This window comes from Candidatus Babeliales bacterium, from assembly GCA_019749895.1.
Taxonomy (GTDB): Bacteria; Babelota; Babeliae; order Babelales; family RVW-14; genus AaIE-18.
Genome location: JAIEPG010000003.1, coordinates 230687 through 346029, shown reverse-complemented (window position 1 = coordinate 346029; position 115343 = coordinate 230687). Strand labels below are relative to the sequence as shown.

The window sequence follows — 115343 nt, the reverse complement described above, 5'->3', positions numbered from 1 at the left end:
CGACTTATGTCTTCTAACTTTACCCTTTGTCTAAATTTTGCTTCGAGTAGTCCGCGTTCGTGTAGGGTCAGATTTGAAACTGAGGTTGTTGTTGAACCGCCTCCGCCACCACTTCCACTTCCTGTTCCTGTTGCTGCGCCACTTCCTGTTCCTGTTGTGCCGCCGGTCGTTGCGCCACTGCTCCCGGTCGCTGTTGGTGGGGTTGCACGTTTTGTAAGTTCTGTGTTTGTTTCGTTGAGTGCCAGGTTTAAATTTAAGAGAATATCATTGTCTGAATACCAATCTTGGGCACCTTTCAGATTCTTGATGATCTTGCTTGATTTGATGCCCTCTTCATTTGCCCAGAGTGTTATAATTTTTGTCCAAACAGGATTAGTTGAATCGTAATCTTTAGTGTTAATTATTTGTTGTACTTCTGTTAGTTTTGTTTGAAAATTTTGTAATGTTTTAAGCGTTAACTTGTTATAATTAATCCCCGCAAACGAGCGATTAGTAATAAGATCCTCGGCTTTTATCATTGGGTTTGCAAGGTTATCAAGTGCTTCGCCAAGCTGGGCCAGCTTGCTTTTCAGCGCTGTTAAGCCCTGTTGCAAGTGAAACAGTGGACCTGCTGCTGCGTTCAGTTGTGCAGTGAGGGATAGGGAAAAGGCCAGCGCAAGCACAGACAAAAATTTCATTATTTTCATAAAAATTCCCCAAATAATTTTGCGTTTTATTAAAAAAATATCTGTTTTAAAGCTATAAAAAACTTTTCAGCCAGTGCAACAATTTTGTTGATTAATCGGGAAAAAGGGCGCCTAAAAAGAAAAAGTTATCTTTTTTGATGAAAAACAGTTGCGAAGTGTTCTTTTCTTTGATACCTTATCACTGCAGTTTTTGCATTGAAATTGCTCTGAAATATATGCCGAGATGGTGAAATTGGTAGACACACTGCTTTAAGGGGGCAGCGGGGGAAACCCCATAGGAGTTCGAGTCTCCTTCTCGGCACCAGTCTTCGCCAAGGCTACGACTGGCAGGCCCCTTTTTTTTAATGAAATATACGTGAAAAGTTAGTCCGCTCATCCTGAGGAGCAACTTTAGTTGCGTCTCGAAGGACGCCCTTCCCGCTCATCTTGCGTGTCCGGCGTAGCTTTAGCAAAAGCGGATGTCGCGTCGAAGCAAAGCGTAGACGGACAGAATCATCATAAGTCAGAGAGAGTAGATTAACCTTTTTAGGAGATACGTATGAGCGCTCAATCAGGTTTAGTCAGATTACTATTTGCTCCAGTCATGTTCTGGGTTCTTGTTATGATTGGCGGAACTTATTTCATGGTTTCTTTCGATGAAAAAGCGATGCGTGAAGCAAAGCAGGAAAGTTCGTTTACTGGCTATTTCAAAAAAATGCTTGGTTCTATGCGCTTGGCCGGTATCAATAAAGGTATTGATATTGCCGGTGGTACGTATCTTGTTTTGGGTGTTGAAGTTGAAAAGGCACTTGAAAATCGCTTAGCGTTAGAAAATAGATCTCTTGACCAATTGCTGACCAGCAAGGGTTTAAAAACATTGCCAACCTCAAAGACCTTTAACGATGGCGCGCTTGAGCTGATATTTGCTGACGAAGAAGTTGCAAAATCATGCTTCAACATTATTAAAGAACATCGTGGCACTATCTTGAATGTTAAACGTTCTGGTGTTGTGGTACGCGCAACCTTGACCAGCGATATCGACAGCGCTTTGCGCGTTGGTGCCGTTGAGCAGGCAGTTAACGTACTTTCTACGCGTTTGGGCAACTACGGCGTTGAAGGAAACTTGGTACAACAGCATGGCGCACGCCAAGTGGTGGTACAGCTGCCAGGCCTTGATGACCCTGACCGTGTTAAAGCAATTGTACAAAAGACTGCACATTTGGAACTTAAATTAGTTGAAGAAAGTGCTGCAAAAGCAGAAACGTTGCTTGATAAATTTGATGGCGATTTGCCACAAGATAAAATGATTGTTCCTGGTCGCTCTGATGAAGGTGAACCACGTCGTTATTTCTTGGTTTCAGCCTTTCCTGACATGACTGGCGAGCACATTACCGATTCTCGCGTTGAGTTTGACCAGTACGGCAAAGCGCAAGTTGGCTTTGTTTTAGACAGTGTTGGTGCTGATGAATTTGCTGATATTACATCAAACAATGTTGGCAAGCACTTGGGCATTGTAATTGACAATGTTATGTTCTCAGATCCGGTTATTCAAGGTGCCATTCCTGGCGGTAAAGCAAGCATTACCAACATTGCGTCACAAAAAGAAGCGCTCGATTTGTCGATCGTTTTGCGCTCTGGTTCATTGGTTGCGCCGCTCAAGTTTGAACAAGAGAACCGTGTTGGTGCAAAGTTGGGACAAGATTCTGTGCATAAAGGTATATTTTCTTGTTTGGTGGCGTTGCTTTTATTGTTTGTTTTTAGTATATTCTACTACAAGATTCCTGGGCTCTTTGCAGTATTTGCGTTGATGTTAAATTTGTTCCTGATTTTATTGTTCTTGTCATACTTCAACGCGACCTTAACCTTGCCTGGTATTGCCGGCATGGTGGTATCGATTGGGATGGGTATTGACGCTTCAATATTGATTTACGAAAATATTCGTGAGCATATTGCAGCGGGTGTTCCTCTTCGTGTTGCAATAGACAATGGTTTTAAAGGCGTAATGCCGGTTATCCTTGACTCAAACATTACCACATTCTTAACTGGTGCGGTGTTGTTTTACTTCGGCGGGCCTGCCATTAAGGGCTTTGCTGTAACGCTTATGATGGGTATTGTTGCTACAATCCTTTCAGGCGTGTACTTTTTGAAATCGCTCTTTTCATTTACCATGGACAGAATGGGTGTTCGTTCCATAAGATTTTAGTAATAAAATTTTATAGCGTGATAAGAGTTTAACGTGAAATTTTTAATTGCATGGCGGCGTAGCTCAGTTGGTTAGAGCGGCGGAATCATAATCCGTAGGTCCGGGGTTCGAATCCCTGCGCCGCTACCACAGATTCATGCACTAAAAGGTTTAAAGCCGTTCATCTTTAAAAAGATGTGCGGCTTTTTTTTATGTTTTTTTATAACGTGAGGTTTGAAGATGATAATGGTTGTTGTGTGTCCATTACTAATTTTTGCTTATTTAGTGGGTTCTATTCCTTCTGGCTACTTACTGTGCCGGTTTTTTTTTAAGATCGACATTACGCAGCATGGTTCGGGCAATATTGGTGCCACTAACGTTGCGCGCGTTTTGGGCAATATTAATTTCTTTTTTCTTATTCTCTTTTTTGATGCACTCAAAGCCTTTCTAGTAATGTTTGTTGCCGATCTTGTGCTGCGCAGTCAAGGGGTTATGTTCAACCAAAACTATTTGGTGTTGTGTGCGGCAGCGCTCTTGTTTGGTAATGCCTGCTCAATATTTTTGCGCTTTAAAGGTGGCAAGGGTGTGGCAACAGCACTTGGCGCGTTGTTGTACTTGATACCGCTTTATTTGGTTGTTTTATTTGTTGTAGCCTGGGCTTGTTTGTTTGCTATCACACGGCAATCATTTATTGCCTCGCTTGGTTCAATTGTACTGCTTACGTTGTACTATGGCCTTTTAGTCAACATTGACCTCATGTTTTATTTTTTTGTTGTGCTTTGTTGTTGGCTTGTGGTGCGGCACAAAAACAATTTGTCTCAATTTTTTAATCATAATCGCTAAGGGTGTGCTATGAAATTTAGTGAAGTTGCTCAAACGTTTGATGAGTTGGAGCAAGAGTCGTCTCGTTTGGTTATGACTCACGCCTTGGCAGGCCTACTCAAAAAAGCAACACCGACCGATGCGGCTACTATTGCGTATTTGTCGCTTGGTAGTTTGCGCCCGCCCTACCTAAGCACGCAGTTTAACTTTGCGCAAAAAAGTGCTATCAAAGTGGTTGCAAAACTTTTAGGAGAGACCGAAACGGTTATCAAAAATCGTGCAAGTAGTTATGGCGATGTTGGGGTGGTTATTGCCAAAGCGCATCATGCCTCACTCTTTAAAGAAGATTTAACGTTACGCGAAATTGATAAAAAATTGCACCAGTTTTTAAATATTACCGGCACTGGTTCGCAGGACGAGAAAGATAAATTTTTACTTGAGCTTTTGCGTACGATTGACCCCATTTCGGGCAAATATGTGATGCGCATTATTTTGGGCAAGTTGCGGCTTGGTTTTTCTGACATGACGCTGATCGATGCCTTTTCGTGGATGGAGGCCGGTGATAAGTCGTTGCGCCACGACCTTGAAGATGCTTACAATGTCTCTGCCGATATTGGCCTGATTATTAAAACGCTCAAAGAAGAGGGCATTGAAGGTGTGCGTAAGATTGGTATTACGCCGGGTATCCCAATTCGGCCGGCAGCAGCCGAGCGCTTGGCAACGTCCAAAGATATTGTCAAAAAATTGGGGCCGTGCATTGCGCAGCCCAAGCTGGATGGTTTTCGTTTGCAAGTTCACGTGCAAAAGCGTGGTAACGGCATGCAGGTTCACTTTTTCTCACGCAACTTGATTGATATGTCTGACATGTTCCCTGATCTTTTTGAGGCAGTAAAACATTTGGATGTTACCAGCTTTGTGGGAGAGGGCGAGGCAATTTGTTACGACGAAGAGACTGAAAGCTTTTTGCCGTTTCAAGAAACGGTGCGCCGCAAACGCAAGCATGGCATTGAAGAAGCGGCGCAAGAGTTTCCGTTGCAGTTGCATATGTTTGATGCGCTTTTTTTGAATGGTGAGTCGCTGCTTGAAAAGCCGCATACCCAGCGTCGTACAATTTTGGAAAAAGTTTTTAGTAGTAAGCAGGTTGAAAAAGAAGGCGTTATTCATTTAGTTGCCGAGCACAAAGTGCACTCGGCGCAAGATTTAGAAAAATACTTCAAGCAAACAATTACCGTTGGTTTGGAAGGCGTTGTGGTCAAGCGGCCCGATGCTATCTATCAGCCTGGCAAGCGTAATTTTAATTGGATCAAGCTCAAGCGTGAAGAATCTGGTTCGCTCAGCGACACGCTGGACTGTGTTATTTTGGGTTACTACGCAGGGCATGGTAAGCGCTCAAAGTTTGGGATAGGTGCTTTTTTGGTGGGCGTTTATAACAAAAAGAATGATTGTTACGAAACGATTGCCAAAATTGGTACCGGCTTGACTGACGATGAATGGCGTGCGCACAAAAAGATGTGTGATGAAAATGCCGTTGTAAACAAGCCTAAAAATGTTGAGTGTGCCAAAGAGTTGTATCCCGATGTCTGGGTATCGCCAAAAATGGTGTGCTTGGTGCGGGCCGACGAAATTACCAAGTCGCCGTTGCATCAGGCCGGTGCTACCGAAACAGAACTTGGCTACGCGCTGCGCTTTCCCCGGATTATGGGCTATCGTGAAGACAAATCGGCCCAAGATGCAACCACGGTCAAGGAAGTTGCTGAGTTATTTGATATCCAGTTTGAGAAAAAGAAGAAGAAGCATGCGTAATTTTTTTGCACCCATTGTTTTGCTTGTTGGTTTATGTAACTCTTCTGTTGCTGCGTGTCTGCCGGTCGGTAGTATTCGTCAATTGTTGAGAGAAAGTGATGTGGTTGTGTCTTTGAATGATGCTGATATTGCACGTGAATTACAGGATCTTTTGAGCGGTGAAGGCCAGGAAGAGCGCCGTGCTTTTGCGCTCGAAGAATTCCAGATTCAGCTTCTTGTTGGTGCGTCTCTTGGATGCCTGCTTTTGCTTTATTGTATAAGTCATTGCCTTGAACCCTTGAGGCGTCTATTCTCTTGTGAAAATTACCTAGAGCTTGATGGTCGTGACGATGATTTTAATGGCGAATTGAGCCACTCCGCGTCTGATGGCGAGGACGTTTAATTGGCTTGAAAAAAGATATTTTTTCCATAAACTTAGGGCCGCGTTTTAAGTTTATTTTTCCAGAGGATGAAGCACCATGGTTATGCAGCGAATTTTTTTGTTATCTACATTTTTAATGATTGGCAACGTGAACGCGAGCAAAGTTGCTTGTGATGCCCTGAGGCATGCTGATAAGGTGTCCATAGAGCGTGTGCTGCATGAAGCGGGCTTTGCGAAGCAAGATGCCCAGGCATTGGCAAAAAAACTTGTTGATGCTGACCGCCAGGAATTATTGTTGACTGACGGGGGCATTATTGCGCTGAGCATGCTCGGAATGGGCGGTAGTGTGGTGGTACTTTTTTTGTTAGTATGCTTGGTGCGCACGCTACGTCAAAAAGATCAATTTGATCACGCATACGACCAAAGCTCGAGTGACGACGGAGAAAGTGGTAGTGGGGGGCACAGCAGCGAAGAGCTTTAGTTTTCTTAGTTTTGAGTACTATTTTGAGCCGGCATGGGTATCCCGTGCCGGCTCTTTTTTTTGCAATCTATTGTAAAACAAAAAGAGCAGGAGCATACTCCTCTCAGTTTTAAGCAAATGTTGCAAAAACTATGGTTTATTTAACCAGAAAGGGCTTACAATGAAGAAACTTGTGTTGGTGTTGCTAGGATGCTTTTTTATGAGTGGGCAGGCACGTGCGCAGGAAATTGATGCGTTGCAGCAGGAAAAAATTATTGAATACGTGCAAGAAATTATGAAACAAGAGAATATGTCGCTTGAGCTGCTGGTGGCCGAGCTGAATGACCAAGAATGTAGTGCGCGTTTTGGGGTTGAAGAAATAGCCCTTGCCGGTCTTATTCTTGGTGCAATTGGGGTGGTGTGGTCAGCTTTTAATACATTTTGGATGGTTTGTTGCAGGAAGAAAGAAAGAATGGCTTGTATTAATTGTTGTTAGTTGTTAGGGACCGTTTTTTTACGAGAAGGGGGAGTTTATGAAGAGGACGTTGTTCGTGATACTCAGTGTGTTGATGATAGGCAAGGCAGTGCCTGAAAGCCAGCGTGAGTATAGTGCTCAAGAAGTTGCGCTGATGCAAGTAGTTGCTCAGTTGGTGCAAGAAGGCAAAGAGCCTGAAGAAATTTTGGCGGCTTTGCAAGAAGAAGCAGAGCAAGAAAAGCAGAGCTTTGTTTTGTCGCCAATGGAACAGCAGGTGATTATTGGCGTTACTATTTATGTTCTTGGTTGTATTAGCGGTTATGTATATCGCTGGGCTACTGGGTATAAACGATATGGCGGTTGCAACCGTGATTGTTGTGAGAGTGGCTTGAGATTTGGTTGTTCGCGATGGTTATGTGGTTTGCTGTGTGGCTGTATGGGTTGCCACCATGGCCAGCTGTATGAAGAAGAGCACAGGTCAGCAGATGCAAATCAAGTTAATGCCGGAAACCAGGCTTCTTCTACTGCTACAACAACGGCACGCGAAGATGTATAGTTTTTAGTTTTGTTGATTGAGTAACAATAGCGAGCAGGAAAATTTTTATGTTCATACTATTTTTTTTAGTAATTGGCATCATGGCAAGTAGTTATTGTTACTCATCAAACAACCAAAATTTTGGAGAGCAGGAGCTTGAGCTTTGTCTGCAGCAGTTAATACAAGCAGGGAGCACGCCTGATGAAATTGCGCTGCTGATGCGTGATGCTGGTGTGCAAGAGGCTTTTCTTGAAGTTTGGGCTGAAAAAGCGATTGAAGCAACCATAGTTTTGGGTGGTGCTTTGGTTGGCTCAATTATTCTTTCGGGGGTCTTTTGTTATTTTTCCATACGATTGTGTGAATGTTATGGTGCTGGGCGGTTTGATAATTTTTTTGAATCGTGTAAAAGATATTGCAATATTTGTTGGCGGGGGCATGATTATGAACCTGTGCCTGCTGAGGATTTGGAAGTTTAATTTTAACGAGTGCATGATAAAAGGACATCACGAAAATGCTGCGCGTTTACAAGAAATTTTTTATCAGTTCTATTTTTTTTCTCTTGTCTGTTTCATACGTTTCTGTAGCTAACTCAACTAATCAAAAAATATCTGAGCAAGACCTTGCTAGCTTGTCCACGCACGAGCTTATGTACTGTGTGCAGCTGCTGGAAAAAGAGCCTGAACAGGAGGCTTTTATAGATCCAACGGTTGGTGCGCCCCTTCTTGTTTGTTGTGTTGTTTCTGTGTGGTTTGGCCTGCAAGAGCTGTGGGACCGGTGTGCAACAAGTTGTGGGGCTGTTGATGACGAGCAGTTTGAGGATTAATCCTGTTGGCCCTTCGAGACGCCCGTCTTCGCTTTTCAAGCTTCGTCAGGCTCCTCAGGGAGAACGGGAAAAAATTGTTGCAAGAAAAAAATTAAAAATTATTTAACAAAATTATGAGCAGCAAAAAAGCATGAAAAACGCCCGCACTCCCTCCCCCGCCCTCCCTGAGGAGCCCGGTGTAGCCTTCGGCGAAGACGGGCGTCTCGAAGGGTCAAATCTAGCGTTGTTTCAACAACTTACTAATTCTTTCTGCCTGTTCTGCCGGGTTGTGGGCATAGGTAATTGCAGAACCAATAACCACGCCGTGCGGGTTGAGTGGTACAATATCACGCAACACTTCCGCATCAATTTTTCCTTTAATAAAAATGGGCAGGTCGGTGTTATCGCGCACGCTTGCCCAGTCTTGTTCTAAATCAATTGATTGGTCTGGTGTGCGAGCGCGGTGCAGCAAAATGGCTGAAGCGCCAAGATTTTTTGCTTGTGCTGCTGCTTGGCCGGGCATTTCGGTGCTGATAAAATCTAACACGATTTGTGCGTTGTATTTTTTTGCCGTTTGAGCAGCTTCTTGAATCATGTAATAATACGTGTTTGAGAGCACAGAAATAAATGAAGCGCCCGCTTGTGCAAAAAGTTCAACAGATTCTTTGCTACGGTCGGCAATTTTTGCATCAACATAAAGTTGTTTGTCGGGGAAATTTTTTTTGAACGCAGTAACCGCTGCAACGCCTTCTTTAAAAAGTAACAGTGTTCCAACTTCTACAATATCTGCAAACTGAGCTGTCTGACGGGCAATGGCTAGTGCCTTATCAAGATCGGTAAAGTTGTATTTGATTTGCAATTTCATGGTTTCTCTCCTTTTTTCTTTTTTCAAATAGGTTATGCTTAAAAGCCTACTCAGCGCAAGAGTTTTTTTAAATAACATCATCCAAGGTGCTTGATTGTGAGGAATATTAATGAAGGATCTTATTAATTTTATTAAGCGCGGCGGTCGCAAAAATGTTGTTATTGTTGGCGATCTTATGCTTGATGAATATATTTTTGGTTCTGTTGATCGCATATCACCAGAAGCGCCGGTTCCTGTTGTTCGTGAACAACACCGTGAATGGCAGCTTGGTGGAGCGGCAAATGTTGCTGCAAATTGTAGAAGTATAGGCTTTGATGTGCAGCTCTTTGGTGTTATTAATCAGCACGATCGCAGTGGCAAAAAGTTTTGTGAGCTGCTTGAAAAAAGTAATATTTCAACGGAAAATCTTATTTTGTCTGAAACGCGTGCAACGACAACTAAGTTGCGAGTCATGGCAAAAAATCATCAGTGTTTGCGCATTGATCATGAAGATAAAGAGCCGTTGGCCGAAAAAGAACGTACGCAACTTATTGAACGTTTAAAAAAAGTTATTAAGCCTGGCTGCGTTTTGTTGCTTTCAGATTATGCAAAAGGGGTGATTGACCGCTACGTGGTTGATTATGTAGTGGGGCTTGCGCGTCAAAACAATTGTATTGTGTTGGCCGATCCTAAAGGTCCAGACTTTGATAAGTATCAGGGCGTGCACTACATGACCCCCAACTTGCCTGAGTTTGCGCAAATTGTTCAGTTCTTTGGGCTGGATCGCAAACATTCTCTGGTCGATAATGCACGCAAGATTATAAAAGCTTTGAACTTGACTGGCTTAATGGTAACAATGGGCGAGCAGGGGATTCATTTTGTTTCTGCAGAGACTGACTTTCATTCGCCCGCCTGCAAGCGTGAAGTCTTTGACTTGTCGGGCGCTGGTGACACAGTAGTTGCTTTTTTAGCGCTGGGATTTGCGCACAATTTAGATCTTACGGTCTCATTGCGCTTGGCCAACCATGCAGCTTCAGTTGCCATTTCGCATCTTAAAACCTACAGCGTGAGCCTGGAAGAGTTGATAGACCGCGAAGCTGATGTGACTGAAAAAATTATGTATGATTGGGCGCGCTTAAAAATTGAGCTTGAGTGGCTGCGCAGCGAAGGCAAGCGCATTGTTTTTACCAACGGCTGTTTTGATATTTTGCATGCAGGCCACATTCATATTTTAAAAGAAGCTAAAAAGCGTGGCGATATTTTGGTTGTTGCGCTGAATACCGATGCGTCAGTGCACCGCTTAAACAAAGGCCCAGCGCGGCCAATTAACACGTTGGCCGATCGCGCAATCATTATGTCGGCGTTGGGGGTTGTTGATTTTGTGACCGCGTTTGATCAAGACACACCGCGAGAAATTCTTGAATATCTGCGGCCAAACGTTTTGGTTAAAGGTGGCGACTACAAGCGTGAAGAGCTGGTGGGGTACGATTTGTTAATGTCGTACGGCGGTGAAGTTTATACCATTAATTTGCTGCCAGACCGTTCAACAACGCAAACCATTCAAAAGTTACAACAGAGTCAGCGCGCATGAAACGGATAGGAATTTTAGGATTTGGCATTGTTGGCAAGTCAGTTTTGCGTTTTATTAAAGCGTATGAACATGAACTCTCAAACCGCTTGTTTGGGGCTTCTGTTGCATTGGCAGTTAATGTGTGGGACAAAAAAAACTTAACAGAGCAGGAATATGCGCTGCTTTCTGAGTATCATGCCCAGCATATGCCGCGTGTTGATATTCAACTGTTTATTGATATGCATGATTTTGTTGTTGCCAGTCCCGGTTTTGATTTGAGTTTGTATAATGATCAAAGCAACAAGCTGCTCAATGAGCTTGATTTGTTTGTGCCATTTTTCTCAAAACCAACCATTGGCATTACCGGTACGCTGGGCAAAACGAGTACCACCAAATTGTTAACAAACATGCTCAATCATGTTGCTATTAACGATTATGCTTTGCACTTTTTAGAGGGTGGTAATGTGGGTACCGCCATGCTCGATCTTGTTGCGCAGCAGCAAGAAGTTGATGGTGCCGTCCTTGAACTTTCTAGTTGGCAGCTGGAATATAACCAAAGCTTTGCACCTGACATTGCAATTTGGACCAATTTTTTTCCCAATCACTTGGACCGGCACGGGACCATGAGCGCGTACGCACAGGCAAAATATAATCTTATGCGCTTTCAGAGTGCGGCCCAGCACGCGATTATTGCAGACCAAGTGTTGTGCGATTACGACGCACGCGCTTTGTTGGTAGATTTGCAAAGCCGTGCGTGCGTAGTAACGGTGCAGGCGCGAGAAGTTATTATGCCTACACTTTTGTGGCAGAGCTGCGATGTGGTGGATGTTTGTGGTGGATGGGTGCGCTTTTCGCGCATTCAAAATCAACAGGTGGTTGAAGAAACGCTTTTGGTTGAACTCGCTACACTGCCGCAAAGTACCTTCGTGCAAAACTGGCTTTTTGTTTTGGCAGCATTAAAAATTTTTGGTGTTGATTGGTTCGTGGTAAAAAAAGAACTAAGCGCGGGCCAGGTTAAAGGCGTTGAGCACCGGCTTGAGTGGTGCGCTGCTGTAAGCGGTGTTGATTTTTATAACGATTCCAAATCAACCGTCATTCAGTCTACGCAGGCGGCGGTTGAAAAATTGGCCGGCAGTGGTAGGCCGCTGTTGGTAATTGTTGGTGGGCTTGGCAAAGGAGCCGATCGCTCACCACTTGAAAAAATGCTGCAAGAGATGCCCAATGTTAAAAAGCGCTACTGCTTTGGTCCGGCTTGTGCCGAGTTTGCCTCGTGTCAGCGGTTTGGCACGCTTGAGCAAGTGCTTGACCAAGTTTTTGTTGATATGGCGCCCGGTGATGTGGTGCTCTTTTCTCCCAGCGGTTCCAGTTACGATTTATTTGAAAACTATGAGCATCGTGGTCGTGTTTTCAAAGATCTTGTTCAGCGCAAAGCAAACGCAGTACAATCATCCCAGTAAGAATTTTAGGCCCTCAGGGCCACTAATCTTTTTAGGGGGTGTTGCCATGGTGCCAGTTCTTGACCGTGCGCTCAAAAGTGAGCGACGAATTTTTTTGGGAATTTCGTTGTTGTTAACGCTGATCGGTTGTGTTTTTGTGTATTCAGCAAGTTCGGTCTTTGCGTTAGAAAAATTTGGTTCGGCCCAATATTTTTTAAAAAAACATCTGTTGTATTTAATTCCTAGTTTTTTAGGTTTTATTGTTTGCTCAGTGTTTCCCATTGCTTGGCTCAAAAAATATGCCTCACTCTTTTTCTTTGTGGCGCTTGGTTTGACAGTAATGACCTTCTTTTCTGGGGGTATTCACATTCACGGTTCAAGCCGCTGGCTCAATATTTTTGGCAAAAGTTTTCAGCCCAGCGAGTTTTTAAAGTTGTCGCTATTTGTGTATCTGGGCGTGCTTTTTGACCGCAAGAGCAGATATTTGCAATCGTTTGTGCATAGCTACCTGCCATTTTTAATGGTGCTGGGGATAACGTTTTTGGTGCTGCTCAAGCAGCCGGACTTTGGTTCGGTAGTTACTATTTTGGTAACCGCGTTTGTGCTCTTTTTTGTTGCCGAGTTTAATGTGTTGCACGTTGGCATTACGGTGGCCTGCGCGTTGCCAGTTTTACTTTTTTTAACTTTTTCTAAAGCCTACCGGCTTAATCGCATTTTGATTTTTTTAAATCCGTGGGCAGACCCGCAGGGGCGGGGCTTTCAGATTATTCAGTCGCTCATTGCAATTGGCTCTGGACATGTGTGGGGGCTTGGCATTGCCAATTCCAAACAAAAGTTTTTCTATTTGCCCATGCAGCATACCGACTTTATTTTTTCGATTATTGCTGAAGAGATGGGCTTTGTTGGGTGTTTGGGCGTTATTGCCTGCTACTTTTTATTCTTTTGGTATGGCTTGCGCTTGACGCTGAAAATGAATGACTCATTTGCTTTTTTTACGTCGCTTGGTTTTGTGGTGTTTATTACCTTGCAGGCGGTTATTAATATCATGGTTACTACGGGCCTGTTGCCAACTAAAGGTCTTGGGCTGCCATTTATTAGCTACGGCGGAACGTCGCTGTTGAGTTTGTTTTGTATGCTTGGCTTGATCATAAATTTTTCACGATCAAGTGATTAATTGTCTTTGTTGTGTAAAAACTAACATTTTTTAGTTGGGCTGTACCCCTGCTTTTTGTTGACAGGCATGTAAAAGCTGACATACTGGGTTGGCATAAAAAATGCATGTTTTGTGAGAAAATTTCCTGTGGGGGACTTTAACGGAAAAGGTTGGTTTTTATTATGACATCTAGAAAACATTTGACGCGAACATTAGTTTTTTTACTCAGCATTTCAGTTGGTTTCAATGTGACAAATGCTGCTGCAGCAACGGAAACAGCTCCGGCTAGCGCATCATTTTCGCAAATGCCTATGAACTTTGATCCAGAAGAATTGCATAAAATGCTGGTACAACTTCTGGTACAGCATCGTCAAAACATTGCAGATCGCAAACAGGCAATGTTTGAACTTTTGCCTGAAGATTTACGAGCGAATATTATGGAAGCTACCGATACGTACGGTGCCTTGATAGAACAATTGAGCATTAGCAACAAGCTTATGATGGTTTGCCAAGATGTAGATTCGTTGCTTGAGCAAGCATACAAAGAAGGTGTTATTGGCCAAGAAGAAGTAACTGGCCTGGTGGCTGGCTTGCAAAGCTTGGAACAAGCACTGATAAATGGTCAGTTGAATGGCTTAATTAGAGGCTCAGCTGAAAATGACCTTGGTATGAACTTAGAAGCTATGGCTAACCCAGCTGGTGTTTTTGGTTTAAAGTCACCAGCGGTTGTTTATACGTATGAAGATGTTGCTGAGTTTAAAGAGCAGTTGGCGCTTGTAGTAGATCTTTGTACTATTACGCCAAGTTTGGAATATGGTCTTGAAGACGTTGTTTTCTTGCGCGATATTTTGGATGTTATTGCCAATAAAGATAGTGATGCGTTGATTGACCGTGTTCTTGAACCGTTGAGATCTCAGTTTCAGTTAGCGGGCGGTTTGTTTGACAATGTTATCAGAAAACTTACCGTTCTTGAAAAAGAGGTTATTGCTCAAGAAGCAGGCCAACCTGAAGAATCTCAAGAAATTAGTTCAAAAAATATTATCACGCTTAAGCGTGCCGTAACTGTTTGGAAGCGTGATTTGCAAAAATTTGCTGTCAATATTCGTTCATTTATGAAGGTTTGGGACAGTGCGGATTTAAAAGTGAGCAGCAAATCTAAGCACGAATTATTTAAGTGTGTTGCGTATACGTACGATGCTTGCCGCAGCTTTTTCAATCTTTATAAAGAAGAAATGTATTGGGACAAAAATATATCGTTCTTTAAAAAAGCCCACAGAAAGGCGTTTGAGCGACCAACGCTGAGTGATAATTTTAAGGAATGGACTGAGCGAATGCTGCCTTTGTACACATTTGACTGGAGCGTTTCGGGTGCGTTGTCTTTGTGGCACTTCTTTAATGCTCGTTCTGACTATGCAAAAGGCAACTTGCTTAACGTGGTACTTGGTAGCCAGGCGGGGCAAGGAAACTTGTTGCAAGAATTAATGGGTGGTGACTCGCTTATTGATGTTAAAAATGAGTTGATTCAAAACCTTTTTGCTGGCTATGGTGCTATGCGTATTTTGACATCGTCCAACGTAAGCTGTCTGTACAAACAGCCATCTAAAGTTGTTAAAGCTATGGGTAAAGTTTTAGTAGCATTTACCTACTACCAGCTGATTTACGATAAGCCACGCAGCGAAAAAGTTTGGTGGCCGAGTGATTATGAGCACATTCGACGTCACGTTTTTGTTGCGGTGCGTGAGCTGAGCGATATTATGACTGAAGCGCTTGAAGTTAAAATTTATGAGCATGCAGACCCACGCGTCATTGAAAATCTTGAAAAAAATACCTGGGGTGTTGTTCGACCAGAATTATTAACGCTTATGACGCGCATTATGTTGCCTGTGGCGTTTATGAAAAAACCATTTGGTCTTGATAATGTTGCCAATTGTGATCAGTGGGACGTTTATGGCAAGTGGTATATTCATATGCGCGATCATTACATAGATCTTTTTCAGAGCAAAGAAGATAAAAAAGCATGGCTTGAGTATGATGCCGCCGGTATTCAACAGGTATTTGATCGCAACAATATTAACGTTGAGTCTTATTATGTTGAACAACAGTTGATGAATTATGTTTTCTCAAGTATTGGTAAGCATTGGGGGACTATTTTGGGCCGTAAACACGGTGGGGCTTTAGTGCGTATGGCCAGCAAAGTTGCTAATGGCTGTGCCTACGGTTTGTCTTCGGTTGGCCTGATTTCTGACGAAGCAGTTCAAGTTTTTGAACAATCTAAAGATGAAATGATAGCTGAGTGGAATGGCTACGTTGACATGCTTAAAGAATTTTTGAAAGTAAACTTTGCTGGTATTCGTGAATGGGCAACGCCATATTTGGTTGAACATGGATATTTGGATCAAGATGAGACCACTATTGAAGTTCGCGATAAAGCCGTACTTAGTTTTGGTTTGACACAGTTGGCAAAAAACGGCTTAATTAGCTATTACGAAGCGGCTTTGTTGGTTCAGAATTTTTCAGCAGACAGCAATATCAGTATTATTGTTGATCAAGTTGTTGATGCGGTTCGTCGCAATATTGCCGGTAAAGTTGGTGGTGTTGCAGGTTCTACCATGATGAGTGCGCTTTCTGATTATGTATCATGGACCTATGGACCATTTACGCCCAAAGTTACTGAGTATGCGCGCAACAATGTGCCAAGCTTGAGTGAGCTGAAAGAAGGCGCTGAGCGCTATGCCTCAAAGGTTTGGAATTCTATCTAAATAAACCGTAAATATTTTTTTCTAGTAATACAAAAGAGCGTGGTTTACACTAAAGCCACGCTCTTTTTTTGTGTTAAAAAATAGTAACTTTTGGGGAGTAATTATTATGCTAAAAAAATTAGTTTTGGTGCTCGTAATGAGTTCTTGTGGTTTGTTGCAGGGAGCTGCGCAAAAAACAGTATGCGTGAATGATTTTTTTAATAGGCGTGTGCATCCAATGATTTTTACTAACGCAAAGGCTGCCAATACGCTTATGATTACGTGTAAAGATATTACTGATCCAGCAGGACTTGAAAAATTTAAGAACTATTTTGCAAAGTATAATATGCCGGTTATTAAAATTAATCTTACGCAAAATAAATTACATTCGCTCCCAGATTGTCTGGTTGGCTGGCCTGAGTTGAGATATATCGATGTATCGCATAATCAATTTGCCATTGTACCTAATGTTTTGAGTAGTTGTGCAGAATTACGTGAACTTAATATTTCGTACAACAAGATAAAAAGTTTTGTGATTCCGTACAAGTCTGGGGAACGGAGTGAAATTGATTCAAAAGATTTTTGGCAAGAAGATGGTTTCCCTGTGCTTAGTGAGCTTAACTTAGCGCACAATCGGCTTGCTGTCATGCCTGAAAATATACACGTTCTTGAGCAGTTGGTTAAACTTGATGTGAGCTTTAACAGGCTTACGTATTTGCCTGAAAGTATTGGTGATATGCCCTCGTTGCAAGAACTTTATCTGCACGGTGGTGGTACAGGAAAGGTTCCAGACAATACCATTACCTCGTTGCCAGCAAGCTTTGAAAAGCTGAAAAAATTGCGTGTGTTAATGATTGGTGGGCTCAATTTGGACGAAGAAAGTATGAAGCTTTTGGGGCGTATGCAAGATGCTCAGCCTTACTTAGAAGTTGTGCGTAAACGTGAAGCCATAAAAACACCAGCAAAGCTTTATCATAATATGGCAGATCTTGTGCGAGGGAGTGCGTACTAATTTTTGCAGGTTCTTGTTTCCTGACTTCTGCTTATGCTATTTTTAGCACAAGAGAAGGAGGGGCTGTGGTGCGCGTGGGTATAATTTCTAGAATTCTTTTTTTTGTTATATTTATGTGCTTGCCGCATGTGCACATGTTGGCACAAGATTTTGGTTCGCTCTCAAAATTACTCGTGAATGTGTCGGTAGCCAATATCATGGCAAAGCCACAGGCCCTGCGTGGCGTTTGTGCTCCGGTAACGCGTGCTGGCGATGTTTCTTTGCTCGTCACGCAGGCTCTCTTTGGCGAACAGATGCTGTTAGTTGATCAACGTGATGAGTGGTACAACGTTGTGCTGCTTGAACAGATGCAAGATCAACCAGATGGCCAGCTACCGGTGGTAAGTGGTTGGATTCAAAAAGATCAAACGGTTCCTGTTGAGGTTTTTGGTACACGCAATCTTGTTGTATGCACGCATAATGCTTCTTTACTAGCTGATGATGGCACAAAAATTATGCTTTCGTTAGGTACTAAATTTTTTGGCAAAAAACATAATGAGCGCTTGTGGCGGGTATTTTTGCCCCGCGGGGTCACTGGTTTTATCAAAGCGCGAGATGTTTACTATTTTGGTGATAAAAAGTTAGTGACCACAGATCTGCGTGCTCAGCTTATTTTGTTGGCAAAAAGTATGCGCGGGCAGCCTTTTTGTTGGTTTGGGCGCAGTTCGCATTGCAAAAAAAATCGTGACCAGTTGACCAGCGTTGGGTGTGATGGACTAGTGAATTTGTTGTATCGCGCTTGTGGGCTAGAAATTCCACGTTTTGCTTATGAGCAGTGTGTGTATGGCACAGCGCTTGATGGTAAAGAAGTAAAGCCTGGAGACCTTATTTTTTTTGCTTCACGCAAAAAAGATTTTCAAGCTCATCATGCCATGGTCTATTTGGGTAGTAATCAGCTACTTGAAGCAACATTTCAATCATCTGCTCCGTCGTATCCCGCTCGGGTTATCTCGTGTGTCCAACGGCTAAGAAAACCGATCAGTGCAATAAAAAATGGCGAAGACTTTGGTTCTTACAAAGTTTATTTTGCTTCGTACTTAAATTCTAAGCGGATGATGCAGCGCTTGCGTAGTGTAGCGCAAAAAAATGTTGTTGCTTGCGCAGGGGCTAGTCAGCGTGCTCATTATCTACCTCGTCTTGATCAAAGCAACATGAGCAACAGCAGTCGACTGCGCGCAGTGTTAGATCAACAGTATAAAAAGCGCAAGCCATACCTACCAATTTAAAGCTTACCCAGCAGCACGGAGCAAGGTTGCAGCAGTTGTCCAAACACTGTGAGCAGCATTCTTGTGAGCAATAAAAACAGGTAAAATGTTCGTGATTTTGTTGGTTAAGGTCATTATCGCTGCGTGTTGTTGTGGTGTCTTGCGCAGTTGGGTAGCTGCTCAATTTTTGTTGTTGCAACATTGCCCACGTTGTACCGTTTAAGCTGAGCAAGAGACCGAGAACAAGATATTGTTTCACTAAAGTTCCTTTTTGTGTAATCAAAAGAAGTTTTAATTTTTATCAACGAACTATATCCTATCTTTTTTGTTTGTAAAGAATAATAATCGGCGATATTCTTAGTGCTGCAAAATTTTTTTTGGAGTAGCTTGTTATGATGAAGATTTCATATGTTATTATGTTGTTTATTGTCAGTGTACACACGTTGTGTGCGCTGCCAGAAACTATGACCATTTCAGTTCCCATTGCTAATGTGCGCACAAAGCCAGAACGTGGTGATTTATTGCTTAAAACAGTTGTTTATGAAGAAGATGATCCGGGGCATAAATGCCAATTGCTGTTGGGCGAGCGCGTAGTAGTAACCGATGAAGTGGACAATTGGTATCATGTTCAGCTTGCTGAACAAAAAGTTTATGATCAAAAAAAAGCTCAATGGGTTAGTGATAGCGGCTGGATTCAAAAAGATCAGGCTGTGGCGGTGACTGAGCCAATTGCCGCCGTGCACTTGGTTGTGTGCCAGCAGTGGGCAAGCGTGTTTGAAGAGCCACGTGTGCAAAGTCGTGAAGTGATACGTCTTTCGCTTGGCAGCAAACTGCGGGGCTTTAAACTAAACGATTTCTGGTGGGCGGTTGTGCTGCCCAACGCACGCGTGGGCATGATACAACGTAGTGATGTATACCAAAGTACCCGTGTGGTGAGTGAATCTGTTGACCAGTTGCGTGCCAACATTGTTGCTTCAGCAAAAAAATTTTTAGGTGTGCCCTTTTGTCGTTATGGTCGCTCGGCACATGATGAGAGTATGCTGACCGGCATGAGCTGCTGTGGTTTAGTAAGCTTGGCGTATCGCGCCAACGGCTTGGATATTCCGTTTTACGTGTATGATCAATGCATGAGTGGTATGCGAATTAATGGTGATCAGTTGCAGCCGGGTGATTTAATTATGTTTGCGCGTTTTAAAGAGCGTTACAATCCGTGTCATGTGGTTATGTATGTTGGTAATAGCATGGTGGCAGAAGTTACCTGGTCGCGCAATCCGTTTCCGTATCGTGCTCGTTTGATATCTGCCAAAGAGCGCATAAGTTTGCAACCATTAAAAACGATTAAAGATGGCCAGCGGCTTGAACGTTTTTACGTTTATTTTCGTTCTTATTTGTCTTCGCCAGACTGGGCGCAGCGCCTACGAAATGCTTCGCGTAAAGCACGTTTTGATTATTTATCGGCTGATTATCGGCAACTAAGTAATTTATCGGCAATTTATCGGTAATTTATCGGCTACAGAAATAAGTGTGATGCCAAGCTCACGAGCTTTTTGAATAAATTGTTGCTGCTGGGCAATAAACGTGTGAGTAGAGAGCCAGGCAATAGCTTTGACATCTCCCTTTTTTAACCAAGCAAGTGATGTAGGGCCCAGTGTTGGTAAATCGAAGCGCTTGTTTTGGTTTGGGTGAGCAGCTTTACAGACTACAACATTACTTGTTCCTAAAGCTACACCGCGCTTAATACATTCATCGGTTCCTTCAATAGCTTCAACAGCCAAAACCATCTTATCTTTTACCACAACTGTTTGGCCAATGTCGCACAGTGAAAGGTGCTTAGCGGTTTGCATGCCCAGCTCAATATTAGTTTCCAGTTCTGGTGTGAGCGTGCCGGTAAGAATACCAGGTTCAACCAAAAGAGCGCCCAGCACGTCGTCTTGTTGTATAACGTCCATGCCTTGGTGTGACAGTTCGTCTACAATTCGCTGCATAATTGATGCATCGTTTTTATAAAGTAATGAGGCAAGAATTTTGATTGCAAACCAATCGAGAGAAATTTTTTTCAGGAGCGTGCGCTTGTCTACCTTGCCAATCATCAAGATTTTTTCAGTCTTGCGTTCTTTGAGCAGGTTTATAATAGCGCCAGCTTTGTAGCAAGGCTGACAAATAATGTCAGCCTTGCTCTCTGTTGCCTGTTGTAATTCAGATAAATTGTCTTCAGGAAAGAGTGATACAACAAAAAAATCTTTTTGTTGTGCGCGTAGCGCTTTACAGGCTTCTAGCGGCAAAGAACCCGTGCCTGCAATCAATGCGATCACCGAATTCCCAATTGTCTTTCGATATCAAACGTAATGTTTAACGCGCTTAAGTCTTGCTCGGGGTTAAACAAGTTTTGCTTCTCTCTGATGGCGTTTACAAAATACTCAACTTCAAGCTTGAGCGGGTTATCTTTGTAGACAAAGAGATGCTCGATCATTGATTCTTGTTTGTACTTAAGTGCATCAGAACCTACATGCACGCTTGAGCTTGCGTGGCGGTGAATTGCAATATCTTGTGTGGTAAAGTCGAGTAAGATGTAGGATTTTTCTTGATGGATTTCCATCGTTCTTTTTTTTATTTGTGATACGCGGCTTGAAACCAGGTTGGCAATAACGCCGTTTTCAAATTGGATTTGTACGGTTGCCAAATCACACGAAGAGGTATGGAAGGTGCTGCCGTGTGTATGTAGTTTTTTTACCGGTGAGTTTACCAAATTTAAAATAATATCAAGATCGTGAATCATGAGATCAAGAATTAAACTATCGCCTTGCACGCGTGGCTGAAAAGGGCCCATGCGGTGACTTTCAATTAAGAATGGCTTGTCGATAATTTTTTTCAATTCTTGCACCGCGCCATTAAAGCGTTCAACATGGCCAACATGAAGCGCCAAGTTAGATTTGTATGCCAAAGAAAAAAGCTCTTCTGCTTCTTCAATGCTTTTAGTTAATGGCTTTTCAATAAACACATGCTTACCGCGCAAGAGGCAATCTTTTGCGATAGAATAATGAAAATCTGTTGGAACAGCAATAATAACCGCATCAACAAGTTCAATCCAATCATGATAATTGGTTGTTTTGATGGTGTGCTGATTTTTTATTTTTGCCCAATTTTTTGTATCGGGGTCCGCAATGCCAACAAGGTTAACATGGGTAAGTAACGAACAAACTGAGGCATGATAACCCCCCATGTGGCCAAGTCCAATAATCCCTACGTTGATCATGATGACGCTATCCTCTCGTGTGCTTATTTTTCTAATGATCGTCGAGATACACCACGCTGACTCGTTCGAACAAAGTTAAGAAATGCTTGTACCTGCGGGTCTGTGCCCCAGGCTTCGTGCGCTAATTTCTTTTCGATATCTTCGAGCAGCAACTTTTCTTGATAAAAAAGACGTGTTACAGCTTTAATGTTATTAATGCTTTCTGCAGAAAAACCGGCACGCCGTAAGGCAACACGGTTTAGACCAGCAAAGGCTGCAGGGCCTCCGCTAAATAAACAAAAAGGCGGTAAATCTTGTCGAATACCGCTAAAGGGTGCCAGCGCACTAAACTTGCCAATGCGGCAAAATTGGTGCGTAGCGGCGTGCGCCATCACCATCACATTCTGTTCAATGTAGGTATGTCCACCAAGGCTTACGCCGTTAATTAAAATGACATTATCTTCAAGTGTTGCATCGTGCGAAATGTGTGCATAGTTCATGATATAACAGTTGTTACCAATGGTTGTTGTACCATGAGGGTACTTTGAGGCATGAATGGTTGCAAATTCGCGAATCTCACAATTCTTTTTGATGTGAACTGAGCCTAAGCTTTGTTTGATGTTAACATCTTCTGCTGGCATACCAATTGAAACGTTTGCGTAGAGACGCGTATTAGCTTCAATAGTAACGTTGCCGGTAACAATGCAAAAGGGCCCAATTTTGACGCCATGGTCAAGCTGAACTGTTTTGTCAACAATTGCTGTTGGATGAATGTACGTTTGATTTGAAATAAATAAAGCTTCCTGCAAAGAGGAAGCTTTATGATCGAGATTTTCCATAGATTTATAAGCGGCAACTTATGGTTGGGGCGGGAGGATTCGAACCTCCGCGTGGCGGAACCAAAATCCGCTGCCGTACCACTTGGCTACGCCCCAATGTTAGAATTTTCCTGATAATCAGATGCCGAAGCAATCTTATTATACTCTTCAATTACTCTTTGTTCAATTAAAGTTCGTGTTTCAGCATTAAGTGGATGAACGATATCTTTAAAAGATCCATCTTTTTTTCTGCGGGAAGGCATGGAAACAAACAGCCCCTTATCGCTTTGTATAATCTTCATATCGCGAACAATAAAGCAACCATCGAAAACCATAGTGGCATATGCCTTAAGCTTGCCTTCGTTTGCTGGATAAACCTTTATTTCTGTAATTTCCATCGACAATCCCTTTGTTAGCAACTAAGCTGCACTTGGGCACATCTTAGCACTTTGAAAAACACCTTTTCACACTACTCTGGGTCATTACGTGCCTAAATTTAAAGGTAGTATGAATCTTTGTCAACAAATTTATGCTACTTTTTCTATATTTTTGTAGCTGCGCGCAGCTTTGCGGATCTGGATGATGGATTTTGCTTGATTTCTTCCTCGGATGCTTGCACGGGTTTTGGTGTTAATGTGGTGAGCTGATGGTTCTTTTCACGGAAAAATGTTTTTACTAAGCGATCTTCTAGAGAATGAAAACTAATGCAAACAAGTGGTGCGCCTGCATTTAAGCAACCTACGGCGGTAGGCAGAAAGAGCTTAATATTTTCTAGTTCTTTGTTAACAAAAATGCGCAATGCTTGAAATGTTTTTGTTGCAGGATGAATAGCGCGAGGGCCGTGAAATGGTATAACTTTTTCAATCAGCTGTGCCAGTTGCCCAGATGTTTTGAAGAGATTAGTTTTGCGTGCTTCAATAATAGCATGAGCAATTTTACGTGATCCACGTTCTTCGCCAAGTTCCCAGAGTATTTTTGAAAGAGCTTGTTCGTTAAAATGATTCACTACATCTGCAGCGGTAAGGCGTTGATGTGCTGCTGACATGCGCATGTCTAGGGGCGTGTCTACGCGAAATGAGAAACCTTCTTTTTCAAAAATTTGGTATTGCGATGTACCAAAGTCTGCCAAGATGCCGTCAACGCGGTCAATTTTTTCTTTTTTCAAAAGTCTGTGCAAGTTAGCAAAGTTACCCCACAAAATTTTGAGACGGTCGCCATACTCTTCTTCAAGGGCAGGAGCGTGCCGTGTGATACTATCTTCGTCCCAATCTATACCAATTACACTGCATTGTGGCTCATGATCTAAAATGGCGCGACTGTGTCCGCCGCCGCCAAACGTTGCATCCACATAAACTTTGCCAGGTTGTGGGTTGAGGTACTGGATAACTTCTTGAACTAAAACACTTTTATGTGTTGTTGGAGTGCTGGTTTTTGTTTCCATGATATTCATATAATTTTGGTGAAAGTGTTAACAAGATTTTATGCAAAATATATGCTTGGTAGACCTACAGGGCTACCAAGCGTGAACAGGACAAGTATACGTTATTTTGGAATTTTTGTCATATCAATACGTCGAATTGGCTTGACCGTGTACTGAATAAAGTCGTTACTAATGCCATAGCGCTTAATATCTAAGACTACCGTTTTTTGCCTAATTTTAACTAAATCGCCCAGATTGAGTTTGTTTTTTGACTCTAAAAGCTCAAACGTTGCTTCCAGGGCTTGTTGATGCTCGTCTTCTTCAAAAACGGCCAAATAGCCACGAACGTAGGTTCGGTCGCGTTCTGATAAAATGGTATCAACGTCTATAAATACCTTTTCATTAGGTTTTACTAGTAATACTTCAGTTTTGTCAAAACGCCATATGCTCATGTCGTCTTTGTCTTCAATGGCGGCAATCCATTTACCTTTGGCTTTTTTTTCATAAATAAAACCGCAAACGTACAGTGACTTCCCTGTGTTGTTTAAAACATAAAAGTCGAGCTCGGGTACATCTTTACGTGCTTCGTTTTTTTTTACAAAATCGTAATCATAAAAAGGCTCTTTAAACCCATATTGCTCAACAGTAATAGTGACTTTTTTGCCGTCAAGCTTGGCGAGCAAATCAAGATCTAAAATATGGCGTTCGTTGGTTAATTCGTACGTAGCTTCTTCTGCTTCCAGTTGCGTGTTAAAAACACCTAGCATGCCAAAAACGTGTTGACGATCGTCTTGGTCGGCAACTGTTTCAATTTTTACGGTAGCAGATTGGTTATCATCAATCTTGTAAACCTCGGTTTTAAACCAGCGCCAGCGAGAAAATACATTTTTTCTCATATAAACAAAGCAGCTGGTATACACGGTTTTGCCCGTTTGGTTTTCAACGTCAAAGTCGAGCGACATTGGGTCGTTTTCTAGCGTTTTTTTCGGCGTTATTTTTTCTTTGGTTTGGTGTGTTGTTGTTAAAAAGTGGTCGAGTGTTGGCATACTTGGTTGTTCTATTGGCACTTCTTTTTCAGGGCTTTTTTTAATGAGCGTTGGCGTTTTGGTAAAGTCGAGCATTGCCATTTCTGTTGTTGGCTCAAGTACTGCAGTTACGCCCTCTGTTGCGGTTGGCGGCGTTGCTGGTGCTGTTTCTACTTTTCTTCGACTAAGTTTATTTTTTTTTGCATATTCAAATTGTTGGCGCTTACGACAGCAGGGTGTGAGTGCCAGGCACGTCAGCACCATAAAAACAGTTAAACGTGAAACATTCATGATAATTTCTCCCTTTTTTGATCAGCTCAACTTTGGTTTAATACATTAGTATTTTTTGTTCAAGCGTTTGAAGCTTTTTTTTGAAAGCAGTATCTTTTGCCAAGGAGTCTTCAACTTTGTTAATGGCATGAATTACCGTTGAGTGATCACGTCCGCCAATAAAGCTGCCAATTGATTGTAGCGAGCAATGGCTTAATTTTTTCATTAAATAAAAAGCAATTTGGCGTGCGTTGGCAATATTTTTTAGTCGTTTTTTTGATTTTATGTCGTTGACTGAAACATCATAATCTTTGGCAATAACCTTCATAATATTATCAAGGACTATGCCTTCTTTTTTCTTTTCATTTAAATTAAGCAAAACTTTGCGTGCCATTTCTAGGCAAATGGGTTTGTTGATAAGCCCTGCAAAAGCGCTAACACGTATTAAAGCTCCTTCAAGTTCGCGAATATTAGATTGTACGCGTGAAGCAATAAAGTCGGCTACATCGTCGGGTAGCTCAATAGCGTGGCAGAAGGCCTTTTTTTTCAAGATAGCAATTTTGGTTTCAAGGTCGGGCGTTTGAATGTCGGCCACCAGGCCCCATTCCATGCGTGATTTAATGCGGCTTTGTAGCCCCTTAATTTCTTTAGGAAAGGTGTCGCTGGACAAAATAATTTGTTTATTTTTTTCGTACAGCGCATTAAAAATATGAAAGAACATTTCTTGTGTTTGTTCTTTGTTTGACAAAAATTGGATGTCGTCGACTAATAAAAGATCGATTTTGAGATACTTTTCGCGAAATTGGTGGGAGCGGTCAAACCTGATTGAGTTGATAAATTCATTAATAAAGTGGTCCGACGTTTCATAGCGCACTAGCGAGGCGGGGTTGCGCCGGCGTACCTCGTTGCCAATTGCGTGCAGCAGGTGCGTTTTACCAAGGCCGGTACCGCCATAAATAAAGCAGGGGTTGTAAACTTTGCCCAGGTTTTCGCAAATAGCAAAGGCTGCGGCGTGTGCCAGTGAGTTGCTGGGCCCAACCACAAACGACTCGAAGGTATAGTTTTCGTTGAGGTTGTCCAGGGCTTGTTTAATTTTTTTGCGTTCTTTAATAATAAGGTCGGTACTGGTTGCAGGGCCTGTTTGTTGTACGGTGATCGCTGAAGTTTGCGTTGCTTGTTGTGTGGGAGCTGGTTGAGTGTAGTGGGCCTTTTGGTTGTGTAGTCCGCTTAAATATGACAAAAAAGTACTATTTTCGCGCTTGTCTACCGCTGCGGGTATGATAGTTTCTTTGCGCTCGTCGGTAGGGGCAGAGTCTTTGCAGGTAAAGAATATCTTTAAATGATGTGCATGCAAAAGCCTGCCCAGGTGCATTTTAAGCAGGGGCTCATAGTGCTCTTGAATCCACGTGCGTACAAATTGGTTGGGAGCCTTCAAAATAACCTGTTGTGTGGTTGGGTTCCAGTCTTGCAGAATAACAGCCTTAAACCAGGTTTCAACAATTTGGCTACCAGCCTCTTCTTTTATGATTTTTAAAAATTCGTCCCAAATGACCTGCACAAAAAGCCTCTTTGTTTTTTTACTTTAAGAATGCTAAAAACTAAAGCATAAGCTCCATGGTGCCTAGCATACCAGAAAAGTTAAATTTTAGGTATTATAACGCCAAAGTACGAGGAAGTTGAGAAGATCATGAAACGATGTAGCTATTTATTTATTTGTCTTGCCCTGTCAGGTTGTGCAAAAAAAAAGAATACCGTAAAAACGGCCCAAATCGATTATAAATTGGCCTTGATTGAGATTTCTGAGGCGGCACCTAACTCACTAAAAAAAGCCCTTACCTTGGTTGAAAAAGCATTAAAAAATGACCAAAATCCTCGTTATATGGCCTTGAAAGCCACTATCTTATTTTCGTTGCAGCACGAGCAAGAAAGTCTTTTGTTGTTTAAGCAGGCTTTGGCTGCCTGCAAAGACCAGGTCTTGCATGCCGAAATTATGAATAATTATGCCTGTGCGTTGGCACAAACCGGTAAAGAGTCGGAGGCGCTGGGCATTTGGCAGCAGCTTGAAAATGACCGGCATTACCTAACCCCTGAAGTGGCACTGGTCAACCAGGCCAGGGTGTTTGGAGCGCGGGGTGACTCTGAACGTGCCAAAAAACTTTTAATGCAGGCAACTGCTTTGGCGCCCAGTTATATTGATGCTCATTATTTTTTGGCCCTGATTGCCAACCAGTTAAACGAGCCTGGTCTGACTAAAAATCAGCTAAAAACCGTTCTTTTTTTAGAGCCGGGGCATGAGGGTGCGCAGTATTTGTCTGGGCAGTTGGGTTTGTTGGTTTAAAAAAAGCCAGTTAAGAGGCATTTTTGAAGCCTAGTAACCTAATTTATTCAAGTTCTTTATATGTTTGCTATGCCTGCCCCCGCTTGATTAATCTAATAATGATAATGCTTATGAGCATGAAGATCTTTTGGGGAAAAGATTGGGAAAGGGCGGGGGATGATCATTCACATCTATTTGGGCGTATTTTTGTTATTTTGGGGCAGTTTTGGGCAGGTGATGGGCTATCAGGCAGACGAGCGATTGGTGATTAACGAACGAGCTACCAGCGACGTTTTTGCTGAAAAGCCTGCTCCGGCTGCTTTTGAAAAAAAACCAGACAAGTCTGACAGCGCGGTTGTGGCCATTGAAGGCTTGCAGGCTTACCAGGCGGAGGTTTTAAAGGCCAGCCTTGAGCAGCCGGTGGTACTTAAGATTTATTCAAATAAGAGCTCAGAGTCTAAAAAGATGATACCTGTTTTTCAAAAAGTGGCCGAAAAGTTTAATTCACGCGTTAAATTTGCTTCTATGGACCTGCTCAGCGAGCAAGATACCAATAAAGAAAACTACCACATAGTCTTTAATTTGATGGCTATGTTGCATATTCGGCAGATGAATATGCCCGTTTTTGTCTTCTTTTTTAAGGGCAACCTTCACTTGCCTGCTCCCATTATTCAAGGTTTCTTGACTGAAGAGAACCTTGAAGATCAAATAAAAACCCGCTTTTTTAGCTAAAAAAAGATCTAAAATGTCCCTTTCTGGGGCGTTTGACAAATGGGCAATAAAATTATATATTTGTAATAATTGGTCTTAGGTATCAATCTTATGCAGCTTAAAAAAGCCTTTTAAAACCAATAAAAAGTGCTGTTTTTTGCGTTTGACAAGTTGGTCTCTATAAATTATGCTAGTTGTAAGGTAAGTGCTTTCTTGGTTGAAAGTCTTATCTAAAATGCGAGGTTATAAGTACCGGATTGTCTGGTACTAAATGGAAGGTTATACACCCTTTGTTTTGTACACGCTTGGTTAACCACGGTGGTTGCTTTCCAGGTATTTGTTATTAATTTTTATCAAACCCACGGAGGTTCAGATGAAGAATGTACGTAGAATCCTTTTAGGTGCTGTTTTGGCATCAACGATTTTTAATTTTGGTATTTATGCAGCTGCAACTTCAGACGTTGAGCAAGCTGAGCAGCTTCAGGCAGCTATGAACGAAAACAATGTTCGTGCTAAAGCTAATGCTATTAAAGCTATTCTTACCCAAATGGCGCAAGATGATTTGATTACTCCAGAATATGCTGCAAGACTTAAAACTTTTGTCACAAGAACGGTTAATGCAAAGAAGGGCGAAGCTCGTTTGTTAGCTAACAAGCATCGTTATCTTAACGACATGATTCGCGATATAGCTGAAATGTTGCCACAAGAACAAGTAGCTCAATCAGGTACTCTTATTCCTTACAATGCTGCTTATGCAGACCACGCTTTGCGTGCATATCGCATAGCTGCTTATCGCGCAGGTTTGGCTTTCCTTATGGGCAAGGCGCCAGCGGTTGAATTGGCTCCATTGTTTGCTCAATTGGATCCAGCGCAACAACAACATGCTACGGTAACTGGTAATGCGCTTATTGATATTGTACTTGATTATCGTAATGTTACTGCTGGCCATGCTGCTTTGGGTGCCAACCCTTACGCATTGACAGATATTATTCAAGACGATCTTAATCTAGCTTTGAATCCTGTTGATGGACAATTGGTTCCGTATTCACTTACTCAAGCTTATCCAGTTGTTCTTCTTGGCACTTCACAAGATGATGTTCTTGACCAACAAAACTTGTTAGAATATCATCCTGAAATTGAAGCACAAAGAAAAGCTTTGGAAAACCTCATGTTTGGTTCATCAGAAAATAACGCACCGGCTCCAAAACAACAACGTAGTATGACTGCTAGACCAATTGTGGAATTTCCAGAAGAAGGCGATGCCTTGAATTATTATTGTCCAATGTCAGAAGAACCATCAACTCCAAGCAGCTCAAGCTCATCAAGCTCAAGCAGCAGCTCAAGCTCAAACAGCAGCCCAATTTCTTGTGGCGGATATAGTTTGCCATTCACAGAAATTCCACGTGGTATTTCTGATCCTCTTCCAGCTGGTCCAAGTGATTCAGAAGAAGATGAAGAGGAAGTTGTTGCTACTATTGAAAGAACTGAAGGTGGTTATAACCTTATTGTAAGGGGTACTCTTATAGCGTCTGCAGTTACATATGACGTGGCGATGGGACTTCTTTCTGCTTACGGGCTTGTAGTTAGTGCTCCAGTTGTAGCTGCTCTTACCGCTGGTCAGGTTCTTGCCTGTACAGGTTTTGTATGGGCTCTTCTTCCAGAATCTGTACAACGACCAGTAATAAATACTGCAAAGAGAGTTCGTGACGCGGGTTGCGTAATTTCGTAATCTTACTCAGAAGTAATTAGTTTATAAAAAGGGGTCTGAAAAGGCCCCTTTTTTCCTAGAAAGATTGTTTAAGAAGTTCAGTGGAGGTTACCATGAACACGTTTAATAAAATTATACTTTCTGCAGTTTTTATAGCTACTGCGATAAGTGTTGATACTCACGCAGCTGCGTCTTCTAGGCAACCAGACACACGCAGCAAGCGAGGCAGGCATAATACTGCTCCACACGTTTCAACAACAAATAAGACTCAAAGAACAAATCGTTCACATGACGCCAAAACGTCTGAAGTGCGAACAACTCAAGCTGCTTCATTGTTTGATCGAAAAAAGATAATGGGTGGTCTTTTTGCTACAGGGCTTGCACTTGATGCTGCTATTGCCGGTGGAGCTTTGAGCGATCACAGTGCTTTTTACTCAGCCTCACAAATTTTAATGGCTTTGCCTTTGGTTTATTATGCGGGCAAAGGCATGGTAAAAATTACGGTAAATGGTGTTACGTATGTTTTTAATAAACTTGTACGTCGTCAACCTTTCAATACTTTTGTTTCGCACGGTACTTCTCTTGAGCAAGAACGTAGTGAATCAGATGAAGAACAAGATTTTGGTTCTGTTGAAGAATTGGCAGAATTACCAGGGTCTTCTTTGTTTGATGGCGCTATTGGGAATGCCGTGTTGCCATTACCGTTGCTACCATCATCATCATCTTCAAATTTACCCGTTGATGATGCACCTAAATTTTCTGATTTCTTTTTGCAACAAACATCACCGTCGGTAACATTGCCAGCATTAACAGAGCAAGAAAAAAGCGCCGAGGACGAGCAACTACCATTATTGTTGCCGGTTCTTCAGGAAGGTTCTGATTTAGTTTCTGAACCTACAGTGCTTCTTGGGCCGCCTGTTGAAGAGCCTCAACTTTTTGATGATCAAATAATTTTATCAGAATCAGATTCTAGTGATTCAGATGATAGTGATCAAAAAATAGATCGTTTGCTAGTTCGGGTACTTGCAGACAGAGAGCGTTGTTCAAACGATACGAACGAATTATTTCCGAATGACTCATTAGAGAGTCTGCGTGATATTCCTTCCGGTACCTATATAATTAAATTTGATAGTATAACGTTATAAAGTTTCATGGAGGTTATCATGAACGCAATTAATAAAATTTTTCTTGGTGTAGCATTAGCTGTAACTCTTGCAGGTGCTGTTAACGCTGCTGCAACAGCCGTGCCAATGCCACAACCAAAGCCAAACCACGGCGCTTTGAACAATGGCAGCGATTGCTTTTTAAATTCAACAGTACAGGCGCTTTTCCATTCAAAGCCGCTGCGCGACTATCTTGAGTGGGCTGATGATCATAATGTTTACCGTCAGCCATCGCCGCCAACGTTGTTGATTAATCATATTGCAGCAATGGCCCAAAGCCCTGAATCAATTAATCCAAAAGTTTTGCGTCAACGTCTTTGTGCTGATGGAAGTTCAATACAAGCTATGTGTACAGGACATCAAGATGCGCAAGAATTTGTATCATATCTTATTGATCAGTTGAGCGAAAATTTTGTTGATTTAGAAAATGCAAAAGAAGATATTACAACACAATTTAGGCAATGGTTGCTTGGGCTTGCTCCAGGGAGTGATAGTACGCAATTTATTGATACCATTATAACGCGTTTTTTTAATAGATTGCCCTTGGGTAATGAATATACGCAAGAATCTATTGTTGCGCGTTTTTGTGGTGTATTGAGTGCTATAAAAACAGAGTTGTTAGAAAATGAATGTGTACAAGCAATTAACAGCGGTGACGCTGTTGCTTTTCAAGACCTATGTTTAAGGCTTGCGGATAGTGCCATGGCGGCTGGTGATAATCGATCTCGTTATGTTTTATGTCGCAACATTCTTGAAAGCAATGTAATGACGCCAGAAAAATTTATTGGGTTGATAAAAACATTGAGAACTTTCAAAAATATTACTAGGCCAACTATCATAGAAAATTTAATTAAAAAAGTGAAAGATGCTGTTTTTTCATTTTTTAAGTTTAACAGAGAAGGCGCTCAAGGGTGGGAAGCAAGAAAAATTATCGTTGGAAAATTGATTTACAATGCACTAGACAGCAACGAAGATGCAATACCAGCATTGTGGGCCTTGATGCCAGACGTTGACGATTATTTTTATTTTATCTACGACAAGCTGAGCGGGATAAGTGCTCAACATGTTGAAACAATTATTAGTTCTTCGCAGATTGAGCAATTAGAAACTTATGTGCGTGCTTGTAATTGGCAGCCACTTGTGCACCATGTAAACAGTCTTGTTGAAAAAAAGAGACGCGTGCAAGATATATTTGCTGTAAAAATGACCGACGGTGCGTCTGAATCGGCTTTGTCGGTTGCTCTTCCAGAAAAAACCACAACCAAGGTTAGATTGCAAGATCTTTTGACGGGTTATTTTAATGAGCGTCCATTGGGTGCCGTGCGCGCTACCCAATTGCCAGAAGTTCTCATGATTCAACTTAAAAGATTTGAGGCGCCTGGTTTACGCAATAATGCACGCGTTACCTTTCCGGTGAATGGGCTTGATTTGAGTGACTATGTTGCTGATCCAAGTCTTGCCCACGGAGCATATTATAACTTGGTCGCGGTGGTAAACCAGACAGGTAGTCTTCAATTTGGGCATTATGTTGCCGCTGCACGTTCGTATGAAAATTATAAGTGGTATTATTATAATGATGAGCAAGTGTGCGATTTAGCCTTGCCACATGTACAACATTTAGCTTCAGCTGATTTGACATTAAAATTTCGTAGTGGTCGATCGCATAATTATACCACGGCGCCGTACCTTCTTTTTTATGTGAAATCTTCACGACCATTCATTGCGCCAGGCATGAAGCTTGATCGGGTAGCCAGCTTTTTGGCTGAGTTTACCAGCTTAAGAACAATTCCTCGGGCGTTGTATAATGTTGGAGCTTTGGACCAAGAGCCTGCTGCAATGCCAACTGTTCAAGCGCCACACAAGCAACAAGAGTTGCGCATTAAGCGTGATAGAAACAATGGCTTGGAGCAAGACGCTGAAAAGAAACAACGAGGTTCTTCAGATTTGGTTCCAGAAGTTTCTCAACGTTATTCAGGTCCGGCTCCAATTGTTGAATGGCCAAGTGATGATGAGCAAGAAGCTCCTGCAAATGACGAAGACACGTCGCATGAATTTACTTCAGAATCGGATAATTTAGATTAATAATGACCGTTATACTATCTTAATAAAAAAGGGCTTCTCGAAAGAGAGGCTCTTTTTTTTGGTGTGCATTAACGTTCTATTGCTCATTGCTCATTCTTTTGAAAGAACAAAAAGTGTGCTACAATAAACTATCAAAAAATTATCAAAAAATAGTTCTTTTTTTGTTGCAAGGAAGAGGTAGATTCATATGAAGATTGTACGAGTAAGCATCATAGCGATGCTGCCTATTTTAATGTTAAGTTGCCACAATAATGCAAAGGATAGAAGTACCATGACATTGCCACACGATCAAGGCCGCGCTAAAAGCGTAGCAAAAAGTGATTATAAGCTTGGTGCATTGTTTCCCAAAAATGAAGCTGAAGTAACAAGCTTTGCTCAAAGGGCTATGGAGCAGGCAAGGCGTGAATTTGAAGCCATTTTGGCAATTCCTGCAGAGCAAAGAACCTTTGACAATACCATGCATGCGCTTGATGCATCGCAAGAAAAGTTTGGTCAATGTGCAGCAGCTATTGAAATTATGAACATGGTGCATCCTGAAAAAGGTATGCGGGATGTTTGCCAGGAAGCTAGTATTAAACTCAGTAAATTTAGTGTTGATTTGTATTTTGACCAGCGCCTTTACCATGCTTTCAAAGAATATCGAGCTACTCGAGAAGCGGTAGAAACATTGAGTCGGCAAGAGACCTATTATCTTGATGAGGCTATGAAAGACTTTCATAGCTCTGGTTTAGATTTACCAGCAGATCAGCTTGAAAAAGTAAAAGATATTAAGAAAAAGATTGCACAAGTTGGTATTGATTTTGATGCTAATATTGCTGCCGACAAAAGCACCATTTTAGTTGAGCGTGATGATTTGCAGGGTCTGCGTGACGGCTTTATTGAAGCGCTTGAAAAAAAGGGCGATCAGTATGTTTTGGGATGCGACTACCCTACGTATACTGAAGTTATGCAAAATTGTGCGGTTGAAAAAACACGCAAAGATTTATACTTTGCCTTTCAAAACAGAGCATATCCAAAAAATAACGAATCTCTTGGTAAGTTGATTGCGTATCGCGATGAGTTGGCAGAGCTACTTGGCTATGAATCATATGCTGCTCTTGATACTCATTCTGGCATGGCGCAAACAGTTGAACGTGTGGAAAAGTTCTTAGTTGATTTAATGGCAAAAAGCGAAAAAAAAGAACAGGCAGAGTTTGACTTGTTAAAGAGTGAGTTGCCTGCAGAAATTACGCTTGATGCTGATGGAAAATTTAGCTCGTGGGACGTTTCATATGTAAAAAATGCTTACAAAAAAAAGCATTATCAACTTGATGAACGTGAATTGGCAGAATATTTCCCGGTAGACAAAGCGCTTGCCGGCATGCTGAGTATTTATGAGCACTTTTTGGGGCTTACCTTTAAAGAGACAGCGCCAGACTGGGCGTGGCATGACGAAGTAAAACTTCTTGAAATTTATGAAAACTCAACAGGAAAACTTATTGGGCATTTGTATCTTGATTTGTATCCACGCGAAGGCAAATATAGCCATGCGTGTTATTGTGGATTTGTTCATGGCGTGCAACGTGGCGACTATGAAATTCCTTCTGTTGGTGTGGTTATTGCCAACTTTCCTAAAGCAACGACTGATGCACCTGCTTTGCTTAAACACAGTGATGTTGAGACCTTTTTCCATGAATTTGGGCATGCAATGCACGGAGTGCTTGGTAGAACTGAATTAGCATCATGTTCTGGTACCAGCACGAAGCGTGATTTTGTTGAACTTCCTTCACAAATGCTTGAAGAGTGGATGTATGAAAAGGACATGCTGAGTGATATTAGCTCGCATTACAAAACAGGCAAGCCTTTGCCAGCTGAGTTGATTGATAAAAAGATCGAACTTAAAAAGTTTGATTCAGGTTTTTTTGTACGCCGTCAGTGTGCATTTGCACTGTTTTCGCTCAATTGCTATAAAGCTGGTCAAAGCAAAGATCTTGATGCATTGAGCAAAGAAATAGCATTAAAATATAACAAGAATGTGCGCTTTGAGCCAGAGGCTCATCATCATGCATCATTTGGTCATTTAAATGGTTATGGTGCAAAATATTATGGCTATATGTGGTCCAAAGTGTTTGCGCTTGATATTTTTTATGAAATTAAAAAAAATGGGCTTTTAAATTCTGAGATGGGCAAAAAGTATGTTGCGTGCATTTTAGCGCCGGGCGGTAGCAAAGACCCCAATGAATTACTTGAAGACTTTTTGGGTAGAGAGCCACAGCAAGATGCATTTTTAGACAATCTTGGTTTGAATTAATTTTAAATTTAAGCAATAAAAAAAGCCGGTCTTGAATGACCGGCTTTTTTTATTGCTTAAATTTATTTACTAAAGCTCTTCAATAATAGTGTCTGACATGCCCAGCGTGTTATTGTCATGCTTGTGCAAAAGACCGGTAGCAATTACCCATGAACCATTCTTGAACCATTTTTCTATTTTTTTAGAAAGGCGTCGAGGTGCTTTTTTTGCCAGCAAACCCAAGTAGATCTTTTCATGTGCGATACTTACAAAAAAACCATAGCTATCTTTTTTTATCATGCTTTCGATGCTGACCTTACCAATGGCATCGCACAGGCAGCCGCCACTTTTGATGGCACTGAAAAGCTTGTCTTGCAACTCTTGGAACGACAGCTCGTTATCTTTTTTTAATGCAACAACCATGCTACCATGCTCGACATTAAGATTTCTTACGTCTGCAACCTGCGGTATTTTTTTCAAAGCATTTACGGTGCTTATTACATATGTCGTTCCCACAAGCCCTTTTATACGCATTTCTGCACTTGTGATCTGCCCAGTAGGTCCGTTCGCATTATTATCGTTTTGAGCGAACAGCCCCAAGCCAAGCGTAAAAAAAACAAAAACATTAATTAATCTCATATCATTATCCAACCGTTTATTTGTACGTTAGGAAATAACTTTTTCTACACCATCATAAGCAAAAGTAGCTTCTTTAATGGTTGTTGCAAGGTCAGTTTCCATTTCTTGCTGTGTCATGGTAACTCCATCTTTGATAAGCAAATCAACCAAGCCTGCTTGCAAGTCAATATTTTTAACTTGTTTAATATACGGCCGCGCCTTGAGCGCCCGTTCCAATGCATTGGAACAAAAGGGACAAATCATTCCCTTTACTTTAATAACTATTTCTTTGATACCGCTGTGCACTGCTTCAGCAGCTCCCTTTACGGCAGCGCTTTGAAAACATAATGGTGCAACAACTAGCAAAGCACATAAAAACATGACAACTCTTTTATTTATGAAATTCATCTTTTTTCCTCAAATTAAAAGTGAAGATCTAACCCAAACGCAACGCGATAATCATGTTTCTCTTGCATGCCATTTACATGCTCAAACATTGGTGCTTGAATGCCCGCTTTGAACAATATATTTTCTTTTGATACAAAAACAATAGGGCCTACAAAGGCAACGTAGCCTCCTGAGTTATTATCTTTGCTTCGATGTATCTTGGCTTTTGCCGTGTGAACTAAATCAAATTCCAGAAAAAAAAGCCAGTCCAGTTTGTAGTACGAAATGGGCTCCGGCCTAAAACCAGCAGATAAGGTTAAGTTCAACTCATTACCTTCTTGCTGGCCATGACCGCGTGTGTTGATGGTGTAGGTTATTGTACCAAAATAACTGGCCTGCAATGTTTCATAACCTGCTGCCGTGGAAACAATAAAGTCCATAGTTCTATTACCCAGTGCTGGGTTCTTATTAAGCCCTACGGTTGGAAAGCGTATGCCGCCAATAAGTACCACCTGTGTTCTTTTTCCGTACTGGTAATCAAAATACAGCCTATATTTTGCACGTGCTTCTAGTTTGCCCAGTCCTGCTGACCTGAATGCCTCACACTTGCCATTCTCTTGTTCTTGTTTATTAATAATAAATGGTATTGTTGCTGAAACTGCTAAATATTCGGTAACGCCGTACATAATGTCAGCGGCAACTTCAGTCTCTCGTTCATCGCCAACTCGTTCGTACTCAAATTCACCTTCAATAGCATAACCACCTTTTCTGATGGTATCTGGGCCAAATCCAAAAAGTGGCTCGTGAGCCGATAATGAGCTAAAATTGGTCGCAGTAACAAGAAAAAAGATGGTGACGCCTGCTAGCAACTTTATCATACAAGCCCTAGAAATTTGAATAATGGAAAGGCGAGATATGCCATAAAGAAGCCAAAGAAAAGCATGCCGGCTGAAAGCCAGAATAATGTCTTATTCCATCCTGTAGCAATATCACAACCGGTTGTATGCTCAAGATGACCAGCTCCCAGCGGAGTAGGGCATAGTGTTTTCTGGTGCGTATAAACGTGATACCCGTTTATAGCAAGAAAGGTAAAGCCGACCAAGAACAGCCAGGCTTTGTATTTGCTTAAAGTGACCAAAAATGGAAAAATAGATATCAACCCAGAAAAGGCTGCACCAAAACCTAAGAATGCAAATAGTACTGGGAATGCGCAGCATACCATTGTTGAGAGGGAAAAAAACAATGATAAAACTTTGGTAGCTCTTTCAAAAAAACGTGTCTTCATAAAAAGTCTCCTTCTTAAAAGTTATCGAAAAACCTAACTATTTTGTGCGTTAAGCATAAATTGCTTTACCAATCCTAAAAAAATTTCTCTAGTTGTTTTGTCGGATGGCTTGGTTTCTGATTCCATTTGGATGATTGATAAGGCTTCTATAGTCTTTGGACTTGCTTGCTCATAATCTTTATCCCACATCATTTGATTAAAATCAGCTTTCAAAGAAGATAAACCTACCCAGGCAAATTCAAGAAGTATTAATGTTTTAAGTTTTTTTAGGATCAGTAATTCCTCTTCTGTTGGCCTTCTGCCATAGTAAGCAGACAGAAATGTTATTGTCAGTTCATCATCAAGTCCATACCATGCACAAACATGAGCAATTTCTTTTCTAGGATCTTCAACTCCTGCTAATTCCCAGTCCAAAAGAGTAATATGATCATTGTTCAATACTATGTTCCTTAAATTAAGGTCATTATGCAACATAGCCTTTTTAAATGGTGCTTGATAAATTTCATTGTTAATTTTTTGCCAGTGTGTATAGGCTTCTTTGAGTATTGAAGGTCCGTAAATTTTGTTTTGATCAGCCATAACTTTTTTGTACCACGCCTGCCCAAAAGTAAATTGGCTAAATTCTTGATAATTTTTTGGGGGGGGAGGTGTATTATGAACTTTCGATAAAATATTACCTAAAATCCTAAGGATTTTTTTATCTTTAGTATCTTTCAATGTTAGTGTCCTGCCCATGACAAAGGCAGTTAAAATAAATGAAAAATTTTGTTCATCAATTAACGGAACCTTAGGGCCAAAACCATTTATATCTGCCCACCTAAATGATTGGCTGATTATTTTGCGCTGCTCCAATGGTTTTTCTCCCATAAATCTAAGAACATAACCACCAGAAGTTAAGTGAACTTTGAAGAGCCCATCTGATGAAAAACCGCCCTTGAGCAGCTCTATCTTTGCATGGCTGATTTTTGGGTCGATGTGTTTTAATAATACAGCTTGTCGAAATGTCTTCCATGGAAATTGTGGATAGATTTGTTCAATTTGACTAAATATGCTTGTTATAACGATCATTATTGCGGCCATAAGAACCATTAATAGATCTTCTCCCAGGGTGACATAAGTCATTGGCACTCTAAATACCATGCCTAGACATGCACATTCTATATTTTTGCTTTGTGCCAATGCGTAAGCTACGCCTGCCGCACTTATAAGCATGACCACAAGAGTTACCCAATGAGCCAGCGCTAATTGCCAGCGCAACAGATATGAAACTCCCAGGGAAAGTTCAATAAATGGATATGCTAATGCATAGGATCTGGAACGTTTTGCTATCAGGTCATACTCTGCGTATGCTTGTGCAAAATTTTTAAGATTAATTATTTTGAACAAACTAAAAGTGACGAAAAATATCCCCATGAAATCAAGCATTAATGTATGAACACTGAATGAGGGAGATAAGGTTTGTTTGAGTAATGTTACCGTAGTAATAATAGAAAAAATTATGATGAGTGGAAGAAAATTTTTGACAGTGTAACTATTTTTCATGTCAATTCATTTCCGATTTAAAAATATAGGAAAGGACAGCTTACCTAAATTTAGCAAAAAAACAAAAAAAGCCGGTCATTCAGAACCGGCTTTTTTTGTTGAGAACTGGTTATTTACCAAGTGTCCAGCGGTCTTTTTTCTTTTCCTTTTTTGCCTTGGTGTCTTTTTTTTCATGCTTTGCGCCGCGATGGTTTTTATGTTTCATTTCTTTTTTGTCTTTGTGGTTTTTGTGCTCGCCGTTTTTATCTTTGTGCTTTTTTCCACAACCTGAAACAAGACCAAGGCCCAAAATGGCCAACAAGGCCATTAAACGTACTGCATATTTCATGCTTCTCTCCTTATGGGTTAAACAAAAAAAACTATACGTTGGTAATCATTTTTTGAATACCTTTTCCTTCATCAATATTCTTTTTTCTTATTATAATTGTTTCAAAAAATTGTTTTAAATCAAGCATTTTCAAAAGAACTTTTTCTTTGTTGATTGCACCAACAACATATATTGGTGGCAAAATAAGCTGTGGAGTTGCGGTTGCCAAGTTGTCGCCTTCCAGGATTGCTACATTTTTTGGCTTGGTTAACAGCACAATACTAATGGGTGCGATGCGGTTGTCTTTGGGTAGCGCAACTTTTTTTGTTTGCCAAAACAATTGTTTTTTCTCGTCTTCTTTTTTTTCAAGTAGATACAACTCTGTTGGATTATCTTTCGGTATAAATTCGTAGTGTGAAAATGTTTTGTCTTTTACATTGACCAGTTTTATATCTGGTGTTACTGCCACATAAACCTTTTGACTTGCATGGCGCAGTGGAAAAGTGATGAGGCCGTCAGTATCTGAGATGTCCATGTAGCCGCCATAAATTGCCATAAAGCCACTCAACGTTTGGGTTAAATAAGTTCTTGCGCCATTTTTTACTAACTTTTTACTTACCTGACCGGGGGTCTTTTGGTCAAGATTATTGATTTTTTTAATTCCGTGATCGTGCGGGTAGCCTTCTTGAACGCTCTTAATGACCTCGTCTGGCGCATGCTTGAGCTGCATGACAATGCGGTTATCTGCTGTTAAATAGCATGTTTTTAGGCCAAATAATAGAGTAAAGATGATTTTTACACATTTTTGTGATAGGTTCATCATACACTTCCTTTTTGGTATCAACGGTTTATTAATAGTTTGATGATACCAAAAAAGGGTTCATTAACTTCTAAATTTGAAAAATTTGATTAAAAACATCGTTTTTATTGGAGAAATGTCTATGAGTAAAGCACCACGTTCGGCAGAAACTATTTGGCCCGATTTTGCAAAAACAGAAAAACTTTCCGACCATCAGCTCTCTCAGTTTCAGCGGTACGAAGCATTGTTGAGTGAGCGCAACAAAGAGACCAACTTAACGGCAATTAAAGATTTATTGGGCATTGTGCGTCAGCACTTTCAAGATTCATTGATTCTGAGAAAGTTTGTAGATCTTGATGCCATTTCAAGTATTGCTGACGTTGGCACGGGTGCTGGCTTTCCTGCTATTCCACTAAAAATTCTTTTCCCACATTTAAAGGTTGTCTTGATTGAAGTTAACAAAAAAAAACAAGCATACCTGGCAGATTTGATCAGTATTCTTGAACTTGAAAATGTTGAAATTTGCGATCTTGATTGGCGCACCTTTTTGCGTAAAACAAGTGGCAAGATTGATCTTTTTGTTACGCGTGCAGCAATTGAAGAGAGCGAATTGTGCCGCATGTTTAAACCTTCGTGTGAGCACAAAAATGCAACGTTGGTTTATTGGGCCGCTGAATTGTGGGAATGTAATAAATTTGTTGCCCATTTGGTCAAGCGAACTGAAAACTACAAAATGGGTCAGAGAAATAGGAAGTTGATTTTTTTTGGGCTGTAAGTAAGTAAAGGGGTTTGCGATGAAAAACACGATGGTACTCGCGGCGCTTGTGATCAGTGTTGTTAGTGTGTCGACAGTTTTTGGCGGTCCGAGTTCAAGAATGCACGTGCCATTGCCTGAGTTACCATCAAGTGCTTTGTCCGGTTCTTTGGGCGATAATTCGCAAACTTCAGATGATACTCAGGATACTGTTTGTGTGAAATTTTTTGCACAAAAATATAATGATTTAGTAGCTCTAGTGAGCAAAAATATGACAAGAGTTACAACGGTTAGTAGGTGGCATGCAGTTTGCTTACAAGGTATTTTAGGGATCAAAAGGCTCTATGCCGAAAAGCTTAATCAATTAAATTATCAAGCCCCGCCTGCTTTTTGGTATGAGATACGACTTTTAGAAGATCAATTGATAAGTGCGACAAAAGTTCGCTATAGTCTTGCGTTGCCAAAGAATTTTAGTGGCTCCGAGCAAGAACACATTAGCCTTTGGTTTTCAGCATTTAAACAGTCGTGCCGTGTTTTGGTTGATTTGATTAGACAGCTCGACGCTAGTTACCGCTCTGCTAGTGCATCAACTGGGTTGAGCCTTGAGGCTTTGTAAGCGGGATAGTAGCCAAAAAAAAGCCCAATTGAAGCTGATGTTACCAGTGAGATAGCGAGTGATATTTTTGATATAAACACTGGCCAACCAAGCCCCACACCAATCAAAACAGAACAGCCAACGCCAATGAGCAGGCCAAGTAGGCCGCCAAGCAGGCAGATGGTGATTGCTTCAAAAATGAACTGATTGAGTATACTTTTAGTAGTGGCGCCAAGAGCCATGCGAATACCAATTTCGCGCGTGCGCTCAGTTACTGAAACGAGCATGATATTCATAATGCCAATGCCGCCAACAATCAGCGAAATGAGTGCAACAAAAAAGAGAAGTAGATTCATAATTTTTGTTGCCGCATCAGACGCTTGCGCAACATCTTCTTGTGTAAACATGGTAAAATCATCGTCATCGCATTCGGGTATTTTGTGTGTTAGGCGCAAAATTGAGCGTATTTCGTTGGATGTTTGCTGCATGCGGTCTTTGTCTTTGGCCGACATAATTAACGCAAAATAAAGTTCTTTGCCACCCATAATTCGTTTGCGCATGGTGGTAACAGGAATCAGTACGGTATCGTCTTGATCGGTTCCGTCTGGTCGTTTTCCTAGCTCACTTAACGTTCCAATAACTAAAAAAGGAATGCGTTTAATGCGTAATGTTTTGCCAACCGGATTTTCGTTGCCAAAAACTTCACGTTTAACCGTCATGCCCACAACGGCAACTTTGTTGCCAGAAATCATATCTTGGTGGGTAAAAAAATCACCGTCAGTTAGCTTCCAATTTCTAATTTCGCTGTAATTTTGGGCAACTCCGCCTAGCGTTGTTTCCCACGATTTATTGCCTGACATAATCTTTGATGGTTGCTGAATGCCAGGCGAGATTAATGCAATGTTGTCGCACTCATTTTTTATGGTGTGCAGATCTTTGGGCGTGAGCAATGGCTTGAGAGGAGCGCTGCGGCTGGTAAGTTTTTTTTGTGAGGACGAGAGCACAATAATAAAGTTAGTACCCAGCTTTTGAATTTCTTGGTTAATGCGATGCTTGGCCCCTTCGCCAATTGACATAACGCACACAATGGCTACCACGCCAATAATAATGCCCAGGGTGGTGAGTAGTGAACGTATTTTGTGGCTGGCAAGTGATTTAAGAGCTGAGCGAAAGATGATGGCCAGATTCATTAATCATTCCTTTTGTCAGAAACAATGTTGCCATCAATGAGTTCAACAATGCGCTTGGTATAATTTGCTACACGTGGTTCGTGAGTAACCAGAATTATGGTAACGTTTTTTTCAGTATTGAGTTTTTTGAACATGTTGATAATGGTCTCGCCAGTTGCCGAGTCCAGGTTTCCGGTTGGCTCATCGGCCAAGATAATGCGGGGGTTGTTGATCAGTGAACGGGCAATGGCAACACGTTGTTGCTGGCCGCCAGAAAGTTGGTATGGGTAGTGGTCCAGCCGATTGCCAAGCTCAACTGATTCCAAAAGTTTTGCCGCTTCTTGTGCAGCTTTTTCTTCCGTTTCTCCTGCGTAAAGGCGCGGTAGGGCAACGTTTTCTTGTGCTGTTAAATCACTTAATAAATGAAATTTTTGAAAGACAAAACCAATTTTTTCATTTCTAATTTTAGCAAGTTCGTCACGTGTGGCGTGAGCAACGTTTTTGCCTTCAATAAAGTATTGCCCTTCGGTTGGTATATCTAGGCAGCCGAGCAAATGCATAAGCGTTGATTTGCCTGAACCAGAGGTTCCCATAATTGCTAAAAACTCTCCTTGATCAATAGTTAAATTAATGCCCTTTAATGCGACTAAATCGTTGTCGCCCATGCGGTATATTTTGACGAGGTTTTTTGCTTCTAATAGTTTCATTTTGTACCTATCATTCCTGGTCGGGCTCCGTAAACTGCTCGTAAAAGCATATTTTCACGCTGTTGCTCGGTAAATTCTACAATGACATTGCTGCTTTCGGTTAGGCCCTTAATAACTTGAGTGAAGCGTGTGTCGACTACGCCCAGCGTTACTTCAACTTGTTTAATTGTTTTGTCTTCAAGTATCCACAACGTATCGTGTTGTTGCTGTTTAATTGAGCCTGGTTTTAGTTCTAGTTTTTCAAATGTGTACCCAGATTTTTTGGCAAATTCTTCAAGTTTAAAGCCGCTGATGCGTAATGCTTTGTTGGAGATTGAGAGAGCGTTTTTATCTTCACCAACTTTAATTTCAACATTGGTGGTCATGCCGGGACGTAGCTCTATTGTTGGGTTGCTAACTTGGAGTACTGTGGCAAAAGTTATAACGTTTTCAACCGTTTTGGACTGAAATTGTACTTGCTTTACTAATGAAACGAAGGGTCTTTTGGTAAAGGTATCAACGGTAAATACCGCCTCTTGTTTTTCTTTGATCAGCCCAATGTCTGCTTCGTCAACGTCAACATATGCTTCCATGTCGGTTAAGTCTTTGGCAATGATAAATAAAACGGTTGCATCAAACTGAGAAGTTATTTGTTGGCCAACATCAACTTTTTTGGCAATGATGGTTCCATTGTCGGGTGATTTTATGAAAAGATTTCCGTATAATTTTTGTTCACGTTCAAGCGATGCTTTAAGCTGCTTAACGCGCGCTTGTGAAACCAAAAAGTCGCGCTCTTCTTGTTCAAACTTGTTCTTTGCCAATTGACTGCTTTGATACAGTTCTTTTTGTCGCTTAAAAAAATTTTCTTGGTAGGCAAGATTTGCTTGAGCTTCTTTAAGCTGGGCTGTGAGTTTTTTTACATCAGTGTCACCAATGCCATTGTCAAGAATAGCAATGACCTGATCTTTTTTTACATGGTCATTGTTGTCAACCAAAATTTTTATTATTTTGCCGGCAACCAAGCTACCAACGGTAAACTGGTCTTTTGCTTTGAGCATGCCTGATGCAGTTACAAATTGTGCTAGATGGCGTCTTTGTGGTTTTTCGCTTGCAAGAACAAGATCTTCTTTTTTCTTGCTTAAAAAAATGCGTGCGATTGTGCCGGTAGCAAAAACAATGAGCACGGTAATAATGATAATTTTTTTGTTCATAATGAATCTTTTATTGTTTGATAAGTGCTTCTACCGGATTGAGCCGTGATGCCTTTTGTGCCGGGTAGAAGCCAAAAATTAAACCTATTAAAAAAATGGTGCCAAATGCTACGATAATCGGTTCTACCCTGATTACTGCTGGCAGATTGACGAAGTATTGTGCTGCAAATGGTGCAACAATACCCAGGGCAATGCCAATGACGCCACCAATAAAACAGAGGACAACTGCTTCAATTAAAAATTGTTGTAAGATAAGAGAATCCGATGCTCCAAGGGCCATGCGAATACCAATTTCTTGCGTACGCTCGCTCACTGAAACAAGCATAATATTCATAACGCCAATACCGCCGACCAGTAACGAAATTGAAGCAACGATCAAGAGAAAAATATTAAAAATATTTGATGATGCTTTAGCTGCTTTGAGCATAGAATCTTGGTCGATTAATGAAAAGTCATTGGGTTCGTCAATTTCTAAATTGTGCCGAGCGCGCATGACTTTTTTAATTTGCCGGACTATTGTTGGCATCTCTTCCAGGCTTTTGCCAGCAATTACAATGCCGTGGATGGTGCTGCTGTTGTTGTTGCGCAGGTATTTTTTGGCCGCGGTAAAAGGAACAATAACGTCTAGGTTGGGGTCGCGGTGTCCTGGTGCATTGTCTATTTTTTTGATAACGCCAATAACCGTAAACAAGATCTGTTTTATTTTTATGGTGCGTCCAACTGGGTTGAGTGATTTAAAAAGATCTTTTGCGGTGCGGTCGCCAACGAGTGCAACGCGCGCACCTTTTTGAATATGGTGCTGCGTGAGAGGAGTGCCGTTGACCAGTGAACGACCCATAACGTCTAACAGCTCGTCGTTGCCCCCTTTAATATCGCACATAACGGCAGAGCCGTGGTATTCAACAATGCCGCGATCAAAAATAACCGGCGATATTTTTTTTATACCCGGGCATTGCGAGTGCAGGCTGGTAACGTCGGCTAGCGTAAGTTTTTTTGATTCTTTTTGTTTGGTTGATTTGGTTACACCTTCTAAAGCAAAGTTGCCGCGCCACAGTTCAATGTAGTTGTTGCCAATTGCTAAAATTGATTTGCGCATTTTTTCTTCAGCGCCATAGCCAATTGCAAGCGTGGTAATAATGGCGGCAATACCAACAATAATGCCTAAGATAGTCAAGAAAGAGCGCCCTTTGTGGTGGTTTAAAGCGCGCAGGGAGCTTTTTATTAAAATACGTGAGTTCATTATTTATAAGCTACCTTTATACCAACTTTTATACAGTTTTTCCATGTCATCTTTTTCGGCAATGTCGGTGATTACCTGGTCGTTTTCATGTAAACCTTCTTTAACTTCAAAATAGTTGTCATCAGTAATGCCTAACAAAATGCCTTTTTCGGTAAATGTTTTGTTGGCTACGGTCCATATAAATTTGACGCGTTTGTTGGCATGTGTTTTCTTGAATTCTTTACGTTCTTTTTTTTCTAGTGGCTTGAATTCATATTTTAATTTCTTTGCGATAGATTTGAGCACTTTAGGATTTGTCTGAAAGCAAATTCCTTTAAGACAGAGCGCGTTCTTTGTTTTTGATGCTTTAATTTTTGCATTGAGCGTCATGCCTGGCCTGAAGAGCCGGTCGTGGTTGTTGATGTCGATGGTTGCTTTGTAAAAGAGGTTGCCGCTTGAACCGCCATCTTTGTTTGATTTTGGTGAAAATCCGACTGTTTTTATAGCTGTTTTAATTTCAAGATCTGGGTAGGTGGTAACGGCCATGGTAACCATTTGCCCAGGTTTTATTGAACCAATATCACTTTCGTCGATATCCAGCTTTGCTTCCATTTCGGTAATGTCGGGCGCTATTTCAAACAAGGGCGCTGATGAGAAAGAGGTTCCTGTCACACCGCTTCCTTTATAAACATTTACCGCGGTTACAAAGCCATCACCAGCTGCCAAAATTTTACGGTTTTTTAGTGAGAGTCGTTCTTTTTCTAGCTTTGTTTTGGCTGATTTGAGATCAGCTTTTTTTGTTTGATAATCACGTTCAAGCATTTCAAACGTGTCTTTTGCTAGTTGGCCAGCTTGAAAGAGTTCTTTTTTTCGTAAGTAGTTTTTTTCTTGATACTCAAGTTCGGCTTCTGTTCGCACAACGTGCAGGTAAGCATCTTGAAAATCAGTGTCGCCGGTCCCAGGGTCAATTTCTGCCAGCAGCTCTCCCTTTTTAACTTGCTGATCTTCTTTGACATACAGCTCTTTAATGGTACCGGAGACAATGCTTCCTATTTTTACCATATCTTTTATTTCTAAAATGCCCGAAGCAGCAATAATTTGGCTAATGTTTCGGTGTTGAGGTTTTTCTGTTTTGTACAGTTGAGGGGCCGGTTTTTTTACGTAGCGCTGATAAACAAACCAACTGCTACCAGCGATAATGGCCAGTATTGAAATGTAGGTAAGTAATTTTTGATACTTCATTAGTTTTCCCCTGACTTGAGGTGGTATATTTTGGCAAGATTAGTTTAGTATATTGAGTTGGCTTAGGGAAGGAGAAAGTAAATTGATTAAAAGATTGCTTACGTACTCAAGTTTTTAAAAAAAATTACTCTTTGTTGAGTCGTTCAAGAAGTTCTTTGGAAAATTGGAATTCAATTATTGATGTGTTGAATTGGTAAGAACCTACTTCTTTGAAATAGGGCAGCTCATGTTTGGGAAAGTATGGTAAGTTTTCTTCGATAAGACGTTTGCTAATTGGCCCATGAGCTTGCGCCAGGCAGTCGCATGTTGTAACGGTCCACGTTTCGGGGTTAAAGGGCAATTCTGTCGATATATGAGGTGCTTGTAAATCGCGCAGTGTTTTGCCGAAATAATTTTTCAGTTCTGCTGCAGGGCTTTTTTCTAGAATGGGGTTTATAATTTTTGTATAGTCACTGGTATGTCGCCACAAGGTATAAAAATGTGCCGGTGTGTTGCCAGCGCATTCTTGAATGCTGAGATCGGCCTCAGCATCAATGAGCGTCACAATAGCTTGAGCGTTTTTGTGCTTTGGCAGAAAGTAGAAAGCGTAATGCAGGGCTGTCCAGCCATATTTATTGGTTGTTGTGTTAATATCAAAGCTTTTACTTTGTAGGAATTCTTTTAAGCGTGCCACGTTGCCGTGAGCTGCAGCTGCAAAGAGCTTATTGCGTTCTTGGTGTGCATGAGTTATCTCTTCAGGTTCGCAATCCTCTTGATCAGTAGCTACTTCTTGAGTTTTGAATGTATCGGCAGCGCCACAAAGAACAGCATAAGAAAAAAAAGCGCTCCAAAAAAATAGGAGCGCTATTTTTGTTATTTGCACAGGCATTTTTTTTTACATGCACAGACTTTTATATTGCAGGAGCATTTGCAGCTTTTGTTGCATTTGCAAGAACTTGGGCAGGCTTTTTTGCAGGAACAGTTACACGCACTTTTTTTGACAGCGGCACAAACATAACTCATGGCATTTTCCCTTTATAAAAAAACCCTGGAACTAAAACTAGTCCCAGGGTAAAAATTTTTATTTTTGAATGCAAGAGATTGGATACAAATTATTTTTTTGTCGCGTCTATTGGGCCATATAGTTTTTTATTAATTTTTTATGGTCGAAAGAAGGCACTGACCAATTTTGCAGTTATCACACTGATCGGCATGATTTTTTTCAGTAGAAAAATCTATTGGTACAGGTATTAAATCTTTTCTCAGTGAGCGGGGTTTTTCTGTTCGCGTTGTAAACGGAGATTCCTGAGGCATTGATTGTTTAAGTTCGTCATGGGCTGATTGCGAAAAGAATTGTGAAGCTTCATCATCTGGTACCAATGGTTGACTTAGTGATCTTTGTGTTCTTTGGCGCTTGTTTGATGAGCTAGCTAATGATGGATCAGATAGCCCATCACTTGGTTGGCTTGAAAATATTTGCGATGCTTCCCTAGTGTGTTTAGAGGTGCGGACTGGGCTTGCCGGCAGTAAGGGTGGAAGATCATCATAATTATCACTGCCCGATATACTAAAAGTTTCTGAAAGAACCTCTTGTTCTTCAGTTTCGGTTTCTTTTTGAGTTTTTGTGAGGATGTAATCTGGCTGGCTCGAGCTTGTTGTTTTTTTACCAGAAAAATCTAACTTACGCGCAGTATTTTTTTGAGCATGCGGGTATGTTTCGCAGTGTGTTTGGTACGCTGCTTCAAAATCATGCAAAAGAAGCAGGTAAGGACTGAAGTTGCTTTCTTTTGCCAGATCGTATGGAGTTCTTCCTTTCATATCAACTTGATTTTTTTCAACTCCACGGTCTAATAAAAGTTGGATAATTTGCAGATTTTTTTCTTGATTGTGGTAGTCAATATTTGGACTTAGACCAAATATGAAGTGGTGTAGTGCGTTGCCACTAATGATACGTAGGTCGTTATAATCGCTTATAGCTTTTGTGTTGGCGCCTGCGTCTAGAAGAATTTGTATAATTTCAAGATCGCCAGCACTTGCCGCATGAATCAAAGGATTTCTGTTGAGAAAATCTGGCTCGTTAACGATAGTTGGGTCTTTTGCAATAAGTTCTTCTACGGCCTTTTTGTATCCGTGCGATGCAGCATAATGAATGAGTTGCATGCCGTGTCTGCTATTGAAAATACGTTCGTTTGCGTAAAAGTTGCCAAAGCATTGTTCGATTGCTGTGTCTGAGCCATCACAGTCACTTGCTGCTGCATATAAAGCGGGTGAAATAACAGGAATAAGGAGTAAGAATGCTATAATATTTTTTTTCATAAATTTCTTTCGTTATGAACTTTATTCTTTTGGTCCGAGTGGGCATTTACCAGCTGCACAATCTAGGCATTCATCAGCATAATGTTTGTTGGTTGAAAAGTTTATAGTTCTTTGTATTTTTCGTTTTTGTGCGTTGCGTTCGTGTGTGCGCAGTAATTCAGGCGAGGTGTCAACGGGTTGGCTGGGTTGGCTTGTTGAAGAGCAAGGCAAGCTTGATGATTCTTCATCTGAAGAAAAAATTTGACTTAGTGTTCGATCTCGCTTGCTTCTGGTTGATGGAGTAGGGCTGTGACTTGCGTCGTCTTTGCTGTCGCTTGAAAAAGGTATGGTTGCTGAAATATCTTCAAAAAATTCAGGCGAAATGAGAATGTGGTCTTGATTGACTGGGCAAGAAGAGCTTGACGGTGCGTCGTCAGGAATATTCGGTTCTAACGGTGGCATATCATCATCATAATCATCGAATGGGAAAGTTGATGTTTTTTGTGGTGAGGGTGGAAGAATATCTTCCCCATCTTGTTCGTTTTCTGAATTGCTGTCTGGAGCGAGATGAGCAAGGTAAGCAAGAAATCCTTTTTGATTGGCAAGGTCGTAAGGAGTTAGATTTTCGCGATTCTTTGCGTTTACATTGGCTTCATAATGATCTATCAATCGTTTCAGCATTGCGATGTTAAACTCTTTATCATGTTGCTCATGATCCTTGCTTAATGATTCAAGGAAACAATGAAGCACGTTTCCATTTTTTTCTGAAGGAGAAAGTTGTGTGTACCATCTGTAGCATGCATCACAAGCATCTTCATCAGAATATGGATAATCGAGTTCTTGGTATGATCTTTCGTCATTGTCGCTTGATGATGAAGAAAAGTATTGAATTGGTTCAAGAGGATTCAAGAGGTAGAGAAATCCCTTTTCATAGGCAAGGTCGTAAGGAGTTAAGTTGTCACGATTTTTTTCATTTATATCGGCCTCGTGATAATGTATGAAGCGTCGAAGAGCGTTGATGACTCTGTCTTTATTATGGTCTTGAGGATTTTTGGGTAACGATTCAAGGAAGCAATGAAGAATATTTCCGTTTCTTTTTAAAGGATTATCTTCAATGTATTTTTCGTATTCTTCGTAGAATCTATCATCTGTTTCCTTGTCGCTTACTTCTTCGTAGTAAAAGAGGCCTTTGTAAAGATATGGCGTAAAATTTCTTTCAAGGGCAATGTCGAAAGGTGTTTTGCCATCAGCATCTTCCTGTTTAGGGTTTGCGCCGCGTTTTATGAAGCGATTAATAAATCTTATGTTCTTTCTAATATTGTGTTCGTAGATATTTTCGGGCAAGTTACCTAGAAAGTGGTGGAGTATGTTGCCCCCAAGGACTGGCGATAGAGAGTAAGCGTTGAAATATACATCAGCATCTTCAATGTCTTGCTTTGTTTCATCGATTCCGTGATCAAGAATGTCGAGATAGGGAGTAAAGCCTCTGTTGTAGGCAAGGTCGCCGGCCCTCAAGGCAAACTGGTTTCTTTGATAGATCATTTCTCTTCCTGCTGGATGAACAGTCAATGTTAGAAGAATAGATCGATTGGTATCGATGTAGTGATGCAATAGATCATCTGGCAACTGCAAAATAAAATGGTGTAGTGCGTTGCCATCAGGCGATTTGGTGCTTGAGCTTGTGGCAGCTGCTTGTGCGTTGTTGCTTGTGCATAAAAAAAGTACATAGATAAAAAATAGGGTTTTTTTGATATTCATAAGTCTTCTCCCGATTGAATTTTAAATAAAAATTAGATATTACTAATTATGTACTAAGTATCTCATTTTTATTTCAATCTGGCAAGTTTGGGCAAAATAGTGCAAAAATAGTTAAAAATGAATAAAGGCGGGCTAAAAACCCGCCTTTATTGCGAAAAATCGATGATAAGAGAAAAGACTTATTTTTCTTCAAAATCCGCATCAATTGGACCTTGTTGGCCAGTTGATTGGTCGGTAGAGCTTGAAGCGTCTTGTTGGCCAGCTTGCCCAGCATTTTTATCTTTATAGATAATTTCGGCAATATTATGAGAGGCCTTCATGAGGTCGTCGGTTGCTTTTTGCAACGCGTCACCATCATTTTCTTGCTCTTTAAGAACTTTCTTCGCGTCTTCAAGAGCTTTTTCGACAAGATTAACTTCTGCAATTGGAAGCTTTTCTTTGTTTTCTTTAACGGTCTTTTCAATTTGCATGATCATATTGTCTAGCGCATTACGCTTTTCAATAACTTCTTTGAGCTTCTTGTCTTCAGCTTCGTGCTGTTGTGCTTCTTGAACCAAGCGTTCAATGTCGCTCTTGCTTAAGCCTGAAGAGTCGGTAATGGTAATACTTTGTTCTTTTCCAGTTCCCAGGTCTTTAGCGGAAACATGTACAATGCCGTTAGCGTCTAAATTGAAGGTAACCTCAACTTGTGGCACGCCGCGTGGAGCTGCTGGGATACCGTCAAGTTTAAAGCGACCAAGCGTTTTGTTGTCGCGCGCAAATTCGCGCTCGCCTTGAACCACATGAATTTCAACAGCCGTTTGGTTGTCTTCGGCGGTTGAGAATACTTGTGACTTTTTGGCAGGGATGGTAGTGTTGCGTTCGATCAATTTTGTTGCAACGCCGCCGTAGGTTTCAATGCCCAATGAGAGTGGCGTTACGTCCAAGAGTAAAACGTCGGTAACGTCGCCAGCCAACACGCCGCCTTGAATTGCTGCGCCAAGAGAAACAACTTCGTCAGGGTTTACTGAGCGGTTTGGTTCTTTGCCGAAGAATTCCTTAACCATTTCTTGAATCTTTGGAATACGTGTTGAACCGCCAACCAAGATAACTTCGTCGATTTTGCTTGCGCTAATTTCAGCGTCTTTAAGTGCTTGCTTGCATGGTTCGAACAGACGTTTGAATACACTGTCACACAAGTTTTCAAGTTTTGCGCGAGAAATCTTGGTTACCAAGTGCTTTGGTCCTGTTGCGTCTGCGGTAATGTATGGCAAGTTAATTTCAGTTTCTGTTGCGGCAGAAAGCTCGATCTTTGCCTTTTCTGCTGCTTCTTTGAGGCGTTGGATAGCCATTTTGTCGTTCTTAAGTTCAATACCTTGTTCTTTTTTGAATTCATTCATGAGGTATTCAATCAAAAGTTCGTCAACGTTATCGCCGCCCAGCATGGTGTCGCCGTTGGTTGATTTAACTTCAACAACGCCATCGCCAACTTCTAAGATAGAAATATCAAAGGTGCCGCCACCAAAGTCGAATACCGCGATTGTTTCGTTATTCTTTTTATCAAGGCCATACGCAAGAGCTGCTGCGGTAGGCTCGTTGATAATACGCTTAACGTCTAGGCCGGCAATTTTACCAGCAGTTTTGGTTGCTTGTCTTTGCGCGTCGTTAAAGTAGGCAGGAACGGTAATAACTGCTTCGGTTACTTTTTCGCCCAAATAATCTTCAGCTGCTTGTTTCAATTTTTGCAAAACGGCTGCTGAAATTTCTTCTGGAGCGAGTTGTTTGCCTTGAACTTCAATAGCCACGTCGCCGTTGCTTGTTTGAACAATTTTATAAGGAACCAAATGTTTGTCGCGATCGTTCAAGACTTCAAATTTTTTACCAATGAAGCGCTTTGCTGAGAAAATAGTGTTTTCAGGGTTAGTCACTGCTTGTCGTTTTGCAACAGCGCCTACCAAGCGTTGGCCGTCTTTGGTAATAGCCACAATGGACGGGGTGGTGTTAGCACCTTCTTGGTTTGGGATAACCTTTGGGCTACCACCCTCCATGAAGGATACTACTGAATTTGTTGTACCGAGATCGATGCCGATAATTTTTCCCATAATTTTCCTTTATTCTTTTATAGAACGCTGCTAGATTGTAATGTTTTTCTCTCTTTTGGCCTAACCTCTATTCTGTAGATTATCTTAGTCTACTTATGAAGATATGTCAATATTTTTTCACAAAGTTTTAGTCTGGTTCACTCAACTTTATAATTGGCTTTGCCAGTTTTGTGTCGCATAATTTTAAATATTCTGGCACTTTTTTGATTTTCTTCCGGATTCTGGCGGTTTTTACGAAGTTTTTATTCTATTTCTGAGCTTCCTTTTTTAGGGGCGGGCAGGGCGCCGGTCGCGGCCATTCACTCCGTCCTGTCGCCCCCCAGCCTCTTGATTCTAAGCTTGAGAGCTCGTGGGCTCGTGGGTTTAAAACGTGGGTAGGGAAACGAAAGTATAAAAAACGGGGGTGGGGTAAACGGGCTGGGGGCTTTGGACTTCGTGGAACTCAAGCCGCTCTGGGGGTTAAGAGTATTAAGAGTATAATGAATAAGATTATGATTAAGACAGGGCAGGGGGGTGCGCCCTCCATTGAGCACCTACCGCATATGCGCGCAATCATGAATCAGCACCCGAATCGCTACCAGTACATAACGCTTACGCTAGAATAAGAACCCAATTAACAACCTAACTCGAACTCAAACCAAGTCCTACGAAGAAGAACTTAGGAACTGGGTGCAGATAAAGAGCTTATGAGTATTAATAAGAAGAATTAGAAAGAAGAGTGCTTGCGTAAGAGTTAAGAGTGTGCGGAGACAGGAGGGTGCTTAATTAAGTAAGAAAGAGAACAATTTTTTTTAAGAAGTGTTACCCAAACAAGAGCATAGCTCGCGCGAAAAAGTTCTAAGAACCAATTGAACGAAAAACTAGTTGTGTAACCAAAAACACCAAAGTACGTATTTGATAAATCAAATCAGTCAAAATTAGTCACGCCAAAAACAAAAAATGCAGGTCTTTCAAAAACAAATGATGTGATAAATGGTTGTGAAAATCATGCTTTAGTCATAACTATTTCATCAAAACTCTTATTTTTTACCATAGTCCTTTTTCCCAAAAAGGGGATAAAGTGGCCCGCCCGGCCCTGTAGCTACATTATTTTCTACGAAAAGCTTATGTGTGCTTTTTTCAACAATAACTTTGTAAAATGAGTAAGTCCGCATTATGCTTTCCGGCATTATATAAAAATAACAATGTTATTGGTTTTATTGACTTTGTTGAATGAAATTTTCTACTATGAAATATGATAATTGTGTTGTTGTGCAGCTGCTTTAACAAGCTACAAGAGGATGAGGACGAGTATTATGAAGAAATGTAATAAAATAGCTAAGCGAATCTTATTTGTTATCGTCCTCTTTTGTAGTAGTTTTGAGTTCCTTTCAATATTGCATGGTGCTGCTATTAACCAAAATGATTTCAAAATTCATGAATATTGTTGGGATTCAAAAAAAGACCTCAGCTTTATCAAGGCTTATGTTGAAGGCTTGGGTCTTTCTAATAATGATTTGGCTGACTATTTAAATAAACGTGACTTTCGTCGCTACAGCGCTCTTGATTATGCAATTATGCGTGTGCGTGAATATCCTGCCCAGGCTAAGAACGCGGACCTTGATGTGGTATTGTTTCTTATTAGCAGAGGAGCTGACCCTTCTCCTTGTTTTATCACAGCCTTGGTGCCCTGGTTTAGGCCAGAGGTTGCGCAGCTTTTGAGTCCTATGTGTTTTTTCTCGGCGTACCTTTATACTGATTACCAGGGAATCAGCTTAATTCATCGCGTAGCACAATTTAATCGTGATGGCGATTCTCTGTGCTTTATTGTTCAGGAATTAAAAAAATATGGTATTTCTCCGCTGGCATCATTTAATGCATGTGATGGTGGAGGTTTGACGCCCCTTCATTTTGCTGCCTCTCAAGGGATGCTTAATAATATTATTACCTTGGTAGAAAACGGTGCTGAAGTTAATGCTCGAGATTCTCATGGCAATACGCCGCTTCACTTAGCTGCCAAAAACGGTCTTGCTTACATTGTGCGGTCACTTATTATGAATGGTGCTAATCGATTTGCCGTAAATATTTTTGGTCAAACACCAATGAGCTTTGCAAAGCTTAGTGGCAATCAAAAGGTAATAGATCTTTTGGGTGAGCAATCATCAGGTAATGAGTGCCAGGACGACAATCCTTTGTATGGAGACACGCACGCAGCACCAAAAAAACCAAAAAGACCCCGAGCAAATGGGTTTACAGCGAGTTACTCAAATCTGGAAAGTCTTTTGCAGTCTCTTGAAGCCGAAAAATCTGATAGTCAGACAGAATCAAGTGAGCCAGCAAAAACTGATGAGCGTGATGCTATGCTTGAGGCGCTCCTTGGTGGCTTGTGTATTTAGTTGTTTTGTGCCATCAGATTCAACCCTTGCTTTTTTGACCTGCAATTTGTTATAAAAAACCTTACGATAAAACTGTTTAAGCGCAGGGGATGGGTAAATGGTTTGGGGTGTCTTTATTTTTGTTGTATTTATTATTTATTCGTCTGCTTTTTCTTCTGCTGAGCCAGAGCTTTTTCCAGAACTGCTCGGCGACGATGATACTATTATTATTCCTGAGGGGGCTCCTTTGTTGTCAAGCTCAAGTAGTAGTGACAGCTTTCTCGATAGTTTTGATGACAGCGATAGTGACTATGATGAGGATGCTTTTGTTTCTTTTAAACAAGTGCGTTACCCATTGCACTGCAAAATTATGGATTTTGACGTTGGACAAGTTTCTGTAATGTTGCTTATGGGGCATGACTGCAACCGTCAAGATGAGCTTGGGAAAACTCCTTTGCACTATGCGTGCATTACTGGCTGCCGTCAAATTGCCGCAGAGCTATTATCTTACGGAGCACAAAGTTGTGTGCGTGATAATCGCGACGCACCTCCTCTCTTTTATGCGGTGCAAAATAATTATTGGGATGTAGTAAAAGAGTTTCCTGTTGAGGCTCTTAATAGTCATGCGTTATTTCCAAAAGAGCATGCATTTGAAAATTATACTTTATTGGAATATCTGGTTTTTTATAATTGTTTAGAGCGTGCTGAATTTTTACTTAACCGAGGTGCAAACTTAAGCTTGCGTGCAGTTAAAATAGCAATCAAGAAAAAGTATGATTCTATGGTTAGTATGTTTTGTGAGCATGCACTTGCTCGACGAGACTTTTCTTTTCTTGTTCGTGTGCTTCATGATTATCATAGTAATTTTTCGATCGTTGATTGTGACTCATCGGTGCTGCTAAGCATTTCGGAGCGGCAAAGAATATCTCTGCTTAATCTTGCTGTTCTTCAAAAAAATGTACATCTTATCAAAAGACTTTTGCGGTTTGGTGTGAGAACTGATACTATTGACTCCCACAACTTTATTCCTTTATTTTACGCTATTGAAAGTGATGATATTGTCTTGATTAAGTTACTTGCTGCAACAACCCCCAGATCTTTTTTAGGCGCGGCTTTGCATTGGGCTGTTAAGTGTAATGCTCTTGGTGCTGTTGCGTGGTTACTGACCCTTGGCGCAGATATTGACGCGATTGAGGACTATTGCTTAACGCCGCTGCGCCGTGCTGAGCTTTTGAAAAGCGATGGGGAAGATAATGACAGTATAATTGCATTACTCAGAGCTGCCAACGAACAAAAAAGGCGTGGCGCGTATCCGGCAGCTCGTACGATATCGCGATGGTGATAGTAATAAACGAAATAACTGCGAAAGTATCATATGAAAAAAACAATTAGATTATTAGTAAGTTTTTCGTTCTTGGTAATTGGTTGTGCTGAACATGCTTATTCAGCGTCGTCATCTTCGCAGACTTCGCCGCGAAAAAAAGGATCTGGCTCACCTCGACAAGATATTGAACGGCGCAGTTCCATTTCTTCCTTAGCTTCCGATAATTCGGTAGTGCCATTAACACTTTCTTTAGGTGCGTTATCATTAGTTGAATCAGACGAAGCAGGTAGCAAACCTAAAACAAGTCCTCGAAAATTGAAGCGGCTTTATCCTGCAACACTATCTCCACGACGGTCGCCACGTGCCACTGATTTAAGTTCGAGTGGTGGTGAAGATTATAGCCCGCGGTCTGAAGGCGCAAGTCCTCGAGGTGCAAGGTTAGGAGGATCACTGACGCTATTACCGCCAATTCCTCTTGGGACGCATAAAGATTTTGGGAGCATAAGGCAAGCAGTTCGATCTCCTCATAATAGCGGTGATTTAAGTTCTAGCGGTGAGAGTAGCCCTCGCTCAGAAGAATCACCTCGATTCAAAACTGGCAGCTCATCTGCTGGTAGCAGCCCGCGAGGCAAGAGCTCGCCGCGCTCTCTTATACAGTTTGGCCAGCAATTGTCTAAAAAATTTAGTCATACCAAGCTTGATTCTCCTCGATCTCAAACAACATCTAGTTCTTCTTCGGGTCACGTTGATCAAGAGGATGACGTTGATTGGGAACGTTTTTTGATGATTGTTAATAATCGTTGGGAGCTTGTTGAAGATCGTGCGCTAAAATATCCTTTGCATTGGGCGGTTCGAGAGAATAAGATTGAGTTGGTTACAAAGCTCATCAAACAAGAGCGAAAAAATCCAGCTTATGTTAATGCTGGTGATGAGCATGGCCTTACCCCCTTGCATTACGCAGCAATTAATGGCGATCTACCAATTTTCTCTTTATTGTTAGCGGCAGGTGCTCATCCCAACTGCCAAAACGTTGATGGTTTTACCCCACTTCATGCTGCTGTGTATAACGAAGTAAATTGGAGAACGCTTAATGAATTTTTTAAAGTAGCCGAAGAGCTCTTTCAAAAATCTTTGCATGAATATCATGATGAAGAAGCGGCACGTACGTTTTTATTAAATGTTGATGCGGTTTCTCATAATGGAACCACGCCATTGCACTTAGCCGTTCGATCGCAAAATATGCAAATTATCCAACTGTTGCTTTCTATTAGAAAAGCAAATATTAATTTGAGAGATTATCGGGGCATGACTGCTTTGCATCGAGCAATTTATTATCATAATCATACGGCAGCTATGGAGCTTTTGAGTCATTATGACAATAAAACAAAACAACTTGCTGCTGATGTGAATTGCCCGGATAATAAAGGCTTTACCCCTCTTGATTATGCCGAGAATGAAAAGATGCTTGGTGTTGCTATGCGGCTTAAAGAATTAAAGGCTGAGCATAGTGCCAAATGGTTAGTACTTGGAAGTTGCGATGAGTAGAAATAATAAAATTTCTATATTTTTTGTAGCTTTTATGTGTTCTACAAGCTTGCTAGTGGGGGCGGCTGGTAGTCAAGCGGCTGGTAGTCAACGAGTTCGTTTATCATTAGATCTTGAACGGGTTGCAGAAAGTCGGTATTCACCCTCAAGTTTGCCCGCTAAGAAAAAAAATAGAGCAAGCGTTAGTTATAAAAATGTTGCTGGTAATTTGGGTGGATCTGATGCGGCTTACATCTTTAAAGCTATAGTTTCTGGAAGTAACGAAGTTACAAAAAGATTGTTAACGCTTTTCCCCGATCTTCTTGACTCTCAAGATGACCAAGGAAGAACAATATTATTGTACGCAAGTTTTTTAAATAAAACTGACGTTATCGATATTCTTCTTGCAGCGGGTGCAAATGTTTTGGTTTTTGATGCCTACCAAAGAAGCTCTTTGCACTATGCTGCTATGAACGGCAATGTTGTAACATTGTGTAAACTAATTGCTGCACTCCGGGAAAAACTCACGATGTCAGAATTTTATGCTTTTTGTAATTATGGTGACCATAAAAAAGAAACTGCTCTGCACAAAGCTTGCTTGAATGGTTATCTTGAGGTAGTGAAGGTGCTCTTAAAATATAGCCCAAGCCTTGAAAGAAGAAATTCTATGGGCATGACAGCGCTTGCTTGTGCTGCTTTAAAGGGCCATTGTGATATTGTGGAAAGGTTGCTTTTGGCTGGTGCCGATGTTAACACCAACAAAGATATTGAGCTGAACACGCCACTACATTATGCTGCTTTCAATAACGATTTGCCCATGGTTAAGCTTTTGGTACAAAACTATGCAATGACGTGGTATGAAAACAAAACAGGTAAAATTCCATGGAGCCTGGCCACTTCCTACCAAGTACAAGATTTTCTTGAAAAAGTTAGATAAAAAGTGAGGCAAGAAGAGAAATGCCCACTGAGCTACTAAGAAAACGCATCGTTAACTTAAAGTTTGGTTTAATACCCCAACGGTAAAAAGCATTGAGCGAGACCATTAAAAAGCTTAATCCGCGAATGCCTACAATACTTAACAGGATAATAACAGGACTTGAGGTCTCATTTGCTATCACAAATATATAAAAGAAGATGATTTCGAGTAGTTTGAATACAAAAAGCGAACGTGCTGCTTCTTCCAAAATATAAAACTGTTCATATAAAATAAAGAAGAGCTCTGAAAACGTAATGAGCAAGTACATGATTGAAAAGGTAATAATCATGTTGGTTGGCTGGTTTATGAAACTAAATTTTAGTAGTTTGCCGTAATTTAGTACCAGAAAAATAATAATCGGTACAACGATAATCACCAACTTGGCGCTCAAAACTTCAAAAGCAGATTTCTTTTGTTCTTTGCTGCCATTTTCTTTTAACGTTGCCAATAGTGCATTACCGGGATGTCCAACGGTAGATTTTATAATGTCATGTAGTGAGCGTGCTATGGTGCTTGCAAAATAAAATAAGCCTGCCTGCTTAAGGCCAAATTTAACGGCAAAGATGGGTGTTACCATGTTGCTGGTAAACAGCTGGCGATTGAGATGTAGCAAATAATTAAAGAGCCGCGTTGTGGCCATGCGCTTAAATAAATTTTCAGGAATTGGTATGTGATCGTTTGGTAGCGCTTGATACAGGCGCCAGATTAAAAATATAAAAAAGCCGAGTGCAATGAGTGAATCGGCACAGTATGGTACAAAAATTAAGTTAGACGAGAGTGTGCCGCCAGTGTAGGCATAGCTGCCCCAAACGATTGCTAAATAGCCAGCAAAAATGAACAATTCAATTAAAATGGTTGGCTTGCTTTTAAAAGCAATATGCAAAAACTGGCGTAAGATACAGCGAATGGTTTCTGTAAAAATCAATAGCGGCGCTATAAATAGGTAGGGAGCTTGTTCAATTCCTGCGCAACTTTGGTGCATCCAGTAGGTTGCAAGAGCGGTTACTATTGCCGCAAGCGGCAGAACCGGTACAAGATATTGCCATAAAAATACCGTTTTAAAGGTTTGTTTACTTTTGGTAAAAAAATAGAAAAATGGTGCAAGTGTGTAAGCACTGCCAAAGTCTGCCAGGCGCGAGGCCAGATAGATAGTGGCAAAAAGCATACCAACAAGGCCGTATGTTGAGCCGTTCAGAAATCTAATAAGAAAAAGATTGTGCATAATCTTGAGTGATTCAAATACCGTACTTCCCCAAAGGTTCCAAGTGAACCCGTGGTTAAATTGATCGATGGGCGATAATTTTTTAGCACTCAAATCTTTATTCATTTTCTTCTCTCAGCCAGGCTTTCAGAGCCGTATCAAACCGCGATTATACTAAGAGATTAGTATACAATATATTTTCAAAAAGATAAAAAAGCGCCCCTATTCTTACTTGGGGGTAAAGTTTGCTTGTTTTAAAGCTAATACTTATTGCAATTTGAAAACAAACAGAAGCATAAAGGCACATACCGTACAGAATGCGAGGTAGCGCTTGGAGGTGCTCAGGCTTGGTGTAATCTGCCAGAGCGAATAGGCATTGATGGTGATAACGGCAAAACTAATCAGTCGGATTACAATAATGCTGACTAAGGTAGCAAGCATTGTTTGTTGTTCACTGGCAATAATCAACCAATAAAAGGTGGCAAATTCAAAGAGCTTAAAGATAAAAAGATTTCGCGATGCTTCTTCAATAATATAAAATTGCTCATACGCCATAAAAAAGAATTCAGTAAAAATAATAATTAAGAGCAAAAGCAAAAGCGCTATAGTAACGCAGGTATTGTTATGAACCATGCCGAGTTGTACTATGCTTTTGTAATTTATGATCAAAATAATAATGAGTGGCGCAATGCAGCGCATCAATTTTTCGTTAATAATTCGAAAAGCCTGTTTTTTAGCTTCTTGGCTCTTTTCTTTTAAATTTGCAAACAAAGCATTGCCTGAGTATCCAATTGATACTTTAACAATCGATTGGATCGCTGTTGCAATAACGCTGGCAAAGTAAAAAAGACCGGCCTGTTTGAAGCCAAACTTGATTGCGAAAAATGGTGTTAAAAAGTGGCTGGTAAAAAATTCGCGACTAATTCGGATAAAATAATTAAATACACGGGCATTTAAAATGCGGCGGCCCAGGCTAGGTGGTGAGCCGGTAGCTTGGTCACGTGGCAGCTTTTGGTAATATTGGTAGGTCATAATCAAAAAGACGCTTGTCACAAAAGCCGAATCAAAAATGTGTGGGATAAATATAACGTTTAAAGAAAGTGGGTAATGCAACGCCAAAAGAGCAAACCAAATTGAAGATAAGTAGCAAATAAATGTTATAACTTCAAATAAAACAACCACTTTGCTTTGGAAAGCCATATGTAAAACGTATCGCAAAAAGGAACGTATTGTTTCTAAAAAAACAATAGTTGGAATGATAAAAAGGTATGGAGCTGTTTGCCCAAGTAAAAATTTACCCTTAAAAAACATCATTGCCACAAAACCAGCAGCCATAATAATTGGCAGTTGGGGAGCAAGGTAATAAGACAAAAATATCTTTTTAAAACTTTTTTTATTTTTTGTCATTTGGCAAAAAAATGGTGCCAAAGCATGGCTCATGCCAAAATCGGCCAATTTAGTAGTCATATAAATTACGGCAAACATACTGCCGATAAGGCCGTATTCAGTAACATTCACAAACTTAAGCAGGAAAAAATGATGAATTATTTTTGCTGCTTCATAAAAAATACTGCCCCAAAAATTCCATCTAAAGCCGTGATGAAATTTCTGTTCTATGCTTTGACAGATAATGTTTTTTTGAATTTGCATGGCACCTTTACGTTAAGATTTTAATCTAAAAAGTATACTGGGTACCCCAAAAAAGGCAAAAAATTACTATCAAATAAAAGCGAAAAACATCGTAAAAAAAAGGTTTGTTTGGGTAAAAAATATAAAATCTTACAAAGCATTATCATCTTCGAGTAGCATTGTATTTAAGGGTTTGGGGGGCGACAATATTTTACGGTGGTTGCATGATACATCAGGCAATGGGCTCTGCAACTCCCGTAAAGCCCGTATTCTTTTTAAGTAATAAGACTTTTTCTTTAATATCGTTCAGATAAGGATAATCAATAATATTGGCTACGTTAAGTTTTTGTGCTCGATTGCAAATATCATCAATTTCTTTGAGTAACTTTTCAAAGCTTTCGTTATTGAGAGGTTCATTTTTTTGCACTTTAAAGGAAACTAATTCAATTGATGCGTTAATTTTTTCTACTGCTGCTAAAAGGTCATGATCATGACACAGTTGTTCTTTTTTTATAATGTTTTGAGATTGTTTTTTGTTGATAACACACAACATGTGTAGTACCAATGCTGCTGTAAGAAAGCCTGTAATAGAGAATGATAGCTTAATTAGTTTCATATATGATCACTATAAGTTTGATAACTTTTTTATACCTTTGTCTGATAATAAGCGTAATAAGTCAATGATAATTGTCAAATGCCTTGAATGTTTAAAAAAATACTATAAAAAAGATAAAAACCTGATATTTTTTTCATTTTTTGATTTTGAGATCCCTTTTCTGTTATCATGTACAACACCTGGCGTTTCGTTGGGTAATTCTGTGGGATAAAAATTATTAGCCTACGTTTACTCGTGAAAGGGTTGCGATGGGTTTGTGCGACGTATCATTTTCCTGGGTCCATATGATTTTTGAAGGGGGTGCTACTGTAATAAACATATTCTCTTGTTATCAAGGTCAAACTGTGACGAGGAACGGGTGTTTAAGAATCCGTCTTTAGAATAAATGATTATTCCCTAAAGGAATCTCTATGGTGTTTAAGATTAGTGACAAGGTCGTTTGTCCAGGACATGGTGTTGCCGTAGTAGAGGATATCATTGAAAAGTCAGTGGTGGGCAAGAATGTACAGTTTCTTAAGCTTATCTTTTTATTTAAGGACATGACCATTTTAGTGCCAACATATAATGTTGATGCGGTTGGTGTTCGACTTCCAAGCGACAAAGAAACTGTGCTGCAAGCACTTGGTTTGCTGCGTCAAAAACCTGCTAGAAAACTAGAAGGAATTGATTTTACGCCAAGTGGTTGGAATAGAAGAAATAAAGATTATCAACTCAAAATTCAGGGTGGCAAGCTCATTGAGATTGCAGAAATTTATAGAGATCTTATGTATGTTTCATTACAAAAAGATCTTTCTTTTGGCGAGCGTTCATTGCTACAAACAACTGAAGAGTTGTTGGTGCAAGAGCTTCAAGTTATTAGAAAAGTACCAAAAGAGGACGTTATACAAGAAGTACGGTGCCCCTTCAAGCAGTTTGTGTTTCATGAAAAAAATTATGGCCATGAGGCTGCCTCTCCCGCACTATAATATTATTTTAAATCAACTGTGATTATACATGAATAACGAACAGAACTTTGTTTTTATTATTACCGGGCCAACAGCTTCTGGGAAAACAGCATTTGCCGATCAGCTTGCGCAGCTACTAGATTGCGAAGTTATTAATGTTGATGTTGGCCAATTTTATACCCCGCTTTCGGTTGGAACCGCTAAGCCGGACTGGAAAAAATTTGCTTATCCATGCCATTTGTTTGATATTCTTGATGAGCCCAAAGATTTAACAGTTGTACAATATCGAACCATGGTTCTTGAAAAAGTTAAAGAAATACAAAATCGCGGCCGCACTCCTGTTTTGGTGGGCGGCTCTCTTTTTTATATTAAATCAATTTTTTTCCCACCCCATAAGCTTGAACAGCATGATAGTCCACGCGAAGAGCTTTTTGATCATCTTAAATCTGAAGAACTATGGGATTTTCTTAATTCAATTGATCCAGATCGAGCAGCTCAAATCCATAAGAATGATACCTATCGTTTAAAGCGTGCACTTGCAATTTGGCAAACTACAGGACAAAAACCTTCAACGTTTGTGCCAGCGCTTAAAATACCATTTAATACTGTTTTAGTTTCTATTGTTCCTAAGCGAGACGTTTTGCGTGATCGCATAAAACAACGCACTGTCGAAATGATAGAAAAAGAGGGTTGGATTGATGAAGCAAGAACGTTGATGGGTACTCAATGGGAAGATTTTTTGCATACTAAAGGGCTGATTGGTTACCCGGAAATATTTGAATGGCTTAAAAATGGCGCACACCGTGATCAGCTTGATGTATTGATTAACACTATTCAATTAGAAACCATACATTATGCCAAGCGTCAATTGACATTTCTTAACGGGTTCATACAATTAATAAAGAAACATCAAGAGTATAATAAGCAAGAAGAATTCATTATTATTGCAGAAAAATTAGAACAAATAACCAAGCAAGAAATTGAACAGATAGCAACGCTGACAAAACGACTTGGAAAAAATAAGGATCTGCGATAAACTTCTGGTCAGCACGTGAGTAGGTAACAGTTTTTGCGTAAAACAAAAGGAGTAGCATGATTCATATTTTTAGGAAGGAGATGAAAAAATGGAGCACCGTATTGTGGGTTGTCTTCGTGGCAATGGCACTTGGAAGCGGTGTTACGTTATTTTTCAAATCTGGTCCAGGACTCGATGATTTTCAGGTAGCAACAATTAACGGTAAAAAAGTATCGTATGCAAATTATCGTCGTTCATTTAATGACGTACAAGAGCGTATTAATTCGTTGCGAGAATATGCCCGCATGATTGGTATTTCAGATGAAATGCTTCTTAAAAGCTTGTTTGGCGCAAGTGATCCATACCAAATGGCGCTGGACCGTTGTATTAAAGATGAGCTTGTTGATCAAGTAAAAGATTCTTTATCTATTAAGATAGACCCTGATTACTTTAAAGAAGAATTTTTAAAACTTATACCGCGCAATTTTATTGATCAAGAAGGTAGTTTGAATATGGAAGCATATCAGGCATATCTTGGTCGTTTGTCCACAACGCCTGTTGAGTACGAAAAAAACAAAGAAAATGAAATTAAGCGTTCTTTGGTTGAGCGTATTGTTGGTGCTTCAAGCTATACACCTTCGTATTTACTACAAGAAGAATTTGAAGAATCGCATGCGCAAAAAAGTTTCAGTGTGGCTGAGTTTGCCCTTGATTCATTTTTGCAAAAGGCCAAAACTAACGTACCCACCGATCAGCAATTAATGGAATTTTTTGAAAAGCGTAAAGATCGTTATCGCGAACCAGACAAGAAAAAAGCTTGGTACTGTTCTATTTCAGCAAATGAATATGCAAAAAACATAGATATTACTGAAGAAGCAGTTCAAAGCTTTTATGAAAAGAACAAATCTGCTTTGTTTAGAATTGCTCCTAAAATTAAGGTTCGACGTATTTTAGTAAGAGTTTCTGCTGACCACATGGCTTCAGAAGCTATGAAAAAAGCACAAACTATTTATGAACAAGCAAAGCAAAAGCCAAATGAGTTTGCCGATCTTGCAAAGCTTCATTCTGAAGATAAAGAATCAGCAAAAAATGGTGGCCTCATAGACTTTTTCTCAAGTGGGTCTTATGACCGTGACTTTGAACGGGCAGCTTTCCGCTTAAATGAACCGGGCCAAATTTCTGATATTGTTCGTACAGCTTCTGGCTACGAAATTATTCAATTGGTTGAACGGGTTAAAGCAAGCGAAAAGTCTTTGGAAAGCGTTCAAGAAGAAATTGTAAATACGCTCAAAGCTAAACGTGCTTTGACTAAGTTAAAGAGTGATTTGGAGATTATGCATCAAAAAGCCAAGACAGACGATAATGCTGTTGAAGCGTTTGTGAAAAGCCTTGGTCTTAATAAAAAAGATAGTGTTTGGTTGACCAAAGATGATGCTGAAATTAAAAATGTGACCGGCGTATTGGCAAAGCATCTCTTTTCTCGTGGCGAAAAACAAGCAAAAACAGGCTATTTCTTTAATAATGGCGTGTATGTCATTTATCAGCTTGTTGATTCTCAAGCAAGTTTTATTCCAAAGTTTGCAGATATTAAGAGCACCGTGCTTGAGCATTATTATAAAAATACCGCAAAAAATGACCTCAAGGCGGTCATTAAAGAAATCAAGTTTGGGGTGTTCAATAAAAAAGCATCATTTGCCCAGCTTGCTAAAAAACATGGCATCAAGCTTATTGATACCGGTTTGGTAAAAAAAGGTGATACTATAAGTTCACTTAAAAATGCGGGAGAGCTTACGGCTGAAATGTTTGGTTTAACCAGTCCAGAGCAGCTTTTGCAACATAAAAATAAAGACGTTTACTATCTTGCTCAGGTTCAAGAAGTAAAGCCTTTTGATAAGGAAGAGTATTTGAAAACACAGGCCAAGATGGGGTCTGAACAAAAAATTATGAATAATGCACAACAAATGCGAGCATTTATTGCATCTTTGCAAAGAAATGCTACAATAGATGTTGATAAAACCGTCTTAAAAGGCCAACAAGGCTCATAAGACTACTCATTGGAAAAAAGTATGACAACAGCAAGCGTAAATAATACAAACAGGCAAGAGAAGAACAAGGCCTTGGAAGTTGCCATAGCTCAAATTGATAAGCAATTTGGCAAAGGCTCGGTCATGCTTTTGGGGCAAAAGTCAGATCTGAAGGTTGATACCATATCGACTGGCTCAATTTTGATTGACCATGCGCTGGGTACTGGCGGGCTTCCACGAGGCAGAATAATTGAAATTTTTGGACCAGAATCATCTGGCAAGACCACATTGACGCTCCATGCTATTGCGCAAGCGCAAAAGGCTGGTGGTACGTGTGCTTTTATTGATGCTGAGCATGCTATGGATCCTGAATATGCTACCAGTATTGGTATTAATATTAATGATCTAATTATATCGCAGCCTGATTATGGCGAACAAGCATTGGATATTACCGAAATGCTTATTCGTTCAGGGGCGGTAGATTTGTTGGTTATCGATTCAGTGGCTGCTTTAGTGCCAAAAGCTGAATTGGAAGGCGATATGGGCGATCATCATGTTGGGTTACAGGCTCGACTGATGTCGCAAGCGTTAAGAAAATTGACGCCTGTTGTACATAAGTCCAAGACGGTTTTGATTTTCATTAATCAAATTCGTAGCAAAATTGGTAATATGATGCCATTTGGTAATAATGAGACAACAACGGGTGGTAATGCTTTGAAATTTTATGCGTCAATTCGGCTTGATATACGGCGTATTGCAACGCTTAAAAAGCAAGATGGTGCTTTTGGTAACCGTGTTGCGGTCAAGGTGGTAAAAAATAAGCTTGCGCCGCCATTTAAGCGCGTTGAAGTTGATCTTATCTTTGGGCAAGGTATTAGTTCTGAGCTTGAAATTATTGATGCTGCGCTTGAGCATGGCGTTATTAATCAAGCTGGTGCGTGGTTTACGTACAAGGGCGAAAAGCTTGGCCAAGGTAGAGATAATTGCTTGAAAAAGTTAGTAGAAGATAAAAAGTTGTTTGAAGAAATCTTTGCATTGGTTCATGATAAAATGGACCATCAGAGTACTGAATAGAGGTTTTAGTGAACGAGAAATATCCAAAGGGAAAAGTGCCAAATCAGTTGAGTGATAAATATTGCATCAACAATAGAATTAAGGGCGATAACGTTTATGTCATTGACCATGAAGGAAATAATCTAGGCTTGCAGCCAAAAAGTAAGGCCTTAAGGATTTCTGAAGAGGCTGGCCTTGATTTGGTGCAAGTTGGTCAAAAAGAAGATATTGCCGTTACTAAAGTCATGGATTTTGGTAAATTCTCTTACGAAAAGAAAAAGCAGGTTAACGATTCAAAAAAGAATCAAAAAACCATGCAGCTTAAAGAAATTAAGCTGAGGCCCAATATTGGTGATCAAGATTACCATACTAAGCTTAAGCGAGCAGAAGAGTTTTTCCTTGATGGGAAAAAGGTTAAGTTTACGTTGCAGTTTAGGGGCCGCGAAATTACCATGATGGCCAACCTTGGACCAAAGATTTTTGAGCGAATTACTACAGATCTTGGTACGCGCAATGTAGGCACCTTGGTTGAAGAAAAAGACCAACGTGGTGGGTCTTTTTGGTCAAAAATTTACTTTATAAAAGCTAAATCATAATCTACAAAGGAAGTATTATGCCTAAAGTTAAGTCACATTCAGCATCTAAAAAGCGCTTTAAGCGTACTGGCGGCGGAAAAATTAAAAGATCCAAGGCATACAAAAGACATCATGCTTGGGCAAAATCTCCAAAGCAAGGTAGAAATTTGCGTGGTAGTGCTTATATGAGCAAGTCAGATCATGCCAATATTTCAATCTTGATACCATATTAAAGTATCAAAGTAGTTAGTATTTTTGAGTTAAAAACGATTTTTATAAATTGAGAGACAAAGATGAGCAGAGTTAAGCGTGGTACTTCCACTAAAAAAAGACATAAAAAATTATTAAAGCAAACTAAAGGTTATTGGGGACAAAGAAGTAATATTTTTACTCGCGCAAAAGAAACCCTAATGCGCGCTTTAGCATTTGCTTTTGCTGGGCGTAAGGTTCGTAAGCGTGATTTCCGTGCCCTATTTATTACGCGTATTAACGCTGCATGCCGTTTGCATAATACCGCATACAATAAGTTTATTCATGCTCTGAACCAAAATAACATAAAATTGAACAGAAAATTTTTGAGTCAATTGGCTGTTTTTGAACCAAATGCATTTGAAAACCTTGTAAAACTTACAAAAAAATAAAATTGTTGAAAGTTGACTTCTCAAGACGCTAGTATGGTGTTTAATGAGGGTAAGCTAAACAATGTGTTTTTGTGAGAAAAAGGAAAAGGATGACATATTTGGAAGAGCTTGAAAAGAAGGTAATGCAAATTATCAACAAAAATAGGGATATGGCTCATCGTGTTAGTGCGCTTGAAGCTGAAAATATAGCTCTCCGCGAAAAAACACAACAGATGGAAACATCCCTATTGCGAGAAAGCTGTGCTGCTGAAGAGTTGAGAAATGAAAAAGCAACCATGAAAAATTCTATTGAGTTGCTTTTGAGTAGCATTAAAACGCTTGAAGAAAAAGCGAGTTGATGGGCCTATGGATATTCAAAAAAACTTAAAAGTATCTATTTTAGGTAAAAGCTACTCGGTTATGGCAACCAATGAAGACTCTGCCGATATTATTAAAGCAGCAGACTTAGTTGATAACTTGATGAAAATGAAAGTTGAAAAAGCTACGGGCGCTAGCGAAGAAAAAATCGCCGTTACCGTAGCGCTTCAACTTGCTGCGGATTTGATAAAAAAACAACAAAAACTCGATGATTATGAAAATAAGACCATTCAGCTAGCATCGTCAATTGATGACGTTTTATAGTTAAAAAAATACCTTATGCTCATGTATTATTGGTTTCTATAGCAGCATATTATTTCTCATGCCTTAATGTTTTCCAGCTCTCTGGATATTCTTCCTTGTTTATTGGTTCCTATTTTTATTTCTTATGCCTTTTCTATTCTCACAGATAAAATTTATATATTTATCTAATTGAACTAATAAAAAGGAAATAAATCATGCTGAATTTGTTTGAATTATTAGTTTTTGCGACAGGGATACTCAGCGGTACTTTTGTCGTAATGCTATATTTCATTTTTAAAAAGAAGCAGCTATTGCAAACAAAAGAAGCTTCTCAGCGTATGCTCAAAAATGTTCATGAAGAAATTGAGCGGGAACGCAAAAATGCTTCTCTTGATTTAAAAAATGAACTCTATAAAAAGCGTAGCGAATTTGAACTTGAAATCAAAAAAACAAAAATTGAAATACAGCAGCTACAAAATAAGCATCAAAAGAAAGAAGATACCCTTGATCAGCGTGAAAGTCTTCTTGACGAATTGCGTAAGGAATTGCAACAAAAAGAACGGGATATCTCTCGTCGTCTCGACATTCTCAATGCTAATGAGATAAAGATAAAAAAACTTTATGATGAATTGGTTACCAAGCTTGAAAAATTAAGTGGTATTAAGCAAGAAGAAGCTATGCGTATTTTGCTTGATTCTTTGCAAAAAGAAGTAACGCTTGCTAATCAAAAGTGGATAGCAAAAGTCGAAGAAGAAGCTCGCGAAGAGGCAAAGCAGAGATCTATTAGCATTATGGCTTCGGCTATGCAACGATATTTAACCGAACAAGTTACGTTGCATTCTTCAAGCATTATTCATTTGCCAAACGAGGAAATGAAGGGGCGTATTATTGGTAAAGAAGGCCGTAATATTAAAGCCCTTGAAATGGCTACAGGGATGGAGTTTGTTATTGGTGATACGCCGGAAATTATTACTATTTCTGGTTTCAATCCAATTCGACGCGAAATTGCCAAGCGAGCACTCGATAAATTGGTAAACGACGGTAGAATTAATCCAACCCGGATAGAAGAAACCGTTGCCAAGTGCGAAGAAGAGTTGGATGCAACTATTGAAGAAATTGGTCAACAAACGGTTCTTGAGTTTGGATTGAGTGGTGTGCATCCAGAAATTATCAAATTATTGGGTCGCTTACATTTTAGAACAAGTTATACGCAAAATCAGCTTACCCACAGTAAAGAGGTTGCTTATTTTGCTAAAATGATTGCCTCTGAGCTTGGCCTTAATCCAAATATTGCGGCACGCGGTGGCCTGCTTCATGATATCGGCAAAGCCGTTTCTGCTGAGGTAGAAGGACCACATGCGTTAATTGGCGCTGATTTGGCTAAAGAATATGGCGAAGATCCATTGGTAGTTAACTGTATTGCCTGCCATCATGAAGAAGTACCGCCAAAGTCGATTTATGGCTTTATTGTGCACATTGCCGACGCTATATCAGCATCGCGGCCTGGTGCACGTAAAGAAACCCTTTCCACGTACATTAAACGTTTGGAGCAATTAGAAGAGATTGCCTTGAGCTTTGATGGGATTAAAAAAGCCTATGCTTTGCAGGCTGGTCGTGAAATTCGCGTAATTGTGAATGAAGATACGCTTGATGACGAAAAAGCAGAAATGCTGGCTCGCGATCTTGTTAAGCGCATTGAAGAGGAAATGGCATTCCCTGGCGAAATTAGAGTTAACGTTATCCGCGAAAAACGATTTATACAAGCAGCACGATAAAAAGGATTATGCTTCATGGCGCAATTACTCAGGTTTATATTTATTGGCGACGTTGTAGGAACACCAGGTATTAGCGTATTTCAGAAATGGGTACCCAAACTCAAAGAGCAATACAACCTCGATGCTGTTTTTGTAAATGGTGAAAACTCAGCAAAAAATGGCAATGGGATTACGCCCAAAACTATTCAGGCCCTTAAAGGTGCCGGCGCCACAATAATAACCACGGGTAATCATGCCTTTGATAGCAAAGACGTTTATAATGCATTTAATGAGCGGGACGATGTTATTCGTCCCGCTAACTACCCCTCAACCTGTCCGGGCAAGGGGTATGCATTGGCTACTATTAATGGCCAAACCATTGCAGTAATCAATATTCATGGTCGAGTTTTTGTTAACGAACTTGTAGATTGCCCATTTAGAGCGGTCGAATCTTTAATTGAGTTTTTGAAGCATAAAACAAAAATTATCTTTGTAGATTTTCATGGAGAAGCAACCTCGGAAAAAGTGACCATGGGCTATTATCTTGATGGTAAAGTTTCTGGCGTTTATGGCACTCATACCCACGTGCAAACAGCTGACGATCGCATTTTGCCTGGAGGTACAAGCTATATTACTGATCTTGGTTTTTCAGGTTCGCTTAATTCAGTTATTGGTATGCAATATAAAAGTATTCTCAATCGTTTCTTAATTCAACATCGCTTTGGTAAGTTTCAGGTAGAAAGCAGCAGTCCGCTTTTACTGAGCGGTATTTTTGTTGAGGTTGATGCAGATACGGGCAAAGCCGTACGGTTTGAACGTATTCGTATTATTGACAAAGACCTTATTGTTGAGTCGGAGCCTGAGAACGACAAGAAGTAGTTGTGGATGCTATTTTTCTATTTTCTTTCTAGATTTATTAGAATTTTTTTCTCCTTTTTTGGAGCCTTCACCTTTTTATTTGCCGCAACTAACCTATTTTTGCGCCTTTCTATGGTGCAATCATTTGCCATGGTTCCATTGGTTTTTGGCACCATGGTACCCTTAGTTGCATTGTATGCATTACCTTTTTCGGCCGTTTTAGCCGTAAGTATGGTGTTTAATGCTTTGGCGCGTAATGACGAACTTTTGTTTTTTTATTTTTTTTCAAGGGCCCGGCGAGCTTTTGTTTTAGCGGCTGTGTTTTTTTCAGGTATGGTGGCAGTATGTTACCTTCCATTGGTGCTTGAGTGGGCTCCCCAAAGTTATATCAATGGTAAAGAATTGGTAGTGCAGGCGGCGCGTGCCCACTTGCATGAGCTGCCTATTAATATTTTGCATAGCCCAATTCCTGGCGTTGCCTTTTATTGTAAAAACAAACAAGAAATACTTCCTGGCAGGTATCAATTTGAAGGTCTTTTCTTGACGCTTAATAACAAAAATAACGAGCGGTATGTTTTTTGTGCGCACCGTGGGATGATGTGTCACCATGAATTAGAGTTGGTAGATGGTTCTATGCATGTTCAAGTAGCGGGTCATTTTTATCATGCTTTTTTTGAAAAAACGCTTATAAATCTTAATGCGTTATTGTATAAAGATCAGGCAAATAGTTTTGATTATCATCTTAAGTTGTGGTCCTATAAACGGTTATGCGAAGAAAAAGATACTAATCCGCATGTATTTATTGAATTACACAAACGGCTTTCTCAAAGCTTGTGGCAATTTATTATGCCTTTACTAGCAATCTTTTTGCTGTTTTTTGTACGCAAAAAGAAATATGAAATGGTAAGCTCTTTACTGTTAAGTGGTATCCTATTTTTAGGCATGTATTGCTGCACAGCGCTTGGCGGTATTTTTATTGCTGCGCCATTATTTTCGCTGGTATGTTTCTATGGAATACCTAGTATAATTTTGTTAGGCTGTTATTCTTTGTATCGTTCCAGGATTTAGAAAATTCAACCAAAGGGAAAGCTATGATTTTAGTGGTGATTTTATATGCAATTCTTGCAAGTACTTTCATTTTTGCAAAAGAAGCCGTTTCATATGCTAAGCCCTGTTTTCTTATTGGTTTTCGTATGATTATTGCAGGAAGTTTATTATGGGGCAGTCAGTTTTTTTTGAATCGTAAAACAGCTCTGCCAAAACGAGAAGATTGGTTCCTTTTTTTCAAAACAACAATTTTTCATATTTATTTGGCTTTTGTACTTGAGTTTTGGTCATTGCAATATGTTTCTGCTTTGAAAACTACTATCATTTATTCAGCAACGCCTTTTATCGCCGCACTCTTATCATATTTTTTACTCAAAGAGCGCTTGAGTTTTAAAAAACTTTTGGGTGTTATGATTGGTATTGGTGGGCTTATGCCAACATTATTGGCTCAGGCATCGGGCAGTGAATGGTCTATGGAGTTGTGGCGTGTTTCACTTCCTGAAGGTGTTTTAATGATTGCCGTTGTTTCGGCAACCTATGCATGGTTTTTGGTAAGTCAGCTGATGAAAAAAGGCTACAGTTTTGGTTTGATTAACGGTGTTGCCATGTTTATGGGCGGCATTATGAGTCTTGCAACATCAGCAGTATTTGAAGGATTTTCTTCGCCAATTAAAGATTTTTGGCCATTTATGATGTGGGTATTTTTATTAATTCTTACGGCAAATATTGTTTTCTATAATATGTATTCTTGGCTTTTACAACGATATTCAATAACGTTCTTATCGTTTTCGGGTTTTTTATGCCCATGCTTTGGAACATTATATGATTGGTTATTTATGGGGGGAACGCTTGCCTGGCAAACTTTTGCCTCGCTTGGCCTGATAACTATTGGATTATATTTGTTTTATCAAGATGAATTGCTTAGTAAAAAAACTAAGAAGATCTCTATTGAACCAATTCCTTTTGAATAATTGAGATGATTTCTTGGGTTGCACGCTCAAAATTGTCGTTAAAAACCCAGTAATTAAAGATCTTGCTAATACGTTCGTGCATAAGCTCAACTTTGGCAAGTTTAATGCGCGCTTCAATTTGTTCAGCTTTTTCAGTGCCACGCGCTTCGATACGCTTTTTAAGAGCGTCAAGACTTGGTGGTACAATCCAAATTAAAACTGGGTTTTCGATGAGACTAAGTATTTTTTTTGCTCCATCCCAATCAGCAACCAAAATAAGCGATTTACCTTTCTTTAGATCGGTAATAATTGAAGCAGGAGAGCCATAAAACTCACCATTATATTCGGTCGTTTCCAAAAAAAAACCATCTTCTCTTTTTTTCATAAAGTCGGTTCGAGAAACAAAGTAATAGTCTTTTCCGTTTTTTTCATTAAAACGTGGCAAGCGAGAGGTGTAGGTAGCTACTTTTTCTAGAGAGATACTTGAACTAAGTTTTTCTATGACACAATTGGTAAGAGAAGTTTTACCACCACCAGATGGTGCAGAAATAACAAAGAGCCTACCAGGTTTTTTCTCGTGTTGTGTCATTATTTGTGCCTTAGTTTTTAATTACACAATGCGCAAAACAAGTCAGATTATGAAGCGATTTCGCATCATTTTATACAAAGTTTGTTTTTTGCCAGATTATTGATTAAATTGTTGCACTCATTATATTCTAATCTAATGAGAAAACAAGATGTAACAAATTCAGTAAAGGGATCTCATGAAAATAAAAAACATACGACTAGTTTTCTTTTTGGCTATTTCAATGGGTCAGGCTTTTGCCGCAGAAAAAGAAGCACATGTCAATGTTCATCCCAGCGCGGCTCAGATTTATCAGCGTAAAAAATCATACAACATTGTTATTGAAGACCTGAGTTTGTATAAGGTTTTGCAAGGAATTGAGTCCCTTATTGATATTAATGAACAAGAAGCAACTGAATCAGACCAGCAAATTCACGATAATGTAGTTAAATTTATTCAAGAATCAAAAGATCTGTTTAGCAATATAGTAGATGGATTTAATAGCGGATGTTTATCTAAAAATCCCGAAATAAAATATAAGTTTGTTAATTTATGCAATCACTTTAATGGTATTGATAATATTAAACCACGTCATTTGCGTGCTTTTAGTATACAAATGGAAAAGTTTAACAAGGCTATAACAGAGTATTGCTTGAAACGAAAAGACAATCTTACGTTTGATGACCTAAGCCTTTTTAATCAAATTATTAGATTTAATCAACAACTTGCAATGTGCTTAGAAGCTGAAGAGTTATTTCGGATTAGTCTTTTGGATGATGCGGTCGATTTTACTATTTATCGCCCTTGGGAGTTTGTTTGCACACATAAATTATTTGTTGGGGCAACATTATTAATCATCGGGGGCTTAATTACTTATTTCTATATTTTGCCAAAGCTTGAAGAGCATCGACGATTTAAAAATTTGAATAGGCTTTTTGATGTTAAACAATTTAGAGTTCCTGCTCAGAGTGGTTTTACCTGCTCATTTCATGCACTTCATAATCAGCTTATTTTGAGTAATGGTAGCAGCGAAGAAGAAATAGAAAAACTTCTTAATGATAAAGATCGTTTGAAAGAGCACCTTAACGCCTGGACAGAATGGAGAAAGTCTCAAAATCTTGGAGAAGCGTTAGATGAGCAATCTTTACAAGAATTAATTGCAAAGTTTAAGCTTGATCAAGAACATCGCATTGTTCTTATTCCCGCACAAGATGCTTTACGCAATGTTTGTGATTTAGATTTCTTAGCTCAGTGGCGTGCATTAGAGACTCGTTTGGATAACCTTGGGGAAGATAGAAATAGACTCGCATTTTTAAGAAATCAAGAAAATCTTGCTACATATCAGTTATCTCAGCAGTGGGCAGATCTGGTTCAAATCGCCGGATTAGAAAATGTAAATTTCTTAGCTCAAGAAGACAGTCGACAAAATTTGGCAGATTTTCAAGAGGCTGGAGGTCTTGAAGTTATGGCAAATGGTGGCTTGTGTGAGCGTTATCAAGCATTCAGAGAAAAAAAAGAGCCTTTTGGTATTTTGTTAAATACTGCAAATAATGACCGAGCCATGAGATCTACCGATGGTGGTCGTAGAGCAGTTGCGCATTGGGTTACTGCGTTTTTTGTACCGGATGAAACAGCGAAAAATGGTGTGCGCATTAGAGTTGCTGATTCAATGAATAGTAACTATACCGCTAACCCGGCAATTACACGCATGGCAGAGCTTTTAACAAAGAAAAAATAATGGTATACTGCTGGATACGTACTATGAACAGTGCCGTTAAATAACTATATAGCTAAATTATGACCAAACTACCAAATATTAATGAAAATTTTGCCGAGTGGTACCACGAAGTTATTTCCCAAGCAGATCTGGTAGACCCCGTAAGCCCAACACGCGGCTCATACGTGATTAAACCTTATGGCTATGCTTTATGGGAAAACATTGTTGCTATCTTGAATGAGAAAATAAAAGAAAGTGGCACTCAGAATATTTACATGCCACTCTTAATTCCGGAAGCATTTCTAACTCGCGAAGCAAAGCACGTTGAAGGTTTTGCTCCCGAAGTAGCAGTAGTTACACATGCTGGTGGTAAAAAGCTTGAAGAGCCGTTGGTGATCAGGCCAACCTCTGAAACAATGGTCTATTTTATGTTTGCGCGCTGGATCAAATCATGGCGCGATTTGCCTCTTAAAATTAATCAGTGGGCCAATGTGGTCCGTTGGGAAATGAGAACACGTCCATTTTTACGCACCTGTGAATTTTTGTGGCAAGAAGGCCATACGGCACATGCGACACGAGAAGAAGCAGAAAAAATGACGTTGCATATGTTAGGTGTTTATAAAGAACTTGCTCAAGATTATTTGGCCATTCCGGTTATCACTGGCCAAAAGTCAGAAAGCGAACGCTTTCCTGGTGCTGATGCAACGTACACATATGAAGGGCTTATGCAAGATGGCAAGGCGCTGCAAATGGGTACGAGTCACATGCTTACCAGAAGCTTTGTAGAGGCTTTTGATGTTTATTTTCAAAATACTGAAGGCCAACAAGAGGTACCTTATTGTACCAGCTGGGGCAGTACAACACGTTTGATTGGTGCGTTGGTTATGACGCATGGTGACGAAAATGGCTTGATTATGCCCCCAAAAGTAGCGCCTATTCAAGTTGTTATAGTGCCAATATTTAAATCTGATGATCAAAAGACTTTGGTTCTTGAACGAGCTCAAAAAATTGCTGCCGACCTAAAACAGCAAGGTATAAGAGTTAAGCTTGATGATGACGAACAAAAAACCCCGGGCGCCAAGTTTTTCCATTGGGAAGTTCGCGGTGTGCCGGTCCGTCTTGAAATTGGGCCAAAAGATGTTGAAAACAATCAAGTGGTACTGGTCAATCGCTTGGAACAAGACAAGGCAAAGAAAAAACTCTTTGTTTCACTTGATTCATTGAACTCTTCTGTACATGATTTGCTTGCACAAATCCAAAAAGGTCTTTTTGAGCGGGCAGAACAAAAGCGTGCTAGTCAGTGGTATCAAGCCGAGACCTTAGCCGATTTTGCTCAAAAAATGAAAGATCATAATGGAATGTATCAAGTTGGTTGGTGCGAATCACCGGCTTGTGAACAAACATTAAAAGAATTTAGCGGAACTATTCGCTGTGTTCTAGAGCAATCAAACCATAAAAAATGTTTTTCTTGTGGCCAGCAAAGCAAGAACGATATTCTGATAGCCAAGGCCTATTAAAAATAGCCACGTAAAAGGAGTATTGTATAAGCTATGGCACCGGACATAGATTACATTGCACAGTTCCATACGTATTTGTTGACTGAAAAAAGAGTTTCAGACAATACGTTTCACGCTTACAAGCGGGACATTGAGCAGCTTGAATTATATTTTAAAAAAATTCGTATAAAGTTAGGTGATTGTAAAAAAAATCACCTAACTCAGTTTCTTAAGTACCTTAAAGAAGAGGGACTTACGCCAAAAACAATTTCACGTAAAATTTCGGCTATTAAGTTGTTATTTAACTTTTTGAATCAACGCTACCAGCTAGACAACAGTGCTAGCTCGCTCATATTTCCTAAAGTTGAACAAAGTTTGCCGTCCTATCTTTCTGAGCTTGAAGTACATAAACTTTTAGATGTTGCTAACAGCGAGCGTGGCTATAAAGGCATTCGGAACAAAGTGATGTTGTATTTAATGTATGCTACAGGTATGCGCGTTTCAGAGTTGGTTGGCCTGACTGTTGATCAAATTCAGTTTGATACTGGCTTTGTAAGAATCTCGGGCAAAGGAAACAAGGAACGTATTATTCCGCTGCCAAAAAACATTTTGGAGCTTTTGAATTTTTATCTAGATAATATTTATAAAAAACTGGTTAAAGAAGGCGAGCGAGAAAACAATAACTATCTTTTTTCAACACGCTATAAAAAAGAGATTAAGCCAATTTCACGACAATCTTTTTGGATTATTTTAAAGCATCTTTTAGCTAAAGCGCATATCAAAAAAAATATTTCTCCTCACAGCTTACGTCATTCTTTAGCAACTCATTTGCTCAAAAATGGCGCTGATCTTCGTTCATTACAAATGATTCTTGGGCATGAAAGCATTTCCACGGTACAGATTTATACGCATCTTGGCGATAACGAACTTCGTAAAATTTATAATAAAAAACACCCTCGTGCGTAAAACATCTTTGCGCATAAATTTCCCTGTTGTATACTAGGTGCATTGTAGAAAATTAATCTTTAAAATCGATGATACGTTCATCACGAGAAATGAAGGATAAGGCATGGAAAGTAAATTTACGGTAGATCAAAAGGAGCTGCTATCGCTTCTCTCGTCAATGCAACCAATTTGTAATAAACGTACAACGCTTAACGTAACTGAATCCATTTTGTTTCATGTTGCGCCACGCGAGTTAACGCTTAAAGCAACTGACATGGAAATTAGCTTACAATCAAACATGTCTATAGAAAGTGATGCTGAAGATAGTGGGAGCTTTTTAATATCTGGCAAGCGCATTTTTGAATTGGTTAAAGAAATTGAAGGAACTATCGAATTTATCACAAAAGGCACTCAGCTGCAATTAAAAGCAGGCAATGTTGACCTCGCGTTGAACATTAAAGATGCTGAAGAATTTCCACCATTTCCTGAACGCATTGAAAACCTCATGGAAATTGAAGGTGCTTTTTTGCTTGATCTGTTAAACAAAGTAGCGTTTTTGGTGCCACAAAATAATGCAAATCCCGCATTGAATGGCATGCTCTTAGACTTTAACGAAAAAAACATGTCGTTGGTGACAACTGATGGTCACTGCTTGGCACAAATTAGTACCGAGAAATATACCCTAGGAACCGATAAAAAGTGGCTTTTGCCAAAGCGTGCTGTTCTTGAATTAAAGAAACTTCTTGAGGGAAGTGAAGGTAATGTATTTTTGGGAACGTGCGGCCAGCAGCTTGTTTTTTCGGGCAAAAATTTTAATTTTTTTACACGTTTAATTTCAGAACCATTTCCTCAATATAAACCAGTGCTTGAAAAAGAAGGTTTTACGCCAGCCCGCTTAGCAAAAGACAACTTTATTAAAACACTTAAGCGTACCAGTTGCTTACTATCAGGTCAGTTTGTTTCAACTAATTTTTGCTTTCAGCCAGATTCAGTGCGTGTAAACCTTCATAATAAAGATGTTGGCAAATTAGAAGAATCAGTTACCTTGCAAGATTTTGTCGGAGCTGCTGTAGAAAGCAGGTTTTATTCGCCATACTTGCTCAATGGTTTACAGGTTTTTTCTGAAAAAGATGTAACGTTTTATATCAAGAATTCGGTAAAGCCAATAATCTTTGAATCGCGCGAAAAAGATTATCACTTAACCTACTTGGTAATGCCGGTCTCATTGGCACAAAACTAAAAAACGATTGTGCATATAAAAAGCATCAAGTTACAAAACTTTCGTTGTTTCGATCAGCAGCAATTTGATGTTGATCGTCAATTCGTGGTAATTCAGGGGTGTAACGGATCGGGCAAGACAAGTATTTTGGAGGCACTTCATTATAGTTGTTATCTCCGATCTTTTCGCACCCACTTGAACCGCGACTTAGTTGAGTTGGAAAAAAAACATTTTTTTATCCAGGTCGACTTTTCGTTAGGTCAAGAAGAGGTGGCTGAACGAGTCCAAATTGGCTTTTCTGAAAAAGAAGGCAAGTTGGTTAAGCTCAATCAAAAGCCAGTTCAGTCATACAAAGAATTAATCAGTGCTTATCGCATTGTCAGTCTAACAGCAGAAGATATTAGTTTAGTGAGTGGGTCGCCTGAACAGCGGCGCGACTTTTTGAACTATTCGCTTATGCTGCAAAATCCAGCTTTTTTACAAACACTCAAACGGGCAAAGCAAATTACCGAACAACGAACAAGTATTTTGTGTAATGATCGGCTTGGTTCCAGCCAAAACCTACAACAAGAGTTAGCCATTTGGTCGGAGAAATTGTGGGAAGAAACTATTGAAATACAGCGGGAAAGACGAGAATATCTCGCTTATTTGGAACAAACCGTCAATCAATTTCTTCAAGACTATTTTGTAACCCCTCAGGAAGATTTGCGAGTAAAATTTTTGTACTCGCCAAAAAATATGCAAACACATTTGAGTTTTGGTGAATTTTGGGAATGGTTCCAAGGTAAGTTTACCAGGCAAGAGCTTTCGTGGCGCAGAACGCTTTTTGGTTCGCATTTGGATGATTTCACTATAATTTTTCAAAATAAGGCCGCTCGAATCTTTGCATCACGCGGCCAGCAGAAGCTTATCGTATTTTTGATCAAAATTGCCCAGTTGTGTCAGACTGAACAAGAAGGGGAGCCTGGTGTTTTGTTGCTTGACGACTTTTTAACGGACTTTGACCAAGACCGGATTAAGCGTTGCTTTGCTACATTGCAGAACTTTAACTTTCAAGTTTTTCTTACCAGTCCCATAGCCTTTGATGAGGCTCTCAAGGGGGTGGCTCAGCATAAGATTTGCCAAATAAATCTTGAGCAAATCACTGGGCCTATTTTAAAATAAATCGCTCAATGCACAGATGCTTATTTTCTAGGCTTACTGAATTATTTATTCTATTTATGCAATAAAAAATTGACTTTGCTGGTACTTCCTATAGTCTATCTAGTCCAAACATAGTGAATATAATCAGGTTTTAAAAGACTTCATTACTACTCTCCTTTTTCCATCATGCAGGGTTTTCCCTGTGTGATGGTTTTTATAAACCTTTAGTCGAAGTCCAATATTTTGTATCAAATTGAAATTTTTGACTGGTGAAAGCCCTGTTCTAAGGCAATATAAAAATTAGCTTGATTTTCGGATAGGATATGATATCATTCATAGTGAACCTTGAAAATAGGTTAAAAATTTAGTCTCTGATTGGGACTTTAAAAGATCTTCATTACTACTCTCCTTTCTCCTTTTTCGCCCCGTAAGAGTTTCTCTTATGGGGCGTTTTTTTTGGCATGTTCCGTAAGAAGTTCTGTTTCCCGGTAGTTGTAGGGAGTAGGGTTTGGGGAAAAAATAGGCAAAAATTTTTTAAGGGTTAATAACTGGCTGTGTACAATTATGACACACTAGGGGCTGACAGTTTGACCCAGGCTTGTCCAGCAACCGTGACTTGGTCATCATCAATTATTTGTCTTTAAATTTTTCAAATTCCTAAAATACAATACTTTCACCCTGAAACTTTTAGGGTCCGATTTTTCTTTGATAATGAGTGGCGATGTTATAATTGCCTTTAAATATGAACGAAAAGCCCGATAAATAAAGGCTTTTCAGAGTTATTATATTTTTTAACATAATAATCATTATCGGACGGCTTATTAATTCTTCTTGTTTTAGGTCTGAAAAGGGTCATGACGAGAAAACGTCAAAGATTATAATTCGAGACTACCACGGCTTGGTAAAAATAATCAAGCCCCAAAATTTTTCTCTTAGAAAAAGTTTGGGGCTTGGCAAAGTCTTAAAAATTTTACCGGCCTAAAAGTCGTTGGCGACTGTCTTGCCACAAGCCGGAAAGGCAAACGGCTAAGGCATCGGTCACGTCCTGTTTTTCTATGGTACCCATTTTGGCCAGGTTAGGAAACAGTCGCAAAATCATAGTCGCCACCTGTTCCTTTTGGGCACCCCCAAAACCGGTTACTGCCTGTTTTACTTCCCGCGGGGAAAACTCATGCAAGGCAAGGTCGTGTTGGTTGGCCAACAAATACAAGGCCCCCCGCAAGTAGCCAAGCTTTAAAAAGGTCTGGACATTCTTACCCAAAAATGGGGTCTCAAGTGCCAGCTGTGAAACTTGGTGAGCCTCGATCTTGTCTTTGAAAAAATTATAAAAGACTCCAATTCGTTCAGACAAGTGGTCTTTGGGCTTGAGCTTAAGGTACCCATAATCAAGGAGGTAGGTCTTACCCTCTTGTTTACGCAAAACACCATAACCGGTTACGGTAAACCCCGGATCTATACCCAAGATGGTAAGTGACTTCATTTTTACTTCTCCTACTTTGTCTGTCTTGGCTATGCCTCTTTTAATGATAGCTCTCGTGGGGATGGGATTGGTTCATAAGGAAAAGAATCAATGTCAGGGATTTGGCAATTCCCCAATTTAATAACAGATAAATCATCCAAAGCTTGCGAATGAGCAAGCTTTACCTTTAATAACATTGGTTTTGAATATTCTTTAAAAATAGTCTTGTTTGTATAAACATAACAATTACAGAATACCGGTGCCAGACCATTAATGCAAGCAAACCTAGGTTCCAAAAAATAAGCAATAATATAGTAGGGAATTTTCAATAAAACCCCTTCTTTTAACTTTATTTCCAATATATCAGCAACCATATTGATAGACCCATCAAAAAGCTTGGGGTCTCTCAAAGATCCGGGCAAAGATAGGTCATGAGATTCTTTGAATATTGCTAATTCGTTGATTGGTTGAGAAATAAGAGTCCACCATTTTTTTTCAGGTTTGGCAGCTCCGTGCAATTCTGAATAGGAAAAAAAAAGGGCCAGAAGGCCCACTATAATTTTTTTCATATGATTACTTACTGACCTCGATATCCATGCCCAGCAATATCAACAAATCGTGTGATTTCGCCCTTAAACTCAACATGAAATGAGCCTACCGGGCCGTTACGTTGTTTACCAATAATAATCTCGGTTAACTCTGGATTATCGGTATCGGGATTGTAAATAACATCGCGATAAACAAAGAAAATAACATCTCCGTCTTGCTCAATAGCACCCGATTCCCGCAAATCAGAAAGCATAGGGCGCTTGTCTACCCGACTTTCAAGCGAACGCGAAAGCTGAGAAAGTGCTAAAATTGGTAAATCAAGTTCTTTTGCCAAGCCTTTAAGAGCGCGGGAAATAGCAGATATTTCTTGGTTTCTGTTTTCATGTTTGCCATGAGAAGAAATGAGTTGCAAGTAGTCGATTACCAAAAAATCGATGTTCTCTTTTGCTTTGAGTTTACGCGCTTTTGCACGCAATTCCATAATATTTATTGAAGCAGTATCATCAATAAATATTTTTGCTTCAGCCAACTCAGCAGCATGATTAGTTAGCGACATCCACTCTTCTGAAGAAACCATAGCGTTACGAATCTTTTGATGTGGAATTCCAGACTCAGCTGAAAGCAGCCGTAGGACTAATTGTTCTGAAGACATTTCTAAAGAAAAAACACCAACTTTTGCGCCAGAGCGCCACGCATTAGTCACAAAGTTAAGTGCTAATGCGGTTTTACCCATCGAAGGTCGCGCAGCCAAAATTAATAAATCACCGCGTTGCATGCCGGATGTCATTTTGTCAAAGTTCTGAAAGCCTGAAGGAATGCCGGTTACGCCTTCGCGATGACTCTTAACATCTGCCAATTGTCTAAAGGTTTCTTTAAGCAAAATGTCGAGCTGCACGAATGTTGGCGCGGTTAGCTTGTTTGAAATCAGATAAACTTTTTTTTCAGCATTATCCAGAACCGTATCTATTTCAGAGACTTTCTGATCATAACAGGTTGAAATGATATCAGTTGCCGAATAAATAAGTTCACGTAAAATAGCCTTGTCTTTCACTATTTTTGAGTGTTGCGATATTAAGCCCATCGCCGGGATATCTTCTTGCAACTCCATCAAATAAACAATCCCGCCAGCAGATTCAAGAAGCTTTTTAGTTTCAAGATGATCTTGAATTACAACAAGGTCCATTCTTTTGGAAGCTTGTCCAAGTTCAAGGAGCGCCTGATAAATAATTTGATGAGGCTTGTGATAAAAATCTTCAGCCTTTAAAATATCAGAAACTAACGTTAAGTTTTCATCGTTGAGCAAAATAGCAGCAAGTACCGATTTTTCAGCTTCGATACTTGCTGGCAATGTCTTACCTAAAATGCTTTCTGTTGTATCTTGCTTACGTCGTATATCTGGTGAATTTGCATGGCGTCCAAATGCCATTTTTAGTCACCCTTTATTCGTCTTTTGCAACAACCTTAAGCGTCAATTCTGGTTTAAGCTTTGAAGAAAGCTTAATAACAACTTTGTGCTCGCCAAGCGAACGAATTGCTTTGTTGAATTCAACTTGTTTGCGATTTATAGTAACATCTTTTTCTTTAAGCAATTCTACTACTTCATCGGCACCAACAGCGCCATAAAGTTTGCCATCATCATGAACACGTTCTTTAATAGTAACATGCATGCCTTTAATACGTTCAGCAAGCATAGCAACTTTACTGCTTAAAACTTCTGCAGTAACTTTTTCTTTAACGGTACGTTCTTTATAGAACTTCATATCAGCACCGGTAACTTTAATACCAAGCTTTCTTGGAAGAATAAAGTTTTGAGCGTAACCGTCACTCACATCAACAATTTGTCCTGCCATGCCAAGCTTTTCAACATCTTGGAGTAAAAAAATACGCATGGTTATTTCCTTTCATAATTTTATTTTTTGATAACATTCATGTCCAATATAAACTATGGGCAACCCAAACCAGGCTGCTTTAATGCAGGTTACATTTTCCATGATTTTTGTAAAATAATCAACAAACCAACTGTCATTTACAAAGAAAAAAAGTACAACTTTTTTCTTCATCATACGATATGCTAAAAAATCTGCTGCCCTACTCATAAAAAAGAGTTCAGAACACATGCGTGGAACAATAAGATTTTCTGAATCTATTTCAAAAACAGGCGCAGTTTTTTCTTTACTGGAGCCTTCTATTGTTTCTCGCAGATCTTTTAAAAATATGTCCCTGAGTATAGCGCACTTTTTAAAAAATGGGGGCATCTTTTCTACAAAAGGCACTGAATGTGTTTTTTTATAAATTGTTTTTATGCGACGTAAATCTAGACAATAAATCGCCTGGTGCAATTCGTGCTGCTCATTTTCAAACTGCGCGCCAATCAGTAAGTGTCCATTGGCCGGCAAAGCACATTGTAACATCTGAATCATCCAGGGCTCTTGATTGATATGAAACGGTATGGTGCTTTCAGGCGCTACAAAAAGAACATGCTTTACAGTACCTGAAAGTTTATGTGCCCCAATTGCCTGATACACGCCGTAAACCCGCTGCTGCACGCTCCTGCTCTTTTTAGGTTTTATGTGCACTAACTCAACTTGGTCTGGTTCAAAACAAGAACGTTGCTGTGTTGGACCATACAAACAGTTACCAAAAAAAGATACCATTGCCAAGAACCATGAGTAGCGCACCAGTGGAATTAATGGATTGGCAAAGGGATAACCACAACTATCAAAACTTCCAAATACTAACAAGCCCCAATAATCATTAAAAACAAAATAACCAAGCACTACAAACAGCGAACTAATCGCACGCAAAAAAGTCTGCTTGCACCACATAATAAGCCAAGAGCCAGCACCAAACCACACACCCGCAATACAACTAAAGTAAAGAACCATAATGGCGTACCACAGGCAACTTGCCGGTACACTGACTTGAGATTTAGTAACAAACAAACACAAAAACCACACCAAATGCAACGCGTAGAAACAAACTCCCCACACAAAACCCTGCGCACAGGCACGCTTAAATGTTGTATGTAAGCCTGCATAAAAATAATACCACATAAGCATTACTGCCAGCACCCCCCCCCACGGACATAGATCTGGCAAAAAAAGCGATATGTTAAGAAAAAGTGTAGACAATATAATTATAAAAACTAACACAACCTGCCAGCCCCTCTATTTTTAGCTTTTTGATACTTTATTGATTTTTAGATTATTTCTATCTTAAAATAAAATCTAGGACAGATTTAAAAGAAATGGGTTGAGGGGGATTTTCATGAAATTACTACGCTTATTTTCGATTATATTTTTTTGTGTGGCTTTTAGCTCGCACGTAATTCCAGGCAGCATAAAAGATATCAAAGGTACGTGGAATCTTTTACTTCCCGAACACCGACTCGCTCTATCTCCAGCACTAGGTGCACTTGCGATTGAATCAAACTATATTAAAAAGTTATATTATTTTGGCAACCCAAAGCATGCCACAACACAGTTAGTTAAAGTAATTTTTCATTCTTTTAATGGTGGATTTCAACCCAGCAAGCATAACATGCCAACGCCACTCTGTTCAATAAAAACAATCGCCAAGCTTTTAACAACTATCCATCAAAATTATGGTCAGTCTAACGAAATACTTAAACAAAAACTTATTCAAACCATGATTTCTGATGACGATTTTAAAACAGAGTTTATTAATAGAAACAATGGACTTACATTGTCTGACGCACAAGAAGAATATGATCGCTATCAAAAAGAGTTGAGCGTCGTTGAAGAATTAGCACAAAGTTATGATGATCTAAAAAAACGTACCGTTAATTATTTGCGCTCTCAAGGAGTAGCAGAAAAAGACCTTCGTAATGACAATGAACTTATTACGCAACTTAGAATCATAATATCAACAAGAGAAAATTCTTCAGCATCTCAAAGAGCCGAAAAAAGAAAAAGACAAGTTCCTGCAACTATTGAAGAATTAACAACCGCATTAGGTGCAAAAAATAGAAAAAAAGAACTCTCTTTAATCCTTTCTAAAAACCGAATTATCTCAATAATCAACTTTGCAGATCTTATTGCACGTTCATATAATGAAAACACAATACAACCAGAGAGCTCTTCCTCGAGTTCAAGTTCTAGCTCAAGCTCTTCTTCTTCAAGCTCTAGCTCAAGCACTAGCCTATTTTTTCTAACAAAACAAAATTACGAACGCTACACTACAGAGCATATTTTACTTGCCTGGCTTTATAAAAAAAGCCTAACAAGAGAAGACTTTGCAACATATTTTCAGGAGCTTCCAAAAGAATTTTTAGGATCAAAAGCAACTGGTGATTGGATCAATGATAGTTATGCACCTAATGCACATAAAAAAATTCGGGAAAACCTTGCACAAGAATTAAATGAAATTCTTGATATTGAGGTTATTTTTTCTTCTTTGACAAGGGACGAATTCGACTTTGCCAATCTTATTTATGCTGAAATTATGAATCAAAAATATGGACAACCAATTCCTTATTTACCCGAATTTGGAACAGTTAACTTTGGGGGCGTAGTTTTTAACGATTGCGTAGAAACAACAATCAGAAATTTATGCAATGTCTATACCTACAATCAACAAGATCGCACCTTTGGTAACAATGCTCATGATGAAGTTGTTTTTTCTCAAAAGTTACATGACTTTTATGAAAAGAGCATTGCGAATAAATTAGAAGATGAAACTCAAAGCCCAGCTGTTCGACAAGATTGGAGTGAGAACCTAGAAAATTTACCACTCATTACTTATGCCAAAATAAAGCTACCGGATAGCAAAAACTTTGTTGATGCTAGTGAAATTAGTAGTACCAACCCATGCGGATTTATTAGACTAACTGATCAAAGTGTTCTTCCCAATGAAGGAATAATAGCATCGACTACTATCACCCTTGACAAACAAAAAATTACCTTTGCAACACTAACTTTTAATGACTTTACCTATATCCTTGTTCCTACAGGGGTTTACGAAATATTTGAAGTTAGAACATCATTACAAAACATTATTATTATTTTAGATAACCTCTTGGGACTTAACCTTTTTGCATCACAAGATGAACCAATTTCAAGTTCTTCTGCAGGATCATCAAGCTCGTCTGTAGCATCTCGTTCAAATCTTGAAGAGCAATTTTTTAATCTTACCTTTAACTCAACCCATTTTAGACGCTTATGTGCAAAACTTAAGTGGGAACTTGACGATGTGGAAGATTCGGAACTGGATAACCAAAATGTTCACGAAGTAATAATCCCAATTATAAAAAAAACTGCCCAGTTAATTAAAAAAACCACCGATACTGCTTCTTTTTCCCTAGTTCTTCTTCCTCACCGACATGCCTATGCCGTACGTAAAACTACACCAAGCAGTATAGAAAACTATGAAAGATATTTGAACGCATACATACGAAACAATTTTTTTATCATCCAAAATCCTTTCATATTTATTATTGCAAATCTTTATCAATATGGACTGGCACTGCCATACCTTGATAACTTTGGCTTTCGCTTGCTGTCACTTTTCTTTACGCACAACCTTTTAGAGCCGCAAATAAAATTTGCAGCCCTTGAGAACATACTCAAGCGCTATAAAAGTGCAGTCAAAGAAAATATTATCAGTTTAGTTACTCAGCTTATCGATTCATTTGAACTCGAACAAAATCTTAACTATCACAATAAAATTTCATTTTTATTTAATAAATATCAAGTCTTTTTTGAGAAAAACAAAATTAATCAGCAACTTCAAGAAACGCTAAAAAATCTTTGCCAAAAAATTATTGCGCACACTGCACAAACAGCAAAATTAAGAATCTTGGTAAAATTTGCAGATCTAGCAAAAACTATGAATTACAAAACAATACTGGATTCTATTAAAAAGCAAGCAACAACGAGCATTCTCAACCAAAATCCAGTAATTTATCTTGAAGCAATTAAATTGTGTGAAAAACTTTTTCAAACAGAACCAGGATTTATTAAACAAGCAACAAGTACTGCCAAAAAGTATAGCCAATCTGCTAGCCAAGATTTACGTAGAATAGGTTGCGGCTTATTTAAAGCACTTGTCAAATATACGGAAGCGGAAGCATTCGAGCCCGCAGTTGAGGCAGCTCAGAACAATAGTAACCATGCGAATCTCAGCATTCGAGCAGAAGCGCTTGATTTGTTGAAGGTTCTTGTTATGCGTAACCAGGCATTTGAACAAGCAGCTAATGTAGCACAATTTAACATCACCAATGAAAATGAAAATATTCAAACAAGAAGCTTAGAACTTTACAAAACTCTCGTTGAAAAAGATTATGAACCAATATTTGATGAAGCGATAACAAATGCTCTTCAAGATAATAAAGAAACACTCGATACACGTTTTGACATAGTAAGATTATTAGTCGAAAAAGGTTATGTTAACGCTTATGATCCAGCAATAAATCTTGCTATGAAAACAATTGAGACAACTGACGATTTCCTTATCATCAATTCAGCATTAGAGTTGTTAAATGCTCTGATAGAAAAGAGAATAGGGATAAAACAGGCAATTAGAGCAGTTACAATAATTAAAACTGAATATTTGAATTCATTAGATTCCAGCACTTTCTTTGAAACTCTCTTTACCATAGATCAGCAAGAGTTTAGCCAAGAAATAATTAGTGCCGTTACCGAAAGCCCCGCTCTCGTTACCAATTTAGTCGCACTATTTAAACATTTCAAAGAAATTAATGACAATGCAGTAAATCAAGCACAATACTTTGCGCAAGCCCACAAAGAACATGAAAACACTGATGTTAGATCACTTGCCCAACAACTTGAAACGGCAGTAGAGCTGGTCGACCAGGGCAATGACGATGATGATGAGTAAGCAAAATTATGAGTTGGCACAGAAAGTAACATGGCTGACAGCAAGCTTTTCTCCTCGAATTGTTGATTGTTTTTTAACAACACAGCGCATACCAAGCGTTGCTTTATTTTCTTCAACAAGCTGCACCACCATGCGCAGGCACTGGTTAACATCGTCTTTGTGGAGCGTTAAAGCACCACGCACTAGCTTATTGTCGGCCAACGATAGTTGCTGTTCAAGATTAAAGCGCAGCGGTTTTTTGCTGGTTACGCTGGCTAAAAGTCTTTGGTAGTTCTTGTTTACAAAGTTAGAGGCCGCGGTAAAAAAGTTTTGTAGCATGCGCTGCTTCACTTGATAATTGTCGCGCTCATGCACCAGATCAAACAACAACGATGTTCGCTGCCAATGCAAAAGCATTAACACGGAAAGCATCGATGTTATGCCCAAGACCAAGAGCAATGCCGAGCCGCGGTGCTTTTTCATACGATAATCCTGTTTTGCAATGGAACCGTTGCCTGATAGATTTTACTCTGTTGTTCATACGTAACTGCTACCGCCTCAACACAATTGGTATCTCGATTAATAACAGGCTCCAAACGAACCTCCGTCACGCCGCAGCCAAAAAAATCGGTCTGCTTGCGCGCCCACTGTTTTTTTGCCGGTTCATAAAGGCCATACGAGCGCATCAGGCCATCTTTGCTAACCGACCAGCTTACCCACTGACTTTCAAGATTACCGCGCGGATCGATAAATTCTTGCTTAAAAGTAGCTCGCTTTGCTACCCAGTCGGCCGACTGCATGCTGGCACTGGCCAAATCGCGCTTGAGCAAATCAACAAAAATAGTAGTCCGTACCAAATCTTGGTGCGCTGCCGAGCGGCGAGCTATAGAAAGGCTTGTTTGGTTGAACAATGAAAAGGCCAGGCAGGCCAAAATACTAGAAAGCGCTAAGTACACCGTAACTTCAACCAGCGTAAAGCCAGAAGGCCTTGGCTTAGCGAGCCTGCGCAACAACCGTCTCTTCATCAACAACAACTCCTCGCGAGCACCAGGCCGGTATTTTGTGGGCACTCAGAATTTTTACATAAGACCTGGCAGTTGCCGGCACTGCCCGCTGATTGGCCTGCAACGAAGGCTTTGAGCCTTGGAGCAAAGTCATAATACCATTTTGGCTCCGCGTCAGCGCCTGCTCTAGGCTGCACATGGCTTTAAAGGTGATCATCAGAATAGCAAGGGCCACCATAAGTTCAATAAGCATAAAGCCCTCATTTTTTACAAAAGAGCTCGGTTTTTTAATTTTCTTAAAGAAATAAATAATCAAAAAATCTCCTTATTTGACTTTAGAGCCACCAAACATTTACCTTAATAATAGGATTAAATAGTGAGGGAGATCTCATTAAGCTTTTTTTTAACTGTAGGCCCAAAGGATAAAAATGAGCAAAAAAATTATATTTTCATTCATTTTTACGCTTGTTGCAGGTATTACCTGCCTCAACGCTTTTAACTTTGATGAACTTTTCAAAGGCGTAGATTTTGACAAACTTGCCCAAGATATGGAACGCGCACTGAGCGAAAAAAAATCTGGCCCCGCACAACGTCCAACCTGGGGACAGCCATTTGGACCGCGAGCAATGCAAAAACCTGAGCTGAATAAAGCAAAAGATACCAGCGAAAACCAGGAAGAAGAAAAAGATAATCGCACGCTTTTTTTGGAATCGTTAATTATCAACAAAGACCCACAAGCAAAACCCGCTGAAGATACAGCAAAAGTTGGCACGTACGTTTTTTCTCATGCAAAACGAGAAGCATTTCGTTTTTACATGAATCAATTTGTTGATTTGCTTAAAGAAGTTGAACGTAAAATAGATTCTTCGGAAAATTTTTCACCAGAATTTAAAGTTATATTTTCTGACTTTAAAACAAATATCGACGAAATTACGGTTGCTCACGGCATTATCAATGACCACAAAATGTACCAACGCGTATTCTTTTTACCACAATTTGAAGAGCTTCGTAAAAAAATAGTTGATGCGTGTGAGCGACTTGAGCAACTCAATAAGCGCATTGTAATTGACTTGGCACAAGAAGAAGCAACGACTAAAACAGAAAACAAACTTCAGGAACTTGCTCAAACACCAACAACCCCTCTCCCAAGCATTAAACTTGAACCACAAGAAACAAAAGCAGGAACGCGCCGCGGCATCATTGAAAAAGCTCTTAAGCCGCTTGCCGATGACGAACAAGTAACTAATCCAGCAAATCCACAATTTACCGTTGGAGAATAGGATGAAAAAATTGGTTATTTTATGCGCACTCCTTGTGACTACTTTTTCATTCTGTACTGCTTTTTCTTGGTATGATAATGAGCAAGATTCATGGCCAAATCACCATACTCAAGAACAACCAGTCCAAGACTTGATTATACAACACGATACATCAAACTTTACCGCCCTTGAGCAAGAAACATACGCAACCATAACACACGTACAATCAATCGCTCGAACACTAAAACTTACGCTAGGCAGTCAAACAATAAAAAAAACATTGGAAACGCAAGTAAAAAAGAGAAAAGCAGATCGCGAACGAGCACGCCGCAAAGCTGAGCAGCAAAAACGTTCACAAAGATCATCATGGTTTTGGTAAGGAAACGGTATGAAGATTAATCTAAAAAAAGTAATTATTGTTTTTTTCTTAGCCCGCTTATGTCTTTATGCAAACTTACATTCACTACCGCCATTATTTTTTGCACCAACATCATTGGCAAATCAGGTCATAAACTCGCCACAAGAAGTTCTTGAAGCCGATATAAAAAATTTATTTTCCACAAAAATTACTCCCATTGCCCAAGAACTTAAAAAAATGCCTAGTGGTAAAGAAACAGAAGATGAATTAGCCAAAAAAAAGAAAGAGCGAGAACAAGAATTGCGAGAATCACAGCAACGTCGCGCCATGCAAGAACGAAGCAGACCACGTTCGTATAGCGTTCCACCTTACGGCTTTCCACGGTCATATTCACGGCCTTATGGTGGCGGTAGCAGCAGTTGGCGATCACCATATTCATCGCCATCATCGTGGGGCTCAAGCGCAAGTAATTGGAATCGCCCATCATCCTATCCCTCATCATATTCTTCTCCTCAACAACCATTTGGACAAAGTTTTACATCACCGTCAAGCGCTTTAAGCAGCTCAGACACATCATCAAGCATGCCATCAAGCACTGAAGACAAAAAATCTAATTTGGGTAGCTATAAATCAGTTGATGAAAAACACCTCAGAGCTCTTTATAACAAGCAAGATGCGCTACTTGCAAAACTTAAAAAACTTAATGCTGACCTGAGTAACACCCAAAATACCACCGCTGTACAAAGCTTGATTGCTGAATTACCAAGCTTTAATCAGACGCTCAAGGGAATGCAAAAAGAACTAGATAAGCTCAGCGCTACAAGTCGTGAAAATTTTGAAAAGTCTCTTAATACAATTAAAACACCAATTTATAAAGTAACACTAACAAACCTGCTTAATAACGTTGAGCAAGTTCCTGCAAATAATGTAGACGATTTTAAAACCTTTGTTGGTGATATCAAAGAAACACTTGGTCAAGCAAATTTTCAACAAATTATAGACACCGCCATTCCCCAAGCCTATCAAAAACGATTTGCAACACGAAGTTTTTCAACCAACCACACCGCATTGAAAAATGCCAAAAAATACCTAGAAACTACAAAAAACCTAATTCCTGAATGTGCGGCCAAAGCCGATCCACTCTTAAACGATATTGACCAAAACCTTACTCGGTTGCCAGCACTTGCAACGCCTCCAGCACCTACACCGGCCACCGTAGTACTGCCCGCACCCGTTGTGCCATAAGTTTAAAAAAAAGGACCGATCATGAAGTTTATCAGAAGAGCATTTGTCAGCATTTTACTGCTCAAAGTAGCATTTGTGGGCGGGTTTGTTTTTCTGGTTATGTACCTGGCAAAGACCTTTCGAGTCTAGTTATTTCATTATTTTACTTCATTTGCTTTTAAATAAAGCCATTTTTAGGTAAAAATGGTCTTATTTAACTTATTCAACAATTCAAACAACAACAAACCGCAAACCTTTATGCATTTCCTGCAACAACTTGACAAATATAAAATATTTATTACTATTAGAGATAGTAACATGATATAAAATCGGCCCTTTAAACCGTGCAAAAAACAGGAATTACTATGAAAAAAAGCTTTTTTTGTTCATTTCTAATCGCTTTGGCCTTTACAGCCACTGTTATGCCTGCAGCTTCTCCAACTAAAGAAACACTTCTTGTAGCCCTACAAAATGACGATTTAGTAAAAATCCAAGAAATAATTGAAGTTGATAAAAGCAACATAACAATCTGTGACCACGATGGCAGAACAGCCCTTTATATTGCTGCTTTTCATGATGATATAGATTTGGCTGAGTATATTTTAGTACACCATAACCTTTCTGGTATTGCCTTTAATAAATTTATTAATCAACCAGAAAAGCACTGTGGGTGGACACCTCTTCATGTTGCAACAATTTTAGAACATGATCAAATGATAGATATGCTTATTAAAGCTGGAGCTAATACTACGAAAAAAGATCTACAAGGCAGAACACCTGAACAACTTGCAGCTGAAGTTGTTTATAGTGATAACGAATATTATGATAACGAAACGTCAGATTCAAGTACAGACTTAAGTACAGATTCAGATGATTCACAAGGATATTTATCTTCAAGTGATGAAGATAAAAGTCAAAAAAAGCGCATTAAAAAAACAAACTAAACAAACGTTAAGTTTTATCACCACGATGAGCTCTCTGAGAACTCAGATGGTGTGATATTTTCACATATCAATCCGTACAAAAATCTATGATGGAGGTTTATATCATGGAAAAGAAATTATTAGGAATGTTTTTTCTATTTAGCTTGGCTTTAACAGCCAACGCAATGCCTGCTTCTTCGTCATTTCAAGACAGAGAAAATTTCGATAACAGTGGTGATTTTGATGTAAATGCCAAGAGTACAAGTTTTCCCCACATGACATTACTGCAGAAAGCTGCAATAAACGGCAATGTCGAATCTGTGCGATGCCTCATAAAAGCCGGCGCCAATGTTAACGCTGAAGATGATATTAATAACACGGCTTTAGACTATATTATTGAGCAACTTGATTATGGCCTTGAACAAGATTTTGTTGAGAAACTTATGGAAACAGCAGCATTACTCATCAACGCCGGTGCTATCGTAAAAGATAAAGACTACCTTGGCCTTATCCATCCGCAAACAGAACCATTTAAGGCTTTAATAGCGCCTTATCTTTCAAGAAAAAAATAAATTATTAAATAAAAGGTCATATCATGAAGAAATTTATAAAAATAGTTTTAATTACTCTGGCTTTAACAGCACCAATAGCAGGCCAACTGAACGCTGGCATAGAAAAGATGATACATCGTCTTTCTCAAGAAAAAGGTTGGACTTCCCTCCATGAGGCTGTTAAAAACCGTGACATTGATAAAGTACAAGAGCTTATTGCAGCCAAGGCACAAATAAACGTGGCAACAGAACACGGTGCAACACCTCTTCACATTGCCATACTCAATGGAGATTATGAATTAGTAGAAATACTCCTTAACAACAAAGCAAACATAAATGCTAGAACAATTAAGGGAACAACTCCTTTGGTTATTGCCGCATGCTGTGGCTATACCAAAATAGTAGAGTTACTCATTAATCAAGGTGCTGATATAGACGGTGCAAACTATGATGGCATTACCCCTCTTCATGCTGCCGCGTATTCGGGTGACCACAAATCTGTAAAAATGCTTATTAATAGAGGAGCTAATGTATGCGCACTCGATTTAGACAACAAAACCCCTCTTTACTATGCGTTAGAAAATGAAGAAATTCAATGCGTAAAAAGTTTCTTGATTAATGGAAGCATTTTTCAATTAATCAGGGATGATAAATTTGATCCCGAAGTTGCAAAACTTTTAGTCGAGCAAAACAATCTTGAAATGATAGATGCTTTCAGGAATACAGCACGAAAAATACACGCTTATTTAAACAACAAACGCTAACGCAAAGAATAAGAACAAATGGAAGGTTATAGTATGAAGAAATTTATAGGACTGTTTTTTGTATTTACGTTGGCTTTAACAACTCACGTAATGCCAGCCGCAAGCTCATCAAGCTCAAGTTCAACAAACGATGCGCAACAAGCTCGTATCAGCTCGTGGGAACGCATTTCAGGACGAAGTTCAAGACTAGGAAGGAACATTCTAGCCCTAGGAGGCTGCAGGGTCCGTATACCTTACGACTTCGACATCCTCTATGCCGCAGAAGAAGGTAATGTACAAGAATTAAGAAGTCTTATCGCACAAGGCTTTAACATTAACTATGTCGATCGATTTGGTTGTGGTAGCGGCAGAACCGCTCTTCATGCCGCTGCTGGTAACGGCCACACAGCATGTGTACAAATACTTACTACGCATGGTGCAAATGTTAATGCTTTATGCAACAACCAAGAAACTCCACTTACTATTGCAATACACAGCGGCAATATGGCAGCCATTAAACTACTTATTGATGCTGGCGCCAACAAAGAACATAAAACGGCAAATGGAGAAACAGCACTTCAAAGAGCAAAGAGATTAAATAAAAGCAAAGAGATTATTAAGTTGTTGAAATCATCAACAACAAAACGTCAACGTACCAACACTTCACCAAACTCAGACCAAATCTTAATGCCCCTGCTAGCCTTTCCAGGCAATGATGAACTTATTGATGATGACATTTATGGCACCGATGCACTTATAAGCTTGCCAAGCACCAGCTCAAGTTCATCTGAACACACATCAGCGACATCGAGCAAAAAGAGAACCAGAACTGAAGAACAATCAAAAGAAAATCCTTACATTTTAAAAATCAATTATGGCGAGATTGATAATAAAGAAATATCAAATTGGATAAAAAATCCAAGAGCACCATGGAGTGTTTCTGGCGAAGAACTTGATTAACGAAAAACATTTTAAAAAGAGGTTATAGTATGAAGAAATTTATAGGACTATTTTTTGTATTTACGTTGGCTTTAACAACTCACGCAATGCCAGCTGCAAGTTCGAATTCGAATGGCAATCAACAAGGCAGGCTGTCCCGCACACTTACTTTAGCATCGTCATGGCTGCCAGGAAAAAAGTCAGCAACGAACAAAGAACCGAGCCATACAGATTTTATATCGGCTGTTAACGCTAACGACACAGAAAAAGTCAAAGATTTATTTGAACGAGGATATACGGTTGAGTATTATTATAAAAAGGGTTTTTCTGGAGATTATTATCCACTTCATACAGCAATGCGCAACCAAAATACCGAGATGATAGAAATACTTCTTAACCATAAACACATCAATGCAGACGAACGTGTTCATAGTGGATTGACTCCTCTCCACCGTGCTGTTTCTCTTAACAATATTTACTACGTAAAGCTTTTACTTGCCAAAGGCGCCAAAAAAAAGCGTACGGCGAGCTTTTTTTGCTCGCACACGGAAATAAATGAAACTCCAGTAAAAATGGCCAAAAGACTTGGTCGCTCTCAAGAAATGATTAATTTACTAGAACCAAGCACGCAGGAACAGAGACTAAGTTTAGTAGGCAAAAGTTTTGAAAGTAAACTGATAGAAAAAAAGAAATCAAAACTTGATCAAATAATAGCATCAAGCGAATCTCCAATGTTAGCAAAATTTGCCGAAAACAAAAGAAAGACAGAGCTCTTCTTTAATGCCGTACATAGAGGCGATGCACAAGCAGTACAAGAACTGATTGATGAACAAGGCATTGATGTTAATGCTAAGGAAAAGAAAAATTTTTTTCAATATCCCACTGCTCTTTGTTTAGCAGCGGATAAAAGAAACGTAAAAATTATTGAAATACTACTAAGACAACCAAATATTATTATTAGTAATCCAAATACCATCAAATTTAGTTATTATTCATTAAATGCCCCAGAATCCAATACCGCAAACCCTCTTATGTTTGCAGCCTATGACCACAACTTAAAAGCAATAACAATGTTACTCAATCATGGATCTATGGATTCTACTATTATTAATCAACAAGATCATGCCGGACAAACCGCTCTTCACTATGCTTGTAAAAGCCCAGGGGGAGAAGAGACTATTAAGCTTCTTATGGAAAAAGGAGCCAATTCAAGCATACGAGATGTATATGGCCTAACTGCGGCATGTTATGCACAACGAGAATCTTACTCTCAAGACATTATTAACCTGCTTGAAAAAGGAATGACGGGATCTCTCAAGACATTCATTTTGAGAAGTACCTCTTTCTTTGTTAGTAGCTCAATAGGCTTCAGGTCAAGTAACAATTGCCAAAAACTTTACCAAGATCAGCTTATTAATGCTATTGATGAAGAGAATGAATTAAAAATCAAAGAAATTCTAAATCTTGATATCGAGCAATATCCTTACGAAGAATGCCTTTGCTATGCCATTCGCAATGGTTACCTTACCAGCTTAAATACGCTTCTTAATGACAAAAGGGCTGCTATTCTTAATGCAAAGACTCTTTACCAAGCTATAGAAAGTAACAACATTGAAGCGATTAAGCCACTTCTTGAATATGGTGCTAATTGCATAGACAATAACGCCTACGGTTTAGCACGCATATTTGAACGTCCTCAATGGGTTATTGACTTATTAAAACCTCAGCTGCTTATTGATTTCTTGCAACCGGCAAAACGCCAATGTACTAACAATACAAACAAAAGCACAGATTCAAACTTATTGCTAGAAGACTTACTACCAACATTCCTAGAGTTAACATACGCCCCAGGCAACGATAAACTTGATGAACTTGTTGATGATGACTCTAGTCAACCAAGTACTAGCTCACCAGCTCCAACCCCAAGCTTAACGGCAAAAACATCAGTAAGATCAAGCAGCAAGAGAATAAGAACTGAAGAACAAAAACAAATAATAACTCCCCTTTATGACGCAATAAAAAGGGGAGACATGATACAAGCGATAAGGTTAATTTCTCGGGATAACAACGTTAATACTATTAACAGCGATGGAGAAACTCCTTTACATGCAGCGGTTCGCTTTGCTGCTAACCCAGATTATGAATACTATAATTTGGCAAGAGATATACTAAGAGAAGAAAATGAATCTGACCAAGAATTAATGGCTGATTTGAAAAACAGGCATAGTCTTTCACAACGTATGATTTGTCTACTTCTCGACAGTGGCGCCAAAAAACAAGTGCGTAACAATTGTGGCGAAACACCTTTCGATCTTGCTACAAAACTTATAGCTCGTCGAAAAGCAATTGTTGATTTATTGGATCCAGCAAAGCCATGGAGTGTCTCTGCCGAAGAACTTGATTAATAAAATATTGGAAAAATGAGAGGGATGTGGCTTTTAGTCGCATCCCCATTTTTTTAGGGCAGTTCTCTTTCATTTATACAATAACTTGATAGAATAACAAAATTAATACATTTTTTACTAACTCACCACAACTATCAGGATTATTAATGAAAAAAAGTATAAGCCTCTTTTTAATCAGCATAATGCTTGCAATGCCTGCCACACCAGCAGCATCGCCAGCAATTGTTTCAAACGAACTGGTCAACGTGACTTATGATGCAAATTTTGTGCTGCTCAAAGAACTTATTAATGCTGGGCACAACCCGCTTGGCAAAGTCTCTTCATTTCAAATGTTTCAAGGCAGTACCCTTCTCCACGTTGCCGCATGGAACCCGTGGAATATGAACAATGAGCAAAGTATTGCGTGCCTGCAAGAACTTCTCAACAGAGGCCTTGGCATTAATGATAAAGGACATTATGGCAGAACGCCGCTGAGCTGCGCCATAATTGGTGGTGGCCACACCGAAATTGTACGCTTTTTGCTTGAACAAGAAGCTGATGTTACCATTGCAGACGACTTTGGTTATACCGCTTTGCATTATGCAGCACAAATGGACAAACCATATCGCGTCAAGAAACCCGTAATTCCTTATCAAGAGATTATTACACTTCTTCTTGAGCATGGAGCCAGCAAAACGGCTAGAACCAATGCTATTGAAATGAGGGCCGAAACGGTAGACTTAATGAAACAAATTGGCATGTCCCCATCCAAGGGCAATGAAACGGCAGCAGATATCGCAAAAAGACTTGATCTTGCTTCAGATATTATTGCTCTGTTAGAACCAGTGATATAATTTTCTGAGTTATTATCAACAGAATAAAGTTAAAATTTTCTAAAAAAGAGAGCGGGACTGTATAAAAACAGTGCCGCTCTCTTTTTTGTTAATTTACTTATTCAAAAGCTCTTTGCATCGCACACACAAAGGCTCATCTTGCACAGCAGGGGCATCGTCCCACTGCCAACAGCGTTGGCATTTAATACCAAGCGCATGGTCGGCTTTCAGGTAAACCCATGGCAGTGTAGACTGTTCAAGACCTGTAGAGCTTGGAACAAATTTAACTTGCGAAACAATGAACCAATCTTTCAAGAACCGGTTTGCATCTTCCGTGCGCGCAAGCTCCTCAATAAATTGCTTAAGCTCGTGCACTTGGTCGGCATCTGCTTCAAAATAGAGCTCTAAGCGTGCTTCAAGTGAGTGCTTAATGGTACCCGCTTGTCTCTTTTCTTCAAGCGCTTTGAGCACCACGTCGCGTATTTCTTCCAACAACTTCCACAGCTTGGCATCGGTATTTATTTTCTCGATCTCTTTGAGAGATACAAAGGTGTTCAGGTGGATCGACGCTTTTTTATCTTTTTGGTAATAATCCGAAACCTCTTCAGCCAAAAATGACATGATGGGCGCCATGAGGTGGGTAAGCGTATTTAAAATATAATAAACCGCTGTTTGGCAAGAGCGGCGCAGACGACCATCCGCTTGTTCAACATACAGCCGGTCCTTCACAATATCTAAGTACATTGAACTCAGATCGTTGGTACAAAAATTACTCAGTGCGCGTACCACGCCGGTCAGGTCATAACTCTCGTAGCAGGCACGTATTTGTTTTTCAAGTTCGTACAAGCGCGTCAGAATATATTGATCAATTTTGCACAGCTTGTTTAAAGCAAGTGCATCTTTGCTCATATCAAAGTCATACAAGTTTGAGATCATAAAGCGGCATGTGTTACGAATCTTGCGGTACACTTCGGCAATGTTTTTAAGCAAGGTGTCAGACATTACAATGTCGCCCGAAAAATCAGTTGCACCTACCCAGAGGCGCAAGATGTCGCGACTGTACTGTTTAATAACATCGTCAGGCGCCACCACATTGCCCACTGATTTGGACATTTTATGGCGGTTTTTGTCTACCACGTAGCCGTGGGTTAGAAAGGTTTTGGTGCACGTTGCGCTGTTAATAACCATTGACGAGAGCAGCGAACTCTGGAACCATCCGCGATGTTGGTCTGAACCTTCAAGGTACAGATCGGCCGGGAAGCCCAGCTTCTTGTTTTTTTCAAGCACGGCGTAGTGGCTTACCCCAGAGTCGAACCACACGTCCAAGATGTCGCGTTCTTGTCTGAATTTTTCTAGATCAGCATTGCCACACGATTTGCATGCAAAGGCGGCGGGGAGTATGCCATCCCTTTTAAGGTCATGAATGGTTACGTTGTCCCAATATTCAACGCCGTGTTCGGCGACTTTTTGAGCTATTTTTCTGATAAAATCACCATCAACAAAAGCAGTATCGCAGCCATTGCACAGCAGTGCAGTTATTGGCACGCCCCATTGGCGTTGGCGCGAGATGCACCATTCAGCTCTGTTTTGGACAAAGTTCAAGAGACGCTCCTTGCCCCAGGCTGGAACAAAGGTTATGCCTTCATTAATTTCTTCAACGGTCTTTTTAACTAAATCATGTTGTTGCAAATTACAAAACCACTGGTCAGTTGCCCGGAACATGAGTGGGTTGCGACAGCGCCAGCAGTGAGGGAACGAGTGGTTAAGAGAACCTTTGTGCAACAGCGTGCCTCGCTCTTTAAGCATTTTAAGCACGGCCCATTGGCCGTCCGTAATGAGCATGCCCGCAAGAGAGCTTGGCACAACCTCGTTGGTGTAAGAGCCATTGGCTGAAAGTGGCGAGAATATTTCTAGTCCATTTTTTATACCAACAACATAGTCCTCTGGTCCACAGCCGGGTGCTGAGTGCACGCAAGCGGTACCGTCGCCCAGCAGTACAGAGTCATCGAGCACTATTTTTGATTTTTGATGGTCAATGAGCGGGCTGTTAGCGGTTTTACCTTTAAATATTACTGGGTCAAATTCCGCTAGTTCTTTCTGTTCAATGCCCAACTCTTTACATACTTTGCTGGCAAGTTCTTTGGCAACAATAAAGCCAACATTGTCAGGACCGGCCAGTACAGCGTAGGTAGCTGTTGGATGAAGTACAAGGGCACGGTTCAATGGAATTGTCCATGGCGTGGTCGTCCAGGCAAGAAAACCAATTGTCTTCAACGTTGGGTTTTGTTCAAACGCGAACGGGAACGTTTTACGTGCTAGTTCGTCAGCAAGTGGGAACAGTACGTAGCACGACGGGTCTTTTTTGTCTTTATATTCAATTTCAGCCGTTGCCAAAACGGTTTGGCATGAGGCACACCATGGCACAGTCTTACCTTTGCGTTCAATAAATCCTTTTTCCACAAACGTTGCAAGGGATTCTAAAATTGATGCCTCGTAGGGAGTTTGCATGGTGGTGTATGGGTTGTCCCAGTCAAACATGACACCCAGGTTTTTAAATTCTTCACGTTGGACATCAATCCATTTACTTGCGTAGTCCCGGCACAGTTTTTTAAATGTCTTACGGTCGATAGTTTCTTTTTTATCTTCCAAGCCAAGCTCTGTAGTAACTTTGAGCTCAATTGGTAAGCCATGACAATCCCAGCCTGGGGTTATTGGCACATGAAAGCCGGCCATTCGTTTTGACTTGCCAACAATATCTTTCAAAATTTTATTAAATGCAGTACCCAAGTGGATGTGGCCGTTGGAGTATGGTGGGCCATCGTGAAAGATGAATTTCTTACCATTTTCATGCAAACTCATTGTTTTGCTATAAATATCATCCTTTTTCCAGCGGCTAATAATTTCTGGTTCTGTTTCATGAGCGTTTGCACGGATTGAAAATTCGGTGCAAGGGAGGTTGAGCGTTTCTTGAAACGGATTCTTGTTTTTGTTTTCTTCACTCATAAGAGTTCCTCATTGGTTCCAGATACCAGAAATATTTCTCTTCAGAATTCTCACTGTTGAATTCTTCTCGCCAGTATACCAGCTTTGCCAACAAAAGCGACCCAATGGTGCCATTTCATGAGGGCCCACGGCCCATACCCCCCACAGCAATGATAGGGCTGCTTACGTCGTGCCCAGTCCTCAAATTCGTAAGCAGCCCTATCATTGAGAAAAACATTCATCTTGAACCCCAAAATGTAGCGTGAGCGCCCCGCTCTTCTTTTCAAAATAACCCACAACAAGAACCTTGACCCTTAGAAAAGCAACTCTCTCGCTATATAAAATTATCAGACATAATCTTTTACCTCTCACACAGACTCACCCTGCACCAAAAACAACTATCTAGTAGAAATTGGGATTCTATGGTCTTTTTTATAATATGATTGAGATCTATTAATTATTTTTACTATTATAAAATTAATATTACAGTAGATCATAACAAAAAAATGGGTTGAAGATAATTTTTGCCGAATTTTCACAAGGGAGATGAGAATGAATATTGCAAAGTATTGTGCACTCGCCGCCACCCTGCTGGCCAACCTAATGTCTGGCTGGGCATTGGCTTCTGACTCGTTATCACTGTGTATGAATCCTAATCAAAAAGTAACCAAGTCGGTGTATATTGCCTCTGGCAGCACGAGCAGCTTAAACAAAAAGAAGATTCTTCAAAAGTATATTCCCAGCGCCCTGCTCGGCAAAAAAACCTCAGTAACACCAGAAGTTGCCCCAAATAAACAAGAAGATACGGCACAAGAGCTTGAACAGGAACTAGACACCCTACCAACAGAACCGCAAGAACTAACAAGCTCATTAGAAAGCACTCATGAAAACACGGCACCAGAACAATCACCAGCCCTTGAACAAGAACTTGGCATGGCAGCAACAACGGCACTAACTACTGAGGCAACAACAGAAATTGAGCAAGCTCTTGAGCTGACACCAGCACAACAAATCGCTGAGCCAGTAACTCAAACACCACCAAGCATCAGCTCGCCAATCGTTCTGGAACAAACCAACACCCAGCCGGTAATAAATGAAAACAGCGTTCTAGATACGCTCCTCAACTCTGCAAGCATTAACCAAGTAACTGAAAAAATTGCCAAATATGACGAAGGTATTACCGCCATGAAGAAGATTAGAAAGTCTTTGGTAAGGCTTCTTATTCTTCAACTCAATAAAAATACCACCTTAAATTTTGCCCAAGAACAGCAAGATATTCAACGTGACCTGGTTGACGGCACACGATCATTTTACGATTTCTTCAATGACTTTCAAAAGAATCCAACGCCATGGCTACCCCGCTACCTTCAAGATAAAGGCTTTTTGCCATTCGAATTTATTTTAGATAAAGAAAAACTTACCAACGTACCAGCACCCGCAACACTTGATATGCAAACAACATCGTCACAAGACATTATTGACACGGCTATAAAAATTGTCCAAACCGATAAAGCAAGCAAAATAAACAACATGCCTGCCCCAGCCAACGTACAAGAACAAATTGATACGCTATTGCAAAGCGCACTGGATAACGCTATTCAAGAAGTAGCAACACCAAGTGTGCAATTGGTTGAAAAAGAACAAACAATAGAACAGCCAAACCAAGATATTCAACGCGCAAGCCAGCAAGCAGAGCCAGCTCAACAAGCAGTTGCAAAAGCCCCTACACCACAACTTGCCGCTGATATTTCATTCTTAATACTCGATGCAAAATACAGCAAAAACAAAATGAAAATTTTAGAATTTGGCGAAGGCCCACGCTCACGCTTTGCCGGCTACGACAAACTATTTGGTGATGGGAAAATATGGGAAATGTTCTGGCATTACACATCACAATTTAAAAAACAAGTTTGGTACGTTGGGCCTGCTCTCAAAGAAAAAAGCGCACAAAATGAAATTGCCTTCAAAAAATTCAACAGCATTGGCGGCATAGCAGTTACCAGTATTAAAGACCTTGTACGCCATCCAAAATTCCCGGCACAAAAAGAAATAACTGAAGAACACAACATCAGTTCGTATGAAGGCATTGTAATCTTCAGACACCTAAACGCTGCCGACGAAGTGGTAACCGCTTTCAAAAAACAATACCCACACCTCTTGGTGTTAGACAGTGCAACCGGCAGACACGTTAACAACAAATACTTAACTAGTACGTTGTTTGATACCAAGCAATTGTCTGACTACCGCCCACAATGCAAAGCATACCCAAAACAATATAAAAAAGATTTAGCACAAACTATTATTAACGAATTTGGTTGTTCAATGTTGGTTATCAAACCGCTCAATGCATTCAAAGGCGAAGGCATTGTTGTCACTCACCAAAAGGATCTAGATACGCATCTTAAGAACATTTTAACCGTTCCACAAATCACCAAAAAAACTAAATCAGCAACAACACTTAGTGACATCGAAAAATATTGGGCACGCGACAAAAACAAGAGTTTTATTGTTGAAGAATATGAATCATCACAACCAATCGATATAAAAGGTGATCTATACGACCCAACCATGCGTATGGTATTTACCATGCACTACGACAACAAAAAGATTCACTTAACATTCTTAGATGGCTACTGGAAGCTTCCAGCAAAACCACTGGTTGGCGATGGAACCTTAAATGAGAAACATATTTCAAAAATAGGTTCAAGCGGCATCAGTAGTGCAGCAATAAGCAGCGTTGATCTCAACAATGCAAAATTAGCACTCCAAAAAGCTTTGCCTCGCCTGTATTTTAAAATGATGAAAACAACAAAGCACGTGCAAAATAGTAAATCTCTGCCGCTCAAACCGGTAACACTACTAAGAAATGCAGCACCAACAAAAACTAACTAACTAGCACTCAGCAAATTACGCTACGGGCTCTCGTGAATAATCATGAGAGCCCATTCTCTTTTTAAACCCTCATTTGACTTTCTTGCCGGTTGTTTTGTACCATCATCACAACTGTGTAATCAGTGTAATGAAGAAAAAAGAGACTATTATGAAACAAAAACATACCAAGCTCTTGCTTGTATTTTCCTTATTTTCAACTACTATTTCGGCCAATGTAACGCCCAAACAAAAACGGCATATCTTAAAAGAAAAAACACACGTTAAACAACAACTTATGATTCAAGACCAAACTATCCACAAGCCAAAATATCGTGCAAGCTCACAACCAGCACAACTCAAAACACTGTGCGGCGCTGCCAGCGCTGGCGATCTTGAAACGCTTACCACACTGATTGTCAACGGCGAGAATGTTAATATGCAGGATTGCTTGGGAAAGACCCCACTACACCACGCTATACGACAAGGCAACGCACAAACTATTGAACATTTGTTACTGCTGGGCGCTAACCCCAATATTCCAGACAACCAACACAAAACCCCACGAGAGCATGCACTCAAACTCAATGACAAAGAGATACAGGCATTACTTGTCAATGACGTTGAAACACGACTGCACCACCTTCCTATTGATATCTCATTTGTAATCTCAGATTTAAAATTTGACCAAGACGGCAACGTAAAAATATTAGAACTTGGCGAAGGACCTCGCTCATATTTCAAAGGACACGAAACACTCTATGGCAAAGGTAAAATTTGGGAAGCAATGTGGCATTATTTTTCACAGCTCGGACTTCCCGTTTGGTACGTAGGCCGCAAACCCGATTCACTCTGGACACAAGCAACTATTGGCGGTAAAAAATTTATTGAAATTGGCGGTCAATTTGCCGATTCTTTAACAGAACTCAAACGAGATCCGCTCTTTCAAGAACTTGCGGCACTGCCAACCAACCCTCAGCCACAATCACTTACCGAATGCAAAGGCATTATTGTTTTGCGCCATCACTACACCTCAAAAGGTCTTTTACAAGATTTTAAAAAAAATTATCCCGACTTCATTATTTTAGACAGCGTCACATCTGCGTACGTTAACAACAAATACACAACCAGCCTGCTTTTTAACGACGATCGACTTAAAGCATACAAGCCACGGTGGAAAGCTTACCCAAAAGTTTATACCAAAGATTTAGCTCAAACGATTATTAACGACCTAAAAACTAATACGGTTGTTTTAAAACCGCTCAGTGCCGCAAATGGCTGGGGCGTTTTAATTGTTGATAAAAATGATTTAGACGCAACACTCAGAATGATTTTAAAAAATACTGCCAGCATAGCCACCAACCCAGACAAATCGTACAACTACTGGGCACAAGATAGAAATCGCGACTTTTTAGTTGAAGAATACGTACCATCAAAAACAATCACGGTGCGAGGCAAAGAGTACGACGCCACTATGCGTGTTGTATTTTTGCTTTCTTATCACGACGGGAAAATTTACACAACCTTCCTGGGCCACTACTGGAAGCTACCGCTTCACGCACTAGACGCAGACGTAGATCTTACCAAAAAGCATAAATCAAAGATTGGCAGCAATGACCAAACACCATCATCGGCCAAAGTTGCACCCGAAGATTGTGAACAAGTTAAAAAAGCACTTCAAGAATTCTTACCAAAAATTTATTTAAAAATGCTGCTTTCAAAACAACAACGATTAACAGAACCTGAAGAGTAAAACCTATTCTTGTCTTAAAACCTGTGCAACATTTAACGTGCGCGAGCGACGCGCCGGCAACCATGTGGCAAGAAAACCAAGCAACATAGTCGCAATAAAGACCACCAAAAAGATTTCTGCGTCCATGCGCGCTGGCAAATGTGAAACATAATAAACGTCCGGCAATTCAATAAATGGATAGCGCTCAAGCAAGAAGCCCACACACGCCGCCAAGCCCAGACCCAATGCGGCAGACCAAAAGGTTATAAAAACACCAAGGCGGACAAAAATGCTTTGAATCATTTTACGCGACATGCCCATGGCTCTAAAAATGGCAATATCGCGCCGCTTTTGCTGAATCTGCATAAACAATAACGAAATCATATTCATGCAGGCAACAAGCGTAATCAATGCCAAAATAAAAAACATGACATATTTTTCAAGCTTAAGCGATGCTACCAAGGCCGGATAGAGTTCCTTCCACGAGTTAATAACCAAATGAGGAAAGCGCATTTTGAGCGCCTGCTGCACCATGACTTCAGTATCTTGGGCAGAAAAGAAACTACGCTCTTTTTTAACTTTCAAACTGATATGATCAACACCTTTATCGTCATAAAGCGTTTTGAAATAATCAAGCGAAGTAAAGGCTAAGTTATTGTCGTACTCTTCCAAACCAACCGAAAAGATCCCACTCACCACGACCTGCTTTTTATTTAAAAAAATTTTACTACGCCCGCCCGGTTCTGGAATTAAAAGCGTTAACGTATCGCCAACCTGCAAGCCATAATGCTCGGCCGTTTTGTGCCCAATAATAATGTTGTTGTCTTGCAGCAACATGCTGAGCAAATCTTGCTTACCAACGGTAGCAACGGCATGAGCGGGAGCCGTAATTTTTTCAGGCAAAATAGAAACTTCATGTTCATGATCTTGATCAATACCCTTGAGAAATATCACGCTCTGTGTTTTGTCGCGGTCAATAATTGCCTGGCGGGTGCTGCTGGCACTAATCCCGCACACCTGATCTCCAAACTCGGCTTCTAGTGCCGTGCGCAGGCCAGTATAGTCCAACTGACTTTTTGGAGCGTACATAACCACATGCGCATTAATGCCCTGCATTTTTTCGTGAATCACTTTTTCAAAGCCGTTGGTAATAATGAGCGTGAGCATTAATGAAAAGGTACCAATAAAAATACCCAAGAAACAAACTTTGATCATAAACGAGATATTTTTGTCTTTGTTATTAAAACTTAAATATTTGTATGCAAGTACCGAGGCTAAATTTTTCATAGCTACATCCCCAAAGAGATAGAATTTATAAGGCTGTTCGATTGAACAAAGTGTAGCGCGAAGGCTCTTGTATTGTAAAGCTGCCGGCATAAAAAAAGAGAGGGACCGTAAAAAGCCCCTCTCCAATAAATTCTAGGTACTATAGTTACCAACTACTCATGAACGCCCAATAAATTTTGAGTATCAGTTACATCTGGCAACACTGAAGGTGGTACCGGAGCATCTAATGATTCTGTAACTTCAGGTAGCGCTGGTGGCACTACTACCTGCTCAGTGCTTACCGGCTCTACTGGTACAACATTCTCTTGTGCACTTGAAGAAGAGCGTGATGGCAACCAGCTCGAAGCCATTGCCCAGAAAAAGCTCCCTGTTCTAATTGCAGCGTTCAGTACTGGCATTTCTTCAGCAAGTTCCATAATATCTTGGCGAGAAAAATATAGCCCACTAATAAAAGCAATTGGTGTGGTAACCAAAATAGGCAGCGGACTGATAATAAGCCCCACAACCAGTGGCGCAAGAACTTTCATGCCAACCGTTGCAAAGGCAGCTTTAAGTCTCAATTGACGACTAGCTTTTTCTAATGCCTGGACAGAAGCAAGAATTACATCAACTCTTTCATCAATTCTCCCTACTTGATTTCCCTGAGTAAGGAGTTGTTCAAGCTGTTCTTCCAATGTTTTAGCTTGCTGCGCCAACGTACCAGCCTGATCTTGCAAAACTTCAGCCTGGCCAGCCAAGGTACCTGCTTGATCGGTAGCAGTATCACGAATTTGAACCAGTGTTTCCTGAGTTGTTGTGTGATTGGCGTAAGCTTCTTCTCTAAACTCTGTCAGTTGATTAGAAAGCTGCGTAGCATTTCCACGTATTTCTTGCATCAACGCTACAAACATTTGAGCTTGCACCTGAACGGCAGGGTTAGAATCTTTTGCCAATTTTTCAAGAGCTGCCGATGCGCCACTTTGCTGTGACTGTTGTGGTGCTACAACAAGCGCAGAACTTGTAGAGCTGGTAGAATCAGCAGAAGAAGGCGCCTGTTCTTTTAAACTTTCAGCAATTGCTAAAAGAATATCTTTTTCAAATTGCTCATCTTTCTGGTTTGCTGCAGCAAAAAGGCTACCGCCACCAAAAACAAAAACCAAGGCTAACGCTATAGCACAACGATGCATAACATTCATATCAGTTCCCCCGTGAACCCTAAATAATATAATTTTGTCGTATCGCCATTTTTCAGACCACTAACAATTATATCAAACTTGAAATTACACACAAACGCCTCAATCGTTATTTATATCGGCTTTTAGAGCTTTTTTTAAGCTATTTTCACTTTTATAAGTCCTTGTTTTTTTTAAACAATGCTTTTTCTTATAAAAATCTGGTATATTTTCTGGCATAGAGTTATATCTTAAAAAGATGGTGAGTGAAGACCTTAGCAAAGAAAGATACCCGTATGATCATGAAAAAACTTGGATACTTAATAAGCATGGTAAGTAGTCTGTGCTTGTTTCCATCGTGCATAAAGTATCACAAAGTCGTTACAAGCGAATTCCCACAAGGCAACGAAACCAAAGACTGCCGAGAAATAACCCACAACAATGTACGCTCCCAAAAAATTTATAGTGAATTTAAAACAGAAGCACTCTTTGATGTCTTGCTACTTTCTGACCAGACACGAGAAGCATATGCTCAAAATTTTGCACAACGTCGCGGCAAAGACCCCCAAGAGTTGCTCAATCGCGAATTTGAAGAAAATAAGCACTGGATATCATTTTACGTGTTAGCCGAAATTCGCGATAACACCAACCCTGCTTTAAATGAAAAAAATTCTTACTGGACCCTCTTTTTAAGAACACCAAACGGCAAGCGCATTGAGCCTGTCAGCATTAAAGAAGTAGAAATTGAACCTGAATATCAAAGATTTTTTGGGTATCGATTTACCCCGCACAAAACGGTGTATTTAATTAAGTTTCCACAACAAGGTCTTGATAACAAAAACCTGGTCAACCCGAACGATCCAATAACGCTGGTCATTGCATCACCAACAAAAGAAGTTCCTTTGGTTTGGGACCGTAAAGATTATAAAAAACACGCGGAGTTATTGAGTGATAAAGATTTCTATTGGTGCTGATCATCGCGGATTTGCACTTAAAAAACATCTGATCAACCATTTTCAAGAGTACGCCTGGTCAGACCAAGGCACTCACACCGACGAACGGACCGACTATCCGTTGTACGCCAAACGAGTATGCCAAGAAATTTTGTCAGGCCAAGCAGACGTAGGGATTGTGCTGTGTGGCTCTGGCGTGGGCATGGCAATAGCAGCCAACCGCTTTAAAGGTATTTATGCCGCACTGTGCTGGAACGAAGAGGTAGCACGCATGGCCCGCAGCGATGATGGGGCCAATGTACTGGTGCTAGCAGCAGATTTTACCACACCCGAACAAGCAGTTGCTCTTGTTAAAGCCTGGCTGAGCGCAGAGTTTAAAGGCGAGCAATATCAAAAGCGACTTGAAATGCTCGACAATTTTTAAAAAGCTTTCATAAAAAAAGGCCCCATGCTTTGCCGCGTGAGGCCTTTTTTATTATTCAGATTTATTTGAGAAGATTTAGTTAGCGCAGACAGGAAGGCCTGCTTTTTCTGCCCAGTAAGCATCTTCTACGCACATTGCTTGTTTTACTTGTTGTTCTGTTGTCGATTGCTGACATGGCATTTGTTGGTCTTGCGCACGAACTACATATTCATTTGGTGCAAGATGAACTTCTCGTTTTGATTTCAAATATTTGTTAGTACAAACATCCTCGTCCCACCATGACATGGCACCATCACACATCTGAAGTCCTGCATCGCGTGCAACAGATCCTGGCCATGTTAAAACGTTCTTGAGAACTTCAAATTCTACAAGTAACTTTACGCCACCAGCAAGAGCAAATGCTGCAATAAGAGCACCACCCGTATAAATAAATGCTGTTCGGCTCAAATCAACACCCTTGAGTAGGGTATCTTTTGCCATTTTCAACGCAGCATCTTGAATGCTTGCTGATTTCTTGTCATCTTTCTTTTCTTCTTTTTTAGGAGCAAGCTTTTCCAAAAGCGCTTTTTGCTCTTGCAAATACTTCAATTGCTCCAACATAACTATTTGTTGCATGCGCTTTTCGTTAAGCTTTTGCTCTTGCAACAAAGCTGCTTGCATGTTCTTTTCTGATGAAGGTTGTTCATCTTCAGGCATAGAAACAACAGGAAATACCGTTGGACCAACTTCATTGTTACTCAAAAGACTGAGTGAGTATGTTCCGCTTAAAAGCGCAACAAATAAGAACGTCATACTTTTTTTCATAGCAGGCTCCCCCCTTGCTAAAAAGTTGCTAAAACTCTGACAGATTCACTATCTATCATGTAATAAGCTTAGCAGAGGGGGCTATGTTTTTCAAACGCCCTAAAAATAGGTAAATAAGCAAAAAGGCGCGACTCGGTCGCGCCTTTTTGCTTATTTGAAATTTATTTCCTAGATATTGAGAATTACCCTCTGTAAGGAAGGTAAAGGCGGTGATAGACCTGATAAATCAGAACAAAAAGCATTGCTGGAAGGAAAAGGCCTTCAAACATAATCTCAGCACTCGTTGATGCAGGCAAATTTTGACAAATAAAGCGATTAGTTTCAGACCCTGCAAACCAGCATGGCAGATCTATTGCTGTAAGCGTGTCTCGTGGATTGTAACCAAAAACACACTCATTCAACAGATAACCGCCAACGGCAAGCCCTTGATTGGCAAGATAACTAACAAGGTCAATACCTCTGCTAGCAAACCACGTTATAACAGGAACAGTGTTCTTTCTAAAAATCAAAAACAATGCTGCGAGTACGGCTGTAACAGCTTTTTTATGTTCTGCAGTAAACTGACAAACTCGTGCTATTCTGCCCGTGGCAACCGGAACTAAGGGATCTTCGTCGTTCAACCCTTGATCTTGCTCAACAAGTTCTTGTTCAGGATCTTGAATAAAGTCTGGCAACTGAGGTAGTTGTTGCAACCAATCTTGTACTGCCGTCAAATCAAGACCTTCGGCAATTCTTACCAGCGGCATTTGGCCGTCTTGGCCCTGCTCATTATTGGCAGCAGAAAAAACTAAACTTTGGCTACCAAAAGCGGCAAAAAGCGCCAAAAACATAACATTTCTTATGCGTTTCATAAAACCTCCTTATGAAAACAACTCGACAAGCACCTAACTACCGGCACTTCTCAAAAGTATTGATCTTTATTACCATCATCAGGTATTTGTTGAATTTAAAGAATAACCTCCATTATTACTTAAAATTACAACTATGAAATTATATTAACATATGGAAAAATTATTGTCAAAAGGCAAAAGTGCCAAAAAACGTCCAAAAGTCGCTCTTTTTAAATAACAGGGGGAAGCTATGAATTTCAAGCACTTGAAGCAGTTAAATGTGGCTAAAAAGCGTGTTTTTTTACGGGCCGATCTCAATGTACCTTTACACAATAAAGCTATTATTAATGACTACCGGCTTACCGCCCTGCTACCAACGCTCGATTATTTGCTTGAAAATGATGCCAAAATTGTCTTAGCTACCCACATTGGCAACCCAGAGTCGTTAAGCCGCAGCAACTATTTTGACGAAAACCTTTCAACCGCCCTGCTGGTAGACTGGTTTAAAGAACGTGGCTACCACATAACGTACGAGATTGACCTCTTGAAAGCAGAAGCAAAAAGTCGCACCGACCGCCATGCCATACTTTTAATTGAAAACCTACGTTTCTTCAACGGGGAAAAGGAACCCAAGTCTGCCTCCATTTTTGCAGACTTACTCCAAAACTTGGCCGATTGTTATGTTAACGATGCCTTTGCGCTCATGCACCGGCACGATACCTCAACCACCCTTTTGCCCCAACACTTTGCGCCCGAAGAACGCTCGATAGGCCTTTTGGTTGAAAAAGAAATTACCATGCTCACAAAAATTAAAGAACGGCCACAACAGCCGTACGTCATGGTTCTTGGTGGCAACAAAGTAAAAGATAAAATCGACCTGTTAAAAAATATTTTAAAACGCCCGCGACACGTTATGCCACAATCATTTTTGATTGGTGGGGCCATGGCGCACGCCTTTTTACATGCACAAGGTTACCACATTGGCCAAAGCATAGTGGATATGAGCGCGGTTGAATTTGCGCGAGATTTTTTACACAAGGCCGACGAACTCCAGCTCAGCGTTAGCCTTCCGCATGATGCCTTGGTAACATTTGGCGACGCCCACCCCATGGAGTTTTGTAATATCGACGCTATTCCAACCAATGGCACCATCGTAGATATTGGACAGGGAACCATAGAAGCATTTTCTCAAGATATTACTAAAGCAAAAACAATTTTTGCTAACGGCACTATGGGAATTTATGAAAACGAATTTTATGCGCAGGGAACCACCAAAATCTTGCAGGCAATTGCTGACAGTAACGCACTGAGCATAATTGGCGGGGGCGATACAGTAGCAGCAACGTTTACCAATAAGCTACAAGATTCAATTGGCTTTCTTTCAACGGGCGGTGGGGCAACACTGGCATTTTTGGCAACAGACTTTGCAGAACAATCACTACCAGGGTTCAAAGCACTCATTTAACCAAGCAGGGCTTGCGTAACTTGCTTAAACGCCGCATCACCAAGTTTTTTAGAAAAATGCGTTACGCTCCACTCTGGGAGTGCTTGCTCAAGCTGTACCACAACATAGCTATTGTAACCCGAGGTAAAACCAACATCGCCTAGCGTGTGCACAATGCCCTGCCATTGGCGCACATAACCTTTATTTTCAATTAATTTATCAAGCATAGAACTTTTAAAATTAATCTCAGCATCTTCGTCATTAAAATGCTGATGGCTACGAATGATTGCCGCAATGTTAATGCCAGGGCCTTCAGAAAGGTCTTGTAAAAAATATTCGGTAATTGCTTTACCAAAATAAAAACTTTTATTTTTAAGCGAGGCAGCAAAACCGCAATCTTGGTCTTCAGGCAAAAAGTTATTCCACTGCATGCCAAGCTTACTGGCAATCAATGTTTCTGGGCTATTAAAGTCGATCAAGCCCTTTTCAGTATACGTTTCTGCCAAGGTTGTTAACGGTGTTTTTTTAAGATACGAAAAAACTTCTTTTATTTTTTTATGCAAATGACTCAGCGATTTGTCGGTCAAAATT

General features: G+C 40.1%; 106 protein-coding genes and 3 tRNA genes (2 of these 109 running past the window's edge). 63 read left to right on the top strand and 46 right to left on the bottom strand.

The features are described 5' to 3' along the window. Positions 1-686 carry the beginning of a hypothetical protein gene (locus K2W90_04250; protein ID MBY0353550.1) on the bottom strand. 1153 nt of this gene lie to the left of the window's left edge, so 686 of the gene's 1839 nt are visible here — the first part of the coding sequence; the start codon lies at positions 684-686; its stop codon lies beyond the left edge, outside the window. Between the two features lie 217 nt (positions 687-903). Between K2W90_04250 and K2W90_04245 the strand changes: the two genes are divergently transcribed. From K2W90_04245 to K2W90_04195, 11 genes are all read left to right on the top strand, one after another. Continuing rightward, a tRNA-Leu gene (locus K2W90_04245) sits at positions 904-990 on the top strand. Between the two features lie 234 nt (positions 991-1224). Then, on the top strand, positions 1225-2868 hold the full coding sequence (gene secD / locus K2W90_04240; protein ID MBY0353549.1) for a protein translocase subunit SecD: 1644 nt from the start codon (positions 1225-1227) through the stop codon (positions 2866-2868). A 52-nt stretch (positions 2869-2920) separates the two neighbouring features. After that, positions 2921-2997 (top strand) — tRNA-Met (locus tag K2W90_04235). 90 nt (positions 2998-3087) lie between these two features. Next, positions 3088-3690 (top strand): glycerol-3-phosphate acyltransferase, encoded by a 603-nt coding sequence (locus K2W90_04230; protein MBY0353548.1) that lies wholly within the window; start codon positions 3088-3090, stop codon positions 3688-3690. 9 nt (positions 3691-3699) lie between these two features. Then, positions 3700-5472 carry an ATP-dependent DNA ligase gene (locus K2W90_04225; GenBank protein MBY0353547.1) on the top strand — a complete coding sequence of 591 codons (1773 nt, stop codon included), beginning with the start codon at positions 3700-3702 and terminating at the stop codon, positions 5470-5472. Continuing rightward, positions 5465-5854 (top strand): hypothetical protein, encoded by a 390-nt coding sequence (locus K2W90_04220; GenBank protein ID MBY0353546.1) that lies wholly within the window; start codon positions 5465-5467, stop codon positions 5852-5854. The genes K2W90_04225 and K2W90_04220 overlap by 8 nt, the downstream gene beginning before the upstream one ends. Before the next feature lie 76 nt (positions 5855-5930). Continuing rightward, a complete protein-coding gene (locus tag K2W90_04215; protein MBY0353545.1) occupies positions 5931-6314 on the top strand; it encodes a hypothetical protein in 384 nt (127 codons plus the stop codon). Between the two features lie 160 nt (positions 6315-6474). Beyond that, the gene (locus K2W90_04210; GenBank protein ID MBY0353544.1) at positions 6475-6789 is read left to right on the top strand and encodes a hypothetical protein; all 315 of its coding nucleotides are present in this window, start codon (positions 6475-6477) and stop codon (positions 6787-6789) included. Between the two features lie 37 nt (positions 6790-6826). After that, positions 6827-7324, top strand: a complete 498-nt coding sequence (locus K2W90_04205; GenBank protein MBY0353543.1) for a hypothetical protein — start codon at positions 6827-6829, stop codon at positions 7322-7324. A gap of 47 nt (positions 7325-7371) precedes the next feature. Further along, positions 7372-7779 carry a hypothetical protein gene (locus K2W90_04200; GenBank protein ID MBY0353542.1) on the top strand — a complete coding sequence of 136 codons (408 nt, stop codon included), beginning with the start codon at positions 7372-7374 and terminating at the stop codon, positions 7777-7779. Positions 7780-7814: 35 nt separating this feature from the next. Next, positions 7815-8126: a hypothetical protein gene (locus K2W90_04195; protein ID MBY0353541.1), complete on the top strand. Its 312-nt coding sequence runs from the start codon at positions 7815-7817 to the stop codon at positions 8124-8126. A 217-nt stretch (positions 8127-8343) separates the two neighbouring features. On the opposite strand, the gene K2W90_04190 is transcribed toward K2W90_04195, so the two are convergent. Next, entirely contained in the window at positions 8344-8970 is a 627-nt protein-coding gene (locus K2W90_04190) for an orotidine 5'-phosphate decarboxylase (protein ID MBY0353540.1), read from the bottom strand. 109 nt (positions 8971-9079) lie between these two features. Between K2W90_04190 and rfaE2 the strand changes: the two genes are divergently transcribed. The 5 genes from rfaE2 to K2W90_04165 all read left to right on the top strand — a co-directional run bounded on the left by rfaE2 (position 9080) and on the right by K2W90_04165 (position 16858). Beyond that, positions 9080-10540 (top strand): D-glycero-beta-D-manno-heptose 1-phosphate adenylyltransferase, encoded by a 1461-nt coding sequence (gene rfaE2, locus K2W90_04185; protein ID MBY0353539.1) that lies wholly within the window; start codon positions 9080-9082, stop codon positions 10538-10540. Beyond that, a complete protein-coding gene (gene murD / locus K2W90_04180; GenBank protein MBY0353538.1) occupies positions 10537-11976 on the top strand; it encodes a UDP-N-acetylmuramoyl-L-alanine--D-glutamate ligase in 1440 nt (479 codons plus the stop codon). The genes rfaE2 and murD overlap by 4 nt, the downstream gene beginning before the upstream one ends. A 46-nt stretch (positions 11977-12022) precedes the next feature. Continuing rightward, entirely contained in the window at positions 12023-13129 is a 1107-nt protein-coding gene (gene ftsW / locus K2W90_04175; protein ID MBY0353537.1) for a putative lipid II flippase FtsW, read from the top strand. Positions 13130-13290: 161 nt separating this feature from the next. Beyond that, positions 13291-15867 carry a hypothetical protein gene (locus K2W90_04170; protein MBY0353536.1) on the top strand — a complete coding sequence of 859 codons (2577 nt, stop codon included), beginning with the start codon at positions 13291-13293 and terminating at the stop codon, positions 15865-15867. A gap of 106 nt (positions 15868-15973) precedes the next feature. Further along, complete coding sequence (locus K2W90_04165) at positions 15974-16858, top strand: leucine-rich repeat domain-containing protein (GenBank protein ID MBY0353535.1); 885 nt, start codon at positions 15974-15976, stop codon at positions 16856-16858. 31 nt (positions 16859-16889) lie between these two features. Here K2W90_04165 and K2W90_04160 read toward each other — a convergent pair whose 3' ends face one another. Next, positions 16890-17057 carry a DUF1922 domain-containing protein gene (locus tag K2W90_04160; GenBank protein ID MBY0353534.1) on the bottom strand — a complete coding sequence of 56 codons (168 nt, stop codon included), beginning with the start codon at positions 17055-17057 and terminating at the stop codon, positions 16890-16892. Here K2W90_04160 and K2W90_04155 point away from each other — a divergent pair. Then, positions 17056-18123 (top strand): C40 family peptidase, encoded by a 1068-nt coding sequence (locus K2W90_04155; protein MBY0353533.1) that lies wholly within the window; start codon positions 17056-17058, stop codon positions 18121-18123. The two genes, K2W90_04160 and K2W90_04155, sit on opposite strands and share 2 nt — an antisense overlap. Before the next feature lie 371 nt (positions 18124-18494). Continuing rightward, on the top strand, positions 18495-19604 hold the full coding sequence (locus tag K2W90_04150; protein MBY0353532.1) for a C40 family peptidase: 1110 nt from the start codon (positions 18495-18497) through the stop codon (positions 19602-19604). Here K2W90_04150 and lpxI read toward each other — a convergent pair. The 8 genes from lpxI to dnaA form a co-directional block, all read right to left on the bottom strand. Beyond that, complete coding sequence (lpxI, locus tag K2W90_04145) at positions 19584-20414, bottom strand: UDP-2,3-diacylglucosamine diphosphatase LpxI (GenBank protein MBY0353531.1); 831 nt, start codon at positions 20412-20414, stop codon at positions 19584-19586. The genes K2W90_04150 and lpxI overlap by 21 nt on opposite strands. Next, positions 20411-21355: a Gfo/Idh/MocA family oxidoreductase gene (locus tag K2W90_04140; protein MBY0353530.1), complete on the bottom strand. Its 945-nt coding sequence runs from the start codon at positions 21353-21355 to the stop codon at positions 20411-20413. Before K2W90_04140 ends, lpxI begins: the two co-directional genes overlap by 4 nt. Positions 21356-21378: 23 nt before the next feature. Next, positions 21379-22173: a hypothetical protein gene (locus tag K2W90_04135; protein ID MBY0353529.1), complete on the bottom strand. Its 795-nt coding sequence runs from the start codon at positions 22171-22173 to the stop codon at positions 21379-21381. A 21-nt stretch (positions 22174-22194) separates the two neighbouring features. Then, positions 22195-22269 (bottom strand) — tRNA-Gln (locus K2W90_04130). Continuing rightward, positions 22260-22550: a septation regulator SpoVG gene (gene spoVG, locus K2W90_04125; GenBank protein MBY0353528.1), complete on the bottom strand. Its 291-nt coding sequence runs from the start codon at positions 22548-22550 to the stop codon at positions 22260-22262. The genes K2W90_04130 and spoVG overlap by 10 nt, the downstream gene beginning before the upstream one ends. A 143-nt stretch (positions 22551-22693) precedes the next feature. Beyond that, on the bottom strand, positions 22694-23593 hold the full coding sequence (gene rsmH, locus K2W90_04120) for a 16S rRNA (cytosine(1402)-N(4))-methyltransferase RsmH (GenBank protein MBY0353527.1): 900 nt from the start codon (positions 23591-23593) through the stop codon (positions 22694-22696). 101 nt (positions 23594-23694) lie between these two features. Then, entirely contained in the window at positions 23695-24888 is a 1194-nt protein-coding gene (locus K2W90_04115; GenBank protein MBY0353526.1) for a hypothetical protein, read from the bottom strand. A 37-nt stretch (positions 24889-24925) separates the two neighbouring features. Then, a complete protein-coding gene (gene dnaA / locus K2W90_04110; GenBank protein ID MBY0353525.1) occupies positions 24926-26425 on the bottom strand; it encodes a chromosomal replication initiator protein DnaA in 1500 nt (499 codons plus the stop codon). A 129-nt stretch (positions 26426-26554) separates the two neighbouring features. Between dnaA and K2W90_04105 the strand changes: the two genes are divergently transcribed. The 6 genes from K2W90_04105 (at position 26555) to K2W90_04080 (ending at position 35138) form a co-directional block, all read left to right on the top strand. Continuing rightward, positions 26555-27205, top strand: coding sequence for a hypothetical protein (locus K2W90_04105; GenBank protein MBY0353524.1), 651 nt, complete (start codon positions 26555-26557; stop codon positions 27203-27205). Positions 27206-27361: 156 nt separating this feature from the next. After that, positions 27362-27916 carry a hypothetical protein gene (locus K2W90_04100; GenBank protein ID MBY0353523.1) on the top strand — a complete coding sequence of 185 codons (555 nt, stop codon included), beginning with the start codon at positions 27362-27364 and terminating at the stop codon, positions 27914-27916. Positions 27917-28268: 352 nt separating this feature from the next. Beyond that, entirely contained in the window at positions 28269-29624 is a 1356-nt protein-coding gene (locus K2W90_04095) for a hypothetical protein (GenBank protein ID MBY0353522.1), read from the top strand. Between the two features lie 92 nt (positions 29625-29716). Continuing rightward, positions 29717-30748, top strand: a complete 1032-nt coding sequence (locus K2W90_04090; protein ID MBY0353521.1) for a hypothetical protein — start codon at positions 29717-29719, stop codon at positions 30746-30748. 18 nt (positions 30749-30766) lie between these two features. Next, on the top strand, positions 30767-32848 hold the full coding sequence (locus K2W90_04085; GenBank protein ID MBY0353520.1) for a hypothetical protein: 2082 nt from the start codon (positions 30767-30769) through the stop codon (positions 32846-32848). A gap of 187 nt (positions 32849-33035) precedes the next feature. Further along, positions 33036-35138, top strand: a complete 2103-nt coding sequence (locus K2W90_04080; protein MBY0353519.1) for a Zn-dependent oligopeptidase — start codon at positions 33036-33038, stop codon at positions 35136-35138. Positions 35139-35207: 69 nt separating this feature from the next. Here the strand turns inward: K2W90_04080 and K2W90_04075 are convergent, their stop codons facing one another. The 7 genes from K2W90_04075 to K2W90_04045 all read right to left on the bottom strand — a co-directional run bounded on the left by K2W90_04075 (position 35208) and on the right by K2W90_04045 (position 40079). Continuing rightward, positions 35208-35756, bottom strand: coding sequence for a hypothetical protein (locus tag K2W90_04075; protein ID MBY0353518.1), 549 nt, complete (start codon positions 35754-35756; stop codon positions 35208-35210). Between the two features lie 27 nt (positions 35757-35783). Further along, the gene (locus K2W90_04070) at positions 35784-36143 is read right to left on the bottom strand and encodes a hypothetical protein (protein ID MBY0353517.1); all 360 of its coding nucleotides are present in this window, start codon (positions 36141-36143) and stop codon (positions 35784-35786) included. Positions 36144-36157: 14 nt separating this feature from the next. Then, the gene (locus tag K2W90_04065; protein MBY0353516.1) at positions 36158-37000 is read right to left on the bottom strand and encodes a hypothetical protein; all 843 of its coding nucleotides are present in this window, start codon (positions 36998-37000) and stop codon (positions 36158-36160) included. Then, the gene (locus K2W90_04060) at positions 36997-37407 is read right to left on the bottom strand and encodes a hypothetical protein (GenBank protein MBY0353515.1); all 411 of its coding nucleotides are present in this window, start codon (positions 37405-37407) and stop codon (positions 36997-36999) included. The genes K2W90_04065 and K2W90_04060 overlap by 4 nt, the downstream gene beginning before the upstream one ends. Positions 37408-37440: 33 nt before the next feature. Beyond that, entirely contained in the window at positions 37441-38949 is a 1509-nt protein-coding gene (locus K2W90_04055; GenBank protein ID MBY0353514.1) for a phosphotransferase, read from the bottom strand. 109 nt (positions 38950-39058) lie between these two features. Continuing rightward, positions 39059-39277: a hypothetical protein gene (locus K2W90_04050; protein ID MBY0353513.1), complete on the bottom strand. Its 219-nt coding sequence runs from the start codon at positions 39275-39277 to the stop codon at positions 39059-39061. A 31-nt stretch (positions 39278-39308) separates the two neighbouring features. After that, positions 39309-40079, bottom strand: a complete 771-nt coding sequence (locus K2W90_04045; GenBank protein MBY0353512.1) for a hypothetical protein — start codon at positions 40077-40079, stop codon at positions 39309-39311. A 118-nt stretch (positions 40080-40197) separates the two neighbouring features. Between K2W90_04045 and rsmG the strand changes: the two genes are divergently transcribed. Together rsmG and K2W90_04035 are read left to right on the top strand one after the other, a co-directional pair. Continuing rightward, the gene (gene rsmG / locus K2W90_04040; protein ID MBY0353511.1) at positions 40198-40830 is read left to right on the top strand and encodes a 16S rRNA (guanine(527)-N(7))-methyltransferase RsmG; all 633 of its coding nucleotides are present in this window, start codon (positions 40198-40200) and stop codon (positions 40828-40830) included. Between the two features lie 19 nt (positions 40831-40849). Further along, positions 40850-41425: a hypothetical protein gene (locus K2W90_04035; GenBank protein MBY0353510.1), complete on the top strand. Its 576-nt coding sequence runs from the start codon at positions 40850-40852 to the stop codon at positions 41423-41425. Here K2W90_04035 and K2W90_04030 read toward each other — a convergent pair. From K2W90_04030 to dnaK, 9 genes are all read right to left on the bottom strand, one after another. Then, the gene (locus K2W90_04030; GenBank protein MBY0353509.1) at positions 41377-42594 is read right to left on the bottom strand and encodes an ABC transporter permease; all 1218 of its coding nucleotides are present in this window, start codon (positions 42592-42594) and stop codon (positions 41377-41379) included. The two genes, K2W90_04035 and K2W90_04030, sit on opposite strands and share 49 nt — an antisense overlap. After that, a complete protein-coding gene (locus tag K2W90_04025; protein ID MBY0353508.1) occupies positions 42594-43280 on the bottom strand; it encodes an ABC transporter ATP-binding protein in 687 nt (228 codons plus the stop codon). Before K2W90_04025 ends, K2W90_04030 begins: the two co-directional genes overlap by 1 nt. Then, entirely contained in the window at positions 43277-44470 is a 1194-nt protein-coding gene (locus K2W90_04020; protein ID MBY0353507.1) for an efflux RND transporter periplasmic adaptor subunit, read from the bottom strand. The genes K2W90_04025 and K2W90_04020 overlap by 4 nt, the downstream gene beginning before the upstream one ends. Before the next feature lie 10 nt (positions 44471-44480). Further along, positions 44481-45710 carry an ABC transporter permease gene (locus K2W90_04015; GenBank protein ID MBY0353506.1) on the bottom strand — a complete coding sequence of 410 codons (1230 nt, stop codon included), beginning with the start codon at positions 45708-45710 and terminating at the stop codon, positions 44481-44483. Positions 45711-45713: 3 nt separating this feature from the next. After that, complete coding sequence (locus K2W90_04010; GenBank protein ID MBY0353505.1) at positions 45714-46931, bottom strand: efflux RND transporter periplasmic adaptor subunit; 1218 nt, start codon at positions 46929-46931, stop codon at positions 45714-45716. 124 nt (positions 46932-47055) lie between these two features. Next, positions 47056-47799, bottom strand: a complete 744-nt coding sequence (locus K2W90_04005; GenBank protein ID MBY0353504.1) for an ankyrin repeat domain-containing protein — start codon at positions 47797-47799, stop codon at positions 47056-47058. Positions 47800-48062: 263 nt separating this feature from the next. Then, on the bottom strand, positions 48063-49226 hold the full coding sequence (locus K2W90_04000) for an ankyrin repeat domain-containing protein (GenBank protein MBY0353503.1): 1164 nt from the start codon (positions 49224-49226) through the stop codon (positions 48063-48065). A 21-nt stretch (positions 49227-49247) separates the two neighbouring features. Continuing rightward, positions 49248-50963 (bottom strand): hypothetical protein, encoded by a 1716-nt coding sequence (locus K2W90_03995; GenBank protein MBY0353502.1) that lies wholly within the window; start codon positions 50961-50963, stop codon positions 49248-49250. Between the two features lie 179 nt (positions 50964-51142). Beyond that, positions 51143-53044, bottom strand: coding sequence for a molecular chaperone DnaK (dnaK, locus tag K2W90_03990; GenBank protein ID MBY0353501.1), 1902 nt, complete (start codon positions 53042-53044; stop codon positions 51143-51145). A 1295-nt stretch (positions 53045-54339) separates the two neighbouring features. On the opposite strand from dnaK, the gene K2W90_03985 reads away from it, so the two are divergent. The 4 genes from K2W90_03985 to K2W90_03970 all read left to right on the top strand — a co-directional run bounded on the left by K2W90_03985 (position 54340) and on the right by K2W90_03970 (position 59183). Next, entirely contained in the window at positions 54340-55419 is a 1080-nt protein-coding gene (locus K2W90_03985; protein MBY0353500.1) for an ankyrin repeat domain-containing protein, read from the top strand. Between the two features lie 97 nt (positions 55420-55516). Further along, positions 55517-56740 (top strand): ankyrin repeat domain-containing protein, encoded by a 1224-nt coding sequence (locus K2W90_03980; GenBank protein ID MBY0353499.1) that lies wholly within the window; start codon positions 55517-55519, stop codon positions 56738-56740. 33 nt (positions 56741-56773) lie between these two features. After that, complete coding sequence (locus tag K2W90_03975; protein MBY0353498.1) at positions 56774-58267, top strand: ankyrin repeat domain-containing protein; 1494 nt, start codon at positions 56774-56776, stop codon at positions 58265-58267. Beyond that, on the top strand, positions 58260-59183 hold the full coding sequence (locus tag K2W90_03970; GenBank protein MBY0353497.1) for an ankyrin repeat domain-containing protein: 924 nt from the start codon (positions 58260-58262) through the stop codon (positions 59181-59183). The genes K2W90_03975 and K2W90_03970 overlap by 8 nt, the downstream gene beginning before the upstream one ends. On the opposite strand, the gene K2W90_03965 is transcribed toward K2W90_03970, so the two are convergent. The 3 genes from K2W90_03965 to K2W90_03955 all read right to left on the bottom strand — a co-directional run bounded on the left by K2W90_03965 (position 59176) and on the right by K2W90_03955 (position 62668). Beyond that, positions 59176-60549 carry a hypothetical protein gene (locus K2W90_03965; GenBank protein ID MBY0353496.1) on the bottom strand — a complete coding sequence of 458 codons (1374 nt, stop codon included), beginning with the start codon at positions 60547-60549 and terminating at the stop codon, positions 59176-59178. The genes K2W90_03970 and K2W90_03965 overlap by 8 nt on opposite strands. 141 nt (positions 60550-60690) lie before the next feature. Further along, on the bottom strand, positions 60691-62073 hold the full coding sequence (locus K2W90_03960; GenBank protein ID MBY0353495.1) for a hypothetical protein: 1383 nt from the start codon (positions 62071-62073) through the stop codon (positions 60691-60693). Positions 62074-62284: 211 nt separating this feature from the next. Beyond that, a complete protein-coding gene (locus tag K2W90_03955) occupies positions 62285-62668 on the bottom strand; it encodes a hypothetical protein (protein MBY0353494.1) in 384 nt (127 codons plus the stop codon). Between the two features lie 410 nt (positions 62669-63078). Between K2W90_03955 and K2W90_03950 the strand changes: the two genes are divergently transcribed. The 13 genes from K2W90_03950 (at position 63079) to K2W90_03890 (ending at position 74150) form a co-directional block, all read left to right on the top strand. Beyond that, complete coding sequence (locus tag K2W90_03950) at positions 63079-63633, top strand: hypothetical protein (protein MBY0353493.1); 555 nt, start codon at positions 63079-63081, stop codon at positions 63631-63633. Positions 63634-63661: 28 nt separating this feature from the next. Further along, positions 63662-64648: a tRNA (adenosine(37)-N6)-dimethylallyltransferase MiaA gene (gene miaA / locus K2W90_03945; GenBank protein MBY0353492.1), complete on the top strand. Its 987-nt coding sequence runs from the start codon at positions 63662-63664 to the stop codon at positions 64646-64648. 80 nt (positions 64649-64728) lie between these two features. Then, the gene (locus K2W90_03940; GenBank protein ID MBY0353491.1) at positions 64729-66672 is read left to right on the top strand and encodes a peptidylprolyl isomerase; all 1944 of its coding nucleotides are present in this window, start codon (positions 64729-64731) and stop codon (positions 66670-66672) included. Between the two features lie 21 nt (positions 66673-66693). Next, the gene (gene recA, locus K2W90_03935) at positions 66694-67725 is read left to right on the top strand and encodes a recombinase RecA (protein ID MBY0353490.1); all 1032 of its coding nucleotides are present in this window, start codon (positions 66694-66696) and stop codon (positions 67723-67725) included. Between the two features lie 8 nt (positions 67726-67733). Further along, positions 67734-68300: a translation initiation factor IF-3 gene (gene infC / locus K2W90_03930; protein ID MBY0353489.1), complete on the top strand. Its 567-nt coding sequence runs from the start codon at positions 67734-67736 to the stop codon at positions 68298-68300. Between the two features lie 17 nt (positions 68301-68317). Then, complete coding sequence (gene rpmI, locus K2W90_03925) at positions 68318-68512, top strand: 50S ribosomal protein L35 (GenBank protein MBY0353488.1); 195 nt, start codon at positions 68318-68320, stop codon at positions 68510-68512. A 60-nt stretch (positions 68513-68572) separates the two neighbouring features. Next, a complete protein-coding gene (rplT, locus tag K2W90_03920; protein MBY0353487.1) occupies positions 68573-68920 on the top strand; it encodes a 50S ribosomal protein L20 in 348 nt (115 codons plus the stop codon). An 89-nt stretch (positions 68921-69009) separates the two neighbouring features. Continuing rightward, the gene (locus K2W90_03915; protein MBY0353486.1) at positions 69010-69258 is read left to right on the top strand and encodes a hypothetical protein; all 249 of its coding nucleotides are present in this window, start codon (positions 69010-69012) and stop codon (positions 69256-69258) included. Beyond that, positions 69239-69541 carry a cell division protein ZapA gene (locus K2W90_03910; GenBank protein MBY0353485.1) on the top strand — a complete coding sequence of 101 codons (303 nt, stop codon included), beginning with the start codon at positions 69239-69241 and terminating at the stop codon, positions 69539-69541. The genes K2W90_03915 and K2W90_03910 overlap by 20 nt, the downstream gene beginning before the upstream one ends. A 194-nt stretch (positions 69542-69735) precedes the next feature. After that, complete coding sequence (gene rny, locus K2W90_03905) at positions 69736-71295, top strand: ribonuclease Y (protein ID MBY0353484.1); 1560 nt, start codon at positions 69736-69738, stop codon at positions 71293-71295. A gap of 15 nt (positions 71296-71310) precedes the next feature. Then, positions 71311-72153 (top strand): TIGR00282 family metallophosphoesterase, encoded by an 843-nt coding sequence (locus K2W90_03900; GenBank protein ID MBY0353483.1) that lies wholly within the window; start codon positions 71311-71313, stop codon positions 72151-72153. A gap of 6 nt (positions 72154-72159) precedes the next feature. Further along, entirely contained in the window at positions 72160-73200 is a 1041-nt protein-coding gene (locus K2W90_03895) for an LptF/LptG family permease (protein MBY0353482.1), read from the top strand. Between the two features lie 23 nt (positions 73201-73223). Beyond that, positions 73224-74150, top strand: a complete 927-nt coding sequence (locus K2W90_03890; GenBank protein ID MBY0353481.1) for a DMT family transporter — start codon at positions 73224-73226, stop codon at positions 74148-74150. On the opposite strand, the gene gmk is transcribed toward K2W90_03890, so the two are convergent. After that, a complete protein-coding gene (gene gmk, locus K2W90_03885) occupies positions 74125-74718 on the bottom strand; it encodes a guanylate kinase (GenBank protein ID MBY0353480.1) in 594 nt (197 codons plus the stop codon). The two genes, K2W90_03890 and gmk, sit on opposite strands and share 26 nt — an antisense overlap. A 175-nt stretch (positions 74719-74893) precedes the next feature. Between gmk and K2W90_03880 the strand changes: the two genes are divergently transcribed. The 5 genes from K2W90_03880 (at position 74894) to recF (ending at position 81235) form a co-directional block, all read left to right on the top strand. Continuing rightward, on the top strand, positions 74894-76432 hold the full coding sequence (locus tag K2W90_03880) for a hypothetical protein (protein ID MBY0353479.1): 1539 nt from the start codon (positions 74894-74896) through the stop codon (positions 76430-76432). Positions 76433-76491: 59 nt separating this feature from the next. Further along, the gene (gene proS, locus K2W90_03875; GenBank protein MBY0353478.1) at positions 76492-77928 is read left to right on the top strand and encodes a proline--tRNA ligase; all 1437 of its coding nucleotides are present in this window, start codon (positions 76492-76494) and stop codon (positions 77926-77928) included. Positions 77929-77961: 33 nt separating this feature from the next. After that, positions 77962-78873: a tyrosine recombinase gene (locus K2W90_03870; protein MBY0353477.1), complete on the top strand. Its 912-nt coding sequence runs from the start codon at positions 77962-77964 to the stop codon at positions 78871-78873. 103 nt (positions 78874-78976) lie between these two features. Beyond that, positions 78977-80092: a DNA polymerase III subunit beta gene (dnaN, locus tag K2W90_03865; GenBank protein MBY0353476.1), complete on the top strand. Its 1116-nt coding sequence runs from the start codon at positions 78977-78979 to the stop codon at positions 80090-80092. A 9-nt stretch (positions 80093-80101) separates the two neighbouring features. Next, positions 80102-81235, top strand: coding sequence for a DNA replication and repair protein RecF (gene recF, locus K2W90_03860; GenBank protein MBY0353475.1), 1134 nt, complete (start codon positions 80102-80104; stop codon positions 81233-81235). Positions 81236-82184: 949 nt separating this feature from the next. On the opposite strand, the gene ruvC is transcribed toward recF, so the two are convergent. Genes ruvC through K2W90_03835 form a run of 5 tightly spaced genes read right to left on the bottom strand, consistent with a single transcriptional unit; the run spans position 82185 to position 86281 of the window. Next, a complete protein-coding gene (ruvC, locus tag K2W90_03855) occupies positions 82185-82694 on the bottom strand; it encodes a crossover junction endodeoxyribonuclease RuvC (protein ID MBY0353474.1) in 510 nt (169 codons plus the stop codon). A gap of 29 nt (positions 82695-82723) precedes the next feature. Then, positions 82724-83242 carry a hypothetical protein gene (locus K2W90_03850; GenBank protein ID MBY0353473.1) on the bottom strand — a complete coding sequence of 173 codons (519 nt, stop codon included), beginning with the start codon at positions 83240-83242 and terminating at the stop codon, positions 82724-82726. An 8-nt stretch (positions 83243-83250) separates the two neighbouring features. After that, positions 83251-84648, bottom strand: coding sequence for a replicative DNA helicase (gene dnaB, locus K2W90_03845; GenBank protein MBY0353472.1), 1398 nt, complete (start codon positions 84646-84648; stop codon positions 83251-83253). 13 nt (positions 84649-84661) lie between these two features. Continuing rightward, positions 84662-85111 (bottom strand): 50S ribosomal protein L9, encoded by a 450-nt coding sequence (rplI, locus tag K2W90_03840; GenBank protein MBY0353471.1) that lies wholly within the window; start codon positions 85109-85111, stop codon positions 84662-84664. Between the two features lie 12 nt (positions 85112-85123). Beyond that, positions 85124-86281 carry a hypothetical protein gene (locus K2W90_03835; protein ID MBY0353470.1) on the bottom strand — a complete coding sequence of 386 codons (1158 nt, stop codon included), beginning with the start codon at positions 86279-86281 and terminating at the stop codon, positions 85124-85126. A 208-nt stretch (positions 86282-86489) separates the two neighbouring features. Between K2W90_03835 and K2W90_03830 the strand changes: the two genes are divergently transcribed. Then, entirely contained in the window at positions 86490-90080 is a 3591-nt protein-coding gene (locus tag K2W90_03830) for a hypothetical protein (protein ID MBY0353469.1), read from the top strand. Between the two features lie 6 nt (positions 90081-90086). Here the strand turns inward: K2W90_03830 and K2W90_03825 are convergent, their stop codons facing one another. Genes K2W90_03825 through K2W90_03815 form a run of 3 tightly spaced genes read right to left on the bottom strand, consistent with a single transcriptional unit; the run spans position 90087 to position 91379 of the window. Next, positions 90087-90542 carry a hypothetical protein gene (locus tag K2W90_03825; GenBank protein MBY0353468.1) on the bottom strand — a complete coding sequence of 152 codons (456 nt, stop codon included), beginning with the start codon at positions 90540-90542 and terminating at the stop codon, positions 90087-90089. Continuing rightward, on the bottom strand, positions 90539-91084 hold the full coding sequence (locus tag K2W90_03820; protein MBY0353467.1) for a prepilin-type N-terminal cleavage/methylation domain-containing protein: 546 nt from the start codon (positions 91082-91084) through the stop codon (positions 90539-90541). Before K2W90_03820 ends, K2W90_03825 begins: the two co-directional genes overlap by 4 nt. Beyond that, complete coding sequence (locus tag K2W90_03815) at positions 91053-91379, bottom strand: hypothetical protein (protein MBY0353466.1); 327 nt, start codon at positions 91377-91379, stop codon at positions 91053-91055. Before K2W90_03815 ends, K2W90_03820 begins: the two co-directional genes overlap by 32 nt. Before the next feature lie 112 nt (positions 91380-91491). On the opposite strand from K2W90_03815, the gene K2W90_03810 reads away from it, so the two are divergent. From K2W90_03810 to K2W90_03770, 9 genes are all read left to right on the top strand, one after another. Continuing rightward, positions 91492-92343: a hypothetical protein gene (locus K2W90_03810; protein ID MBY0353465.1), complete on the top strand. Its 852-nt coding sequence runs from the start codon at positions 91492-91494 to the stop codon at positions 92341-92343. A gap of 1 nt (position 92344) precedes the next feature. Continuing rightward, entirely contained in the window at positions 92345-92701 is a 357-nt protein-coding gene (locus tag K2W90_03805; GenBank protein MBY0353464.1) for a hypothetical protein, read from the top strand. Between the two features lie 9 nt (positions 92702-92710). Further along, positions 92711-93925 carry a hypothetical protein gene (locus K2W90_03800; GenBank protein ID MBY0353463.1) on the top strand — a complete coding sequence of 405 codons (1215 nt, stop codon included), beginning with the start codon at positions 92711-92713 and terminating at the stop codon, positions 93923-93925. 344 nt (positions 93926-94269) lie between these two features. Further along, positions 94270-94848 (top strand): ankyrin repeat domain-containing protein, encoded by a 579-nt coding sequence (locus K2W90_03795; GenBank protein ID MBY0353462.1) that lies wholly within the window; start codon positions 94270-94272, stop codon positions 94846-94848. 104 nt (positions 94849-94952) lie between these two features. Beyond that, positions 94953-95399 (top strand): ankyrin repeat domain-containing protein, encoded by a 447-nt coding sequence (locus tag K2W90_03790; GenBank protein MBY0353461.1) that lies wholly within the window; start codon positions 94953-94955, stop codon positions 95397-95399. Positions 95400-95422: 23 nt separating this feature from the next. Then, positions 95423-96142 carry an ankyrin repeat domain-containing protein gene (locus tag K2W90_03785; GenBank protein ID MBY0353460.1) on the top strand — a complete coding sequence of 240 codons (720 nt, stop codon included), beginning with the start codon at positions 95423-95425 and terminating at the stop codon, positions 96140-96142. A gap of 33 nt (positions 96143-96175) precedes the next feature. Beyond that, positions 96176-97081, top strand: coding sequence for an ankyrin repeat domain-containing protein (locus K2W90_03780; protein MBY0353459.1), 906 nt, complete (start codon positions 96176-96178; stop codon positions 97079-97081). A gap of 29 nt (positions 97082-97110) precedes the next feature. Then, on the top strand, positions 97111-99465 hold the full coding sequence (locus tag K2W90_03775; protein MBY0353458.1) for an ankyrin repeat domain-containing protein: 2355 nt from the start codon (positions 97111-97113) through the stop codon (positions 99463-99465). A gap of 146 nt (positions 99466-99611) precedes the next feature. After that, complete coding sequence (locus tag K2W90_03770) at positions 99612-100298, top strand: ankyrin repeat domain-containing protein (protein MBY0353457.1); 687 nt, start codon at positions 99612-99614, stop codon at positions 100296-100298. Positions 100299-100391: 93 nt separating this feature from the next. Here the strand turns inward: K2W90_03770 and ileS are convergent, their stop codons facing one another. Together ileS and K2W90_03760 are read right to left on the bottom strand one after the other, a co-directional pair. Continuing rightward, positions 100392-103280 (bottom strand): isoleucine--tRNA ligase, encoded by a 2889-nt coding sequence (gene ileS / locus K2W90_03765; protein MBY0353456.1) that lies wholly within the window; start codon positions 103278-103280, stop codon positions 100392-100394. Between the two features lie 50 nt (positions 103281-103330). After that, on the bottom strand, positions 103331-103501 hold the full coding sequence (locus K2W90_03760; protein MBY0353455.1) for a hypothetical protein: 171 nt from the start codon (positions 103499-103501) through the stop codon (positions 103331-103333). Between the two features lie 310 nt (positions 103502-103811). On the opposite strand from K2W90_03760, the gene K2W90_03755 reads away from it, so the two are divergent. Then, entirely contained in the window at positions 103812-106151 is a 2340-nt protein-coding gene (locus K2W90_03755; GenBank protein MBY0353454.1) for a hypothetical protein, read from the top strand. A 148-nt stretch (positions 106152-106299) separates the two neighbouring features. Further along, positions 106300-107880, top strand: coding sequence for an ankyrin repeat domain-containing protein (locus K2W90_03750; protein MBY0353453.1), 1581 nt, complete (start codon positions 106300-106302; stop codon positions 107878-107880). A gap of 3 nt (positions 107881-107883) precedes the next feature. Here the strand turns inward: K2W90_03750 and K2W90_03745 are convergent, their stop codons facing one another. Both K2W90_03745 and K2W90_03740 read right to left on the bottom strand, forming a co-directional pair. Then, positions 107884-109146, bottom strand: coding sequence for an ABC transporter permease (locus tag K2W90_03745; protein MBY0353452.1), 1263 nt, complete (start codon positions 109144-109146; stop codon positions 107884-107886). 152 nt (positions 109147-109298) lie between these two features. Further along, on the bottom strand, positions 109299-110321 hold the full coding sequence (locus K2W90_03740) for a hypothetical protein (GenBank protein ID MBY0353451.1): 1023 nt from the start codon (positions 110319-110321) through the stop codon (positions 109299-109301). 272 nt (positions 110322-110593) lie between these two features. On the opposite strand from K2W90_03740, the gene K2W90_03735 reads away from it, so the two are divergent. Beyond that, positions 110594-111271: a hypothetical protein gene (locus K2W90_03735; protein ID MBY0353450.1), complete on the top strand. Its 678-nt coding sequence runs from the start codon at positions 110594-110596 to the stop codon at positions 111269-111271. Next, positions 111246-111674, top strand: coding sequence for a ribose 5-phosphate isomerase B (gene rpiB, locus K2W90_03730; protein MBY0353449.1), 429 nt, complete (start codon positions 111246-111248; stop codon positions 111672-111674). The genes K2W90_03735 and rpiB overlap by 26 nt, the downstream gene beginning before the upstream one ends. 75 nt (positions 111675-111749) lie before the next feature. On the opposite strand, the gene K2W90_03725 is transcribed toward rpiB, so the two are convergent. After that, on the bottom strand, positions 111750-112478 hold the full coding sequence (locus K2W90_03725) for a hypothetical protein (protein MBY0353448.1): 729 nt from the start codon (positions 112476-112478) through the stop codon (positions 111750-111752). A 182-nt stretch (positions 112479-112660) separates the two neighbouring features. Next, positions 112661-113329: a hypothetical protein gene (locus K2W90_03720; protein MBY0353447.1), complete on the bottom strand. Its 669-nt coding sequence runs from the start codon at positions 113327-113329 to the stop codon at positions 112661-112663. A 229-nt stretch (positions 113330-113558) separates the two neighbouring features. On the opposite strand from K2W90_03720, the gene pgk reads away from it, so the two are divergent. Further along, on the top strand, positions 113559-114773 hold the full coding sequence (gene pgk / locus K2W90_03715; protein ID MBY0353446.1) for a phosphoglycerate kinase: 1215 nt from the start codon (positions 113559-113561) through the stop codon (positions 114771-114773). Here the strand turns inward: pgk and K2W90_03710 are convergent. Beyond that, positions 114770-115343 carry the 3' portion of a metallophosphoesterase gene (locus tag K2W90_03710; protein ID MBY0353445.1) on the bottom strand. Its footprint extends 833 nt past the window's final position, so the window shows 574 of its 1407 coding nt (coding positions 834-1407); its start codon lies off the right edge, out of view — the gene reads right to left on this strand; its stop codon occupies positions 114770-114772. The two genes, pgk and K2W90_03710, sit on opposite strands and share 4 nt — an antisense overlap.

Coding starts and splice junctions, on each gene's coding strand:
- K2W90_04015 (MBY0353506.1), bottom strand. CDS start 45,710: ATGAACTCACGTATTTTAATAAAAAGCTCCCTGCGCGCTTTAAACCAC.
- K2W90_04075 (MBY0353518.1), bottom strand. CDS start 35,756: ATGAGATTAATTAATGTTTTTGTTTTTTTTACGCTTGGCTTGGGGCTG.
- K2W90_03970 (MBY0353497.1), top strand. CDS start 58,260: ATGAGTAGAAATAATAAAATTTCTATATTTTTTGTAGCTTTTATGTGT.
- rplT (MBY0353487.1), top strand. CDS start 68,573: ATGAGCAGAGTTAAGCGTGGTACTTCCACTAAAAAAAGACATAAAAAA.
- dnaN (MBY0353476.1), top strand. CDS start 78,977: ATGGAAAGTAAATTTACGGTAGATCAAAAGGAGCTGCTATCGCTTCTC.
- rpmI (MBY0353488.1), top strand. CDS start 68,318: ATGCCTAAAGTTAAGTCACATTCAGCATCTAAAAAGCGCTTTAAGCGT.
- ruvC (MBY0353474.1), bottom strand. CDS start 82,694: ATGAAGTCACTTACCATCTTGGGTATAGATCCGGGGTTTACCGTAACC.
- K2W90_03985 (MBY0353500.1), top strand. CDS start 54,340: ATGAAGAAATGTAATAAAATAGCTAAGCGAATCTTATTTGTTATCGTC.
- K2W90_04205 (MBY0353543.1), top strand. CDS start 6,827: ATGAAGAGGACGTTGTTCGTGATACTCAGTGTGTTGATGATAGGCAAG.
- K2W90_04160 (MBY0353534.1), bottom strand. CDS start 17,057: ATGATATTGGCTACCGACACATTCACGAGTAATTTTGAGAGCGAACCA.
- K2W90_04225 (MBY0353547.1), top strand. CDS start 3,700: ATGAAATTTAGTGAAGTTGCTCAAACGTTTGATGAGTTGGAGCAAGAG.
- K2W90_04230 (MBY0353548.1), top strand. CDS start 3,088: ATGATAATGGTTGTTGTGTGTCCATTACTAATTTTTGCTTATTTAGTG.
- K2W90_04045 (MBY0353512.1), bottom strand. CDS start 40,079: ATGATGAACCTATCACAAAAATGTGTAAAAATCATCTTTACTCTATTA.
- K2W90_03720 (MBY0353447.1), bottom strand. CDS start 113,329: ATGAAACGCATAAGAAATGTTATGTTTTTGGCGCTTTTTGCCGCTTTT.
- K2W90_04105 (MBY0353524.1), top strand. CDS start 26,555: ATGAAACGATGTAGCTATTTATTTATTTGTCTTGCCCTGTCAGGTTGT.
- rsmG (MBY0353511.1), top strand. CDS start 40,198: ATGAGTAAAGCACCACGTTCGGCAGAAACTATTTGGCCCGATTTTGCA.
- K2W90_03805 (MBY0353464.1), top strand. CDS start 92,345: ATGAAAAAATTGGTTATTTTATGCGCACTCCTTGTGACTACTTTTTCA.
- K2W90_03755 (MBY0353454.1), top strand. CDS start 103,812: ATGAATATTGCAAAGTATTGTGCACTCGCCGCCACCCTGCTGGCCAAC.
- dnaB (MBY0353472.1), bottom strand. CDS start 84,648: ATGGCATTTGGACGCCATGCAAATTCACCAGATATACGACGTAAGCAA.
- ileS (MBY0353456.1), bottom strand. CDS start 103,280: ATGAGTGAAGAAAACAAAAACAAGAATCCGTTTCAAGAAACGCTCAAC.
- K2W90_03795 (MBY0353462.1), top strand. CDS start 94,270: ATGAAAAAAAGCTTTTTTTGTTCATTTCTAATCGCTTTGGCCTTTACA.
- K2W90_03870 (MBY0353477.1), top strand. CDS start 77,962: ATGGCACCGGACATAGATTACATTGCACAGTTCCATACGTATTTGTTG.
- spoVG (MBY0353528.1), bottom strand. CDS start 22,550: ATGGAAATTACAGAAATAAAGGTTTATCCAGCAAACGAAGGCAAGCTT.
- K2W90_04195 (MBY0353541.1), top strand. CDS start 7,815: ATGCTGCGCGTTTACAAGAAATTTTTTATCAGTTCTATTTTTTTTCTC.
- K2W90_04090 (MBY0353521.1), top strand. CDS start 29,717: ATGAACACGTTTAATAAAATTATACTTTCTGCAGTTTTTATAGCTACT.
- proS (MBY0353478.1), top strand. CDS start 76,492: ATGACCAAACTACCAAATATTAATGAAAATTTTGCCGAGTGGTACCAC.
- K2W90_04065 (MBY0353516.1), bottom strand. CDS start 37,000: ATGATAAAGTTGCTAGCAGGCGTCACCATCTTTTTTCTTGTTACTGCG.
- K2W90_04140 (MBY0353530.1), bottom strand. CDS start 21,355: ATGATCAACGTAGGGATTATTGGACTTGGCCACATGGGGGGTTATCAT.
- murD (MBY0353538.1), top strand. CDS start 10,537: ATGAAACGGATAGGAATTTTAGGATTTGGCATTGTTGGCAAGTCAGTT.
- K2W90_03785 (MBY0353460.1), top strand. CDS start 95,423: ATGAAGAAATTTATAAAAATAGTTTTAATTACTCTGGCTTTAACAGCA.
- K2W90_03775 (MBY0353458.1), top strand. CDS start 97,111: ATGAAGAAATTTATAGGACTATTTTTTGTATTTACGTTGGCTTTAACA.
- K2W90_04115 (MBY0353526.1), bottom strand. CDS start 24,888: ATGAATGTTTCACGTTTAACTGTTTTTATGGTGCTGACGTGCCTGGCA.
- K2W90_04080 (MBY0353519.1), top strand. CDS start 33,036: ATGAAGATTGTACGAGTAAGCATCATAGCGATGCTGCCTATTTTAATG.
- K2W90_04010 (MBY0353505.1), bottom strand. CDS start 46,931: ATGAAGTATCAAAAATTACTTACCTACATTTCAATACTGGCCATTATC.
- K2W90_03835 (MBY0353470.1), bottom strand. CDS start 86,281: ATGCTTATGTGGTATTATTTTTATGCAGGCTTACATACAACATTTAAG.
- K2W90_04135 (MBY0353529.1), bottom strand. CDS start 22,173: ATGGAAAATCTCGATCATAAAGCTTCCTCTTTGCAGGAAGCTTTATTT.
- K2W90_03890 (MBY0353481.1), top strand. CDS start 73,224: ATGATTTTAGTGGTGATTTTATATGCAATTCTTGCAAGTACTTTCATT.
- K2W90_03770 (MBY0353457.1), top strand. CDS start 99,612: ATGAAAAAAAGTATAAGCCTCTTTTTAATCAGCATAATGCTTGCAATG.
- dnaK (MBY0353501.1), bottom strand. CDS start 53,044: ATGGGAAAAATTATCGGCATCGATCTCGGTACAACAAATTCAGTAGTA.
- K2W90_03880 (MBY0353479.1), top strand. CDS start 74,894: ATGAAAATAAAAAACATACGACTAGTTTTCTTTTTGGCTATTTCAATG.
- K2W90_04005 (MBY0353504.1), bottom strand. CDS start 47,799: ATGCCTGTGCAAATAACAAAAATAGCGCTCCTATTTTTTTGGAGCGCT.
- K2W90_04200 (MBY0353542.1), top strand. CDS start 7,372: ATGTTCATACTATTTTTTTTAGTAATTGGCATCATGGCAAGTAGTTAT.
- recA (MBY0353490.1), top strand. CDS start 66,694: ATGACAACAGCAAGCGTAAATAATACAAACAGGCAAGAGAAGAACAAG.
- K2W90_03900 (MBY0353483.1), top strand. CDS start 71,311: ATGGCGCAATTACTCAGGTTTATATTTATTGGCGACGTTGTAGGAACA.
- K2W90_04155 (MBY0353533.1), top strand. CDS start 17,056: ATGGCAAAGCCACAGGCCCTGCGTGGCGTTTGTGCTCCGGTAACGCGT.
- K2W90_03850 (MBY0353473.1), bottom strand. CDS start 83,242: ATGAAAAAAATTATAGTGGGCCTTCTGGCCCTTTTTTTTTCCTATTCA.
- K2W90_03735 (MBY0353450.1), top strand. CDS start 110,594: ATGATCATGAAAAAACTTGGATACTTAATAAGCATGGTAAGTAGTCTG.
- K2W90_04095 (MBY0353522.1), top strand. CDS start 28,269: ATGAAGAATGTACGTAGAATCCTTTTAGGTGCTGTTTTGGCATCAACG.
- K2W90_04100 (MBY0353523.1), top strand. CDS start 27,362: ATGATCATTCACATCTATTTGGGCGTATTTTTGTTATTTTGGGGCAGT.
- K2W90_03895 (MBY0353482.1), top strand. CDS start 72,160: ATGCTATTTTTCTATTTTCTTTCTAGATTTATTAGAATTTTTTTCTCC.
- K2W90_04215 (MBY0353545.1), top strand. CDS start 5,931: ATGGTTATGCAGCGAATTTTTTTGTTATCTACATTTTTAATGATTGGC.
- K2W90_04055 (MBY0353514.1), bottom strand. CDS start 38,949: ATGAAAAATAGTTACACTGTCAAAAATTTTCTTCCACTCATCATAATT.
- pgk (MBY0353446.1), top strand. CDS start 113,559: ATGAATTTCAAGCACTTGAAGCAGTTAAATGTGGCTAAAAAGCGTGTT.
- K2W90_04170 (MBY0353536.1), top strand. CDS start 13,291: ATGACATCTAGAAAACATTTGACGCGAACATTAGTTTTTTTACTCAGC.
- K2W90_03965 (MBY0353496.1), bottom strand. CDS start 60,549: ATGAATAAAGATTTGAGTGCTAAAAAATTATCGCCCATCGATCAATTT.
- K2W90_04025 (MBY0353508.1), bottom strand. CDS start 43,280: ATGAAACTATTAGAAGCAAAAAACCTCGTCAAAATATACCGCATGGGC.
- K2W90_04220 (MBY0353546.1), top strand. CDS start 5,465: ATGCGTAATTTTTTTGCACCCATTGTTTTGCTTGTTGGTTTATGTAAC.
- K2W90_03820 (MBY0353467.1), bottom strand. CDS start 91,084: ATGAAGAGACGGTTGTTGCGCAGGCTCGCTAAGCCAAGGCCTTCTGGC.
- K2W90_03800 (MBY0353463.1), top strand. CDS start 92,711: ATGAAGATTAATCTAAAAAAAGTAATTATTGTTTTTTTCTTAGCCCGC.
- rny (MBY0353484.1), top strand. CDS start 69,736: ATGCTGAATTTGTTTGAATTATTAGTTTTTGCGACAGGGATACTCAGC.
- K2W90_03950 (MBY0353493.1), top strand. CDS start 63,079: ATGGTGTTTAAGATTAGTGACAAGGTCGTTTGTCCAGGACATGGTGTT.
- K2W90_03780 (MBY0353459.1), top strand. CDS start 96,176: ATGAAGAAATTTATAGGACTGTTTTTTGTATTTACGTTGGCTTTAACA.
- K2W90_04060 (MBY0353515.1), bottom strand. CDS start 37,407: ATGAAGACACGTTTTTTTGAAAGAGCTACCAAAGTTTTATCATTGTTT.
- K2W90_03760 (MBY0353455.1), bottom strand. CDS start 103,501: ATGAATGTTTTTCTCAATGATAGGGCTGCTTACGAATTTGAGGACTGG.
- K2W90_03790 (MBY0353461.1), top strand. CDS start 94,953: ATGGAAAAGAAATTATTAGGAATGTTTTTTCTATTTAGCTTGGCTTTA.
- K2W90_03810 (MBY0353465.1), top strand. CDS start 91,492: ATGAGCAAAAAAATTATATTTTCATTCATTTTTACGCTTGTTGCAGGT.
- K2W90_04085 (MBY0353520.1), top strand. CDS start 30,767: ATGAACGCAATTAATAAAATTTTTCTTGGTGTAGCATTAGCTGTAACT.
- K2W90_04165 (MBY0353535.1), top strand. CDS start 15,974: ATGCTAAAAAAATTAGTTTTGGTGCTCGTAATGAGTTCTTGTGGTTTG.
- K2W90_03830 (MBY0353469.1), top strand. CDS start 86,490: ATGAAATTACTACGCTTATTTTCGATTATATTTTTTTGTGTGGCTTTT.
- miaA (MBY0353492.1), top strand. CDS start 63,662: ATGAATAACGAACAGAACTTTGTTTTTATTATTACCGGGCCAACAGCT.
- K2W90_04070 (MBY0353517.1), bottom strand. CDS start 36,143: ATGAATTTCATAAATAAAAGAGTTGTCATGTTTTTATGTGCTTTGCTA.
- K2W90_03940 (MBY0353491.1), top strand. CDS start 64,729: ATGAAAAAATGGAGCACCGTATTGTGGGTTGTCTTCGTGGCAATGGCA.
- K2W90_04190 (MBY0353540.1), bottom strand. CDS start 8,970: ATGAAATTGCAAATCAAATACAACTTTACCGATCTTGATAAGGCACTA.
- gmk (MBY0353480.1), bottom strand. CDS start 74,718: ATGACACAACACGAGAAAAAACCTGGTAGGCTCTTTGTTATTTCTGCA.
- K2W90_03980 (MBY0353499.1), top strand. CDS start 55,517: ATGGTTTGGGGTGTCTTTATTTTTGTTGTATTTATTATTTATTCGTCT.
- K2W90_03915 (MBY0353486.1), top strand. CDS start 69,010: ATGACATATTTGGAAGAGCTTGAAAAGAAGGTAATGCAAATTATCAAC.
- rfaE2 (MBY0353539.1), top strand. CDS start 9,080: ATGAAGGATCTTATTAATTTTATTAAGCGCGGCGGTCGCAAAAATGTT.
- K2W90_03740 (MBY0353451.1), bottom strand. CDS start 110,321: ATGAATGTTATGCATCGTTGTGCTATAGCGTTAGCCTTGGTTTTTGTT.
- K2W90_03825 (MBY0353468.1), bottom strand. CDS start 90,542: ATGAAAAAGCACCGCGGCTCGGCATTGCTCTTGGTCTTGGGCATAACA.
- K2W90_03955 (MBY0353494.1), bottom strand. CDS start 62,668: ATGAAACTAATTAAGCTATCATTCTCTATTACAGGCTTTCTTACAGCA.
- K2W90_04020 (MBY0353507.1), bottom strand. CDS start 44,470: ATGAACAAAAAAATTATCATTATTACCGTGCTCATTGTTTTTGCTACC.
- K2W90_04210 (MBY0353544.1), top strand. CDS start 6,475: ATGAAGAAACTTGTGTTGGTGTTGCTAGGATGCTTTTTTATGAGTGGG.
- K2W90_04050 (MBY0353513.1), bottom strand. CDS start 39,277: ATGAAATATGCAGTACGTTTAATGGCCTTGTTGGCCATTTTGGGCCTT.
- K2W90_03725 (MBY0353448.1), bottom strand. CDS start 112,478: ATGAAAAAAAGTATGACGTTCTTATTTGTTGCGCTTTTAAGCGGAACA.
- K2W90_03745 (MBY0353452.1), bottom strand. CDS start 109,146: ATGAAAAATTTAGCCTCGGTACTTGCATACAAATATTTAAGTTTTAAT.
- secD (MBY0353549.1), top strand. CDS start 1,225: ATGAGCGCTCAATCAGGTTTAGTCAGATTACTATTTGCTCCAGTCATG.
- K2W90_04030 (MBY0353509.1), bottom strand. CDS start 42,594: ATGAATCTGGCCATCATCTTTCGCTCAGCTCTTAAATCACTTGCCAGC.
- K2W90_03750 (MBY0353453.1), top strand. CDS start 106,300: ATGAAACAAAAACATACCAAGCTCTTGCTTGTATTTTCCTTATTTTCA.
- rplI (MBY0353471.1), bottom strand. CDS start 85,111: ATGCGTATTTTTTTACTCCAAGATGTTGAAAAGCTTGGCATGGCAGGA.
- rsmH (MBY0353527.1), bottom strand. CDS start 23,593: ATGGAAACAAAAACCAGCACTCCAACAACACATAAAAGTGTTTTAGTT.
- ftsW (MBY0353537.1), top strand. CDS start 12,023: ATGGTGCCAGTTCTTGACCGTGCGCTCAAAAGTGAGCGACGAATTTTT.
- K2W90_04035 (MBY0353510.1), top strand. CDS start 40,850: ATGAAAAACACGATGGTACTCGCGGCGCTTGTGATCAGTGTTGTTAGT.
- K2W90_04150 (MBY0353532.1), top strand. CDS start 18,495: ATGATGAAGATTTCATATGTTATTATGTTGTTTATTGTCAGTGTACAC.
- K2W90_03995 (MBY0353502.1), bottom strand. CDS start 50,963: ATGAATATCAAAAAAACCCTATTTTTTATCTATGTACTTTTTTTATGC.
- K2W90_03975 (MBY0353498.1), top strand. CDS start 56,774: ATGAAAAAAACAATTAGATTATTAGTAAGTTTTTCGTTCTTGGTAATT.
- K2W90_04000 (MBY0353503.1), bottom strand. CDS start 49,226: ATGAAAAAAAATATTATAGCATTCTTACTCCTTATTCCTGTTATTTCA.
- K2W90_03960 (MBY0353495.1), bottom strand. CDS start 62,073: ATGCAAATTCAAAAAAACATTATCTGTCAAAGCATAGAACAGAAATTT.